The 112,166-nt window shown below is 66.4% G+C and carries 105 protein-coding genes and 1 pseudogene (1 of these 106 running past the window's edge); 60 read left to right on the plus strand and 46 right to left on the minus strand.

Translation table 11 applies throughout. The features are described from left to right. Positions 1-145: 145 nt before the first annotated feature. The 3 genes from OHZ10_RS37690 to OHZ10_RS37700 all read left to right on the plus strand — a co-directional run bounded on the left by OHZ10_RS37690 (position 146) and on the right by OHZ10_RS37700 (position 4,109). Positions 146-1,270: a Rieske 2Fe-2S domain-containing protein gene (locus tag OHZ10_RS37690; RefSeq protein ID WP_342706206.1), complete on the plus strand. Its 1,125-nt coding sequence runs from the start codon at positions 146-148 to the stop codon at positions 1,268-1,270. A gap of 16 nt (positions 1,271-1,286) precedes the next feature. After that, a complete protein-coding gene (locus tag OHZ10_RS37695; protein ID WP_256087682.1) occupies positions 1,287-3,026 on the plus strand; it encodes an FAD-dependent oxidoreductase in 1,740 nt (579 codons plus the stop codon). Positions 3,027-3,230: 204 nt separating this feature from the next. Beyond that, positions 3,231-4,109, plus strand: a complete 879-nt coding sequence (locus OHZ10_RS37700) for a hypothetical protein (RefSeq protein ID WP_342706207.1) — start codon at positions 3,231-3,233, stop codon at positions 4,107-4,109. A 49-nt stretch (positions 4,110-4,158) separates the two neighbouring features. Here OHZ10_RS37700 and OHZ10_RS37705 read toward each other — a convergent pair whose 3' ends face one another. Together OHZ10_RS37705 and OHZ10_RS37710 are read right to left on the minus strand one after the other, a co-directional pair. Further along, entirely contained in the window at positions 4,159-5,004 is an 846-nt protein-coding gene (locus OHZ10_RS37705) for a lysozyme inhibitor LprI family protein (RefSeq protein WP_256087684.1), read from the minus strand. A 72-nt stretch (positions 5,005-5,076) separates the two neighbouring features. Continuing rightward, a complete protein-coding gene (locus tag OHZ10_RS37710) occupies positions 5,077-6,057 on the minus strand; it encodes a helix-turn-helix domain-containing GNAT family N-acetyltransferase (protein ID WP_342706208.1) in 981 nt (326 codons plus the stop codon). Positions 6,058-6,315: 258 nt separating this feature from the next. Between OHZ10_RS37710 and OHZ10_RS37715 the strand changes: the two genes are divergently transcribed. Further along, the gene (locus tag OHZ10_RS37715; protein ID WP_059241222.1) at positions 6,316-6,693 is read left to right on the plus strand and encodes a hypothetical protein; all 378 of its coding nucleotides are present in this window, start codon (positions 6,316-6,318) and stop codon (positions 6,691-6,693) included. 87 nt (positions 6,694-6,780) lie between these two features. On the opposite strand, the gene OHZ10_RS37720 is transcribed toward OHZ10_RS37715, so the two are convergent. Further along, positions 6,781-9,216, minus strand: coding sequence for a PEP-utilizing enzyme (locus OHZ10_RS37720; protein WP_342706209.1), 2,436 nt, complete (start codon positions 9,214-9,216; stop codon positions 6,781-6,783). On the opposite strand from OHZ10_RS37720, the gene OHZ10_RS37725 reads away from it, so the two are divergent. Continuing rightward, positions 9,215-9,349 carry a hypothetical protein gene (locus OHZ10_RS37725; RefSeq protein ID WP_256087687.1) on the plus strand — a complete coding sequence of 45 codons (135 nt, stop codon included), beginning with the start codon at positions 9,215-9,217 and terminating at the stop codon, positions 9,347-9,349. The genes OHZ10_RS37720 and OHZ10_RS37725 overlap by 2 nt on opposite strands. A 215-nt stretch (positions 9,350-9,564) precedes the next feature. Then, on the plus strand, positions 9,565-9,957 hold the full coding sequence (locus tag OHZ10_RS37730) for a surface-adhesin E family protein (protein ID WP_174993565.1): 393 nt from the start codon (positions 9,565-9,567) through the stop codon (positions 9,955-9,957). 163 nt (positions 9,958-10,120) lie between these two features. Here OHZ10_RS37730 and OHZ10_RS37735 read toward each other — a convergent pair whose 3' ends face one another. From OHZ10_RS37735 to OHZ10_RS37750, 4 genes are read right to left on the minus strand one after another with little or no spacing between them, the layout of a single operon-like run. Next, entirely contained in the window at positions 10,121-11,296 is a 1,176-nt protein-coding gene (locus tag OHZ10_RS37735; RefSeq protein WP_059241225.1) for an ATP-binding cassette domain-containing protein, read from the minus strand. Continuing rightward, complete coding sequence (locus OHZ10_RS37740; protein WP_059241226.1) at positions 11,293-11,946, minus strand: ABC transporter permease; 654 nt, start codon at positions 11,944-11,946, stop codon at positions 11,293-11,295. Before OHZ10_RS37740 ends, OHZ10_RS37735 begins: the two co-directional genes overlap by 4 nt. 10 nt (positions 11,947-11,956) lie before the next feature. Next, positions 11,957-12,868, minus strand: coding sequence for a glycine betaine ABC transporter substrate-binding protein (locus OHZ10_RS37745; RefSeq protein ID WP_059241227.1), 912 nt, complete (start codon positions 12,866-12,868; stop codon positions 11,957-11,959). Beyond that, a complete protein-coding gene (locus OHZ10_RS37750) occupies positions 12,865-13,581 on the minus strand; it encodes an ABC transporter permease (RefSeq protein ID WP_256087690.1) in 717 nt (238 codons plus the stop codon). Before OHZ10_RS37750 ends, OHZ10_RS37745 begins: the two co-directional genes overlap by 4 nt. 51 nt (positions 13,582-13,632) lie before the next feature. On the opposite strand from OHZ10_RS37750, the gene OHZ10_RS37755 reads away from it, so the two are divergent. Then, positions 13,633-13,764: a hypothetical protein gene (locus tag OHZ10_RS37755; RefSeq protein WP_256087691.1), complete on the plus strand. Its 132-nt coding sequence runs from the start codon at positions 13,633-13,635 to the stop codon at positions 13,762-13,764. A gap of 436 nt (positions 13,765-14,200) precedes the next feature. Here OHZ10_RS37755 and OHZ10_RS37760 read toward each other — a convergent pair whose 3' ends face one another. Then, complete coding sequence (locus tag OHZ10_RS37760; protein WP_340625839.1) at positions 14,201-15,130, minus strand: agmatinase; 930 nt, start codon at positions 15,128-15,130, stop codon at positions 14,201-14,203. Between the two features lie 52 nt (positions 15,131-15,182). Beyond that, complete coding sequence (locus tag OHZ10_RS37765) at positions 15,183-16,484, minus strand: MFS transporter (protein WP_059241230.1); 1,302 nt, start codon at positions 16,482-16,484, stop codon at positions 15,183-15,185. 163 nt (positions 16,485-16,647) lie between these two features. On the opposite strand from OHZ10_RS37765, the gene OHZ10_RS37770 reads away from it, so the two are divergent. Beyond that, positions 16,648-17,598 carry a LysR family transcriptional regulator gene (locus OHZ10_RS37770; RefSeq protein ID WP_059241231.1) on the plus strand — a complete coding sequence of 317 codons (951 nt, stop codon included), beginning with the start codon at positions 16,648-16,650 and terminating at the stop codon, positions 17,596-17,598. Positions 17,599-17,608: 10 nt separating this feature from the next. Here the strand turns inward: OHZ10_RS37770 and OHZ10_RS37775 are convergent, their stop codons facing one another. Next, positions 17,609-18,703, minus strand: coding sequence for an AraC family transcriptional regulator (locus OHZ10_RS37775; RefSeq protein WP_059241232.1), 1,095 nt, complete (start codon positions 18,701-18,703; stop codon positions 17,609-17,611). Between the two features lie 252 nt (positions 18,704-18,955). Between OHZ10_RS37775 and OHZ10_RS37780 the strand changes: the two genes are divergently transcribed. The 9 genes from OHZ10_RS37780 (at position 18,956) to OHZ10_RS37820 (ending at position 34,975) form a co-directional block, all read left to right on the plus strand. Continuing rightward, positions 18,956-20,347, plus strand: a complete 1,392-nt coding sequence (locus tag OHZ10_RS37780) for an APC family permease (RefSeq protein ID WP_342706210.1) — start codon at positions 18,956-18,958, stop codon at positions 20,345-20,347. Positions 20,348-20,394: 47 nt separating this feature from the next. Beyond that, the gene (locus tag OHZ10_RS37785; RefSeq protein ID WP_059241234.1) at positions 20,395-21,792 is read left to right on the plus strand and encodes an aspartate aminotransferase family protein; all 1,398 of its coding nucleotides are present in this window, start codon (positions 20,395-20,397) and stop codon (positions 21,790-21,792) included. A 30-nt stretch (positions 21,793-21,822) separates the two neighbouring features. After that, a complete protein-coding gene (locus OHZ10_RS37790; protein WP_340625842.1) occupies positions 21,823-23,247 on the plus strand; it encodes an aldehyde dehydrogenase family protein in 1,425 nt (474 codons plus the stop codon). Between the two features lie 127 nt (positions 23,248-23,374). Beyond that, complete coding sequence (locus OHZ10_RS37795; RefSeq protein WP_342706211.1) at positions 23,375-24,877, plus strand: M81 family metallopeptidase; 1,503 nt, start codon at positions 23,375-23,377, stop codon at positions 24,875-24,877. 122 nt (positions 24,878-24,999) lie between these two features. Beyond that, a complete protein-coding gene (locus OHZ10_RS37800) occupies positions 25,000-26,187 on the plus strand; it encodes a YncE family protein (protein ID WP_342706212.1) in 1,188 nt (395 codons plus the stop codon). A gap of 261 nt (positions 26,188-26,448) precedes the next feature. Next, positions 26,449-28,818, plus strand: coding sequence for a GH92 family glycosyl hydrolase (locus OHZ10_RS37805; protein ID WP_342706213.1), 2,370 nt, complete (start codon positions 26,449-26,451; stop codon positions 28,816-28,818). Between the two features lie 393 nt (positions 28,819-29,211). Beyond that, the gene (locus OHZ10_RS37810; protein ID WP_342706214.1) at positions 29,212-31,707 is read left to right on the plus strand and encodes a GH92 family glycosyl hydrolase; all 2,496 of its coding nucleotides are present in this window, start codon (positions 29,212-29,214) and stop codon (positions 31,705-31,707) included. 73 nt (positions 31,708-31,780) lie between these two features. Then, positions 31,781-34,660 (plus strand): glycoside hydrolase family 2 protein, encoded by a 2,880-nt coding sequence (locus OHZ10_RS37815; protein WP_342706215.1) that lies wholly within the window; start codon positions 31,781-31,783, stop codon positions 34,658-34,660. A 114-nt stretch (positions 34,661-34,774) separates the two neighbouring features. After that, on the plus strand, positions 34,775-34,975 hold the full coding sequence (locus OHZ10_RS37820) for a hypothetical protein (protein ID WP_059241241.1): 201 nt from the start codon (positions 34,775-34,777) through the stop codon (positions 34,973-34,975). Between the two features lie 46 nt (positions 34,976-35,021). Here the strand turns inward: OHZ10_RS37820 and OHZ10_RS37825 are convergent, their stop codons facing one another. Beyond that, a complete protein-coding gene (locus OHZ10_RS37825) occupies positions 35,022-35,156 on the minus strand; it encodes a hypothetical protein (protein ID WP_006767081.1) in 135 nt (44 codons plus the stop codon). A gap of 403 nt (positions 35,157-35,559) precedes the next feature. Here OHZ10_RS37825 and OHZ10_RS37830 point away from each other — a divergent pair, with 403 nt between their 5' ends. After that, positions 35,560-36,048 carry a hypothetical protein gene (locus OHZ10_RS37830; protein ID WP_342706216.1) on the plus strand — a complete coding sequence of 163 codons (489 nt, stop codon included), beginning with the start codon at positions 35,560-35,562 and terminating at the stop codon, positions 36,046-36,048. 70 nt (positions 36,049-36,118) lie between these two features. Next, entirely contained in the window at positions 36,119-36,928 is an 810-nt protein-coding gene (locus OHZ10_RS37835; RefSeq protein ID WP_342706217.1) for an alpha/beta hydrolase, read from the plus strand. A gap of 42 nt (positions 36,929-36,970) precedes the next feature. Here the strand turns inward: OHZ10_RS37835 and OHZ10_RS37840 are convergent, their stop codons facing one another. Genes OHZ10_RS37840 through OHZ10_RS37850 form a run of 3 tightly spaced genes read right to left on the minus strand, consistent with a single transcriptional unit; the run spans position 36,971 to position 41,039 of the window. After that, complete coding sequence (locus OHZ10_RS37840; RefSeq protein WP_342706218.1) at positions 36,971-38,959, minus strand: DUF4034 domain-containing protein; 1,989 nt, start codon at positions 38,957-38,959, stop codon at positions 36,971-36,973. Between the two features lie 14 nt (positions 38,960-38,973). After that, positions 38,974-39,756 carry a DUF1266 domain-containing protein gene (locus OHZ10_RS37845; RefSeq protein ID WP_226196077.1) on the minus strand — a complete coding sequence of 261 codons (783 nt, stop codon included), beginning with the start codon at positions 39,754-39,756 and terminating at the stop codon, positions 38,974-38,976. Beyond that, positions 39,750-41,039, minus strand: a complete 1,290-nt coding sequence (locus OHZ10_RS37850) for a hypothetical protein (protein WP_342706219.1) — start codon at positions 41,037-41,039, stop codon at positions 39,750-39,752. The genes OHZ10_RS37845 and OHZ10_RS37850 overlap by 7 nt, the downstream gene beginning before the upstream one ends. Positions 41,040-41,651: 612 nt before the next feature. Between OHZ10_RS37850 and ampC the strand changes: the two genes are divergently transcribed. The 5 genes from ampC (at position 41,652) to OHZ10_RS37875 (ending at position 48,373) form a co-directional block, all read left to right on the plus strand. Then, positions 41,652-42,821, plus strand: a complete 1,170-nt coding sequence (gene ampC, locus OHZ10_RS37855) for a class C beta-lactamase (protein WP_340625850.1) — start codon at positions 41,652-41,654, stop codon at positions 42,819-42,821. Between the two features lie 164 nt (positions 42,822-42,985). Continuing rightward, the gene (locus OHZ10_RS37860; protein WP_342706220.1) at positions 42,986-45,097 is read left to right on the plus strand and encodes a hypothetical protein; all 2,112 of its coding nucleotides are present in this window, start codon (positions 42,986-42,988) and stop codon (positions 45,095-45,097) included. Between the two features lie 12 nt (positions 45,098-45,109). Next, positions 45,110-45,370: a hypothetical protein gene (locus OHZ10_RS37865; RefSeq protein WP_059241249.1), complete on the plus strand. Its 261-nt coding sequence runs from the start codon at positions 45,110-45,112 to the stop codon at positions 45,368-45,370. 37 nt (positions 45,371-45,407) lie between these two features. Further along, positions 45,408-47,546: a phosphocholine-specific phospholipase C gene (locus tag OHZ10_RS37870; RefSeq protein ID WP_342706221.1), complete on the plus strand. Its 2,139-nt coding sequence runs from the start codon at positions 45,408-45,410 to the stop codon at positions 47,544-47,546. A gap of 140 nt (positions 47,547-47,686) precedes the next feature. Continuing rightward, complete coding sequence (locus tag OHZ10_RS37875; protein WP_342706222.1) at positions 47,687-48,373, plus strand: HAD-IB family hydrolase; 687 nt, start codon at positions 47,687-47,689, stop codon at positions 48,371-48,373. Positions 48,374-48,388: 15 nt separating this feature from the next. Here the strand turns inward: OHZ10_RS37875 and OHZ10_RS37880 are convergent, their stop codons facing one another. The 3 genes from OHZ10_RS37880 to OHZ10_RS37890 all read right to left on the minus strand — a co-directional run bounded on the left by OHZ10_RS37880 (position 48,389) and on the right by OHZ10_RS37890 (position 50,965). Continuing rightward, positions 48,389-49,276 (minus strand): LysR substrate-binding domain-containing protein, encoded by an 888-nt coding sequence (locus OHZ10_RS37880; protein ID WP_174992267.1) that lies wholly within the window; start codon positions 49,274-49,276, stop codon positions 48,389-48,391. Positions 49,277-49,397: 121 nt separating this feature from the next. Then, positions 49,398-49,769 carry a cupin domain-containing protein gene (locus tag OHZ10_RS37885; protein ID WP_081052149.1) on the minus strand — a complete coding sequence of 124 codons (372 nt, stop codon included), beginning with the start codon at positions 49,767-49,769 and terminating at the stop codon, positions 49,398-49,400. Between the two features lie 77 nt (positions 49,770-49,846). Next, on the minus strand, positions 49,847-50,965 hold the full coding sequence (locus tag OHZ10_RS37890; protein WP_059241253.1) for a polyamine ABC transporter substrate-binding protein: 1,119 nt from the start codon (positions 50,963-50,965) through the stop codon (positions 49,847-49,849). 271 nt (positions 50,966-51,236) lie between these two features. Between OHZ10_RS37890 and OHZ10_RS37895 the strand changes: the two genes are divergently transcribed. From OHZ10_RS37895 to OHZ10_RS37915, 5 genes are all read left to right on the plus strand, one after another. Then, positions 51,237-52,094, plus strand: a complete 858-nt coding sequence (locus OHZ10_RS37895) for a helix-turn-helix transcriptional regulator (RefSeq protein ID WP_342706223.1) — start codon at positions 51,237-51,239, stop codon at positions 52,092-52,094. A 42-nt stretch (positions 52,095-52,136) separates the two neighbouring features. After that, positions 52,137-52,337, plus strand: a complete 201-nt coding sequence (locus tag OHZ10_RS37900) for a hypothetical protein (protein ID WP_342706224.1) — start codon at positions 52,137-52,139, stop codon at positions 52,335-52,337. Between the two features lie 7 nt (positions 52,338-52,344). Next, on the plus strand, positions 52,345-52,725 hold the full coding sequence (locus tag OHZ10_RS37905) for a hypothetical protein (protein WP_342706225.1): 381 nt from the start codon (positions 52,345-52,347) through the stop codon (positions 52,723-52,725). Between the two features lie 220 nt (positions 52,726-52,945). Then, complete coding sequence (locus OHZ10_RS37910) at positions 52,946-53,857, plus strand: NAD-dependent epimerase/dehydratase family protein (RefSeq protein WP_342706226.1); 912 nt, start codon at positions 52,946-52,948, stop codon at positions 53,855-53,857. Positions 53,858-54,043: 186 nt separating this feature from the next. Next, complete coding sequence (locus tag OHZ10_RS37915; RefSeq protein ID WP_342706227.1) at positions 54,044-54,946, plus strand: LysR substrate-binding domain-containing protein; 903 nt, start codon at positions 54,044-54,046, stop codon at positions 54,944-54,946. 287 nt (positions 54,947-55,233) lie between these two features. Here OHZ10_RS37915 and OHZ10_RS38680 read toward each other — a convergent pair whose 3' ends face one another. Then, positions 55,234-55,494, minus strand: coding sequence for a biotin/lipoyl-binding protein (locus tag OHZ10_RS38680; RefSeq protein WP_425394805.1), 261 nt, complete (start codon positions 55,492-55,494; stop codon positions 55,234-55,236). A gap of 370 nt (positions 55,495-55,864) precedes the next feature. After that, positions 55,865-56,206, minus strand: a complete 342-nt coding sequence (locus OHZ10_RS37925) for a DUF4148 domain-containing protein (RefSeq protein ID WP_342706228.1) — start codon at positions 56,204-56,206, stop codon at positions 55,865-55,867. Between the two features lie 323 nt (positions 56,207-56,529). On the opposite strand from OHZ10_RS37925, the gene OHZ10_RS37930 reads away from it, so the two are divergent. Next, positions 56,530-57,549 (plus strand): aldo/keto reductase, encoded by a 1,020-nt coding sequence (locus OHZ10_RS37930; protein ID WP_342706229.1) that lies wholly within the window; start codon positions 56,530-56,532, stop codon positions 57,547-57,549. 17 nt (positions 57,550-57,566) lie between these two features. Continuing rightward, complete coding sequence (locus tag OHZ10_RS37935) at positions 57,567-57,983, plus strand: SRPBCC family protein (RefSeq protein ID WP_342706230.1); 417 nt, start codon at positions 57,567-57,569, stop codon at positions 57,981-57,983. 153 nt (positions 57,984-58,136) lie between these two features. Here the strand turns inward: OHZ10_RS37935 and OHZ10_RS37940 are convergent, their stop codons facing one another. Continuing rightward, on the minus strand, positions 58,137-59,048 hold the full coding sequence (locus OHZ10_RS37940; RefSeq protein ID WP_342706231.1) for a LysR family transcriptional regulator: 912 nt from the start codon (positions 59,046-59,048) through the stop codon (positions 58,137-58,139). A 101-nt stretch (positions 59,049-59,149) separates the two neighbouring features. Here OHZ10_RS37940 and OHZ10_RS37945 point away from each other — a divergent pair, with 101 nt between their 5' ends. After that, on the plus strand, positions 59,150-60,169 hold the full coding sequence (locus OHZ10_RS37945) for an aldo/keto reductase (RefSeq protein ID WP_059241260.1): 1,020 nt from the start codon (positions 59,150-59,152) through the stop codon (positions 60,167-60,169). Positions 60,170-60,301: 132 nt separating this feature from the next. On the opposite strand, the gene OHZ10_RS37950 is transcribed toward OHZ10_RS37945, so the two are convergent. Genes OHZ10_RS37950 through OHZ10_RS37965 form a run of 4 tightly spaced genes read right to left on the minus strand, consistent with a single transcriptional unit; the run spans position 60,302 to position 63,977 of the window. Continuing rightward, on the minus strand, positions 60,302-61,084 hold the full coding sequence (locus OHZ10_RS37950) for an ABC transporter substrate-binding protein (RefSeq protein ID WP_342706232.1): 783 nt from the start codon (positions 61,082-61,084) through the stop codon (positions 60,302-60,304). Between the two features lie 43 nt (positions 61,085-61,127). Next, a complete protein-coding gene (locus OHZ10_RS37955) occupies positions 61,128-62,564 on the minus strand; it encodes an NAD(P)/FAD-dependent oxidoreductase (protein ID WP_342706233.1) in 1,437 nt (478 codons plus the stop codon). After that, on the minus strand, positions 62,561-62,860 hold the full coding sequence (locus tag OHZ10_RS37960; RefSeq protein WP_059241263.1) for a (2Fe-2S)-binding protein: 300 nt from the start codon (positions 62,858-62,860) through the stop codon (positions 62,561-62,563). Before OHZ10_RS37960 ends, OHZ10_RS37955 begins: the two co-directional genes overlap by 4 nt. Beyond that, a complete protein-coding gene (locus tag OHZ10_RS37965) occupies positions 62,853-63,977 on the minus strand; it encodes an NAD(P)/FAD-dependent oxidoreductase (RefSeq protein WP_256087716.1) in 1,125 nt (374 codons plus the stop codon). Before OHZ10_RS37965 ends, OHZ10_RS37960 begins: the two co-directional genes overlap by 8 nt. A 149-nt stretch (positions 63,978-64,126) precedes the next feature. Between OHZ10_RS37965 and OHZ10_RS37970 the strand changes: the two genes are divergently transcribed. Continuing rightward, positions 64,127-65,041, plus strand: coding sequence for a LysR substrate-binding domain-containing protein (locus OHZ10_RS37970; RefSeq protein ID WP_059241265.1), 915 nt, complete (start codon positions 64,127-64,129; stop codon positions 65,039-65,041). A 69-nt stretch (positions 65,042-65,110) separates the two neighbouring features. Here the strand turns inward: OHZ10_RS37970 and shc are convergent, their stop codons facing one another. Then, positions 65,111-67,150 carry a squalene--hopene cyclase gene (gene shc, locus OHZ10_RS37975; RefSeq protein ID WP_059241266.1) on the minus strand — a complete coding sequence of 680 codons (2,040 nt, stop codon included), beginning with the start codon at positions 67,148-67,150 and terminating at the stop codon, positions 65,111-65,113. A 52-nt stretch (positions 67,151-67,202) separates the two neighbouring features. Between shc and OHZ10_RS37980 the strand changes: the two genes are divergently transcribed. The 3 genes from OHZ10_RS37980 (at position 67,203) to OHZ10_RS37990 (ending at position 69,827) form a co-directional block, all read left to right on the plus strand. Beyond that, entirely contained in the window at positions 67,203-67,886 is a 684-nt protein-coding gene (locus tag OHZ10_RS37980; protein WP_059241267.1) for a TetR/AcrR family transcriptional regulator, read from the plus strand. Positions 67,887-68,008: 122 nt separating this feature from the next. Continuing rightward, the gene (locus OHZ10_RS37985; RefSeq protein WP_342706234.1) at positions 68,009-69,037 is read left to right on the plus strand and encodes a hypothetical protein; all 1,029 of its coding nucleotides are present in this window, start codon (positions 68,009-68,011) and stop codon (positions 69,035-69,037) included. A 250-nt stretch (positions 69,038-69,287) separates the two neighbouring features. Then, positions 69,288-69,827, plus strand: coding sequence for an ATP-binding protein (locus tag OHZ10_RS37990; RefSeq protein WP_340625864.1), 540 nt, complete (start codon positions 69,288-69,290; stop codon positions 69,825-69,827). Positions 69,828-70,094: 267 nt separating this feature from the next. Here OHZ10_RS37990 and OHZ10_RS37995 read toward each other — a convergent pair whose 3' ends face one another. Next, positions 70,095-71,885, minus strand: a complete 1,791-nt coding sequence (locus OHZ10_RS37995; RefSeq protein WP_342706235.1) for an AAA family ATPase — start codon at positions 71,883-71,885, stop codon at positions 70,095-70,097. Between the two features lie 403 nt (positions 71,886-72,288). Between OHZ10_RS37995 and OHZ10_RS38000 the strand changes: the two genes are divergently transcribed. Further along, positions 72,289-73,107, plus strand: coding sequence for an alpha/beta hydrolase (locus tag OHZ10_RS38000; protein WP_342706236.1), 819 nt, complete (start codon positions 72,289-72,291; stop codon positions 73,105-73,107). A 227-nt stretch (positions 73,108-73,334) separates the two neighbouring features. On the opposite strand, the gene OHZ10_RS38005 is transcribed toward OHZ10_RS38000, so the two are convergent. The 4 genes from OHZ10_RS38005 to OHZ10_RS38020 form a co-directional block, all read right to left on the minus strand. Next, positions 73,335-73,736: a hypothetical protein gene (locus OHZ10_RS38005; protein WP_342706237.1), complete on the minus strand. Its 402-nt coding sequence runs from the start codon at positions 73,734-73,736 to the stop codon at positions 73,335-73,337. Positions 73,737-74,204: 468 nt separating this feature from the next. Then, complete coding sequence (locus OHZ10_RS38010) at positions 74,205-74,570, minus strand: hypothetical protein (protein WP_059241273.1); 366 nt, start codon at positions 74,568-74,570, stop codon at positions 74,205-74,207. Next, entirely contained in the window at positions 74,567-75,514 is a 948-nt protein-coding gene (locus OHZ10_RS38015; RefSeq protein ID WP_425394809.1) for an alpha/beta hydrolase, read from the minus strand. Before OHZ10_RS38015 ends, OHZ10_RS38010 begins: the two co-directional genes overlap by 4 nt. 117 nt (positions 75,515-75,631) lie before the next feature. After that, positions 75,632-76,525 (minus strand): LysR substrate-binding domain-containing protein, encoded by an 894-nt coding sequence (locus OHZ10_RS38020; RefSeq protein WP_059242410.1) that lies wholly within the window; start codon positions 76,523-76,525, stop codon positions 75,632-75,634. A 168-nt stretch (positions 76,526-76,693) separates the two neighbouring features. Between OHZ10_RS38020 and OHZ10_RS38025 the strand changes: the two genes are divergently transcribed. The 5 genes from OHZ10_RS38025 (at position 76,694) to OHZ10_RS38045 (ending at position 80,648) form a co-directional block, all read left to right on the plus strand. Continuing rightward, positions 76,694-77,242 (plus strand): sugar ABC transporter, encoded by a 549-nt coding sequence (locus OHZ10_RS38025; protein ID WP_174992286.1) that lies wholly within the window; start codon positions 76,694-76,696, stop codon positions 77,240-77,242. Continuing rightward, complete coding sequence (locus OHZ10_RS38030; protein ID WP_059241275.1) at positions 77,217-77,543, plus strand: hypothetical protein; 327 nt, start codon at positions 77,217-77,219, stop codon at positions 77,541-77,543. Before OHZ10_RS38025 ends, OHZ10_RS38030 begins: the two co-directional genes overlap by 26 nt. A gap of 18 nt (positions 77,544-77,561) precedes the next feature. After that, on the plus strand, positions 77,562-78,407 hold the full coding sequence (locus OHZ10_RS38035) for an MBL fold metallo-hydrolase (protein ID WP_342706239.1): 846 nt from the start codon (positions 77,562-77,564) through the stop codon (positions 78,405-78,407). Further along, positions 78,404-78,892 (plus strand): VOC family protein, encoded by a 489-nt coding sequence (locus OHZ10_RS38040; RefSeq protein WP_226196065.1) that lies wholly within the window; start codon positions 78,404-78,406, stop codon positions 78,890-78,892. Before OHZ10_RS38035 ends, OHZ10_RS38040 begins: the two co-directional genes overlap by 4 nt. A 190-nt stretch (positions 78,893-79,082) precedes the next feature. Next, positions 79,083-80,648, plus strand: coding sequence for a methyl-accepting chemotaxis protein (locus tag OHZ10_RS38045; protein WP_256087721.1), 1,566 nt, complete (start codon positions 79,083-79,085; stop codon positions 80,646-80,648). A gap of 49 nt (positions 80,649-80,697) precedes the next feature. Here OHZ10_RS38045 and OHZ10_RS38050 read toward each other — a convergent pair whose 3' ends face one another. Continuing rightward, positions 80,698-81,105: a DUF3224 domain-containing protein gene (locus tag OHZ10_RS38050; RefSeq protein ID WP_342706240.1), complete on the minus strand. Its 408-nt coding sequence runs from the start codon at positions 81,103-81,105 to the stop codon at positions 80,698-80,700. A 145-nt stretch (positions 81,106-81,250) separates the two neighbouring features. Between OHZ10_RS38050 and OHZ10_RS38055 the strand changes: the two genes are divergently transcribed. After that, positions 81,251-81,895: an HD domain-containing protein gene (locus tag OHZ10_RS38055; RefSeq protein WP_059241280.1), complete on the plus strand. Its 645-nt coding sequence runs from the start codon at positions 81,251-81,253 to the stop codon at positions 81,893-81,895. A gap of 457 nt (positions 81,896-82,352) precedes the next feature. After that, complete coding sequence (locus tag OHZ10_RS38060; protein ID WP_342706241.1) at positions 82,353-84,314, plus strand: Kelch repeat-containing protein; 1,962 nt, start codon at positions 82,353-82,355, stop codon at positions 84,312-84,314. A gap of 239 nt (positions 84,315-84,553) precedes the next feature. On the opposite strand, the gene OHZ10_RS38065 is transcribed toward OHZ10_RS38060, so the two are convergent. Beyond that, on the minus strand, positions 84,554-85,534 hold the full coding sequence (locus OHZ10_RS38065; RefSeq protein WP_059241282.1) for a helix-turn-helix transcriptional regulator: 981 nt from the start codon (positions 85,532-85,534) through the stop codon (positions 84,554-84,556). Positions 85,535-85,634: 100 nt separating this feature from the next. Here OHZ10_RS38065 and OHZ10_RS38070 point away from each other — a divergent pair, with 100 nt between their 5' ends. Further along, the gene (locus OHZ10_RS38070) at positions 85,635-86,297 is read left to right on the plus strand and encodes a glutathione S-transferase family protein (RefSeq protein WP_342706242.1); all 663 of its coding nucleotides are present in this window, start codon (positions 85,635-85,637) and stop codon (positions 86,295-86,297) included. Between the two features lie 74 nt (positions 86,298-86,371). Here OHZ10_RS38070 and OHZ10_RS38075 read toward each other — a convergent pair. Next, positions 86,372-86,694 (minus strand): annotated as a pseudogene (locus OHZ10_RS38075) (alpha/beta fold hydrolase); the annotation flags it as partial. A 216-nt stretch (positions 86,695-86,910) separates the two neighbouring features. Here OHZ10_RS38075 and OHZ10_RS38080 point away from each other — a divergent pair. The 3 genes from OHZ10_RS38080 to OHZ10_RS38090 all read left to right on the plus strand — a co-directional run bounded on the left by OHZ10_RS38080 (position 86,911) and on the right by OHZ10_RS38090 (position 89,720). After that, positions 86,911-87,828: an acetoacetate decarboxylase family protein gene (locus tag OHZ10_RS38080; RefSeq protein ID WP_342706243.1), complete on the plus strand. Its 918-nt coding sequence runs from the start codon at positions 86,911-86,913 to the stop codon at positions 87,826-87,828. Between the two features lie 43 nt (positions 87,829-87,871). Continuing rightward, on the plus strand, positions 87,872-89,116 hold the full coding sequence (locus OHZ10_RS38085; protein WP_342706244.1) for a saccharopine dehydrogenase family protein: 1,245 nt from the start codon (positions 87,872-87,874) through the stop codon (positions 89,114-89,116). Between the two features lie 124 nt (positions 89,117-89,240). Next, positions 89,241-89,720, plus strand: a complete 480-nt coding sequence (locus OHZ10_RS38090) for a MerR family transcriptional regulator (RefSeq protein ID WP_342706245.1) — start codon at positions 89,241-89,243, stop codon at positions 89,718-89,720. On the opposite strand, the gene OHZ10_RS38095 is transcribed toward OHZ10_RS38090, so the two are convergent. Together OHZ10_RS38095 and OHZ10_RS38100 are read right to left on the minus strand one after the other, a co-directional pair. After that, complete coding sequence (locus OHZ10_RS38095) at positions 89,717-90,424, minus strand: type 1 glutamine amidotransferase domain-containing protein (RefSeq protein ID WP_340625876.1); 708 nt, start codon at positions 90,422-90,424, stop codon at positions 89,717-89,719. The genes OHZ10_RS38090 and OHZ10_RS38095 overlap by 4 nt on opposite strands. Before the next feature lie 132 nt (positions 90,425-90,556). Continuing rightward, the gene (locus tag OHZ10_RS38100) at positions 90,557-91,210 is read right to left on the minus strand and encodes a TetR/AcrR family transcriptional regulator (protein ID WP_059241288.1); all 654 of its coding nucleotides are present in this window, start codon (positions 91,208-91,210) and stop codon (positions 90,557-90,559) included. A 99-nt stretch (positions 91,211-91,309) separates the two neighbouring features. Between OHZ10_RS38100 and OHZ10_RS38105 the strand changes: the two genes are divergently transcribed. Continuing rightward, positions 91,310-92,785, plus strand: coding sequence for a coniferyl aldehyde dehydrogenase (locus OHZ10_RS38105; protein ID WP_256087726.1), 1,476 nt, complete (start codon positions 91,310-91,312; stop codon positions 92,783-92,785). A gap of 46 nt (positions 92,786-92,831) precedes the next feature. On the opposite strand, the gene OHZ10_RS38110 is transcribed toward OHZ10_RS38105, so the two are convergent. Then, positions 92,832-93,521, minus strand: coding sequence for a hypothetical protein (locus tag OHZ10_RS38110; RefSeq protein ID WP_342706246.1), 690 nt, complete (start codon positions 93,519-93,521; stop codon positions 92,832-92,834). A 151-nt stretch (positions 93,522-93,672) separates the two neighbouring features. Then, positions 93,673-94,551, minus strand: coding sequence for a LysR substrate-binding domain-containing protein (locus OHZ10_RS38115; RefSeq protein WP_059241291.1), 879 nt, complete (start codon positions 94,549-94,551; stop codon positions 93,673-93,675). A gap of 132 nt (positions 94,552-94,683) precedes the next feature. On the opposite strand from OHZ10_RS38115, the gene OHZ10_RS38120 reads away from it, so the two are divergent. Continuing rightward, positions 94,684-95,316, plus strand: coding sequence for an FMN-dependent NADH-azoreductase (locus tag OHZ10_RS38120; RefSeq protein ID WP_059242414.1), 633 nt, complete (start codon positions 94,684-94,686; stop codon positions 95,314-95,316). 49 nt (positions 95,317-95,365) lie between these two features. Here the strand turns inward: OHZ10_RS38120 and OHZ10_RS38125 are convergent, their stop codons facing one another. Then, positions 95,366-95,983 (minus strand): LysE family translocator, encoded by a 618-nt coding sequence (locus tag OHZ10_RS38125; protein ID WP_174992298.1) that lies wholly within the window; start codon positions 95,981-95,983, stop codon positions 95,366-95,368. Positions 95,984-96,050: 67 nt separating this feature from the next. On the opposite strand from OHZ10_RS38125, the gene OHZ10_RS38130 reads away from it, so the two are divergent. Then, positions 96,051-96,974, plus strand: coding sequence for a LysR family transcriptional regulator (locus OHZ10_RS38130; RefSeq protein WP_342706247.1), 924 nt, complete (start codon positions 96,051-96,053; stop codon positions 96,972-96,974). A gap of 22 nt (positions 96,975-96,996) precedes the next feature. Here the strand turns inward: OHZ10_RS38130 and OHZ10_RS38135 are convergent, their stop codons facing one another. Continuing rightward, positions 96,997-97,227: a hypothetical protein gene (locus OHZ10_RS38135; protein ID WP_342706248.1), complete on the minus strand. Its 231-nt coding sequence runs from the start codon at positions 97,225-97,227 to the stop codon at positions 96,997-96,999. A 155-nt stretch (positions 97,228-97,382) separates the two neighbouring features. Here OHZ10_RS38135 and OHZ10_RS38140 point away from each other — a divergent pair, with 155 nt between their 5' ends. Further along, on the plus strand, positions 97,383-98,597 hold the full coding sequence (locus OHZ10_RS38140; RefSeq protein ID WP_342706249.1) for an MFS transporter: 1,215 nt from the start codon (positions 97,383-97,385) through the stop codon (positions 98,595-98,597). A 38-nt stretch (positions 98,598-98,635) separates the two neighbouring features. On the opposite strand, the gene OHZ10_RS38145 is transcribed toward OHZ10_RS38140, so the two are convergent. Then, positions 98,636-99,445, minus strand: a complete 810-nt coding sequence (locus OHZ10_RS38145; protein WP_174992302.1) for a glutathione S-transferase family protein — start codon at positions 99,443-99,445, stop codon at positions 98,636-98,638. Positions 99,446-99,651: 206 nt separating this feature from the next. Between OHZ10_RS38145 and OHZ10_RS38150 the strand changes: the two genes are divergently transcribed. Both OHZ10_RS38150 and OHZ10_RS38155 read left to right on the plus strand, forming a co-directional pair. Then, on the plus strand, positions 99,652-100,029 hold the full coding sequence (locus OHZ10_RS38150; RefSeq protein ID WP_174992303.1) for a RidA family protein: 378 nt from the start codon (positions 99,652-99,654) through the stop codon (positions 100,027-100,029). 317 nt (positions 100,030-100,346) lie between these two features. Continuing rightward, positions 100,347-100,679 carry a cupin domain-containing protein gene (locus tag OHZ10_RS38155; RefSeq protein WP_342706250.1) on the plus strand — a complete coding sequence of 111 codons (333 nt, stop codon included), beginning with the start codon at positions 100,347-100,349 and terminating at the stop codon, positions 100,677-100,679. A 163-nt stretch (positions 100,680-100,842) separates the two neighbouring features. Here OHZ10_RS38155 and OHZ10_RS38160 read toward each other — a convergent pair whose 3' ends face one another. Then, the gene (locus tag OHZ10_RS38160) at positions 100,843-101,142 is read right to left on the minus strand and encodes an H-NS family nucleoid-associated regulatory protein (protein ID WP_059241298.1); all 300 of its coding nucleotides are present in this window, start codon (positions 101,140-101,142) and stop codon (positions 100,843-100,845) included. 227 nt (positions 101,143-101,369) lie between these two features. Between OHZ10_RS38160 and OHZ10_RS38165 the strand changes: the two genes are divergently transcribed. After that, the gene (locus OHZ10_RS38165) at positions 101,370-101,858 is read left to right on the plus strand and encodes a RidA family protein (protein ID WP_342706506.1); all 489 of its coding nucleotides are present in this window, start codon (positions 101,370-101,372) and stop codon (positions 101,856-101,858) included. A 41-nt stretch (positions 101,859-101,899) separates the two neighbouring features. Here the strand turns inward: OHZ10_RS38165 and OHZ10_RS38170 are convergent, their stop codons facing one another. Further along, on the minus strand, positions 101,900-102,889 hold the full coding sequence (locus tag OHZ10_RS38170; RefSeq protein WP_174992305.1) for an AraC family transcriptional regulator: 990 nt from the start codon (positions 102,887-102,889) through the stop codon (positions 101,900-101,902). Next, entirely contained in the window at positions 102,886-103,944 is a 1,059-nt protein-coding gene (locus tag OHZ10_RS38175) for an NAD-dependent epimerase/dehydratase family protein (RefSeq protein ID WP_196486679.1), read from the minus strand. Before OHZ10_RS38175 ends, OHZ10_RS38170 begins: the two co-directional genes overlap by 4 nt. 443 nt (positions 103,945-104,387) lie before the next feature. Between OHZ10_RS38175 and OHZ10_RS38180 the strand changes: the two genes are divergently transcribed. Next, the gene (locus tag OHZ10_RS38180) at positions 104,388-104,639 is read left to right on the plus strand and encodes a hypothetical protein (protein WP_059241301.1); all 252 of its coding nucleotides are present in this window, start codon (positions 104,388-104,390) and stop codon (positions 104,637-104,639) included. 69 nt (positions 104,640-104,708) lie between these two features. Here OHZ10_RS38180 and OHZ10_RS38185 read toward each other — a convergent pair whose 3' ends face one another. Further along, positions 104,709-105,821, minus strand: coding sequence for a histidinol-phosphate transaminase (locus OHZ10_RS38185; RefSeq protein ID WP_059241302.1), 1,113 nt, complete (start codon positions 105,819-105,821; stop codon positions 104,709-104,711). A 17-nt stretch (positions 105,822-105,838) separates the two neighbouring features. Continuing rightward, positions 105,839-106,243 (minus strand): hypothetical protein, encoded by a 405-nt coding sequence (locus OHZ10_RS38190; RefSeq protein WP_342706251.1) that lies wholly within the window; start codon positions 106,241-106,243, stop codon positions 105,839-105,841. Between OHZ10_RS38190 and OHZ10_RS38195 the strand changes: the two genes are divergently transcribed. Next, on the plus strand, positions 106,244-107,329 hold the full coding sequence (locus OHZ10_RS38195) for a helix-turn-helix transcriptional regulator (RefSeq protein ID WP_340625885.1): 1,086 nt from the start codon (positions 106,244-106,246) through the stop codon (positions 107,327-107,329). It begins immediately after the preceding gene. Between the two features lie 70 nt (positions 107,330-107,399). On the opposite strand, the gene OHZ10_RS38200 is transcribed toward OHZ10_RS38195, so the two are convergent. Continuing rightward, positions 107,400-109,550 carry a glycoside hydrolase family 28 protein gene (locus tag OHZ10_RS38200; RefSeq protein WP_342706252.1) on the minus strand — a complete coding sequence of 717 codons (2,151 nt, stop codon included), beginning with the start codon at positions 109,548-109,550 and terminating at the stop codon, positions 107,400-107,402. Positions 109,551-110,127: 577 nt separating this feature from the next. On the opposite strand from OHZ10_RS38200, the gene OHZ10_RS38205 reads away from it, so the two are divergent. The 3 genes in view from OHZ10_RS38205 to OHZ10_RS38215 are tightly spaced (at most 4 nt apart) and all read left to right on the plus strand, a layout consistent with a single transcriptional unit that may run on beyond the window. Beyond that, positions 110,128-111,114 (plus strand): TRAP transporter substrate-binding protein, encoded by a 987-nt coding sequence (locus tag OHZ10_RS38205; protein WP_059241304.1) that lies wholly within the window; start codon positions 110,128-110,130, stop codon positions 111,112-111,114. After that, on the plus strand, positions 111,111-111,683 hold the full coding sequence (locus OHZ10_RS38210) for a TRAP transporter small permease (protein WP_059241305.1): 573 nt from the start codon (positions 111,111-111,113) through the stop codon (positions 111,681-111,683). The genes OHZ10_RS38205 and OHZ10_RS38210 overlap by 4 nt, the downstream gene beginning before the upstream one ends. 4 nt (positions 111,684-111,687) lie before the next feature. Continuing rightward, positions 111,688-112,166, plus strand: partial view of a TRAP transporter large permease gene (locus tag OHZ10_RS38215; RefSeq protein ID WP_059241306.1) — the beginning only. 874 nt of this gene lie beyond the right edge of the window; only the first 479 of its 1,353 coding nucleotides appear in the window; it begins with the start codon at positions 111,688-111,690; its stop codon lies off the right edge, out of view.

Raw genomic sequence — 112,166 nt, forward strand, 5'->3', positions numbered from 1 at the left:
AAATGAATTTTGTGCCATTATGCGGCACAAATAATAGTGTTTGTGACATAGCGTTCCGGCCGGAATCCCGGCCGGCGCGTTCGCGGGCAAGGGCCGGTCATGCAGATGCCGGGCGGCGCCCATCTTTGACTGGAGGAGACGATCCATGGCCGATACCACCGTGCTGGCGACCCAGCGCCCCATTCACCGGATTCACGCCGCCCCCATCGACGCACGCTACGCACGCGGCTGGCATTGCCTGGGGCTGGCCGACGACTACCGCGACGGCCGCGCGCACGGCCTGTCGATCTTCGGCACGCGCGTCGCGGTGTTCCAGGGCGAGGGCGGGCAGCTGCACATCCTCGACGGCTATTGCCCGCACATGGGCGCCGACCTCGGGCGCGGGCAGGTCGACGGCGACACGCTCGTGTGCCCGTTTCACGGCTGGTCGTGGGCCGGCGACGGCACCTGCGCGGCGATTCCGTATTCGGCACGCATTCCGCCGAAGGCGCGCATCAAGTCGTGGCCGGCGATGGAGCAGAACCGTCTGCTGTTCGTGTGGAACGATCCGGAAGGCAATGCACCCGATCCGTCGGTTGCGATTCCGCGAATCGACGCGTGTTTTTCCGATGCATGGAGCGACTGGGCCATCGTCAAGTGGGTGATCGACACGAACTGCCGCGAACTGATCGACAACCAGTCGGACATGGTGCACTTCGGCCCCGTGCATGGCGCGCCGATCGACTACTTCTGCAATACGTTCGCGGGCCCGGTGGCCTATCAGAAGCTGCGCGGCACCAGCTCGCGGCTGGCCGGAAGCGGACGGCTGACGGCCGATTCCGCGTACTTCGGCCCCGCGTACCACGTGACGCTGATGACGGGCGAGGCGCAGGGCACGCCGGTCAGCTCGATCCTGCTCAACAGCAACGTGCCGATCGACACGAACCGCTTCGAGCTGCGCTTCGGCGTGATGGTCCGGAAGGATCCCGCGCTGTCGGACGAACAGAGCCGCGCGATGGTCGACGGTTACGTGCAGGCCGCGCAATCGGCATTCCGCGAGGATGTCGCGATCTGGGAGCACAAGACGCGCGTCGACAATCCGCTGCTGTGCGAAGGCGACGGGCCCATCTACCGGTTGCGCGAGTGGTACCGGCAGTTTTACACCGACGTCGACGCGTTGTCCGCGCAGCACGCGCGTGTCGAGGTGCACGAGTACCGTGGCGAGGATGCGTGCTGGCGCCAGCTCGCCGACGTGCCGGCCGAGGCGGCGAGCCGCCTGTCCACGATCTGACCGGAGGGCGGCCATCATGCAAGGCGATCGACACGATTGCGCCGGCGACGCCACGTACGACGTGGTGGTGGTCGGCTCGGGCGCGGGCGCGATGACGGCGGCGCTGCGCGCCCACGATCAGGGCCTGTCGGTCCTGGTCGTCGAGAAAAGCCCCGTGTACGGCGGGACGACGGCCGTTTCGGGCGGCGGCATCTGGATTCCCTGCAACGACCAGATCGCGGCGCTCGGCGGAAACGATTCGTATGACGAAGCGATTGCGTATCTGCGCGAGGTCGTGGGCGAGGACTTCGACCGGCCGCGTATCGATGCGTATCTCGAGCATGGCCCGAAGATGGTCGCGTATCTCGCGCAGCACGCGCAGACGCGCTTTCACGCGGTGCCGCGCTATCCCGACTACTATCCCGATCGCGTCGGCGGCAAGCCCGGCTACCGGACGATGGAGCCGGCGGCGTTCGATGCCGCGCGCCTCGGTACGCATTTCGACACGCTGCGCGCACCGTCGCCGGCCACGCTGATCGCCGGCCGCATCGCGATGACGCAGATCGAAGCGCACACGATCGTCACGAAGGAGCGCGGCTGGTTGCGGCTCACCGCGCGCCTGATGCTGCGCTATGCGACCGATTTCCGCTGGCGCCGCCGCACGGCGCGCGACCGGCGCCTCACGCTCGGCAATGCACTGGTGGCAAGCCTGCGCGCGGCGCTCGCGCAGCGCGGCATCGCGCTGTGGCTCGACACGCCGATGCGCGCGTTGCGGTCCGACGGCGCACGCGTGAACGGCGTGGTCGTCGAACGGAACGGGCGCACGGTCGGCATCCACGCGACGCACGGCGTGGTGCTCGCATGCGGCGGGTTCGAGGCGAACCAGGCGATGCGCGAGCAGTACCTGCCGAAGCCGACGCGCGCCGAGTGGAGCGCGGCGCCGCCGATCAATACCGGCGACGGCATTCGCGCGGGGCTCGCGCTGGGCGCCGGCGTTGCGCTGATGGATTTCGTCTGGGGGGTGCCGACGGTGCGCGTGCCGGGCGAGGAGAAGCAGCGCGGGCTGTTCGTCGAGCGCTCGGCGCCGCGCTGCGTGATGGTCAACGGGCTCGGGCGGCGCTTCGTCAACGAATCCGCGCCGTACCCGGACGTGATCCACGCGATGATCGCGGATCATGCGCAAACGCAGGCCTGCGTGCCCGCGTGGCTGGTCTTCGATGCCGAATACCGCCAGCGCTATCCGTGCGGCGTGCTGCTGCCTGGCAGCGTGCAACCGGACAGCCGGATCCCGGCCGGCTGGCTCGACTCGGTCATCTATCGTGCGGACACGCTGGCCGAACTGGCCGCGAAGATCGGCGTGGACGCCGGCGGTCTCGCGCAGACCGTCGAACGGATGAACGGTTATGCGGCAACCGGCATCGATGCGGAATTCGGCAAGGGCGGCAACCGGTTCGACCGCTACTACGGCGATCCGTCGTCGAAGCCGAACCCGTGCCTCGGGCCGATCGAGCGCGCGCCGTTCTACGCGCTGCGGATCGACCCGGGCGAGATCGGCACGAAGGGCGGGCTGCGTACCGATGCGCATGCACGCGTGCTGCGGCCCGACGGCACGGCGATCGACGGCCTGTACGCGCTCGGCAACACGTCGGCGGCCGTGATGGGCAAGACCTATCCGGGCCCCGGCTCGACGATCGGCCCGGCGATGACGTTCGGCTACGTGGCGGCCAACCACATTGCAGCGGTGCGGCAGCCCGCGGGCGAGGCCTTCAGCGGCTAGCGTCTGCCCGGGCGAACGCGCGCCGGGTGGTCCGACGTTGATCGCCCGGCCCGACTTCGCCTCCCGAACGCTGCCCGGAATGGCACCCGAAAGATCCGGATGACAGCGTTTGTAAAGTCGGACAGAATGCCCCGGCCTGTCGTGCATTGGTGAAAGTTGCATCGAACAACAACCATCCGATCATTCCGACTGGGGGCCCGCGATATGTCCCATCCCGTGTTTCTGGAGAGTCCGCCGTGGCCGCGCATGCCCGAAGGCCGCAAGGGGGAATTGAAGTCCTACTTCGCGGCGGGCGGCCCGTCGCTCGAATCGAACGCGTTCATCCCGCTGTTCTGGCGCGTGCTGTTCGGGCCCGACGATATCCGCTTCGCATACTGCATCGACGATTTCGATCCGGATGACGAGGCGGCCGAGCTCGACGAGTATCTGGAGAGCGCAACGCCGGAGGAGCGCGATGCGCGCTATCCGTATCTGGTGACGACGAAGGCGAGTGCGCTGGCGCGCGCGGCGGCCCGCCGCGAGCCGCTCGTTGCGCTGCTCGGCGATCGCTACCGCACGATCTACGACGCGTTCGTCGACTACGTGGCCGCCGCGTTCGGGGAATTCGTGCTGGTGCGCACGAGCGGCTTGCCGGACGTGAGCGACAGCAACGACGCGTTCGCGACCGAGCTTGCGCAGGTCGCGCGTCTGGAGCAACAGCGGGCGCCCGAGGCGGGCCTCGCCCAGGAGATTCGGGCGTTGCGTCGCGCGGCGGATGCCGACGCCGTATGGCGCACGACGGGGGTAGGCGACGCGCATGCGGACGTCGATCCGTGGCCGAGCCGGGCGCTTGCCGATGCGTTTCCCGCCTGCGCGCCGCGCGCGCGACAGGAGGTAGAAGCCGCCCGCGACACCCCGGGCAAGCCGCGCTACCGGGAGGGCCGGCTCGACAAGGCGCTCGAATGGGTTGCGGTCGGCGTGTTCGCCGCGGCGTTTCTCGGGACGTGGATCAAGACGAATTCGATCTGGCTTTCGATCCTGGTGACCCTCGTCGTCACCGGCCTGTTCATCTGGGGGATCGTGCGGATGCAGCGCATCAAATGAGCGGCGGCTGCGCGCCGCGATCCGCACGCGCGGGCGTTGCGCAACGGCGTCAATCGGCGCCGATCCTGTCCTCGGCAGACACGAGTTGCCGCAGGCGGGCGGCAGCCTCGTCGCGCGTCTCGATCGCGACGGACGGCGGCACGCCGGAAGCGCTGGCCTTCGGGTAAAGCGCGTCGATCAACGGCGGTTGCGCGGCGACGAACGCACGCCATTTCTGCGACGACGTCCGCATGGTGTCGCGCGATCCGCGCGGCAGGCGGCGTTCGATCGCGTTCGTCACGTCGTCGATATCCTGCATGTACAGCGGCGTGGCCTGCGCTGCGCAACGGCCTTTCGCGTCGAGCCCGGTGAGCGCCGCGCAGTGCTCGCGTTCGAAGCGCGCGCCGCGTTGCGGAACGGCGGTGGCGCGCCCGGTCGATTCGGCGGTCGAAGGCGGCAGGCGCCCGGCCAGGCTGAAGCCGCGCGCCGCGCGATCCGCTTCGAAGCGCTGCAGCGTCAGCGCGCGTTGCTGCGTCAACGCCATCACGTCGTTCGCATTCATCGGCGCGTAGACCGTCCCGTGCGTCGTCGCATAGACGGCGCCGATCAGCTTCAGGTCGGCGTCGCGGCGGGCGAGCCACGCGCGCTGCGCGTGCAGCAACGCCGGCCGGTCCGCCGCCGGCAGCCCTGCCTGCAGCGCGCGATAGCTGGCGTTGAGTTGCGCGTCCCACGCACGGCCCGCATCGTCGACGCATTCGGTCTGGCCGCCTGTCGACGCGTGTTCGGGATCGTTCAGGCACTGCGTGAGCTTCCGGTCTATCCGGTGGGTGCCGGTTGCGGCATCGGGTTGCGCGGCAACGGCGGCCGGCGCGGCGGCCGCCGCGCAGAGCATGAGGGCCGCGACACGTTCGAGCATGGGTGAGTCCTTTTTTGTTCGAGGCGAGCACGATGGCGACATTCGACACGACGCGAAGGCTGTCCGCCGACATCAGCCGCCGGATGGCCCGGGCCGGCTGAAACGCTGCTCGACCACCTCGGTTCCCCAATGCGTGCCCGCAGATTCGCTGGTCAGCGTAAAGCCGAACGATTCGTACAGGTGCCGCGCCGCATCGAGCCCCTTGAACGTCCACAGATAGGTTTCGCGAAACCGCCGTTCATCGACGAAACGCATCGCCAGCGCCATCATCTGGCGGCCGACGCCGGACCCGCGCAACGCATCGTTCACGATGAACCAGCGCAGGTGCGCGACGCCGGTCGCGGGATCGCCGTCGATCGCGAGCGACGCGAGCGTCCGGCCGTCTTCCTGGCAGAGCCACAGTGCCTTGCCGTCGGCCGGCAAGGTGCCCGCAAATTCGGCCAGCTCGGTTGCCACCCGCTTCTCGAAAAAGGCGCCGAAGCCCCAGTGCTCCGCGTAGAAGCGGGCGTGCAGGCTCGCGACATCGCCGATACAGCCCGGCTGGTAGCCTTCGCGAATCGCCGGCGCGTCGACGGTTGCCGCGGGCGCCCTGGCTGCGTTGTCCTGTGCGAGGGCATCGGCATACAGCGCGAGCGAGCGCAGCAGCGCCTGCTGGTCGGCCGGAATCATGCGGCGCAGCGCATTCGACACCTGATCGGTCGCGAACGTGTCGATTCTTTTCTGGAGCTTTTTCCCTTCGGCGGTCAGGTACAGCTCGATCGCACGCGCATCCTCGCTCGACACGCGCCGCTCCACGACACCGGCCGCCTCGAGCCGCGCGAGCTGGCGGCTCGTGTTCGATTTGTCGAGCCGCAGGATGGCGCCCAGATCCTTCGCGTTGATGCCGGGCGCCATCCCGATCTCGAGGATGGCGTGAACGGCCGACGGCGCCCAGTCGCTGTCGGCCAGCGTCGCCCGCATGAAGCCGAGCTCGCGCACCAGCTTGCGCGAGAAGTCGCGCAGCTCGAGGATGGTTGCGTCGCGCGGCTTGGCGGGCGCGTCGATGAGGTCCATGGTCAGCCCCAGAAGGTTGCGTATCGCAATCAATAATAGTTGCGAGTCGCAACTTGATCAAGGGGGTTTTCAGGTGAGCCGGTTGACCCGGCTCCCGCGCGGATCGACGCACCCGGAACTGCCGCAACGGGCCGAGACGGGTACTGAAGCGGATGGCCGCGCGCGGCGAATTGGACGCATACTGGGCATCGCTGGCCGACCGGCGGGCAGGGGCGTCGACCGGGCGCCGACCGGCAACCGCGGACCACGGAGATCACCATGAACAAGCTGTTGCCGATGACGATTGCGTTGCTTGCCGGAGGCGGCATCGGTGCGGAGTCGCTCCACGCCGCCGGCAGCATGGATGCGCTGCCCTGCAGTGCGGCGCATGCGGCGGATCAGGGCGGCGGGAACGCCGCGATGCCGGGCACGTCGGTCCGCAGTTTCTCGACCGCCGGCTGTTCGGGCGCGGTGCTGCAGGGCGAGCGGGCCACCGCGACGGTCAACGGCGACCGGGTCGAATTGCGCGACGGCATCGTCTACGTGAACGGCCGCTCCTATGGCGCGGTCACGCCCGCGCAGACGGTCGAATACGAGGCCGCGCACGACCGGCGCACGTTGAAGGTCGATGGAAAAATCCGCACGCCGCTGCGTTGACGCGTACCGGCTCCCGCGCGGGACAACCGCCGCGCGTCATGCGCGTCCGGATCGCCGCGCCGGCCCCTTCGATCCCCAGGCGGGCATCTATTCGACCAGCGTCAGCTGGCCGTCGCTGAGCCGCACCTCGCGCCCGACCCACGCGGCATCGACACGCGGCAGCACGGCCGACGGCTTGCGCAGTTCGCGCAGCAGCGTCGCGCCATGCGACAGCCGGCCGCCCATGCGCGCGATCACCGCGCGCGCGGCCTGGTATTGCGCGTGCCGGCCCGGGTCGAGCGAGTCTTCCAGCAGGATGTCGTGGCCGAGCACACCTTGCATGTGGCCCGGATAGATCATGAAGCCGGCGGCTTCGTCGGTGCCCTCGCCGCCGTCCTGCCAGAAGCTGCCGTTGCGCTCGCGGCGCTGGGGATGGGGCGCGAACCAAGTGTCGCGATCGGCGGCCGGCATCGCGTGATGCAGGCGGAAGAACACACGCATCAGGTTGTCGCGATACCACTCGCGCACCTGCAGATACCAGCCGCGCATGCCGGGCGCGCCGAGCGCGTGCAGCACGCGGATGGGCAGCGGCCAGTCGGGAAACGCCTGCAGCGGCAGGTCGGTGGCCGCGGCGCGCGCGGTGCCCGGATCGGTTTCCCACGGCAAGCGGTGCGGGCTGTCGTCGAGCTGGTCGTATGCGGTCGGCGGACGCCCCCACAGTGCGCCGCCGCTGCTGGCCAGCGATGACGCGATGCACAGGTTGCCCTGCACGACGAACACGTAGAAGCGCGTGAACCAGTCGGCCAGTTGCTGGCCGTCGGTGCGCTGTTCGACGAGTGCCGCGAGCTCCTGGTCGAAGCGCTGCAGGCCGTGCGCGAGTGTCGGCAGATGCCCGCGCGCGACGCGCAGCATGCGCCAGAACACCGGCAGCGAACGCAGCAGGCGCAGCGGCCGCCAGCGCAGCGGCGGCGTCGCGCCGCCGATTTCGCCGCTGTAGTTCGCGGCCGATACCCCCCAGTCCGCGAGACGGGCGAGGAACAGGTCGTTGTTGATGTATGACGCGTCACCATAGAGTGCGGTGAACGGCTCGTTGTCGCGCAGCACGCGCGCATCCCAGCGCGCCATGATGGCCGGGATGCTGCCGGCCGCGCGACGTTGCGCGTACTCGACCAGCCGGCTCGGCTGCGGCGGCAGGATCTCGGCGATGTTCGCGGCGGTCAGGTGCCGGTGCCAGCCGTAGCTGCTGATCGGGCGGTACTGCAGCAGCCACAGCCGGGTGCCGTCCCACGCCCATTCGACATCGCCCGGCACGTAGTGGAACGCGCGCAGCACGCGTTGCAGGAACGCCCACAGCTGCTGTGCGGTCAGGCCGTGCGTGTCCGGAAACGTGCCGCGCTGCCAGGGTTCGCCGAGCCGCGACAGGATGGCGCGCTGCGGGCTCGCCTGCCCGTCGGCGAGCGTTTCGAGGTGGCCTTCCACCCATTCGACTTCGGCGGCGAGATGGCGCACGAACGCGATCCCGGACAGCACGGGCGTGACGAAGCGCTGCACGACGGCTTCCTCGAGGCCGCCGTCGAGCAGCTCGGCCACGCGCGCCGCTGCCTGCGACGCCGGTACGCGCAGGAACGTCGTGTGCAGGCCCGCGTTGGCCGCATCGGCCTGGTCTTCGCCATGACTCGACGAGCGGACCGCCCATTCGGCGTCGGGCTGGTTCGCGAGAAAGCCGGGCAGGCGCGGATCGTCGGCGCGGGTCAGCGACAGCGCGGGCGGCACGGGCAGCCCGGCCATCGCGGCCAGCGCGAGGCGCCCGCCTTTCGTATGCGCGACGAAGCCCGTGTCGCCGGCTTCGAGCCACTGCGCGAATGCCGCCGGCGCATCGATCCACGGATAGTGGCCCCAGCCGGGCTGCAGCGTGACGGTGAGATCGGCACGCGCGAGGATCGCGGACCACGCGGCAGCCTGGCGCACGCCGAGCACGGCGTCCTGATCGCCCCACACGAGTTCGATGCGATCGTTGATCCACTCGAGCAGCGGCAATGCGGTATCGGCGCGCACGAGATCCCAGTGCGGCAGGAACGCGCGGCAGCGCGCATAGCCGGCGCCCATGCGGCGATATTGCGCGGGTGTCCAGGTCTGGTTCGAGAACTTGCGGGCGAACAGCGCCGGGTGGTGCGCGAGCAGCCAGTGGATGGTCTTGCGTAGCGGCTTCGGCGCCATCAGCTTCGGCAGGCGCCGTTCCCACAGGAATGCGCCGACCGGTGCGAGCAGCACGCTGCGGCCGAAGTGGCCGGGGCGCCGCTGCAACGCGTGCAGCACCAGCAGCGCGTTCACGCCGACCGCCATGATCGCGTGGCCCGGTTCGGTCGCGTCGAGCAGGGCTTGCGCGTAGGCGGCGAGGTCCTCGCACGGCGGCGCGGGATGATCGCCGAAGCCCGGCAGTTCCAGCGGCACGGGCCGGTAGTGACGGAAATGCGGCAGCGCATCGTCCCACCAGTCGGCCGCGCTGCCGTTGCCGGCGAGGAGATACAGGATCGGTTTGCTCATGAAGGCTTCGCCGGTCGACGATCGTCGCGGTCGTGCGCGCCTGATCGAGGCGGCGGCGACGGCGGAGGTCACGGCGCTCGTTGGTGTTGTTGTGCCGATGCGAGTGGAATGGAAGGGCGGCCCGCTCGGATGAATGGTTGCGGGCATTCTACGCGAGTCGATTTCATGCGATTCGCGATGCATTCCGGATGTTGAATGTCTTCGATGCGCGATCGAGATGTGCGACTGGTTTTCGGTCAGTCGAAAGGCTTCAGGCGCCGGTGAAAAAAACGACACGCGAATGTCGCATCGGCGCAGAACGTAGAATCAGGCTGCTGGAATTCACCGAATGGGATTCAAGGGAAGACAATGAAAAGAAGCTGGATCGCAGGGGGATGGATTGCGCTCGTCGCCCACGGCGCATGGGCCGGGAACTGGGTCACGCTAGGCCCCGGGCCGGCCGTCGAGCTTTATGCCGATCCCGCTTCCGTCGAACGTGGCCCGCTCAATACTTGGGTGACGGTCAGGCTCGTCTATGCCGAACCGCGCCGGTACTCGGCGCCGTTTCCGGTGAAAAGCATCGTTTCCGACTGGTCGTTCGACTGCGCGAACAAGACATGGGCGTTGGGCAAAACGAGCATGACCGGAACACAGCCGGGCCAGGTTCATGTTTCCCGCGAAGATCCGGATGATTACCGCTATGTCGAGCGCGACTCCATCCAGACGCTGGTCATGGATTACGTGTGCAAGCAATCCGGATGACGGAAATGGCGTCCGCGTGCCGGTTTTCGTATGGCAGGTTTTGATGGAAGGTTGTTCAAGCGGCGAGTGATCGCCAGACTTGGCCGCACGTATGCGTGCATCGCGCATGCCATCGATTCGCTTCCCGGAGCCGGTGCGGCGGCGCACCGGCTTCGGAGACGAATCAGTGCGTGGCGGCCGCGGCGACCGCATCGGCGGGACTGCCCGGCGGCTGGCCCGTCTGCCGGCGCGAGCGGCCCGAGCTGAGGTACGCGGCGATCGAGTCCTGCGTGATCTCGCCGAGCCACACGCCGTCGGGGTCGAGCACCGGCATCCACGATGCGCTGTACTGGTACATCTTCGACAGCACGATCCGGAGGTTGTCGTCCGCCGAGACGCCGGCGGGGAACGGCGTCACGTGTTCGCCGCATACGCCGCCGCCGGTGCGTGCCGCGCGGCGCGTCACGTAGCCGAGCGTGCGGCCGGCGTCGTCGAGCACGGTCAGGTAGCGGCAGTCGGTTTCGTCCATCACCGCCAGCGCATGCGCGAGCGGCGTATCGACGCGCGCCGTCGGGGGCTGTGTCGCGGCGTCGCCGGCCTTCACGAGCAGCAGGCGCTTGAGCGTGCTGTCCTGGCCCACGAACTGCGCGACGAATTCGTCGCGCGGGCGCGCGAGCAGCGTGTCGGGGTGGTCGTACTGAACGAGCTGGCCGCGCCGGAACACGGCGATGCGATCACCGAGCTTGATCGCTTCGTCAATGTCGTGGCTGACCATGATCACGGTCTTGTTCAGTTGCCGCTGCATCTGGAAGAACTCGTTCTGGATCGATTCGCGATTGATCGGATCGACCGCGCCGAACGGCTCGTCCATCAGCAGGACGGGCGGATCGGCGGCCAGCGCGCGAATCACGCCGATGCGCTGCTGCTGCCCGCCCGACAGCTCGCGCGGATAGCGTTTCAGGTACAGCTTCGGATCGAGTGCGACCATCGACATCAGGTCGCGCGCGCGGTCGGCGCAGCGCTTCCTGTCCCAGCCGAGCAGGCGCGGCACGACGGTGATGTTCTCCTCGATCGTCATGTTCGGGAACAGCCCGATCTGCTGGATCACGTAGCCGATGTGGCGCCGCAGGTCGACTTCGTCGAGCTGCGCCGTATCCTCGCCGTTGATGAGCACGCGGCCCGACGTGGCGGCGATGAGCCGGTTGATCATCTTGAGCGTGGTGGTCTTGCCGCAGCCCGACGGACCGAGGAACACGCAGATTTCCCCTGCGGGCACCGACAGGCTCACGGCGTCGACCGCGCGCACGGCCTGGCCGTCCTTGCGCGTGAAGGTCTTGGTCAGTTGGTCGAGTTCGATCATGTCTTCTGCACTCCCTTCGGTGTCAATGCCCGCTGCAGCATCTGCAGCAGCCGGTCGGCGACGATCGCGAGCAGGCTCACGAGCACCGCGCCCACCAGCAGTTTCATCATGCTGCTCTGCCCGATGGCGCGCAGGATCAGCGTGCCGAGGCCACCTGCGCCCACCACGGCGGCGATCGTCATCACGCCGATGTTCATCACGACCGCGGTGCGCACGCCCGCAAGAATCACGGGCACCGCCAGCGGCAGGTCGACGAGCCGCAGGCGCTGCCACGCGGTCATGCCGATGCCGGTGCCGGCTTCCTTGATCCCCGCATCGACGTTGTGCAAGGCCAGGTAGGTGTTGCGCATGATCGGCAGCAGCGAGTAGAGGAACACGGCCGTGATCGCGGGTGCGGCGCCGATGCCCTGGCCGAAGCGCGAGAAGAACGGGATCATCAGGCCGAACAGTGCGATGGACGGCAGCGTGAGCACGATCGTGGCGATGCCGAGCAGCGGCCCGGCGAGCCAGTCGTGGCGATTGATGAGGATGCCGAGCGGCACGCCCGCGACGATCGCGCAGCCCACGGCGATCGCGACGAGCCACACGTGCTGCAGCGTCAACTGCAGCAGCTCGGGCCAGCTCGAGGCGAGATAGTCGAGTACGCTCATCGGGTCTCCTTCACGGTAGCGGATGGGTGCGCAGGAACGCGTCGGCGACGTCGCGCGGCGATTTGCCGTCGAGGTCGACCGCCTTGGCCATCGCCTGCATCACGTCGTTGTCGAGTGCGGCCGACAGCGCGTTGAGCTGCGCTGCGAGCTTCGGGTTGCGCTCGAGCGTGTCCTTGCGCACCACGGGCGTCGCGTTGTACGGCGGGAAGAAGTGCTTGTCGTCCTCGAGCGGCACGATGCCGAAACCCTTCACGCGTCCGTCGGTCGTGTACACGAGGCCGATCTTCAGCTGGTTGTTGTGCAGCGCCGTGTAGACGAGCCCCGGGTCCATCTGCTTCAACTGCGCGCGGCTGAACTGCATGCCGTAGGCGGCAAGCAGCGGCTTCAGGCCGTCGGGACGGTTCGCGAATTCCGCGTCCATGCCGAACACGTAGTGTTTCGCGGCCGGATCGGTCTTCAGGTGCTCGGCGAGCTGCGATACGGTCCGGATGCCGGTCGCCTGCGCGAGCCGGCTCGGCAGGCCGATCGCATAGGTGTCGTTGAGCGGCGACGCGTCGAGCCACACGAGCCCGCGCGGCACGTCGAGCGCCTTGACGCGCCGGTACATTTCTTCGGGCGAGAGCTTGTCCTGGATCTTGTTGTAGACCAGCGCGGCCGTGCCCGTGTAATCCCACATCAGGTCGAACTGGCCGTTTTCCAGCGCGCTGCGCGCAAGCGTGCTGCCGAGGCCCGAGCGGACTTCCACGTCGTAGCCGCGCGAGCGCAGATATTGCGACGTGACTTCCGCCAGCACGTATTGCTCGGTGAAGTTCTTCGCGCCCAGCACGAGCTTTGCGGCGAAGGCCGGCGCGCCGGCCGCGAAGCACAACGCGCCGGCGGCGCACAGGCGTGCAAGCGATCGAAGGGTGCGGTGAAGCGTCATGCCGTACCTCCGTGGCGTGCGAGCCAGTGGCGGCTGCCGGCCGCGACGATACCGTCCAGCACGAGCGCGAGGATCGCGGTGAGCGACGCGCCGAGCAGCAGCAGCGGCTGGTTGTCGAGGTAGATGCCGGGGAAGATCAGCGAGCCGAGGCTGTCCGCGCCGATCAGGTATGCGAGCGGCGCCGTCCCGACGTTGATCGCGAGCGCGGTGCGTACGCCGCCGACGATGATCGGCAGCGCATCGGGCAATTCCACGCGAACCAGCGACTGCCAGCCCGTCATGCCGATGCCTTTGGCGGCCTCGCGCAGCGCGGCCGGTACGTTCTTCATGCCTTCGTAGGCGTTGCGCGTAATGGGCAACAGCGACGCGAGGAACAGCGCGACGATCGCGGGCACGCTGCCGATGCCGAAGATGCCGAGTGCGATGGCCAGCACGGCGAGCGACGGGATCGTGTTGCCGATGTTGAAGACCTGCATGAAGCGCTCGGCCTGATGCTGAAAGCGCGGGCGGCTCAGCAGCACGCCGGCCGGCACGCCCACGACGACGGCGAGTGTCATCGAATAGACGACCAGCAGCATGTGCTGGCCCGCGTAGTAGGCGAGATCGTCCGCGCGCTGGTGGAAGGTGTCGGCGCCGATGCCGCGCGCCAATGCCCATCCGACTGCGATGATTGCCACCAGGCTGCCCACCAGCTGGACAGTGCGTCGAGTCATGAAGATACGCCTCCTCAATCCGGTGCGGCACGCGCGCAGGCACGCGCCACGATGACGCCGAATGGCGTCGCGATGGAAGTTCGTGATCCCGGCATGGCCGCGATTGAACTGACGGAAACAGTGCTGCCGGCTGCACCGATGTGCGGCTGGCGGTCGGGTGAACGCGATGCTGCGTTCGTCTGATTGTCAGGTTCGGCCCGGCGGCGCCGTAACGACGAGGCGCGTTCGAGCAGGGCACCGTCCTGCGAAGACGGCATGGATGCGGGCGGCTTGAAACCGACCGCTGGGGCCGGTGGCCCCTTTGACGTGGCGAAACGGATGCATACGCAACGAAGTGCGAAATGACATCACGTTGCGCACGAGATCATGCGTTTTGTGATGAAGTTGGGGCGAGTATAGAGCAATCGATGAATCGCGTCTACCGTGGGGAACGATCGCGGCGATGGGTGGCCGGTCATGCGGCGGCGGCGAAGAGGGTCGCACCGGAGTGCTGAGGGAAATAATTCGAATTCCGAATTATGTGGCGAGATCGTTGCCTGGATGAAGCTGCGCCAGGCCGTCTCCCGGCATGTTTCGCCGAAGCGTCCGCGCTCGTCGGACGCCTCGACGCCTGCAGCCGTTACCGCGCCATGCGACGCGCGCTCGTGCCGATCACGTTGGTCAGCAGCCGCACGATCGTCAGTGCGGTCATCTCGCGCACGTCGAGCGCCGGGTGATATTCGACGACGTCGATCCCCGCGAGGCGCGTCTGCGCGCACAGATGGCGGAGGATGCCGCGCGCCTGGTGGAACGTCAGGCCGCCCGGCATCGGTGCGACCACGCCCGGCGCGATGCCCGGGTCGAGGCCGTCGATGTCGACGGTCACGAACCACGGCGCGTCGTCCACCAGGTGCCGCGTGACGGCTTCGATCCCTTCATCGTGCACGACGTCGGCCGGCACGAGCACGTTGCCCGAGCACAATGCGTCTTCCACGTCGCTCGTGCGTGCGCTGCCGCTGCCGCGCAGGCCGACCTGGACGATCCGCTTGACGAACGGCATCTCGCGAATGCGCCGGATCGGGCTCGAATAGCCGTGCCGCTCGCCGTCGACTTCGTCGCGAAAGTCGAGGTGCGCGTCGAACTGCAGCACGTTCAGCGGCCCGTACGCGTCGAACGCGCGCACGCAGAGCGCCGGAATCGAGTCGTCGCCGCCGAGCACCACCGGAATCGCGCCGCGCGCCAGCAGCGACGCGACGGCGGACGTGACGGCCGCCGCGTTGCGCGCGACGTCCAGCGTGCCGGGCAGGTTGCCGCAATCGACGCACGTCGCGCCCGTGTCGCCGAACAGCGTGCCTTGCAGGTCGAAGTCATAGTGTCCGACCTGCCGCCCGTAGCGGAAGCTGCGCTCGCGCACCTTGTCGGGCGCGTTGGACGCGTCGCAGTGCAGCAGCGCCGGGCCGTACGGCACGCCGTAGGGCGCGCCGAGCACGGCGAACGTGGCGGAAACCTTCTCCGTGTCCTGCTCGGAACCCTGGGCAAGAAACGGCACCTTCGGTGAATCGCAAAGCATGTTTTCCTCGTTGAATAAGCGGGCGGATTGCGCGTGAACGGCTGCGTGCCCGTCAGTCGGCGACGACGTGCTCGAGCACGTCCGAACGGATCGGCCCGAGCATGAAGATGTAGATCAGGCAGCCGATGATCGCCATGACCGACGCCGAGATCAGGCCCGGCGTGAACGAGCCGGTCGCATCCTTCAGCAGGCCGATCACGGCCGGGCTCGCGATGCCCGCGAGATTGGAAATGCAGTTCTGGAAGCCGGCCACCGTGCCGGCCACCGAGCGTTCGCCGCGCGCGGACACGTCGGCTGGCAGCGCGAGAATGCTCGACGTGGCGACCGATACGCCGAAGAACGCGATCGACAGCAGCAGCAGCGCGAGCCAGGCCTGCGACGCGAGCCCCGCGAGGCCGATCGTTGCGCTCAGCGCCATCCCGACGACGATGCAGAACTTGCGCGCGAAGTTCAGGCCGTAATGGCTCGCGGCGATCCGGTCCGAGATCCAGCCGCCGACCCACGAGCCGACCAGCCCCGCGAGGCCCGGCAGAATGCCGTAGAAGCCGAGCTGCAGCAGGCTGAAGCCGCGCTCCTTCACGAGGTAGGTCGGGTACCACGTGATGAAGAAGTAGACGACGTAGCCCTGGCACGCGAAGCCCAGCGACATCGCCCACACCACGCGCGACGTGAACAGCTCGCGCCACTTGATGCGGACCGGCGCACGCTTTTCGGTGGGCGCATCCTGGCCGACGTGTTTCGCTTCGGCTTCGTTGACGAAGCGGCTCTGCGACGGAAACTCGCTCGCGACCAGCAGCCAGACGACGACCCACAGGAGACCGATCACGCCGGTGAAGATGAACGACGCGCGCCAGCCAAACGCGGTGATGATGGCCGTGCAGATCGGCAGGGCGATCAGCGTGCCGCCGCGCGCGCCGCAATCGTAGATGCCGGACGCGAGGCCGCGTTCGGTCGGCGGAAACCACCGCTCGACGAACTTCGTCGCCGACGGGAACGCGCCGGCTTCGCCGACGCCGAGCAGGAAGCGCAGGCCGAGCAGCGATGCGCCGCCGCGCGCGAGGCTCGTCGCCATCGTGAACGCCGACCACCACACGACGGCGCCCGCGAACACGAGCTTCGCGCCGAACCGGTCGACGAGCATGCCGGCCGGGATCTGGCACGCCGCATAGGTCCAGAAGAACGCGCCGAGGATCAGACCCGATTCGGCGGACGACAGATGCAGCTCCGTATTCATGTACGGCAGCGCGACCGCCAGGTTGGCGCGGTCCATGTAGTTGGTGACGATCGCGAGAAACGCGAGGAACACCATGAACCACCGGAATTTCGTGGGCTTCTGCGCCCGTGAGCTCGACATAGTCTGCATCGTTGTGTCTCCCGACCTGCCCGTTGCGGCCGCTTTTGTGTTCAAAGCCGTGATTTCATCGAATTCCGGCCTGTTCCGCCAATACATTGTCGGACCGCGCCCTATAACCGTGGGTTATGCTCTTGCGCGTATCCAGCGTCGAAGAGAGGGGCACATGGCAAGGCGAACGCTCAACTATCACCAGGTCGAACTGCTGTACGAGGTCGTGCGATGCCGGACGCTGACGGCGGCGGCACGCAACCTGCACATCTCGCAGCCGGCGGTGACGAAACAGTTGAAGGTGCTGGAAGAAAGCCTCGGCGTCGAGCTGTTCAAGCGCGAGAAGGGCCGGCTGCTGCCGACGGCCGAAGCGATCCTGCTGTTCGAGCAGACCGAGCGGACCAACGCGAGCCTGCATGCGCTGAACGAACTCGCGGACGGGTTGCGTGCCGGCACGCTCGGCCGCCTCGGCATCTGCGCGTATCCGGCGGTGACGGAGCGGCTGCTGCCCGAAGCGATCACCGTGTTCCAGGAGACGTATCCGAAGGTGTTCGTCGAAGTCGCGATCGAGAACGCGGAGCGGATGCTCGATCTCGTCGAGAGCCAGCAGATGGATCTCGGTATCTGCGCGCCGTTTCGCGCGATGCGCAACGTCACCGAGCAGCACCTGCTCGATTCGACGATCGTCTGCGCGATGCGTGCCGACGATCCGCTGGCGACGCGGCAGGCGGTGACGCTCGCCGATCTCGAAGCCGGCGGGCTGACGAGCGTCGATGCGCTGGAAGGCATTCCCGAACTCGAGGCGCTGCTGTCGGCGTCCGAGAACCGGCACGCGATCCACGCGCGCGTGTCGAGCTCGGCGCTCGCGTGCCGGATGGTGCAGCTCGCCGGGCGCCGCGCGATCGTCGACAGCCTGACGGCGGCATCGATCGATGCGACCGGGCTCGCGTTCGTGCCGATCGAGACGATTCCGCCGCGCCGTATCGCGATGCTGCGCCCGTCGCTGCGGCCGGGCAGTGCCTTCACGGAAGCGTTCTGCCGGATTCTCGAAAGCCAGGCGAAGCGGCTTCAGGCCGACATGACGCGGCGGTGCGCGCGCCCGCGGCGCGTCAGGGCGAAGCGGTAGCGCATCCGGTTCACGCGTCGACGTCCGGGTCTGCGCGCGGTGTCCTGCCGGTCCAGCGCCGGTACGCATGACGGAAGCTGCGCGGCTCGCTGTAGCCGAGCCGTTCGGCGATCGCGGCCACCGTCAGCGTGTGATCGTCGAGCAGCCGTACGGCTTCGTCGCGACGCACGTCGTCGAGCAGCGACTGAAACGTGATGCCGTCCTTGTCGAGCCGCCGGCGCAGCGTGCGTTCCGTCAGGTGCAGTGCGCCGGCGAGCGACGTCATCGACTTGAAGCGCGCGAGGTCGCGCGCCATCAATTCCTTCGCGCGATCGGCGAAGCGCGTGCCGACCGACGCGGCCCACTGCCGTTCGAGCACCTCGCACTGGCCGTGCAGCGCATTGAAGCTGACTGCGTTCGCGAGGCGCGGCGCTTCCGTGCCGTTCACGGACGTGAACACGAGACGGTTGTCGCCCGCGTTGAACGCGACCGGGCAGCCGAAGTGGCGCGCGTAGTCGGTCGCGTTGCGCGGCGTGCGGCGTGCGAGCTGCAGCTGTTCGGGCCACACCGGCTTGCCGACGAGATCGGACACGATCAGGCGCAGGCTGGACAGGCACATGTCGACCTGGAACACCTCGAGATCGGGCTCGCCGTTGTAGCGGCCGATGGTCACGCTCATGCCGCTCGCGTGCGCGTCGATGCGCACGTCGAAATAGAGCCCCATGAACAGCGGAAACTGGCCCATGCACCGGAACGCCTGCATCACCGAGCCGCTGATCAGCATCGCGTAGCCGGCGAGGCCGAGCGTCGACACATGCAGCCGCGCGCCGATCGACAGCCCGATCGACGGCACGCCGCTGCAGCGCAGCAGGTTGCGGAAGCAACGTTGTTCCTGGCCGCGATTCACGTGCAGGTTCGGCGATGCGACTTCGTCCGCGCCGAGCCCCGTGCCTTCGAGCAGCGCGGCGCCGTCGATGTGCCGCACGCGGCACTCGTCCAGCGCGACCGCGATCGCGTGGACGGTGGCCGGAATGTCTTCCTGGCGCCCTGCCGGGCGCGCGAGGCCGAGCGCCGAACGCAGGCTGCGCTCGGCCCGGCTCTGGTTTCGAAGGGAACGGCTGTCCATGGTGCCGATGCGGTGACGGGGTCGCGTAGAACATAGCCGGAATGTCCGAAAAATGCCAGTGCCGCACAGCAGCATGCACGGCTCAATGGCGCGATGCCTGGCATCGTGTCCGAAAATATCCCCCGATTACGTCCGCTTTTCTCATTCGTCCTCGAGTTTTTGGCGAACCACACTTTCTTCCAGTCGTGCTCTGCCGGCCGCGCCGGACGCACGCGTGTTTGAGGTCATGGACGCCACCCACGTGAGGACAGCATGGACAACGACAGGCCCGGTCGAACCGCATCGGTCGCCGCGACGCATGACTTCGGCGCGCAGGCGTATCGGAGCGACCCGGACGAACGCCGCAAACCGCATGTGCTCGGGCTCTCGACGCTGGTGATCTTCGGCCTCGCGTACATGCTGCCGATGACGGTGTTCACGACCTACGGCCTCGTCACGAGCGAGACGAACGGGCACCTGACGGCCGCGTACGCGGTCACGCTGGTCGCGATGCTGTTCACCGCGCGCAGCTACGGCCACATGGCGCGGCTGATGCCGAGCGCCGGGTCGGCCTATACGTTCGCGAGCCGCAACTTCGGCACGTCGGCCGGCTTCATGGTCGGCTGGGCGTTGCTGATGGACTACCTGTTCATTCCGATGATCAGCTACCTCGCGATCGGCATCTACATGAAACAGATTTGCCCCGGCGTGCCGGCCAGCGTGTGGATCGTCGGCAGCATCGCGCTGGTCACCGGGCTGAACATCGTCGGCATCCGGCTCGTCAATGGCGTGAACCTGATCCTGATCGCGAGCCAGCTCGTGTTCATCGCGATCTTCGTCATTGCATCGACGCATGTCGCGACCGGCGAAGGGCTGTCGATGGCCATCGCGCTGCCGTCGTCGGGCGATGCGCGCGCGATCTTCGCCGGCTCCGCGATCCTGTGCCTGTCGTTTCTCGGCTTCGATGCGGTCACCACGCTGTCCGAGGAAACGCGCGAGCCGCGGCGCACGGTGCCGCGCGCGATCCTGCTCTGCACCCTCGCGAGCGGCCTGCTGTTCATGCTGATCGCGTATGCCGGTCAACGGGTGTTTCCCGACTGGCACGCGTTCAAGGATCTCGATTCGGCCAGCCTCGAGCTGATGGGGCGCGTCGGCGGCCGCACGCTGTCGACGTTCTTCGTCGCGGTGTACGTGGCCGGCTGCTTCGCGAGCGCGATGGCCGGGCAGGCAAGCGTGACGCGCGTGCTGTTCGCGATGGGCCGCGACCGCGTGCTGCCGGAACGCGTGTTCGGGCACCTGCATGCACGGCTGCGCACGCCGGTGCGCGCGACGCTCGCAGTGGGCTTCGTCTCGCTGTCCGCGTTGTTCATCACGCTCGATCTCGCGTCGACGATGATCAGTTTCGGCGCGCTCGTTGCGTTCGCGGTCGTGAACCTGTGTGTGATGCGCAGCTATCTGAGCCGGCCCGAGCACCGTCAAGCGGCGGGCTGGATCACGTTCGGCCTGATGCCGGCGGTCGGCTTCGCGATGAACGTGTGGCTTTGGGCGGGGCTGTCGCGCCAGACGTTCTACGTCGGCATCGGCTGGCTCGTGCTCGGGCTCTGCCAGCTCGCGTGGCTGACGCGCGGCTTCACGCGCCCGGCGCCGACGCTGTCGATGAATTGAACGACCGGCCGCGCGTCGGTTCTGAAACCCTGAAGGAGGAGTGACCCATGAACGCTGTTGACGTCAATCTCGATGCGGACCTGCAGGCGCTCGGCAAGCGCCATCTGCTGATGCACTTCACGCATGCCGATGCTTACCGCGAGAACGCGCTGACCGTGTTCGACCGCGGCGAAGGCTGCTGGCTCGTCGACCGCAACGGCAAGCGCTATTTCGACGGGCTGGCCGGGCTGTACTGCGTGCAGGTCGGTTACAGCCACGGCGCGGAGATCGGCGATGCGATCCGCGAGCAGATGGTGCGGCTGCCGTTCGCGACCAACTGGGGCTACGGCCACGAGCCGGCGATCCGGCTCGCGCACCAGCTCGCGGCGCTGGCGCCGGAGGGGCTGAACCGCGTGTTCTTCACGTCGAGCGGCTCGGAGTCGAACGAATCGGCGATCAAGCTGGTGCGCCAGTATCACCAGTCGCGCGGCGAACCGCAGCGGCGCAAGTTCATCGCGCGGCGCGTCGCGTATCACGGCACGTCGTTCGGTGCGCTCGCGCTGAACGGGATGACGAACTTCCGCAAGCATTTCGAGCCGCTGATGTCGGGCGTGCGGCATGTGGGCAATACGAAGCGCTACGGGCGCCCGGCGGGCGAGACGGAAGCGCAGTTCACGCGCCATCTGCTCGACGAGATCGAGTCGCTGATCGTGCAGGAAGGGCCGGATACGGTGGCCGCGATCGTCGTCGAGCCGCTGCAGAACGCGGGCGGCAGCCTGACGCCGCCGGCCGGCTACGCGGCCGGGCTGCGCGACATCTGCGACCGGCATGGCGTGCTGCTGGTCGCGGACGAGGTGATCTGCGGGTTCGGCCGGCTCGGCGAGTATTTCGGCTCGGCGCGCTACGGGCTGAAGCCGGACATCATCACGTTCGCGAAGGGCATCGCGTCGGGTTACGTGCCGCTCGGCGGGGTGATCGCGAGCGACGCCGTAGTCGACACGGTGCTCGACGGGCCGCAGCAGATGTTCCTGCACGGCGCGACGTACGGCGGCCATCCGGTCGCCTGCACGGCCGCGCTCGCGAACCTCGCGATCATGGAACGCGAAGGCGTGCTCGCGAACGTCCGCAACAACGAAGCCGTCTTCCGCCAGACGCTCGACGGGCTGCTCGAACTGCCGTGCGTCGGTGACGTGCGCGGCGACGGTTACCACTACTCGCTCGAACTCGTGACCGACAAGGCCGCGCGACGCTGGGCGGCCGGCATCAGCGCGCAGGCGTTCGTGTCGACGATGCTCGCACCCGCGATCTTCGACGCGGGGCTGTTGTGCCGCGCGGGCGTCGATCACGAAGGCACGCCGATCGTGCAGTTCTCGCCGCCGCTCGTGATGTCGCGCGACGAAATCGTCTGGTTCGTCGCGCAGATCCGCGACATCCTCGTCGACACCTATGCGCGGGCGACGCGCTGAGCGCGGCATCTTTCCTGTCAGGAGCATTCGATGCGAACAGCACAACAATCCTATGTCGATGGCCAGTGGCTCGATCCCGCCGATGCGCGGTCGATCGACGTGATCGATCCGGCCAGCGCGCGGCCGTATGCGCAGCTCAGGATCGGCGGCGCGGCCGACGTCGACCGTGCGGTCGGCGCGGCGAAGCGGGCTTTCGACACGTACTCGCACGGGTCCGTGGACGAGCGCGTCGCGCTGCTGCAGCGCATCCTCGAGATCTACCGGCGCCGCTACGAAGAAGTCGCGCAGACGATCAGCCAGGAGATGGGCGCGCCGATCGCATTCGCGCGCGCGATGCAGGCCGCGGTCGGTACCGCGCACCTCGAACAGACGATCCGGGCGCTGCAGTCGTTCCGCTTCAGCACGCAGACCGATTCGCTGCTGGTGTCGCACGAACCGATCGGCGTGTGCGCGCTGATCACGCCGTGGAACTGGCCGATCAACCAGATCGTATGCAAGGTCGCGCCGGCGCTGGCGGCCGGCTGCACGATGGTGCTCAAGCCGAGCGAGATCGCGCCGTTCAGCGCGATCCTGTTCGCCGAGATCCTGCACGAGGCCGGCGTGCCGCCCGGCGTGTTCAACCTCGTGCACGGCTACGGGCACGAGGTGGGCGACGCGCTGTCGCGGCATCCGGATGTCGCCATGGTGTCGTTCACGGGTTCGACGCGTGCGGGCGTCGAGGTCGCGAAGGCGGCCGCCGATACCGTGAAGCGCGTGCATCAGGAACTCGGCAGCAAGAGCCCGAACCTGATTCTGCCCGATGCCGATATCGAGGACGCGGTCGCGCGTGGCGCGCGCAGCTGCTTCAGCAACAGCGGCCAGTCGTGCAATGCGCCGACGCGGATGCTCGTGCATGCCGATCATCTGGCGCGGGCCGAGCAGGCGGCGCGGCGCGAGGCGGAGCGCACCGTCGTCGGCGATCCGCGTTCGGCCGAAACCGGTATCGGGCCGGTTGTCAGCCGCACGCAGTTCGACCGGATCCAGCATTTCATCCGGCTCGGGATCGAAGAGGGCGCGACGCTCGTCGCGGGTGGCCCCGGTCGGCCGGAAGGGCTCGGCGACGGCTTCTACGTGCGGCCGACGGTATTCTCGAACGTCACGCCGGCGATGACGATTGCGGCCGAGGAAATCTTCGGGCCGGTGCTGTCGATCATGACCTACCGGACCGAGGAAGAAGCCGTCGCGCTCGCGAACGATTCGGTGTACGGGCTCGCGGCCTACGTGCAGTCGAAGGATCTCGAGCGCGCACGCCGGGTCGCGGCGCGGTTGCGCGCCGGCAACGTCCACATCAACTACCCGGCGTGGAACCCGGCCGCGCCGTTCGGCGGCTACAAGCGCTCGGGCAACGGACGCGAGTACGCGGAGTTCGGCCTCGTCGAGTATCTGGAAACGAAGGGGACGACGGGGTACGCTTGAGCGACGTGCGGCGGCGTCCTGCGGGGCGCCGCGCGCCGATATCGATTGCGGGGAGCTGGACGATGCGGGTTATGCAGATGAACGAACGCATGCGCGGTGTGGCCGCGCTCGCGGAGGGGGGCGCGCGATGAAGATCCTGATCGCCCGGATGAATCACGAGACCAACACGTTCTCGCCGGTGCCGACGCCGCTCGCCGCGTTCGGCCGCAACGGCCCCGACTGGGGCGACGATGCGTATCGCGCGAATCGCGGGATGCGCACCGCGATGGCCGCGTTCATCGACGCGGCCGAGCGCGAAGGTGCCGACATCGTGACGCCCGTGTCGGCAGCCGCGAACCCGAGCGGGCCCGTCGCGGCCGACGCGTATGCGGCGATCTGCGATGCGATCGTCGCGGCCGCGCCCGGTTGCGACGCGGTGATGCTCGATCTGCATGGCGCGATGGTCGCCGAGCAGAGCGCGGACGGCGAGGGCGACCTGCTCTCGCGCGTGCGCGCGGCGCTCCCCGATGCGCCGATCGCGGTTGCGCTCGACCTGCACGCGAACGTCACGCAGAAGATGATCGATCACGCGGACGTGATCGTGAGTTTCAAGACCTATCCGCACGTCGACATGTTCGAGACCGGCGAGCATGCGGCGCGCGTGCTGCTCGACCGGCTGCAAGGCCGCGCACGGCCGGTGCTCGCGTGGCGGCAGCCGCCGCTGATGACGTCGACGCTGCGCAGCGCGAGCGCGGAAGGCGCGATGCGGCGCGCGGTGGAGGCCGCGCGCGCGGCGGAAGCCGACGGGATGCTGGCGGTATCGGTGCTGCCCGGCTTCTCGCTCGCGGATATTCCCGCGCCATGCATCAGCGTGATCGTGGTGGCCGACGGCGACCGCGCCGCGGCCGACGCGGTGGCCGAGCGCATCGCACGGCAGATCTGGGACGCGCGCGACGACTTCGTCTATCGCAGCGCGCCGCTGGCCGAATCGGTTGCGCAGGCTGCGGCGCTCGCGCACGGCGCGGATCGCCCGGTGCTGATGCTCGATCACGGCGACAACTGCATGTCGGGCGGCCCGTGCGACACGATGGACCTGCTCGAGGCGGCACTCGCGCACGGGCTCGACGGCATCGTCAGCGGGCCGTTGTGCGACCCCGAAGCCGTCGCCGCGCTGATCGACGCGGGCGTCGGCGCAACCGTCACGGTGCCGGTCGGCAACCGGCTGCCGTCGCACGGTGGCGTGCGGCGCGAGCCGTTCCGTGCGACGGGCGTCGTGCGTGCGATCACCGACGGCGAATACGTGATCACGGGGCCGACTTACACGGGGCAACGCGCGTACATGGGCCGCGCGGCCGTGCTCGATATCGGCACGGCCACGCTCGTCGTCACCGAGCGGACGCAGGAGCCGTGGGACCTCGGCGTGTTCGAGAGCGTCGGCGTCGATCCGCGCCGCGCGCGCTTCCTGCTGTTGAAGTCGCGGATGTACTGCCGGCCGGTGTTCGTGCCGATCGCGGCCGCGCTGGTCGAATGCGACAGCCGCGGCGTGACGGGCTCGGACTACGGACTGTTCCGCTACGCGCGGCTCGAGCGGCCCGTGTATCCGCTCGACGAAGCCGCCCAGTGGTCGCCGGGCGCGCGGCCGGCGGCCTGACGGAGCGGGGCGCGAGACTCCGGAGTCGCGCGCTTTCGGGCATCATGCGGTGGCACCGGCCCGTCGAGCAGCAGGGCCGGGCAATCCATTGCGTCCGCAACCGATCCGGAGAACCGACCGCCATGCAATCGAATCCTTTCCGCCTGCGCAGCGCGCGCCTGCTCGCCGCGCTGACCCTCGCCACGACGGCCGTCGCCGTGCACGCCGCCGACTGGATCGTGTCCGGCAACGACGGCAAGTACCAGCGCGTCGAGGGCCGCGACACCTATCTGCCGTCCCCGCCCGCCGACACGCTGACGCTGCTCGACGCCAGCACGTTCCCGCCGAAGGTCGCGCTGCAGGTCGACGTCGAGAACGGCATCCAGGGGCCGCCGCAGGCCGTCGCGATCACGCCCGACGCGAAGCTCGCGCTCGTCGGTGCGCCGACGCGCTACGACACGGCTGCGAAGCAGCTCGTGTTCGACACGTTCCTGCAGGTGGTGAACCTCGATACCACGCCGCCCGCGATCACGCGCATCGAGCTCGGCACGCATCCGCAAGGGATCGCGATCGACCGCTCGGGCCGGCTCGCGCTCGTCGCCAATGTCGACGGCAGCGTGTCGATCCTGCGCATCGACGGCTCGCACGTGACGCTCGACGGCAACCTGAAGATCGGCAAGAAGCGGCTGGCCGGGATCAGCTTCACGCACGACGGCAAGCATGCGCTCGTGTCGTTGCGCGACGAGCAGGGCGTCGCGGTGCTGAACGTCGACGACGGCAAGGTGACCGACAGCGGCACGCGCCTGAGCACGGGCGTCGCGCCTTACACGATCGACGTGTCGAGCGACAACCGCTGGGCCGTCGTCAGCAACGTCGGGCTCGCCGGGCTGCCGGGCTATACGGGCACGCTTGCGGGCGACGCCGATTCGGTCGCGCTGATCGACGTGTCGCGCGTGCCGTTCCGCACGGTCCAGTACCTGACGGTGCCGTCGCTGCCGGAAGGCGTTGCGATCTCGCCGGACGGGAAGTGGATCGCCGTGCAGGCGATGGACGGCTCGAACCTGACGGCCGATAACCCGGGCCGCCACAAGCTCGGCAAGGTGCTGCTGTTCGCGATCCGCGACGGACAGGCCGTGAAGGTGAGCGAGTTGCCCGGTGGCGAAGCCGCGCAGGGCATCGTGTTTACCGCCGACAGCCGGCACGTGATCGTGCAGTTCAACGTCGAACGACAGCTTGCGCTGTATGCGGTCGAAGGCGGCAAGCTGCGCGATACGGGCAAGCGGATCGTGCTGACGGGCGGGCCGTCGTCGTTGAGGACGTTGCCGCGCTGACGCCGGCCTCGTCGATTCGTTCGCATCCCTGAGTGCCGATGGCGCCCGGATTCGCCGGGCGCCGGTCGATGCACGTCCGTCGCCCGTCCCGCTGCAACGCAACAAGCGCCGGCAATGTGTACCCAAAGCCACTTAACTCCCGATTGTTTAGTTAAACAAACTGAAAATTCGGGAAACTTCTTGTGGTGAATAAACAGTTGTTACGGCACTGTAAGCCCCTGGGAACGCAGCACAAAACAGTCCCGGCACAGGAGGCCTACGTTGACGAACAGTGCACGCTGGATAGTGGCGGCCATCGCGGTCGCGATAGGAGGCGCCGGATGCGGCGGCGATTCGGTGGACAGCACGCCGGCGCCGATGGCCGCAGGCGTGGTGCCCGCGAACACGACTGTCGCGCCATCGGGCGCGCCTGCCGCGTCTCCCGGTACGCCCGCCGCGCCTGCGGTGCCTGCCGTGGCGCAGGATCTGAAGCTGACGCAGTACGTCGATCCGATGATCGGCACCGATCAGGTTCCGCCGCTCGTTCCCGACATCGCGAATACGGCTCCGGAAGACCTGCTCGGGGGTTTCACGACGCCTGCCGCGACGATGCCCTCCGGGATGGTTCAGTGGGGGCCGGACACGCCGTCCGTGCCGAACACGTGGAGCCCGCCCGGTTATCACTACAGCCAGACGAGCATCACCGGCTTCAGCCTCACGCACCTGAGCGGCGTGGGCTGCAGCGCGGGCGGCGCGCTGCCGGTGTTCCCGACCGTCGCGGGGCAATCCGGCCCGGCTGCGTTCAAGCATGCGAACGAAACGGCGCGGCCCGGCTACTACGGCGTGACGTTCGACAACGGCATTCGCACCGAGCTGAGCGCCACGCTGCGCTCGGGCATCGCGCGCTTCGTATGGCCGGCCGGCCAGCGCGGGCAGCTCAATCTCGCGGCGAAGACCAACGCGGCGTCGTGGGGCGGCTCGATCGCGCAGGACCCGAACGATCCGCAGGCGCTGTCGGGGTCGATGACGGGCGGCAGCTTCTGCAGCAGCGGGCAGACCTACAAGATCTACTTCTATGCGCGTGTCGACCAGCCGTTTACCGCGAAGCTCGGCAGCGGTAGCGCGCAACTGACGTTCGCGTCGTCGTCCGGTGCGCCGTCGACGGTGAACCTGAAGGTCGGGATCTCGTACGTCAGCGTGAAGAACGCGAAGGACAACCTCGACGGCGAGAGCGGCACGCAGACCTTCGACCAGATCGCCGCGCAGGCCGATGCGACCTGGAACCAGGCGCTCAATGCGATCCAGGTCACGGGCGGCAGCGCCGGCAACCTGAAGAAGTTCTATACCGCGCTGTATCACGTGCTGCTTGCGCCGAGCGTGTTCAGCGACGCGAACGGCGACTACCTGACGATGGGCGGCAAGACCGCTAATGCAGGCAAGGACCGCATCCACTACACGACGTTCTCGAGCTGGGACACGTACCGTTCGCTGATGCCGCTGGTGGCATGGCTGAAGCCGGCGGCCGCGGGCGACATGATGCAGTCGCTCGTCGACGATGCCGGGACGTGCGGCGGCGCGTTCCCGAAGTGGGTCGAAGGCAATACGAGCAGCGACGTGATGCCGGGCGACAACGTGCCGATCCTCATTGCGCAGAGCTACCTGTACGGTGCGACGGGCTTCGATGCAAAGAAGGCGCTGTCGATCATGCTCGACACGGCGTCGGGCGCCGTCACCGCATGCAAGGGTGTCACGGCGCTGCCGGGGCTCGCGCAGTACCGGAAGTACGGCTACCTGCCTGCCGATGCGTCGATCCAGGTCGACAGCAGCCACAGCGGCGGCACGGCGTCGACGACGCTCGAATATGCGACGACCGACTACGCGATCTCGCGCTTCGCGCAAGCGCTCGGCGACACGGGCAACGCCGCGAAGCTGCTCGCACGGTCGGCGAACTGGAAGAACGTGATCAATCCGGCCGCGCCCGGCAGCCAGGGCGCGACACTGCCGCGCCTGTCCGATCGCAACAGCGACGGCAGCTGGGTCGCGAATTCGTTCGATGAAATCGAAGGGAACGTCGAGCAGTACACGTGGATGGTGCCGTTCGACATCCCGGGGCTGATGGGCGTGCTGGGCGGCGACGCGGCGGTCGTGCCGCGACTCGACACGTTCAACACGTACCTGAATGCAGGTTCGAAGAGCCCGCATCTGTGGATCGGCAACGAGCCGGCCTTCGCGACGCCGTGGCTCTACAACTGGACGAGCCGCCCCGACAAGACGCAGGCGCTCGTGCGCCGGATTCTCGACGAGCAGTTCACGACCGCGGCGTCCGGCTTGCCGGGCAACGACGACGAAGGTGCGACGTCGGGCTGGTTCGTCTGGGCCGCGCTCGGCCTCTACCCGGAAATTCCGGCCGTGCCGGGCTTCACGCTGACGAGCCCGCTGTTCCCGCACGCGACGATCCGGCTCGGCAACGGCAAGACGCTGACGATCGATACCGACCATCCCGGTTCGATCTACGTGAAGAACGCCGCGCTGAACGGTGCGCCGTTGACGGGCACGTGGATCGATTTCGCGCAGGTAAGCAACGGCGGCGCGCTCACGTTCGGGCTGGACGACACGCCGTCGGCATGGGGCAAATCGCCGGCCGCGCGATAGCGCGCCGGATGACGGAGGAGGCCGGCGACGGTCGCCGCGGCAGCGGCCGGCGCCGGGCATTCGCAAGCGGAAGTCTGCGCGACGCCGATTGGGTGGGGCAGACGGCGTCGCGCCGCGCAAGGCCGCAAGCCTGGCGGCGCGGCGGAACAGCATCGCCGCCGGATGATTCGTTTAATCAAAGGTACTAAACGAAAAATGAAAAATTCAAGACTCTTGATCGTCTCTGCGCTGACCTGTGCAGCGCTTGCCGCGTGTGGCGGCGACGACGTGAACGGTACCGTGACCGCCAGCAATGGCGGCGCAGACGTGCCGTCGACTTCGGGACCATCGCAACCGGGGCAGCCGGGCCAGCCGTCGCAACCAGGGCAACCGTCCACGCCCACGCGTGCCAACATGCAGCTGACGCAGTTCGTCAACCCGCTCATCGGCACGCAGGTCAACGCGGACTCGGGCTACGCGGGCAACGTGAGCCCGGGTGCGATGGTGCCGTTCGGCATGGTGAACTTCGGGCCGAACACGCCGCGCTACAACTTCAACGGCTCGGGCGGTTACCTGTCGTCGGGCGGCTCGGGCGGCACGATCGACTTCTTCAGCGTCACGCACCTGAGCGGCGTCGGCTGCCCGGGGCAGGGCACGGTCGCGATGCTGCCGACCGATGCGGCGACGGCGATTGCATCGGGCGGGCGGCCGGTCGGCATCGGGTACAGCTATGGGGACGAAACGGCCCAGCCGGGGTACTACAAGGTGCGCCTCGCGAACGGCATCGTGACGGAGCTGAGCGCGACCGCGCGCTCCGGGCTCGCACGCTTCACGTATCCGAACAAGGACAAGGGTTTCTTCTCGATCGATGCGAAGCTGAACGGCAACAGCGATTCGGGCAGCACGAAGGTCACCGCGAACAACGTCGCGCTGGCGCTCGCGAGCGACGGCAAGTCGATGAGCGGGCAGGCCGTGGCGCCGGCATTCTGCACGCCGTACGGCACGGTGTGGAATGCGCCCGTGTATTTCTACGCGACCTTCGACAAGCCGCTGCGCAAGCAGGCCGGCACGTCGTCGGTGAACACCGCCAGCAACGGCGCGGCGACATTGCAGTTCGACCTGACCGATGCGGACCGGACCGTTACCGTGAAGGTCGGGATCTCGTCGGTGAGCATCCGGAACGCGCAGGCCAACCTGAAAGCCGAGGGCGAAAAACTCGCGTTCGACGATGCCCGCACGAACGCATCCGGCCTGTGGAACGACCGGCTCAACACGATCCAGATCGACCAGGCCGCGAATCCCGCCGTGCTGGACGCGACGCAAAAGTCGAACCTCACGAAGTTCTACACCGCGCTCTATCGCGTGTTCGGCACGCCGACGCTCTATAGCGACTCGAACGGCGAATTCCGCAGCATGCGCCAGCCGAGGAACGCGGACGGCAGCTATCCGAAGTCGGTCGACCAGACCGGCACCATTCCGGCGCGCGCGACGGCGAAGGTCGGCGACTATGCGTTCCGGCGCGCCGATGGTTCGCAGGGCGGCGCAGGCAATCACTACACGGGCTTCTCGCTGTGGGACACGTACCGGTCGCAGGCGCAGTTGCTGGCGATGCTCGCGCCGAAGGAATCGAGCGACATGATGCAGTCGCTGGTCGTGGACGCGTTGCAGTGCGGCGCGTTCCCGCACTGGGTCGACGGCAGCGACGACTCGACGCCGATGGCGGGCGACAATGCATTGAACGTGATTGCCGGCGCGTACAAGTTCGGCGCAACCGATTTCGATCTGGTGTCGGCCGCGCGGCTGACGAAGCAGTCCGTATTCGATCCGTCGAGCGCGTGCAACGACCGCACGAGTGCGGCGGGACTCGCCAATTTCCTGACGGCTCACTACCTGTCGCAAAGCGATGACGGCCACTCGTCGTCCGCGACCATCGAGCGCGTGCTGAGCGACCGCTCGGCCGCCGCGTTCCTGCAGGCGCTGCCGGCCAGCGTGCTGAACGCGCCGTCGGTCGGCGTGACGCCGGACAACATCGGCACGCTGTACACGCGGGCAGGATGGTGGCGCAACATCTTCGACTACACGAACAAGGTGATCGCCGCGCGCAACGCACCGCCGTCCGGTTCGGCGCCCGGCACACTGGGTACGCTCGTGCAGGGTTCGTTCCATGAATCGACGGAACCGAACTACTTCTGGACCTTCGCGCAGGACTGGACCGCGCTGATCGACGCGATCGGCGGCAAGCAGGCGGCCGTCACGCGGCTGAACAACCTGTTTGCGGTCACGACGCCGTTCTCGACCGTGCCGGGCTCCGCCGACCTGAACGGCGGCGAATCGTCCACGAACCTCTATATCGGCAACGAACCGTCGTTCCAGTCGCCGTGGGGATACAACTGGGCCGGGCAACCGAGCGGTGCGCAGTACATCCTGCCGATCATCATGTCGAAGGCGTTCACGACCGGCCGCGACGGGCTGCCGGGCAACGACGACATGGGCGCGACGTCGAGCTGGTACGTGTGGGCGGCGCTCGGCATGTTCCCGGTCATTCCGTCGGAAGCAGGGCTCGCGTTGTCCACGCCGCAGTTCGGCGGGATCACCGTCTGGCTCGGCAACGGCAAGACGCTGCGGCTCGACAGCGACAAGCAGGTTGCGATGGATGCGTCGGGCCGTCCGTCGTTCGCGTACATCCAGTCGCTGAAGGTGAACGGCGCCGATTACGCGGGTTCCTGGCTGCCGCTCGGCACGATCGCCAATGGCGGAACGATGCGCTATGCGTTGTCCGCGACGCCGACGCAATGGGCGGCCGCCGACAACCTGACACCGCCGTCCGGGCCGAACGCGGACTACACGCGCATGACGGCCGGCGGCCCGTCGGCCGCGATGCGCATGCAGCAGCAGGCGAGCACGCGATAAACCAACCGGGGCGCGCTCGGGATAGCGTCCCGGGTGCGTCGGTCGAGACGACGCAATCAGGGAGGATAACCAAGTGAAATCGAAAGAACGCCGGAAATTCCTGTCCTACAGCGCCGCGCTGGTCGGCACGAGCTGGCTCGCAGGCTGTAACGGCGATATCGATTCCCCGGCGGGCACGCCGGGCACCGATGGCCCGGCGACGATCACGCCCACGGTGCCCGCCGTGCCGGCCGACCCGGAACACAGCCTGCTGGCCACGCAGGAGCTCGCGCAGAACTGGACGTTCGCGTCCGCGAGCAGCCTGCCGGGTGCGACCGGTGCGCAACTGTCGGGCGCGGGCGGCGTGACGGGCATGGCGCCCGCGACGGTGCCCGGCACCGTGCTGAACAGCATGATCGTCAACGGCAAGTATCCCGATCCGTTCTACGGCCGCATCGTCACGAACACCCTTCCCGATATGCTGAAGGACACCGACTACTGGTACCGGACGACGTTCGCGGCGCCGGCCCGGCAGCCGGGGCAGCGATTGTGGCTGACCTTCGGTGGCGTCAATTACTGCGCCGAGATCTGGCTGAACGGCGCGCTCGTCGGGCGGCTCGAAGGCGCGTTCAAGCACGGCACGTTCGACATCTCGCGGCTGGTGCCGCAGGCGGGGGGCGCAGCCCATCTCGCGGTGCGCGTCGTCAAGCTGGATTTCTCCGAAGGGCCGCTGCTGCCGAACTACAAGAGCGGCGTGACGCGCGGCGGCCGCAACGGCGGCCCGACCGGCGTCACGCTGAAGAACGGCCCGACGTTTTTCTGTTCGGCCGGCTGGGACTGGCTGCCGACGATCCCCGACCGCAATCTCGGCATCTGGCAGCCGGTCTCGTGGTTCACGACCGGCCCGGTGCGCATCGCGGCACTGAATGTCGCGCATACACTGTCTGCCGATCTTTCACGTGCGGAGCTGAGGCTCGACCTCGAACTGGACAACGGCTCGGGTCAGGATCTCGTCGCGACGCTCGTCGGCAGCATCGGCACCGGCGTGACGTTCAGCCACGACATTGCGATTCCCGCATCGACTACCACGACGAAGGTGTCGCTCACGTCGTCGGATATCGCGGCGCTGTCGATCGGGCAGCCGCGCCTGTGGTGGCCGAACGGGTATGGCGAGCCGAACCTCTACGCGGTGACGGTGGGCATCAAGGCGGGACGCGTGCTGTCGGATGCGCGCACGCTGAACGTCGGCCTGCGCCGCATCGAGTATTCGCGCGACATCGGCATGGGCACGCAGCTGAGCATCACCGTCAACGGCCTGCCGATTCTCGTGATGGGCGGCAACTGGGGGCTCGACGAAGCATTGAAGCGCATTCCGCGCGAACGGCTGTTCAACCAGGTGCGACTGCATCGCGATGCGAATCTCAACCTGATCCGCAACTGGAACGGACAGAGTACGAGCGACGATTTCTTCGATGCGTGCGACCGCTACGGGATCCTCGTCTGGCAGGACTTCTTCTTCTCGACCGAAGGAGACGGCTCGGGCGCCGCCAACGTGCCGCGCGATCTCGACAACATCCGCGACGTGATCGCGCGCCACCGTCATCGTCCGTCGATCCTGCTCTGGTGCGGCGGCAACGAAGGCGCGCCGCCGCCGGCGCTCGTCAAGGGGCTCGACGCGCTCGTCACCGAGCTGGATCCGCAACGCCTGTGCCTCACCAGTTCGGCGGGCGATACGGGCGCCGGTGCGGTGAACGGCTACTCGTCCGGCGGGCCGTACAACTGGGCGTCGCCGCAGGCCGCGTTCAGCCGCGGCTACGGCACGACGTCGGTCGCGTTTCACAACGAAGTCGGCTCGCACTCGATCCCGACACTCGAATGCGTCGAGTCGATGCTGCCGCCCGGTTCGTACGAGTGTCCGGACGACTTCTGGGCCGATCGCGACATGAACGGCAACGGTGCGTACTACTATCAGGTCGGCAAGCAGGGCGGCGCCGGCTACATCGCGATGACGGCGCTGCGCTACGGCGCGATCCGCAATCTCGCCGACTTCGTGCGCAAGGCGCAGATGATGAACTACGAGTGCATCCGCTCGATCTACGAGGCGAATGCGGCCGTGATGATCGGCCCGGTGGCCGGGAAGATCACGTCGCCGGCCACCGGCGTGATCATGTGGATGACGAACCCGTCGCAACCGAGCTTCGTGTGGCAGATGTACAGCCACGATCTCGAGGAACATGCGTCGTTTTTCGCGGTGCAGCACGGGTGCCGTCGCGTCAACGCGATCCTCGACGCGAATACCGCCGACGTGACGATCGCGAACCATACGGGCGCGGCCGTGGCCGGCAGCGTCGAGATGCGCGTGTACAACCTGGACGGTACGCTGAGCAGCCGCGCCACGGCCGATGCCGGCGGCGTCGCGAAGGCGTCGTATCGCGTGGTGGCGAACCTGAAGGCGGCAATGGCCGCCGCGAAATCCGACGTGTGCATGGTGTCGCTCGCGTTGACCGATCCGGGCGGCAATCCGCTCGCGGAGAACGTCTACTGGCGGCAGCGCGACGGCGGAGACACGTCGTATACGTCGCTCGACTCGATGCCGGGCGCGGCCGTTTCCGTCAGTGCGACGTCGGCCGAGGCCGATGACGTGACGACGCGCATCACGGTCAACGTCGCGAACGTCGGTGCGGGCGTCGCGTTGATGACTCACCTGCAGGCGTTCGACCCGTCGATCGGCGCGCGCATCCTGCCCGCGTTCTACAGTGACAACTACCTGAACCTGGTGCCGGGCGCGAAGCGGCAGATCACGATCGACCTGCCGCATGCGGGCGGCACACCGGTGTCGCGCGTCGCGCTGCGGATCGACGGGTGGCGGCTCGATCGTCCGAACTGCAGGCTGGGGCTCGGCGGCGTGCCGGTCGTCTTCAACGAGCGTGCGCTGGCGATCGACCCGGCGGTGCCGACGTTCGCGGCATGCTGAGCCGGGCGTGCGCACGATGCGGCGGGACGGTGAACGCCGGGGCGGGTCGCCCGTCGTTCATCCGCTGCGCGTTTCCGGATACCGGGCCCAATCGGGGAATAAAGCGTGGAGACATTGCAGGAGCTGCGCATCCGCGCGCTGAAGCAGGCGCTGGATGACGAAGTGCACGGCTTGTGGATCAGCCATGAGATGGCGACGAACATCATCGCGCGGCTCGACGACGCGATGTCGATCGCGCATGCGTGCGTCGCGGATCGCAACGGCGCCGGTGCGGGCGGCGCGATACCGGCTGACCGGCCCCCCTTCCGGGGTTGAGCGATCGGGCGAGCCTGCCAGGTGTCATGGGGCCGCGTGACCGCGCCTACGGACGCAGTAAATCGAACCCGCCGAATACGACGACGCCGCTGAGCACGATCATCGCGACGGAGTGCTGACCGAAGTAGAGAATTGCCGCGGCAAGCCACGTCGTGATGCAGAAGGCGCCGATGCGGGCCATCGTGTGTTCCTCGAATGCGTGATGCAGTGGGTGCGTGCCGCACGGCGTTCGCCGCTCGAACGGGCGAGCGGGGGCGCAGACGGACGGAAAAAGGCGACCCGCGCAGCCGAGACGGCGGCGTCGGCACGCGCGGCATGCCGCGCCCGAAAGGGCGGGAGTCGAAGCCGGCGGCGTTGCGCGTTCGGGCCCGGAGGCGGCCGATGTGCGCATCCAGCCAGCGAAGCCGCAATTTTACCAGCGCCGCCGTGTCGCGAATCTGGCCCTTTCGCGATGAAAATGCGGCAATCGCGCCGATATCCGTTCGACCCCGATACTCAAGTTTCGTGTGACGAATGCCGTAAACGAGTTGGAAGGCGATTCCCGCCTTCTGTCACGATTCGCTAACGACACACGGACCGACACGATGCAGATCGATTTCTCCACCACCACGCGATCCCCGCTGGCGGACAGCGGCATGAGCGCAAACGCGAACGCAAACGCGCCCGCCGCGACGTCATTCACCGGCGCCGCAACGGATGCCACGAGCGCGACGGGGCCCACCGGCACGACCGGCGCCAACGGGGCGACCGGTACCACCGACGCGAAGGATTCGACCGGCGCCACCGGCGAAACGCTAGGCGCGGCGGGCGCATCGTCGGAAGACCCGGCGGTCGCGCAGTTGAAGGCGCTGATCGAGCGGCTGCAGAAACAGCTTGCGACGCTGGAACGCCAGATGGCCGCCGCCGCCCAGCGCGCGAAGGACGATCCGTCCGCGGCCGTCGAACAACAGTCGCTGAGCGCGGAAGCGAGCGCGATCTCGGCGGCACTCGCGACGGCGATTTCGCAACTCGCGTCGGCGCTCGAGAAATCGGGCGGCTCGTCGTCGGGCGGGCTGGTGTCGACGCACGCCTGAGCGACCACGGCCGCGTCGGCCGCACGCATTACAATCGCAAGCTCGTCTCCCTCGAAAGGACGGCTGAACGATGAATGCGGAACCCGACGACGAACTCGTCCGCTTCGACGCACAAGGCGGCACGCCGCTGCCGGCGGCGGATGCGCAAGGATGGCTCGAACACGACGGCGCGCGCATCTGGCACGCGTCGTTCGGCCACGGGCCGCCGGTCGTGCTGCTGCACGGCGGCCTCGGTCACGGCGGCAACTGGGGCAACCAGGTGCCGGCGCTGCTCGCGGCCGGCTACCGCGCGATCGTGATCGACAGCCGCGGCCACGGCCGCAGCACGCGCGACGACCAACCCTATTCGTACGAACGCATGGCGTCGGACGTGCTCGCGGTCCTCGACGCGCTGCACGTCGACCGCGCACGCTTCGTCGGCTGGAGCGACGGCGCGTGCATCGCGCTCGTGCTGGCCGCCCGTGCGCCGCAACGCGCGGCCGGCGTGTTCTTCTTCGCGTGCAACATGGATCCGGGCGGCACGAAGGAGATGGTGCCGAGCCCGCTGATCGACCGCTGCTTCGCGCGGCACCGCAAGGATTATGCGCAACTGTCGGCGACGCCGGACCGGTTCGACGCGTTCGTCGCGGCCGTCAGCGAAATGATGCGCACGCAACCGGATTACACCGCGCAGGATCTCGCGGCGATTGCCGTGCCGGTTGCGATCGTGCAGGGCGAACACGACGAATTCATCCGGCCCGAGCATGCGGCGTACCTCGCGCATGCGATTCCGGGCGCGACGTTGACGATCCTGCCCGGCGTGAGCCATTTCGCGCCGCTGCAGTGGCCGGCGCGATTCAACGCGGCGATGCTGGCGTTTCTCGGCCGGCTGCCGGCGTGACGCACGCGCCCGCCGGCGAGCGGGCGCATGCGCCGGTCGTGGTCAGACCATCGCGTTGTCGGCGCCGGGGATCTCGTGCGCCTTGATCTGCTTGCGCTGCAGCTTGTAGCGCAGCTTGCCGAGCATGCCGTCCTCGTGGGCGATGCGCGTGATGTTGAGCACGTATTCGTCGTCCGGCGCGACGGCCTGCGCACCCATGATCCAGCGCACGCTGTTGCGATAGTCGTACAGCGCCTTGTCGTTGATGTCGGCGAGGAAGAACGACAGCGCGGCCATCGCGGCCGGGTGGCCGCCTTCGGCATGCCTGCGCAGTTCATCGACATAGCGGTGACGCGACGCATGATCCTCGATGTCGCCGATGAACATCAGCATGCACTCGAGGCCGTCCGTGTGCCCCATTTCGTGCGCCTTGCGCGCGGCCTCGACGGCTTCGACCTGCATGCGCGCGCGTTCGGCCAGGTCCGTGCTGTTGAGTCCGATGTGGTGATACGTGTACCCGAGCCGGTACGCGGCCATGTTGCCGCCGGCGTCCATCGACTCGCGGAAGTAGTGGGCGGCGCGATATGGGTCGGCCGCGACGTGCATGCCTTCCTTGTAGAAGCAGCCGAGCAGGTAGTCGCACGAATCGCCGCCTGCCTCGTAGCCGAGCTGGCAGAGTGCGACGGCATCGGCGGGGCGCCGGTTTTCGTATTCCATGGCGGTGGCGAGCTGGTTCCAGGCGAGCGAACCGGGCTCGTTCAAGCGTGCGGCTTCGAGCCACGCGTCGCCGCGCACGTCGTCCTGGGCGAAGCCGAACATGCCGGTGCGATGGGCATAACCGCGCAGGATCATCGCCGACGTGCACGCGCGCGCGTCGGAGGCCCGTTCGATCGCACCGGTCAGCCAGCTGCCTTGCGGGTCGAGGCCGAGCGTCAGCCGCAAGCCTATCGCCATCGCACGGTTGTCGTCGATCGGCTCGTTGCGTTCGGCTTCCTGCAGCCGCGCGTAGGCCTGTTCGTACTCGTTGCGCTTGAAATGGCTGTAGGCGAGCCAGTGCAGCGTCTCCCAGCGGTGATACGGATGCAGCGCGGCCTGCGCGCGTGCGAGCGTCGCGGCCATCGCGCGGCGCACGTCGTCTTCGTCGTCATCCGAATCGAGCGTATTGCCGGCGTAATCGTCGCGCCAGATCTCGTGGCGCAGCCGGTCCTTCTCGACCGCATCGAGGTGTGCGCATGCATCGGAATCGACGAACGCGCGGACGTGGTCGTGCGAGCCGCCCCAGCGCGGCTGCATGTACCAGATGAACGTGCGCATCGGAAAGAACAGCTTCGGGTGGACGTGCAGCGTCGCTTCCATCCAGTACCACTTCTCCTTGCGCAGTTTCTTGCCCTGGACCGGGCCGGGCAGCGCTTCGGGAAATTCCGCCGGGCATGCGACCGGCACGTCGGGATTCAATCCCGAACGCGCGAGCATGCGCTGCAGTTCGGCGCGCGTGGCTTCGTCTTCGGCGCCGACGTTCAGGTGCAGTTCGGTGACGGGCCAGCGGCGCTCGCGCACGAGCTGCGTGAGCCATTCGGGCTCGCCGAACGACGACACGCTCGTGAAGATCACCTTCGGCGCGGCCCACATCGTCGGCGCGAGCACCAGCGCGCGCAGCGCGGCGACGGTCGTCATCGCGGCGCACGCATGCGCGCAGATCCAGCCGGCTTCGGTCACCGTCTCGGCCCAGCCGGAACCGCGGTATTCGTAGGCCCAGTGGTGCCAGTAATGCGCTTCGCACAGCCACGCGTGCGCGGAGCGCGGGCTCGCGGCCTGCCATGCGCGCAGGCGCGCGAGGCCCTCGGCGCCGGCGTCGATGCACGGCTGCACGTCGGCAGGCAGCGCGTCGACATACAGCGCTTCGGCCGTGCGGTCGGCGAAGCTGGCGGCGAGTGCGGCGTCGAGCTGTGCGTCGAGCGCGGCAAACTCGCCCGCGCGCAACAGCGCGTCGACGTCGCAGATGAACCAGCGGGACTTCGCGGGCGGAATCAGGGCGGCGGGAGCGGAGGACATGTCGGTGTCGGTGGTCATGACGAAACGGGTTGGGGATCGAAGATGCGGTAGCGCTTCCACGGCAGCGAAAGCCAGTTTCCGGACGGATTGCGCAGGTGCTCGCGCACTTCCTGCGTGGCGCGCGACGACGCGGGGCCGTCCTGGCCGCTGCCGCGCAGCCAGTGCTGGCGGGCCCGCGCATACGCGAGCCCGAAGTCTTCCCAACTGTCGAAGCTGTCCTGCGCGCGCTGCGCATTGAGCAGCAACACGACCCACGCGTGCTGTTCGGACGTCCAGCCGAGCAGTGCGATGCAGCGCACGAGAAACGCGGTGCGTGCGCAGTCGAAAGCGAGTGCGTCGCGCACGCGCCCGTCGGCAGCGAGCTGTTCGTAGAAGCCTTCGTGCGAGCGGCCGACGCCACGGATCCAGCCCGCGAGGATCGGCGGCACGCGCTGTACGATCTGCCACTCGGGCAGGTCGGCCGGCAGGTCGAGTTCGCGCCGTAACTGGCGCGCGAGCTGTTCGCGTTGCGGGTCGGGCAGCGCGTAGACGAGGTCGTCGCAATCGCAGCGCAGCCCGTTGCGGATCAGCAGGATGTCGGCAAGCGCGAGCGACCAGCGGCGGCGGTTCGGCGGCGCCTGCTCGGCCAGCGTGTGGGCGAGCTTGACCGCCGTGGTCTGCCGGACCGCTACCGCGGCGTCGGCCCCCGCGGCCTGGTCGGCGTCGACTTCGCGCACCATCCGGGCGGCGGCCCGGAACGATCGCCACACGTACCACACGAGCCACAGCACGGCGACGCCGATCAGCAGTTTCAGCATGACGGGCCCCCGTCTGCCGGCGCACGCAGCGCGAACGCGGCGCACAGCGCGGGATCGATCGCGATGCCTTCGATCTCGAAAGCGGTCGTGGCCGGCGGTGTATCGGGTTCGCGCGTGGCCGGCAGCGCATCGGCCGGCAGCGCATGGCGCGCGGCCGCCGCGACGGCCGGATCGATCTGTCGCAGCTGGCCGAGCGCATAGGGCGCGTTGCGCAGCAGCAGCCACTGCAGCGCGGCCGGCGGCTGTGCGAAGTGCTCGATCAGGTGGAAGTTCTCGCTCATCACGCTCAGCAGATGGTCGGGCGAGCGCACGTCGGTGACGAAGGTCCATGCGCCGGCGGCCGCGCCCGGCGCGTCCGGTTCGAACACGAGGCCCATGCCCTCGCAATCGGGATGACGCTCGCCGCGCGGCCCGAGCGCGCGCAGGAACTGGCGGACGTCGTCCGCATAGCGGCGCACCGGGTGGCGGTTCTGCTTGCCCTTGATCTGGTCGATGCGCAGGCCGTTGCCGGCCACCTGCAGGCTGATCGTCACGTGCGGCTGGTTGCCCGCGCCGCGCAGCGTGAACAGGCGCAGCCGGCCCTCCTGCGCGGCCTGCGCGTACTGCTCGCCGTAGCCGCCGCGCAGCCGGCGGCGATCCGCGAACTGGCCAAGGCAGTGCTGCATGTAGTACGACTCGTAAGCGAGTTCCTCGCGCAGCGCCGCATGATCGCCGGCGAATTCGAAGACGATCCCGTTCGGCGTGCGCAGCACCTCGCGCAGCGCGAGGCCGCTGCTCGGCACCCAGCCCTTGTCGCGGCGCGCCTGCATCCGCTGGTGCTCGCGCTCCCACATCTCGAGCGCCATCGTGCACGTGATGCGCTGCAGTTTCTGTGCGAGCCGCGTGCCGGCGCGCGAGCGCAGGAATTCGACCAGCGTGCGCTCGCGGTCGATCAGCAGCAGGTGTTCGGGATCGATGAAGTAGAGCGGTGCCGGTTCGGTGGCCGGCGGCGGTGCTGCATCGACCGTCGCGCCGGATGCCGGTTGCGCGCGGAACCGGCGCACGAGCCAGTCGGGCGCCGGCCGGTCGGCGCCGGCGTGCAAGCGGTAATCGGCGAGCGAATCGAGCGGCTGCGCCTGCTCGAACGCACCGACGACCCAGCGGAAAAAATGGTTGCCGAGCCACGCGAGGATGTCGGCCGGATCGCCGCGCTCGGCGCTGCGGCGGGCGATGGCCGCCTTGATGTCGGGCGCATTGACGACATCGCGCGGCCGGTAGGCGGACGCGCCCACGGTTTCGGTCACGGGGTCACTCTCCGGTCAGGCAGGGCGTGCGCGGGCAACGCGCACGGGACCCTGGCGGTTCTTTCGGCTCAAGGGCGAAACGGCGAACGGGCGCGCAAGACAAGCGCGGCGGCGTTGCGGGTTCCGGTTCGGGGCGGTCGATGCGTGAAAATCACGCGGCCGCGCGGTAGCCAATGACGCGGGAGCGGGCGATCAGCGAATGGCGATTCATTGTTTCTCTCAGGATGGATTCTATTTTTTTGCTTCCGCGAGTCTACTTCGATCCATGCGGGTGAATCAATCGCGCGGTGCGCCGACATGGGCGGATCTGACCAGGCTTGTCTCTTTTTCTTCGATTTTCGATGGAGCGCCATTCGGCGGCCGGATTCGATGCGGTTAAAAGCGCCCGATTTTCCCGGCAAACGGGCGGACGGCCTTGCGCGTGCAGCGATGCAATCCCGCGCCCGGCATATCTCATAAGTTTTTCTTTAGGCTCGCGCAACTTATCGTCGATTGTTGGCGGCCGGCCGGTAGCGGATAGTCCTGCTTCGACAGGCCGGCCGCCGCATCTTCCGCGCGGCGCGGCCGGATCTGTTGTCCATGCAACCATCAGAAATCAAAGGAACCGCAACCATGCGATTCAACGCGACACGCTTCGCCGCGACCCTGTTCGTCGCCGCATGCGCCACCGCGACGGCCGGCCGCGCGGCCGCCGTCACGCAGGACGACCTCCACGATACCGTGACCCGCCATATCGCGCCGTTGATGAAACAGTACGCCGTTCCCGGCATGGCGGTCGGCATCGTCGCCGACGGCAAGCCCTACGTGTTCGATTACGGCGTGATGTCGAAGCAGACCGGCAAGCCCGTCACCGGCGACACGCTGTTCGAGATCGGCTCGGTCAGCAAGACGATGACGGCGACGCTGGCGGCCGACGCGCAGGAGGGCGGCGAACTGTCGCTCGCGGACCCGGCGGGCAAATACCTGCCCGCGTTGCAGGGCAAGCCGTTCGGCGTCGTCACGCTGCTCAATCTCGGCACGCATACGCCTGGCGGTATGCCGCTGCAGGTGCCGGACAGCATCCGCAACGACGCGGACCTGATGCGTTATCTCGACGCGTGGCGGCCCGCGTATGCGCCGGGCACGCGCCGCACCTATTCGAACGTCGCGATCGGGATGCTCGGCTATCTCACCGCGAAGGCGATGCACAAGGATTTCGCGGTGCTGATGGAGCAACGGCTCTTCCCCGCGCTCGGGATGATGCATACGTACATCAACGTGCCGGCCGCACGTCAGGCCGACTATGCACAGGGCTATGCGAAGGATGGCAAACCGACCCGGATGACACCCGGCATGCTGTGGCAGCCGGCGTATGGCGTGCGGACCACGGCGGCCGACCTGCTGCGTTTCGTGCAGGCGAACATGGGCCTGATCCAGACGTCGCCGCGGCTGCAGCGCGCGATCGAGCGCACGCATACCGGCTATTTCAGCGCGGGGCCGCTGACGCAGGACCTGATCTGGGAACAGTATCCGTATCCGGTTGCGTTGCCGACGCTGATCGAAGGCAATGCGCCGCCGATGCTGTTCAACGCGACGCCGGCCAGCGCGATCAAGCCGCCGCTTGCGCCGAATCCGAACACATGGATCAACAAGACGGGCTCGACCAACGGCTTCAGCACGTATGTCGCGTTCGTCCCCGCGAAGCGGATCGCGATCGTGATGCTCGCGAACGGCAACGTGCCGATCGAGGATCGCGTGAAGGCCGCGTACCGGATTCTCGGCTCGCTCGGCGACGGGCGGTAACGTTTCCACGGCCGGGCCGGATACGCCGCCCGGCCCGGTACGCCCCAAAAAAACTGATACCTGTATCGGCGTGCTTCTGCAAAACGAAATACGCGCATCGCATCCCCTGAGCAGAATCCGGGCAGATCTCCGGGCGTGTCCGGACATTCCAGTCAGGGGGAAACATGCAGAAGACCACTCTCGCTCGGCTGCTGTGCGGGCTGACCTTGGTCGGCGCGCTCGGCGCGTGCGGCGGCAACATGGATGGCACGGGCGGCGCGGCCGGCACATCGACGAACGCGGCCGGCGGCACCGACAACGGCAAGGGCAACGGCGGTACGCCGCCGGGCCAGCAAGTCGCGAACCGCGCGCTCGTGATCGAGCTCGACGGCGTCACATACGCGGCGCTCGCGGCCGGCATCGCCGGCGGCACGCTGCCGAACCTCGCGAAGCTGCATATTGCGCCAGCCTACAGCGGCGGCGTGAACGGCCTGCTGTCGCAGCAGCCGAACCTCGATACGCCGGGCTGGGCCACGCTGCTCACGGGTGCCTGGGGCAATCGTCATCAGGTGCTGTCCGACGCACCGAACCAGGCGCTGCAGGCGCCGACCGCATTCGACACGCTGAAGACCGCGAACGCGGGCCTGCTCGGCGCGGCCGTCGGGTCGCCGGCGCTCGCCGCACTGCTCACGGCCGGCCGCAACGCGGGCAATCTCGACACGCTCGCGAATTGTGCGGCGGTCGACAGCTGCGTGACGCAGCAAAGCACCACGATGATCCAGCAGGGGTACTCGCTCGTCGTCGCGCAATACCACTCGGCGCAGGATGCGGCGCTGAACTACGGTCTCGGCGCGGCCGCGTACGCGAACACGCTGAAGCAGCTCGACGCGTCCGTCGGCGCGCTCGTCGCCGAAACGGCGAAGCGCAACAAGGAGAACTGGCTGGTCGTGGTCACCGGCGGCCATGGCCTGAACGCGGCCGGCGGCAGCGACGGGCTGCCGTTGCTGTCCGAATCGACGACCTTCATCGCGATGAACCAGGCCGACAACGGCCGCCTCGGCAGCGCCGCGCAGCCGGCGTCGCTGGCCGACCTGCACGCGCGCGCCAGCATCGCGGACATTGCGCCGACCGTGCTCGCGCAGTTCGGCACGCTGCCCGCGTCGTCCGCGTATGAAATGGATGGCGGCGAACTGATCGGCGCGCAACCGGTGTCGCAGCTCGCCGGTACGGCCAGCACCGACGGCCACAGCGTCGTGCTGACGTGGGCCGCGCCCGCGAGCGGCGCGATCGCGGTGTACCGCGCGGGCCAGCAGATCGCGACGCTGCCGGCCGGCACGACGACCTATACCGACAGCAATCTCGGCCTGACCGCGGCCGGCACCTACAGCTTCGACTACGTGGTGACGGCAGGCGGCGCGCCGCTCGGCAGCATCGTGCGGATCGCGTACGTGCCGCCGCCCCCGCCGCCGCCGCCGCTCGCGGCGACGCTGAAGAACGGCCTCGCGTCGTATTACCCGTTCGGCGCGCTGCCGGCCGTCGATGCGCTGAACGCGAGCACGATGGGCCCGTTCCCGGCCGCCGCGAACGGCGGCTCGCTGGTCGCCGATCCGTTCGGCGGCCAGGCGCTGCAGGTAACGACGCAGACCGTCGACACCAACGGCTACGACGGCTACAAACTCGTGCAGAACGCCGACATCGCGACGCAGGCGCAGTTCACGATCGGCATGTGGCTGAAGACGCCGTGCACCGACGTGGTCGGCTTCGGCACGCCGGTGTTCGCGAACAAGAACTGGCAGAGCGGCAAGAACGCGGGGATCGCGATCGGGCTGTTCCCGCAGGCGTCGGGCGCGCCGTCGGGCACCTGCAACCTCCAGTACAACGCAGGCGACGGCACCAACCGCAACGACCTGAAGACGATGAGCGTGACCGCGAACCAGTGGGTGTACGCGGCGTTCGTGATCGACACGGTTGGCAAGACGATGACGGCCTACACGTTCGACCCGGTGCTCGGCGAGCAGAAGCAGAGCACGCCGCTCACGGTGTCGGTGGCCGCGCTGCCGGGCCTCGGCACGAAGACCTTCGGCGTGAACGAGGACGGCACCGGCCAGTACCACATGCTCGCGTGCGGCTACCCGGCCAGCCATTACAGCGGCGGCTACACGGTCAACGCGTGCACGACGGTCAAGCCGAACGTCGAGAGCTTCTCCGACGTCGCGATGTGGAACCGCGTCGTGACCGAAGCCGAACTGCAGTCGGTCGCGGGCTCGGGCAAGCCGCTGTCGACGATCCTTCACTGACGGAGTGCCGACATGACCATCGCAAATCTGCGCCGCGTGCGCGTCGCGCTCGCGGCCTGCATGCTGAGCGCGCTGGTCGCCGGGTGCGGCGGCGACGATTCGGGCAGCACGGCCGCCGGCGCCGCGAAGGCGAATGCGGCGCCGGCCGGTGCGGGCGGCGCGAGCGCGCCGGTGCCGATCGTCGCGCTGCCGGGCGCCGGCCCGTGCGCGGCGTCGGGCACGGCCGCGCTGCCGTCGCCGTTGCTGAACTCGCAGCTGCGCTGCGCGCCGTGACGCGCGCGCCTTTCCGGGACGACATTCCTTCTCGATCATGACCTCCATCGACCGCCGTTCGTTTCTCCGTGCCGCTGCTGCCGGCACGGCCTTCTCGATGTTCCCGCCGGCGATCCGGCGCGCGCTCGCGATTCCCGCCAACAACCAGACGGGGACGATCAACGACGTCCAGCACGTCGTGATCTTCATGCAGGAAAACCGCTCGTTCGATCATTATTTCGGCACGATGCCCGGCGTGCGCGGCTTCGGCGACCGCCTGACGATCCCGCAACCGGGCGCCGCCTCGGTCTGGCAGCAGAACGACGGCAAGCGCCCGGTGCTGCCGTTCTATCTCGACAGCACGAAGGGCAATGCGCTGCTCGTCGGCGGCGCGCACTCGTGGACCGATTCGCATTCGGCGTGGGACAACGGCCGGATGACCGCATGGCCCGCGTCGAAGGGCGATGCGTCGATGGGCTACCTGCGCCAGTCCGACCTGCCGTTCCACTTTGCACTCGCCAATGCGTTCACCGTGTGCGACGCGTACCACTGCTCGCTGCACGGCGGCACGAACTCGAACCGGATCTTCCTGTGGACCGGCACCAACGGCCCGACGGGCTCGAACACGGCCGTCGTGAACAATGACGGATGGGACGGCCTCGGTTCGTCGAAGACCGGCCTCACGTGGACGACCTACCCGGAGCGCCTGCAGGCGTCGGGCGTGAGCTGGAAGGTCTACCAGAACATGCCGGACAACTACACCGACAACCCGCTCGCGGGCTTCGCGACGTTCCGCAAGGTCAACGAGACCGTGCCCGGTTCGCCGAACGCGCCGTACACGCCTGCGATGGAGGCGCTGTCGCCGCTGTACAAGGGAATCGGCAACACGATGCCCGACGGCGGTTTCCTGCAGTCGCTCGCCGACGACATCGCGGCGAACCGGATGCCTCAGGTGAGCTGGATCGTGTCGCCGACCGCGTACTGCGAGCACCCGGGCGCCTCGACGCCGGGGCAGGGTGCGTACTACCTGCAGCGCCTGCTCGACACGCTGACCGCGAATCCGGATGTGTGGAGCAAGACCGTGCTGTTCGTGAACTACGACGAGAACGACGGCTTCTTCGATCACATGCCGCCGCCGAATCCGCCGTCGCGCAACCCGGACGGCACGTATGCGGGCAAGTCGACCGTGACCACGCAGTACGAGTACTTCACGTTGCCGAACCCGCCCGGCGATTCGTCGCCGCTCGCGCCGGACGGCCGTCCGTACGGGCCCGGCCCGCGCGTGCCGATGTTCGTCGTGTCGCCGTGGAGCACGGGCGGCTGGGTCAACTCGGAAGTGTTCGACCATACGTCGGTACTGCGCTTTCTCGAGCAGCGCTTCGGCGTGCAGGAGCCGAACATCAGCCCGTGGCGCCGCGCGGTGTGCGGCGACATGACGTCGGCGTTCAACTTCAAGAATCCCAACGGCAACCCGACGACGTCGCTGCCGGCGCCGACCAAGGCCGCGGCCGACGCGCAGCACGTGCAGCAGGCGCTGATGGGCGCGGTGCCCGTGCCGTCGGTCGCGTTGCAGCAGATGCCGGTGCAGCCGCAGGGCACGCGGCCGTCGCGTGCGTTGCCGTACGAGCTGCATACGAGCGCGAGCGCCGACGTGTCGGGCGGCCTGCTGTGGCTCACGTTCAGCAACACGGGCGCGGTCGGCGCGGTGTTCCATGTGTACGACAAGCTGCATCTCGATCGTGCGCCGCGCCGCTTTACGGTCGAAGCGGGCAAGCAGTTGTCGGATGCGTGGCGCGTCGTGGCCGACGACGCGGGCAACTACGACCTGTGGGTGCTCGGGCCGAACGGCTTCCTGCGCGAATTCCAGGGCAACGTCGCGAAGGCCGCGAGCGGGCCCGTGCCGGAGATCCGCGTGTGCTACGACCCGGCGAACGACGCGGTGTACCTGACGATCATGAACGTCGGCAACGCGGCGAGCCAGGTCACGGTCACATCGAACGCATACCGCACCGACGGCCCGTGGCGCTATGCAGTGCCGGCCGGGATGCAGGTCGAGCCGTACTGGACGCTCGCCGCGTCGAGCGGCTGGTACGACTTCACGCTGGCGGCCGAGAACGGCCTCGTGCGCCGCTTCGCGGGCCGCGTCGAGACCGGCCGGGACAGCATCAGCGATCCGGCGATGGGCGTGTCCAGCTGACGGGCGCCGGCCGCACGGCCGGTGCCGCATCACCGGGTGCCGCCGGCGCGCCGACCCGCGCCGGCGGCTTTTGTGCGCGGCCCCGCGTTGGCGAGGCTGCGCGTTTTTCATTCCTCCCTGCTCACACGACGCTTCATTCGATGACGCAACTCGCGCTTTTCGATCTCGACCTTACCCTCATTCCGTTCGACAGCGACCAGGCCTGGGGCCGTTTCATGGTCGAGCACGGCCTCGTCGACGCGGCCGAATTCGACCGCATCGACGCTGCATTCGCGGCCGGCTATGCGGCCGGCACGCTCGACATCCACGCGCACCTGTGCAACATGCTCGCGCCGCTCGCCCGCTATTCGCGCGAACGGCTCGCGCACTGGCACGCGTGCTTCATGGCCGACGTCGTGCGGCCCGCGATCTCGCCGGCGGCGCTCGATCTCGTACGCCATCATCGCGCGCGCGGGGACCTGTGCTGCGTCGTCACCGCGACGAACGCGTTCATCACGCGGCCGATCGTGCAGGCGTTCGGCATCGACGCGCTGATCGCGTGCGAGCTGGAGACCGTCGACGGGCAGCCCGGTTCGCGCTATACGGGGCGGCCGGCCGGCGTGCCGAGCTATCGGGAAGGGAAGATCGTGCGCACCGATGCGTGGCTCGCGTCTCTTGGCCTCGCGTGGCCGGATTTCGAACGCAGCTGGTTCTACAGCGATTCGCACAACGACGTGCCGCTGCTCGAGAAAGTTACCGACGCGGTTGCCACCAATCCGGACGAACGGCTGCGTGCGCTCGCGACGGCGCGCGGCTGGCGGATCGTCGAGCTGTTCGAAACCGTGTGAGCGTGCGCCACGTCGCTATGCGCGTGCGAGCGGACGTTCGTCGCGGCGTTCGACGTTCGCCATGAACGCGGTGATCAGCCGCGTATCGGCGCGCGCGCCGAGGTAGTACAGATACTCGTGCATCGGCGGCAAGTCGTCGGCGATCGCGATCGCGCGCAGCTCCGGATGCGCGCCGACCTCGCCGCGCGGCATCAGCGTGCAGCCCATGTCGTGCCGCACGGCTTCGCGGATTGCTTCCCGGCTGCCGAGTTCGATCGCGTTCGCGGGCACGCCGATGCCCGCGTGCTTCAGCACGTGCTCCATCAGCGCACGCGTGCGCGAGCCCGCCTCGCGCAGCAGCAACGTCTGCCCGGCCAGCGCCGCGAGCGCGACCGACTCGCGCACGGCGAGCGAATGCGAACGGTGCACGACCAGCACGAGCGGATCGTTCGCGATCGTGTGCCGCACGAAGCGCGGATCGTCGTCGCGCTGCGACGACACCGCGACGTCGACACGAAAATCGACGAGCGCATCGAGCACCTGCTGCGAGTTGCCGATCTCGATGCTGATCTTCACGGCCGGATACTGGCGGCGGAACGCGGCGATCGCGGGCAGGATGTAGAACGGGCCGGTCGTGCCGACGCGCAGGTTGCCCGTGTGCAGTTCGCGCTCGTTGCGCAGCGCGAAATCGATGTCGTTCTCCATCTGCAGCATCTGGCCGATCATCGGCATCAGCGACGCACCGGCATCGCTGAGATCGAGGCGGTTGCCGCGGCGATGGAACAGCTCGACTCCGTAGTGGCGTTCGAGCTGCTGGATCCGCGACGTGATCGTCGGCTGGCTTACGTCGAGGCGCTTCGCGGCCGCGGTCACGCTTCCCTGGCGGGCGGTTTCGTAGAAGGCGGCGAGAAGCAGGGCAAGCATGGCGGCACACGGGACGGGACGACCGGAACTTACCGGCCGCGTGTGTCAATTCCGTGTCATTGCCGTGCAGGTGCGTGGCAAATTGGGGTGCAATGTTGCGTGTGCCGGGCGCTGCCGCTGCTTATTCCGCCGGCTGCTCGTCGTACGCGACGAAGATCTTGCGCGTGCGTTCGACCACTTCCCACGTGCCGCGAAAGCCTGGCGGAATCACGAAGCGGTGGCCGGTGCGAACGGTCTTCCGGTTGCCCTCGGCGTCGGTGATCACGGAGGTGCCTTCCAGGATCTCGCAGTACTCCGCTTCCGTATAGGCGACACGCCAGCATCCGGGCGTGCTTTCCCAGATGCCGGTCGAGAAACGCCCGCACGGACTCGCGAAACCCGGGGTGAGCGTCTGAAGCGGATCTCCCGAGATCAGCTTCTCGGGCGACACGCGGTACTGCGTCGGCGCGCCGCTCGGGCGGAGCGCATCGGTAATCAATGAAACGTCGATCATGATGGTCAGGTTGCGTCGAATTGAAATGAACGCGCCGACGGCGCGTTCGCATGATTGCATGGTTGAGGGCGGCGCGGTCAGTTGCCGGTTTTCAGTTGCTGCCACAGGCGGTTCTCGAGTCGCGCGATGTCCGCCGAACGCGGCTTCGAGAGCGTCATCCGGTCGAGCACGTCGGCGGTCAGATACACGTTCGGATCATGCGCGACGGCCGGCGTCACGTACTGATGGGCTGCCTTGTTGGCGCTCGGATAGTAGATCTCGTTGGTGATGTCCGCGTTGACCTTCGGATCCTGGATGTAGTTGATCCACTGCAGCGCGGCTTCCGGATGCGGCGCATCCTTCGGAATCGCCATCACGTCGAACCACAGGATGCCGCCTTCCTTCGGGTTCGCGTAGCGGATCTCGTAGCCGCGCTTCGCTGCCACCGCTTCGCGTCGCGCGACGCTGACGTCGCCCGACCAGCCGAGCACGACACACACGTCGTTGTTCGCGAGATCGTTGTTGTAGCCCGACGAGTTGAACTGCGTAATGTACGGGCGCACCTTCTTCAGCATGTCGAATGCCGCGTGATAGTCGGCCGGGTTCTTGCTGTTCGGGTCCTTGCCGATGTACTGGAGCGCGGCTGCAAACACGTCGTCCGGCGCATCGAGAAACGATACGCCGCAGCTTTTCAGCTTCGACACGTTGGCCGGATCGAACACCAGCGCCCAGCTGTCGAGCGGTGCGCCGTCGCCGAGTGCTTTCTTGACCGCCTGCACGTTGTAGCCGACACCGTCCGTGCCGTAGGCCCACGGCACGCCGTACTGGTTGCCCGGATCCGATTCGGCGATCTTCTTCATCAACGCGGGATCGAGGTTCGCGAGATTCGGCAGCTTCGTCTTGTCGAGCTTCTGGTACACGCCGGCCTGGATCTGCCTGGCCATGTAGTTCGACGTCGGCACGACGATGTCGTAGCCGGAACTGCCGGCCAGCAGTTTGGACTGCAGCGTGTCGTCGCTGTCGTAGACGTCGTAGCGTACGTGCACGCCGGTTTGCTTCTGGAAGTCCGGAATCGTCGTTTTCGCAATGTACTCGGACCAGTTGTAGACGTTCAGTTCGGCGTCAGCCGCGCGGGCCGGCGACACCGACAGCGGCGCGAAGGCCGCAACGGTCGCGATGGCAACGGGGAAGGCGAGACGAAATACGCGGACGATCATGGTCACTCCCTTTCGGAACGAAGGCGGCGCACTGCGTGGCGCAGGCGCGCCGCGGGTCGGTCGACGAGGCGCGCGGCGGCGCGCTTCGACCTGCGGACGCGCCGACGGGCCTCGCCGGATATCGGGAATGACTCTATTCGGCGGCCATCGGGATGTCTGTCCATGAAATCCGTACAGCGAGGCCGCGTGACGCACCGGAACGCGGCGCGAGGGAATTGGCAACGTACTTTTGGCGTGGTAACGGTAGGCGTCCCAATCCCCCGTGCATCGTATGACCGACCATGACGCCGCCGCGACGATCGATATCCAGCTGGGCCAGCTCGTGTTCATGTCCGACGCGCTGTCGGCCGTGGCCGGCGCGATCGGATCGCCGGATTTCGTCGCGGCCGTGTTCGAGAACCTGACGCGCATCGTCGATTGCGATTCCATTCATCTGGATTACGAAGACGAGTCGCTGCTCGACCGCCGGGTCGGCTGGATCGGCAGCTACGGCACCTATCCCGACCAGATCGAGCGCACGATGACGCGCTATTACCGCGATTTCGCACAGGTCGACACGACGTTCGACTGCATCCGCGGCGAACGCGATACGCAGTTGCTGCAGTTGTCGACGCTGCGGTTGAACCCCGAGATCCGGCGTGCGTTTTACGACACCGAGGACATTCACGACGAATGCGTGGTCACGTATCGCGTGGACGAGCTGACCTATGCGTTGTCGGTGTGCCGCGCGCGCCGGCTGCCGCCGTTTTCGCTGAAGGAGCTGAGTGTCGTCCGGCACGTCGCGCTGATCGTGTTGCCGCTCGCGGTCGCGCATCGGCGCATTGCCGGCGACCGTCCGGCCGGTGCGGATGTGCACGCGCCGCGCCCACCGGGAAGCGGGACCGCGCAGCGATTGAACGACGTGTTCGAAAAGCTGACGTCCCGCGAATCGGAGGTGTGCGCACGGCTCATTCGCGGCCGGAAAACGCAGGATATCGCGCACGAACTCGGCATCCGGCCGTCGTCGATCGATACCTACGCGCGGCGTGCGTTCGCGAAGCTCGGTATCGAGTCGCGCCGACAGCTGCTGAATCTGCTCGTCGATCATGACGCGCTCGACGCGTCATCGGCACGGAGAGGCGATGCGTGATCGCCATGTGCGCACACGCCACGCAATCGGCGGGAGAGCCGCTTGAGCGTCGCCTGGGACGGCATCACGGGCGCCGGCGTGCTCGGCGGCGCGCAGGTCGCGAGCCGGCACGCGTTGGCCGACGCGGCACGCGACGGCGACTGGTCGACGATGCTCGACCGCGTGACGCAACAGCCTGGCCTCATCAACGCGACGCGACGCGACGCGACGCGACACGACACGGCCGGGCGGGACGTCGCTTGATGCGCCGTTGCATCGGGCTGCTTGCGGCGGGGCGCCGGAAGGGGGCGTTACCGAACTGCTGCGGCTCGGCGCGTGGCGCGTGCTGCGCGACGCACGACGCGAGCGCGCGGTCGATATCGCGGCGCAGCGCGGGCATCGGCATCTGGCCGGGTTGCTGACGCCGCAGCCGCGGCGCTTCATGCCCGGCGATACGCTGCGCGCCACCCAGCGCCATTTCCACGACACGATCGTCGGCCGCATTTCGCGCCGGCATGTCGATGCACTGCGTCTGCCCGAACTCGATGCGCAGGCCAGACAAACAGGATTCGCGGTGCCCGGCATGTACGGCGGCTTCGGCTATGCGCTGCGCACGGACGGCGAGGCGTCCGTGCTCGTGTCGGAGCGCTGAGGCCGCGTGGTCGGTGGCTCGGGCCAGCGGCACGAGATCGCCGCGAACGGCTGCGCGCGGGTCGGCGCGGGGTTCGTCCGATGCCGCCGATCATCCCGTTGCGCTCAAAACTGTTTTGGCGATTCGCGCCTTCCACGGGCGGCACCGGCCGCCGATACTGCGACGCAAGACATTTCGCGAGACCTGTCCCGCATTGACCGTCTCGCCTTCGGAGCAGTGGATGAAAGGCATGAAAATATTCGTGACGGGCGCAAGCGGCTATATCGGCGGTTCGGTGGCTGCGCGGCTCGTCTCGGCCGGACACGTCGTCACCGGCTTGACGCGCGACGGCGACAACGCCGCGAAACTCGCGGCGGCCGGCATCATGCCGGTCGTCGGCACGCTCGACGACACGGCGCTGCTGCATGCGTTCGCGCGCGACGCGGATTGCGTCGTCAACGCGGCGAGCAGCGATCACCGCGAGGCCGTCGAGGCGATCGTCGCGGCGCTGAGCGGCTCGGGCAAGACGTTCCTGCATACGAGCGGCACCAGCGTGATTGCGGACGATGCGCGGGGCGCGCATGCCAATGCCGCCGTGTTCGACGAAACGACGCCGATCGTCACCCCGGCGAAGGCCGAACGCAACGCGATCGACCGGCTCGTGATGTCGGCCGCGAGCCTGGGCATCCGCTCGGCGGTAATCTGCAACAGCATGATCTACGGCGACGGCCTCGGCATCCGCCGCGACAGCGCGCAGCTGCCGCTGCTCGCGGCCGTCGCGCGCGATGCCGGCGCGGTGCGCGTGATCGGCAAGGGGTTGAACCGCTGGTCGAACGTGCACGTCGACGATGTCGCCGACCTGTATCTGCGCGCGATCCATGCTGCATCGCCCGGTGCGTTCTACTTCGCGGAAAACGGCGAAGCATCGTTCGCGGAAATCGGCCATGCGCTGGCCGAGCGGCTCGGCTTGCCGTCCGTCGTCGAATGGGATGTGGCCGATGCGGCGCAGGCGCTCGGTCATTCGCGTGCGCATTTCTCGCTCGCGTCGAACAGCCGCGTGAAGGCGCTGCGTGCGCGGCAGGAACTCGGGTGGGCACCGCAGCACGGCGCGATGCTCGACTGGATCCGCGACGAGATGCCCGTCGCGGCCTGACGCCGCCGCCTCGCCTGGTCTGATGAAAACACGCGTTCGCCCTCCGGCTTCATTCCGGATTGTTCGGACAATATTCGCCGCGCATTATTGAATCGAAATCAACTGTGATTCGCGCCCGCGCCCGCTTATCAAACCGGCGCGGCGGCACTATCGTGACGGTTCCTGAAACTGCCGATACTGCCGACCATGAAGACGACCCTCGACGAGATGCTCGCGTTCGTGACCATCGCCGACGCCGGTTCGTTGACGGGTGCGGCGGACAAACTGCACCAGCCGACCTCGGTGATGAGCCGGATCCTGCGACGCCTCGAGGAAAAGCTCGACACGACGCTGATCCGCCGCACGACCCGCCGTCTCGAAGTGACCGAGGAGGGCAAGCTCTTCCTCGAATATGCGCGCGACATCATCGCGTCGGTCGAATTTGCCGAGGAGCAGATCGTCAGCCAGCGAGAGACGCCAGCCGGGCGCCTGCGGATCAACGCCGCGATGCCGTTCATGCAGCACGTGATCGCACCGATGATGCCCGGCTTCCGCGAAGCGTATCCGGCGATCGCGGCCGAGCTCCACACGAGCGACGAGATCATCGACCTGCTCGAACAGCGCACCGACGTGGCGATCCGGATCGGCGAGCTGCGCGATTCGACGCTGCATGCGCGCCGGCTCGGCAGCAGCCGGCTGCGCATCCTCGCGAGCCCCGCTTACCTGGAGAAAGCCGGCGTGCCGACGAGCGTCGCCGACCTCGCGAACCATTCGCTGCTCGGCTTCGTGCAGCCGGAGACGCTGAACCACTGGCCGCTGCGCACCGCAGACGGCAGCGTGTTCCGCATTCATCCGGCGCTGCAGGCATCGAGCGGCGAGACGCTGCTGACGCTCGCGCTCAATGGCGCCGGCATCGTGTGTCTCGCCGACTACATGACGGGCACGCATCGCCGCGACGGCAGCCTCGTCGAACTGCTCGTCGACGACACCACCGAATTCCGCCAGCCGATTCACGCGGTGTTCTATCGCAATGCAACGTTGTCGTCGCGCATCGTCAGCTTTCTCGACTATGTGAGCGCGCAGTTGAAGGAGGGCGGCGACATCGATTGAGTCAACGCCGCACGCGCCGGATCGCGCAACACAAAAAAGGGCGGCGGGTTCGAATGACATCGCACCCGTCGCCCTTTGCGTATCGGTCGAACCTGAACCGCGCGTTCGCTGCCCCGGCGCACTCATCAGCCTGACCTGACTCAGCATGTCCCCGGTGCGCGCCTGCGCGAGCGAGTCCTCGGCCTGCGCGCTTTGCACGGCTTGCCTGCGCTGGTCGTGGAGGCTCTGCGCGATCGTGTCGGTCTTGATCGGGAGGCACGCGCGCTCGAAGTCCTGCCGGCTCCGTTTCAGTTGCGACTGCGCGCGTTCGAGCGCGCCTTGCGCGCCCGGTACGGGCGCGGGTCGATGACGAACAGCAGGTCGCCCTTGCGGACGGTCGCGCCGTCATGGAACGCGACCTTGTCGAGACAGCCGCTCACGCGCGGGCGCACGTCGACCGTGTCGACGGCTTCGAAGCGGCCCGTGTAGACGTCGACGTCGTTGACATTGCTGACGATCACGCTCGGCGTCGCGACCGGCGCCTTGTCGTCCGACTGGCAGCCGGACAATGCCGAGCAGCGCGGCGAGCGGAACGGCGCCCAGCACGGCCGGTCGCGCGACGCGCTTCGATCCTGGATATCGGTTCATGCGCGTGCGAAATGTCGAGTGAGGCGCCTGGCGCCGGATGGTGCGCAGTATCGTGCGCGGCGCGCGGCGGATAAACGGACGAAGCGGCATAAGAACTTGTACTGCGCAGTCACGAATCGCCATGTGCAGCGACGGCGCGCGAGCCGGTTTCGCGGGGCAGGTCGAGGGGAGAAATGCAGCGGCGACGCGCGGCCCGAATGCCTGTTCAGGCGATCCGGGCCGGCAATGCGGAGCGGCGGGACGAGCGATCGCGCGTGTCGAGAGGCGTGCTCTCTTGCGCGTCGACGCGAATCAATGACCGCGATAGATCGAGTCGCGGCCGTTGGTCATCGTCGCGCGGCCGGATTCGCTGGTGGTGCGGGCTTCGCTGCCGAAGCCGGTTTTGTCGGCGGCCGGCGCGGCGTTCGGTGCTGCCTGCGCGACGGCATTGTCACGCACGCGCTTTTCGGCGGCGAGGATCGCAGCCGGATACTGGTTGTGATCCATCGCCGGGGTGTAGCCGACGGCCGCGAGGCGGGCCATTTCGGCCTTCACTTCGGCGCGGGTCAGTGGATGGTCGGCCGGTTGCGCGAACGACAGCGCCGGTGCGGAAAGGATCAGTGCGGCGAGCGTGGAAGAAATCAGCGTTTTCATCAGGGGTGCCTATCAGGTTGAGTGAACCGCAACCACGGTGATGTCGTTGCGAGTGCAGCCAATATAGGCATCGCGGGACCGGGGAAATACGGTCGCCGGCCCAAATGATTTTTGATCTGGAATCACGAATCGAGTATCGATTCGGTCGGCACCTTGCCGGGCGGGCGTCCTGCCGGAAGAGCGGGCCGGCGCCGGTCATCGAAACAGGCATCGAACCAGCCGATTAGACCTTGTGGGACTCAAGTGTGTCGAATTCCGTCTTGGACAGACTTAACCCATCTCCCTAGACTGAACTCGCTTTCCCTCACTCCCTGGAGAAAATCATGAGTCTCAAAGACAAGCTGCCCGGTAACAAGATCCTTGGTTTCGGTACTGCCCCGCTTGGCAACATGTTCCGCAACATCCCTGACGCGGAAGCCGCGGCCACCGTCGAAGCGGCATGGCAACACGGCATCCGTTATTTCGATTCGGCCCCGTTCTATGGCGCCGGCCTCGCGGAAATCCGCCTCGGCGACGCGCTGGCGAACCATCCGCGTGACGAATACGTACTGAGCACGAAGGTCGGCCGCGTGATCCTCGACGAAGTCGAAGACGTGTCGGCGCGCGATCTCGGTGAAAAGGGCGGCCTGTTCGAACACGGCCGGCCGAACCGCATCGTCAACGACTACACGGCCGACGCGACGCTGCGTTCGATCGAGGACAGCCTGAAGCGGCTGCGCACCGACCGCCTCGACATCGTCTGGGTGCACGACATCGCGCAGGACTTCTACGGCGACGAATGGCTCGCGCAATTCGAAGTGGCGCGCAAGGGCGCATTCCGCGTGCTGAGCAAGCTGCGCGAAGAAGGCGTGATCAAGGCATGGGGCCTCGGCGTGAACCGCGTCGAACCGGTCGAACTGGTGCTCGACCTTGCCGAACCGCAACCGGACGGCATGCTGCTGGCCGGCCGCTACACGCTGCTCGATCACGAGCGCGCGCTGCAGCGCGTGATGCCGGCGGCTGCCGCGCAGAACGTCGGCATCGTCGTCGGCGGCCCGTACAGCTCGGGCGTGCTCGCAGGCGGGTCGCACTTCGAATACCAGAAGGCTTCGCCGGAAATCCTCGCGAAGGTCGAGCGGATCAAGGCGATCGCCACGCGCTACAACGTGCCGATCAAGGCCGCCGCGCTGCAGTTCTCGATGTCGCATCCGGCCACCGTCGCGGTGATCCCGGGCGCGAGCCGTCCGGAGCGGATCGCGGAAGACCAGGCTGCGCTGAACGTGGCGATTCCGGCCGACTTCTGGCGCGACATGCGTGAACAAGGTCTGATTGCGGCCAATGCGCCGCTGCCGACCGATCGTTGATCCTGAAAGGTGATGGCATGGCACAGGCAAATGCAAGCATCGAACTCCCGGCTTCGGCCGAGACCGTCTGGCAACTGATTGGCGGCTTCGGGTCGCTGCCCGACTGGCTGTCGTACATTCCGGCCAGCGAGCTGAGCGAAGGCGGGCGCGTGCGGCGTCTCGCGAACCCGGCCGGCGAGGCGATCGTCGAGCGGCTGGTCGCGTTCGACGAAACGGAGCGCAGCTACACGTACGCGATCCTCGAAGCGCCGTTCCCGGTCGTGAACTATCGCTCCACGCTGCGCGTGCGCGAGAACGGCCCGAACGCGTCGGCCGTCGAGTGGTCGGGCACGTTCACGCCGCACGGCGCGACCGACGGCGACACCGTCGAGCTGTTCCGCGGAATCTACGAAGACGGCCTCGCGGAACTGGCGAAGCGGTTTGCGGTGGCCTGACGGCAGCGCATCGCATCGTGCGAGCAGGAGCCTGGCGACATCGGGCTCCGTCAGCGCCTTCGTCGCGGGTTCAGGCTCGCAGCGAAGGCGTTGGCACGTTTGCATCGCATGCGTGCCGGCACCGATGTGCCGGCGCCCCGACCATCCAGGGTGTCATTGTCCGACCGCCGCGACGACTTCCTCGCCGGTCAGGATCTCGCGGAAGGTGCCGACCAGCGGCCGCAGGTTGACCTTGTGCCACGCGGCCCAAAGCGGCGTACGGTAGCTGAACCACGGCAGCTCGCGCAGTACGACGCCCTCCGGCACCTGATGACGCAGGCTCTGCTGGATCATCGTCACGCCGAGCCCGGCGGCGACGAGCCCGAGCGCCGCGAGCGGCTCGGTCGCTTCCACCGAAATCTCCGGCGAGAAACCCGCCTTCGCACAGGCCGCGACGAACGCGCCGTGACGCGGCGCGCTTTCCTGCTGCGTCACGCCGATCCACGCTTGCGTGGCGAGATCGTCGGCGACCAGCGTCTTCTTCTTCGCGAGCGGGTGCCCGTCGGGCATCGCGAGCAGCATCGGGTCGTTCAGTACCATCGTCGCATCGAGTTCGGGATCGTCGGGCGCGGGTGGCTCGGTGACGAGCGCGATGTCGAGACTGCGCTCGCGCAGGCCTTCGAGCTGCGCGGCGGACGTGTAGTTGTACAGCGCGATATGGACGGCGGGGCGCTCGGCGCGCAGCGTCTTCAACGCGCGCGGCAGCACGCCCGAGTGCGTGGCCGTTTCCAGGTAGCCGATGCACAGGCCGCCTTCGTCGCCGCGGCCGAGCCGTCGCGCCAGCGACTCGAGCCGGTTCGCGTGGCGCAGGAACGCGTGCGCTTCGCTGAGGAACGTGCGCCCGTCGCGCGTCAGACGAATGCGTTGCTGGCTGCGTTCGAACAGCGTCAGGCCGAGCTTTTCCTCGAGCTGCGCAATCTGGCGGCTGAGCGGCGATTGCGAAATGTGCAGGCGTTCGGCCGCACGACCGACGTGTTCTTCTTCCGCGACCGCGATGAAATATTGAAGCTGGCGGATGTCGAGCATATAAGACCTTATGGGACTCAAGTTTGATGAATTATGTCTTGGACGGACTTGTTTGTGCAACCTAGACTGGGTGCACTTTCCTGTCAAACCTGGAGCAACACATGAGTCTCAAAGACACGCTGCCGGCCGGCAACCGGCTCGGTTTCGGTGCAGCGCCGCTCGGCAACATGTTCCGCGACATTCCCGACGAAGAAGCGATCGCAACCGTCGAAGCCGCGTGGGCGCGCGGCATACGCTACTTCGACACCGCGCCGTCGTATGGCGCGGGCCTCGCGGAATCGCGCCTCGGCGACGCGCTCGTTGGCCATCGCCGCGACGACTACTTCATCAGCACGAAGGTCGGCCGTATCGTGCTCGACGAAATGGAAGACGCGAAGACGCGCGACTACGGCGACAAGAGCGGGATCTTCGCGCACGGCCGCGCGAACCGGCTGGTGAGCGATTACTCGGCCGACGCGACGCTGCGCTCGATCGAGGGCAGCCTCAAGCGCCTGCGTACCGATCGCCTCGATATCGTATGGGTGCACGACATCGCTCAGGACATCTATGGAGACGAATGGCTCGCGCAATTCGAAGCGGCGCGCAAGGGTGCATTCCGTGCACTGGGCAAGCTGCGCGAAGAAGGCGTGATCGGCGCGTGGGGCCTCGGCGTGAACCGTGTCGAACCGATCGAACTGGTGCTTGACCTCGCCGAGCCGCACCCGGACGCGATGCTGCTCGCCGGTCGCTACACGCTGCTCGACCACGAGCGCGCGCTGCAACGCGTGATGCCGGCGGCCGCGGCCCGTAACGTCGGAATCGTCGTTGGCGGCCCGTACAGCTCGGGCGTGCTCGTCGGCGGCGCGCACTACGAATACCGGAAGGCGCCGCCGGAAATCGTCGCGAAGGTCGAACGGATCAACGCGATCGCCGCGCGCTACGACGTGCCGGTCAAGGCGGCCGCACTGCAGTTCGTGCTCGCGCATCCGGCGACGGTTTCGGTGATTCCGGGTGCGAGCCGTGCGGAGCGTATCGCGGAAGACGTCGCGGCACTGACGTTCGATATCCCCGCCGATTTCTGGCGCGAGATGCGCGAGCAGCAGCTCGTCGCTCCCGACGCGCCGTTGCCGCTCGCTCGCTGAGCGGCAAGCGATGCGGCCGCACAGGCCGGCGCGGATCCCGTCGCTTCGGTGAACGTCAATCGTCGCAATACCGGCTGCACGCGTACGGCCGGCAGTCGGTGCTGCGGCCCTTCGATCGCCCCGCGTTCGCCGTCAATGCCCGTACATGTCGAAGTCGAAATACTTCGACTGGATCGTGTTGTAGGTACCGTCGCTGCGGATCTGCGCGATGGCGCGATTGAGCGCGTCGCGCAGATCGCCGTCGGCCTTGCGCACGCCGGCCGCATCGCCGTTGCCCATGATCTTCGGGTCGTACACCACACCGCCCGCGAACGAGAAGCCCTTGCCGCGCGGCGTCGACAGGAACCCGAGCTGGCCTTGCACGGCATCCATCAGTACGCCGTCGACGCGTCCGGTGACGAGATCCGCATACGCCTGGTCGTAGCTCGGATACGGGACAACCTCGACCTTCGCCGCGGCCCACTTTTCACGCGCATAGGTTTCCTGGATCGTGCCTTGCTCGACCGCGACGCGCTTGCCGGCGAGCTTCGCCGCGTCCGGGAGCAGTCCCGAGCCGGTGCGCGCGATCAGCCGCGTCTGGTTGCGATAGAGGCGGTCGGTGAAGTCGATCTGCTGGCGCCGTTGTTCGGTCGCGGCCATCGACGACAGGATCACGTCGAACTTGCGCGCCTGCAGACCCGGAATCAGCCCGTCGAAACTGCTCGACACCCACACGCATTTCGCATTCAGCTTCGCGCACAGCGCGTTGCCGAGATCGACGTCGAAGCCCTTCACGCTGCCGTCGGTCGCGGTCGATTCGAACGGCGGGTAGGTCGGGTCGACCCCGATGCGGATGGTCGTCCACTCCTTTGCCGACGCTTGCGACGCAACGGCCATCGCGGCGGCGGAAAGGAGAATCGTGAGGCGCGTCTTCATGGTCTGGCTCCGTTCGTGTGTGGGGGAAGCGTGCGTGTGCGCGTCAACTCGGGAATTCGCCGCGCTGGAAATCGTTCGACAGTTCGAGGGCGTCGGCCATCTCGCCGACGGTGACGGGCTTGATCGGTGCGCGGATCCGGTAATGACCGACGTCGCCGACGCTGCGCTGCTGCACGTCGGCGATCAGCTCGCCGACCGTCGTGCCGCACCAGCGCCCCTGGCACGGACCCATCCCGCAGCGCATGAATGCCTTCATCTGGTTCGGCCCCTGGCAGCCGAGTGCGGCGAGCTGGCGGATCTCGCCAGCCGTGACTTCTTCGCAGCGGCACACGATCGTGTCGTCGTCGGGGCGGCGCAGCGCGGCCGGTGGCGTGTACAGCGCGTCGAGCAGCGGACGCACCGCGAGGTGACGGCGCAAGGCGCGCAGCACCGGGCGTTCGCGTATGGCCTGCCGGTCTGCGTCGAGCGCGCCGAGTTGCGCGGCGATGTCGAGCGCCGACACTTCGCCGGCGAGCGCTGCTGCCTGGGCGCCGCCGATTCCCGCACCGTCGCCTGCGATCCAGACACGCGACACGCTGCTGCGGCCGCGCGCGTCGCATTGCGGGCGCCAGCACGCCGACGGTGCGTCCCAGTCGTGCGCGCAGCCGAGCGCGCGCGCGAGCTGCGTCGACGGAATCACGCCCTGATGGAGCAGCACGAGCGACGTGTCGAGCGTCTGCACGACACCTTCGTCGTCGCGAAAGCGGATACGTTCGGCGCGCGTGTCGCCGTCGATGCGGATGTCGGTCGCGCCGCGATACACGGGAATGCCGGCATTGCGCACCGCGCGCAGCATGCGCCAGCCCTTGAGCAGATAGTCGGCGCCGCGCAGCGCCGGCAGCGCATGCGGGAGCGCACGGCGCCACGCATCGCGCGGTGTCGTGTCGACGAGTGCGCGCACGCGCCGGCCCGCATTCAGCAATTGCGCAGCGAACAGCCACAGCAGCGGGCCGCTGCCCGCGAGCACGGTATCGGCCGACGGCGCGAGGCCCGACGATTTCAGCAGCGTCTGCGCGGCGCCGACGCCCATCACGCCGGGCAGCGTCCAGCCGGGTACCGGCCACGGCCGCTCCTGCGCGCCGGTCGCAATCAGCACCGCGCGCGCGCCGACTTCGAGCGTGCCGCCGGACGGGCCGCTTTGCGTGAGCATCGCGACGGGTTCCGGCTCGAACGCGACCTGCCACACGACGCTGCGCGGCAGGTAGTGCGCGCCGCTCGCGAGCAAACCGTCGACGAGCGGCCGGCCGGCCGTGTAGTCGGCGCCGAGCCATTGCGCGAGCGCGGCCGGTGCATCGGTCACGTTGCGGTAGATCTGGCCGCCGGGCGCACGGCTTTCATCCGCGACGACGACCGACAGCCCGGCCGCGCGCGCGGCGGCGGCTGCCGCCATCCCGGCCGGCCCTGCGCCGACGATCAGCAGATCGCACTGGCGGCGTGTCATGCGAGCCTCGCCTTGCCGTGCATCCGGCGCACCTGCATGCCGTCCGAGACGGGCGTCATGCAGCCCTGCACGTTGGGCAAGCCGTCGACTTCGACGAGGCAGTCGAAGCACACGCCCATCATGCAGAACGGGCCGCGCGGCGCACCGCTCACGGCGCTCGCACGGCACGCGGCCGACCCGGCGGCGAGCATCGCGGCCGCGACGCTGTAGTGCGCGGGCACGTCGTGCGGCGTGCCGTCGATATGGATGCGCACGCGTTCGACTATCGCGGCGGCGGGAATGAGGGAGTCAAACATGCCGGGCTTCCGTGGGCGCGACGAAGCGCGCGGTGGTAAAGGCGGACAGGTCGGCGGGCGCAGCACCGCCCGCGATCCACGGCGCGACGAGATCGGCATGGGTCGCCGCGAGCGTCACGCCGCTGTGGCAGATCGCGATGAACGCGCCGGGATGCGTGGCCGACGCTTCGTAGACGGGCAGGCCGTCGGGCGTCATGATGCGCAGCGCGCCCCACGCGCGCACGATCCGTGCGTGCGCGAGCGCCGGGAACGCGGTGCGGGCGCGGCGTGCGATGTCGACCATCGCGGGGCGCGTCTGGCCGTCGTCGAGGCCGACGTCTTCGGCCGAATCGCCGAGCAGCACCGAGCCCTCCGGCGTTTGCCTGACGACCAGCGTCGGATAGTCGAGAAACCGCGCGAGGCGCTCGGTGACCATGATCTGGCCGCGCAACGGCGAGATCGGCGCGCGCAGGTCGACCATCGGCGCGAGCCGTGCGTTGTCGAGGCCAGCCGCGAGCACGACACGCCCGGCTTCGAGCCGCGTGTCGCGCGTGTCGATCTCGAAGCGCCCGGCGCACGGGCGGATCTCGGTGACTTCGCTGCGCGGCAGATAGACGCCGCCGCACTGCTGGAACGCCTGCAGCATCGCGCGCAGCGTGTAGAGCGGATTCGCGTGGCCGTCGTTCGGCGACCACAACGCGCCGGCCAGCGACGGCGATGCCGACGGGATGCGCTCGCGCAGCGCCGCCGGATCGAGCACTTCATACGACAGCGCCGCGTCCTGCCGGTGCAGCGATTCGAGCAGGTCCGCTGCGCTGTCGAGTTCCGCGCGATGCTCGAACAGTTCGATGCCGCCCGGACGTTCGAATGCGCAGTCCACCCCCGTTTCGCGCTGCAACTGTGCGGCGAATGCAGGCCAGCGCTCGGACGATTCGCGCGACCAGCGCGCATACGGCAGGCAGCGGCCGCCTTTGCCCTGCACCCACACGAGCCCGAAATTGCCGCGCGCCGCGCGAAACGCGATGTCGTCGCCGTCGCAGACCGCGACGCTTTTGCCGAGCCGCGCGATGCCCCACGCGATGGCCATGCCGACGAGACCGCCGCCGGCCACGACGACGTCGAAGCGGCGCACGGTCATGCGCGACTCCGTCGTCGCGGGTGAAGCGATTGCGTGTTATATCCCATGGCGGCGCGGTTCCTTGCTTCAGTTACGTTGCGGAACCGATGTTCGGACAGGCAAAATGTGCTGTCCAATACAGCTTGATCAACGACCCATAATCCAGTGTTATGACCACGCCCTCGCTCAGGATTCGTCAGATCGAAGCGTTTCGCGCGGTGATGCAGCGCCACACCGTCACACGCGCCGCGCGCGATCTCCATATCTCGCAGCCGGCCGTGAGCCGGCTGATCGCCGATCTCGAGGACCGGATCGGCTTCGTGCTGTTCGAGCGGCAACAGGGGCGCTTCACGCCGACCGCGCAGGCGCGCGTGTTGTACGAGGAGGTCGAACGTGCGTTCGTCGGGCTCGATCGCGTAGCGCAGGCGGCCGAGCAGATCCGCGCGATGCGGCGCGGCACGCTGCGCGTGGCCGGCTCGCCGGCCGTCGCGCTCGATCTGCTGCCGGAACTCGTCACGCGTTTCTCGCACGCGCATCCGGGCGTCGACATCACGCTGCTCGCGCACAGTGCGTCCACTGTCGTCGACAAGGTCGCGTCAGGGCAGTGCGACGTCGGGCTGATCGCCGAACCTGTCCCGCATCCGGCCGTGCGCGGCGAGCGGCTCGCGGAAGCGGCGATGTGCTGCATCGTGCCGCGCGGGCATCGGCTCGCGCGCAAGCGCGTCGTGCAGCCGGCCGACCTGCGCGACGAATCGTTCATTTCGTTTCCGCCGAGCTTCGAGGCGCGCAGCGCGATCGACCGCGTGTTCGTCGAGGCCGGCGTGTCGCGGGTGCTGTCGATCGAGGCGCAGCTGTCGCAGACGATCGTCGCGTTCGTCGCGAACGGTGCGGGCGTCGCGCTGATCGATCCGGTGACGGCTGCATATGCGGGCCAGCGCGTGGCCGTCAAGCCGTTCGAGCCGGCCGTGCCCGATCACTTCTATCTGGTGACGTCCGCGTCGCAGCCGCTGTCGATGATCGGCGACGCGTTCTGCGCGGATCTGCGCGATGCGTTCGCGAGGATGCGGGGGAAGGGGGCCGGCTGATCCGGCGGGGAGGGGGATCCGTCACGACCGCGCCGGGCGCCCTTCCCGGGCACCGCGGCGCGGGGTCGTTCAAGCGACTGCCGTGTCGGTGGCTTCCACTGCTGCGGGCGCCGTAGCAGCCGCGCCCGCCAGCCGCCGGTAACGCGCGAGCGCCCACAGCGGGAAGTACGCGGTATAGCCGTGATACTTCAGGTAGAAGATGCGCGGGAAACCCGGCGCATTGTGCGAGCGGTGCCACCAGAAGCCGTCTTCCTGCTGCACCGACTGCAGATACGCGATGCCGCGCTTCACCGAATCGGATTCGCAATCGCCGAACGCCATCTGCGCGAGCAGTGCCCACGCGGTGAAGTTCGACGTGCTTTCGCCGCCGTTCGTGCCGCCCAGCTTCGGGTCGATATAGCTGTCGTTCGTTTCGCCCCAGCCGCCGTCCGCGTGCTGCCGCGCGCGCAGCCATTCGATCGCGCGCGCAATGTACGGCTGCGACTTGTCCTCGCCGGCGAGCGCGAGGCCGGCCAGCACGCTCCACGTGCCGTAGATGTAGTTCGTCCCCCAGCGGCCCCACCAGCTGCCGTCGGGCTGCTGCGTGCGCTTCACGTACTCGATGCAGCGCGCGAGCGATGCGCGGTCTTCCGCGCGTTTCGTCACGCCGAAGCACAGCAGCACGCGGCCCGATACGTCTTCAGTCGGCGGATCGAGCAGCGCGCCGTGATCGGCGAACGGGATCGCGTTCAAGTACAGGCGGTCGCAATCGGCATCGAATGCCGCGAAGCCGCCGTTGCGCGATTGCAGCCCGCGCATCCAGTCGAGCGCGCGCGCGACACGCCGCGCATGCGGGTTCGTACCGTCCGTGTTGCGATGCGTGCGGCCGCGGCGATCGAGCATCGCGGTGACGACCGCCGTGTCGTCGATGTCGGGGTAGTACGGGTTCGCATACTGGAACGCCCAGCCGCCCGGCTCGACGTCGGCCGGTGCGTTCTCGATCCAGTCGCCGCGCAGGTCGTTGACCTGGCGCACGGCCAGCCAGTCGTACGCGCGTGCGATGCGTTCATCGAGTTCGCGCAGCGCGCCCGACGCTGTGTCGTCGCCTTCCGGCGCCGCGACGCCGCGTGCCTGTTCGAGCGCCATCGTGCTCCACGCCGTGTCCCACACCGGCGACAGGCACGGCTGGCAATACATGCTGCCGTCCGGCCGCGTGACCAGCAGCTTCTCCAGCGCGTTTTCGCAATCGCGCCGCAGCGGATGGTCGTCCGGGTAGCCGAGCACCTGCATCATCTGGTAGCTGTAGACGATCGGCGGGAAGATGCCGCCGAGCCCGTCCTCGCCGTTCATGCGTTCCGCGCACCACGCTTCCGCATGCCGGATCGCGCGCTGTCGCAGGCCTTTCGGCATCAACGGCTCGATATGGCGCACCGTGCGGTCGAGCGCGAGGAATACCTTGCGCATGCCGCTCGCGGGGGGGAAGTACTGGCGTTCCTCGTCCGGCGGCGTGACGAACAGCTCGCGGATCGAGATGTTGCGCGGATTGCGCGCACGCGCCTTCAGTGAGCACAGCACCAGCAGCGGCACCATCGTCGTGCGTGCCCAGTACGCGACCTTGTACATCGAGATCGGCACCCACTTCGGGAACAGCACGAATTCGATCGGCATGAACGGCGCCGCGCGCCACGGCACCTGGCCGAACGTCGCGAGCAGGATGCGCGTGAACACGTTCGCGCGCGCCGCGCCGCCGAGCTTCAGGATGGCATCGCGCGCGCGAACCATGTGCGGCGCGTGTTCGCTGTCGCCGGCCGCCTTCAGCGCGAAGTACGCCTTCACGCTGCACGACACGTCCGGCGCACCGTCGACGTACAGATCCCAGGCGCCATGCGTGCCGAGCCGCTGGGTCGCGCGCAGGTAACGCGCCATCTTCTCCTGGCGCACGTCGTCGATCTTGTCCATGAAATGCATCATCAGGATGTATTCCGCGGTGATCGTCGCGTCGGATTCGAGTTCGAAACACCAACTGCCGTCGGGCTGCTGAAGACGCACGAGCGCGTCGCGTCCACGGGCGATTGCGGTGTCGAGCGCGGACCAGGGAGAGGGGGCGGGTTTAGTCATGCGGCGGATCATACCATCCAGCCGGAATGTTTATACCGAGACGCCGGGTGCTACCATCCGCACCATGAAAAAACGCCTCGAACCCGCGCCGCACGACGTGTCCGCGCCTGTCGAACCGGCTGGAACGGCCGGTGCACGGGCGTCCGAAGGATCACCGGCGCCGGCCGCCGCCGTCGCCGGTGTGCGTCGGAAAAAAGCGCCGGATCAGGTGCGGGCGCAGTTGCTGGCGGCTGCGTCGGAAATCGCGACACATCACGGCGTGGCCGCGCTGACGCTCGATGCGGTGGCCGAGCGCGCCGGCGTGACGAAAGGCGCGCTGCAGTATCACTTCGCGAACAAGCAGGGGTTGCTGGATGCGCTGTTCGGGCAGGCGACCGAGCGCTTCGGCGCGCAGATGGCCGCGCGAATGTCGGCGGATTCAGGCGGCGACGGCGCGGCGGCGCGTGCTTATCTGCATGCGGTGCTCGATGCGGCCAATCCGGCCGCGAGTACCGACGTGCTGCGCGTGCTGGTCGCATCGATGATTACCGAGCAGGACACGCGCGAGCGATGGTCGGTGCCGATGCGCGAATGGACGCGGCCCGATCCCGTGCCACTCGCGCAGGCCGCGACGCTGATGATCTGCCGGCTCGCCGCCGACGGGCTGTGGATTTCGGAATTGCTCGACAGCATCGAGGTATCGGCCGAATTGCGCGCGGAGATCGTTCGGCAGCTCGACTCGATGAGCAAGGGTGTGTTTCCGAAGTAACGCACGGCAGGGGTTTTGTATCATCGGAAGCCGGAATTCAAGTAAGGCAGGCGTCGGACCGTGCGCGGATGCGGGCCGCGACCGCCTGACGACAAGACCGTGAACCCATTGCCGGAGAGAGCATGGTGCAGGTATTCGATGGCCGGATGACCAATCCGGAAACCATTTCGCCGACGGAGATCGCGCATGCCTGCGAGCAGCACGGGCGGGTGGTTGTCCAGTTCAGCAAGCCCGACGCCTACGGCCCGGACATCCTGCAATCGCTGAACGAGGCTTGCCGGCTGGCCGGGGATCGGCTCCAGGTCCGTTTCTACGGTCACTACCAGACGTCGTTCGATGCGGCCGTGCTGCGCCAATTGCCTGAAACACGCGACCTGTCGGTCGATTGCCTGACCGAGATCGTCCATGAAGAGGAAATCGGCAGGCTGCCGGGGTTGAAACGGCTGGGCTTCGGTGTGTTCAATCTGAACCGGCCGGATTTCCTCGACACGATCGAACTGGGCCGGCTCGAGCGGCTGATGCTGTCGGAAAACGAAAAGCGAAACATCGACCTGTCGCCGCTGGCGAAATGCGGATCGTTGACCGAATTCTTCGTCCAGGGCCATGCCAAGGGCATCGACGCGATTGCGAGCCTGCCCGGGTTGCGCAAGCTGACGCTCAGTTGCTATGCGAAAAAGTATCCTCTCGGCTTCATCCAGGCGAGCCCGGGCCTGAAGGAAATGACGTTGCTCCTGGGCGGTCGCGACAATCTCGACGATCTGTCGAGCCCCACCATCGAACTGCTGCAGATCCTTCGTGTGCGCGGGCTGTCCACGATGGGTGACCTGTCGCGCTTGCCGTCGCTTTCCGCGCTGCGCATCGAGGATCAGCTGCAGCTGTCGGCGCTGGATCTGTCCGGCGCAAGGCTGGAACGGCTGTCGCTGTTCAATTGCAAGAGGCTGGCCACACTGGTCGGACTGGATGAGCAGGACAGGCTGCGGGAGTTTCGCGCGCTGGAGGTGGCGCTCGACCTCAATGCGTTGCGCGATCGCGATTGGTCGCCGGTTGCGCGTTCTGTCAGGCTGTTTTCGGGTAGCAGGAAGTGGAACGAAGATGCCACGGTTCGGCTGGCTGCGCGCGGGTTGGGGGAGGAGGGTAGCCTTTGGCCGTGATCGGTGCGGGGCGATGGTTGTGTGAGTGCCGGCTTTGCGTGCGCAGCGCGTTGAAGCCTGCTGTGTCGAACTAGCTTGCGCCGGATTGGGCAGTTGATTATTCTGAGGCACATGAACCGACCGTCTACCCATTCGATTATTTGCGCCGCACTTTTGCCGGCGGGGTAGCCATCGACTGAACGTTTGTCATCACAACCCGCCCGGAAGGCGGGTTTTTGCTTTCTGGGCCATCCACGGGGAGCGCCTGGATATGCAGACCGAGAGTTCACTTCACGCCGTGCCATCGAGCGACGCGGCGTTGCTCCACATGGTATGCGGCAAGATCGCGTCGGGGAAGTCGACGCTCACCGCGAGGCTCGCGAGCGAACAGCGGACCGTACTGCTCAGTGAGGACGTGTGGCTCGCCCGGCTCTATCCGGGGGAGATTCTGTCGGTCGAGGATTATGTTCGATGTGCTAAGCGCGTCAAGGATGTGATCGGGGATCACGTCTGCGCCTTACTGCGGGCGGGGGTTTCGGTGGTGCTCGATTTTCCGTTCAATACCGTGGCGGCGCGTGCTTGGGGGCTTGGGGTTTCGAAGGCCGCCGGCCGTGATCATCGGCTTCATTTCCTCGATGTTGGCGATGCGGTTTGCAAAGCACGGCTGCACACGCGCAATGCGCGAGGGGAGCATCCGTTTCAGGCGTCGGAGGCGGAGTTCGAGTTGATTACCCGGTACTTCGTTGCGCCGCGTGGGGCGGAGGGGTTGAATGTCGTGGTTCATGACGAAGCGGGGATCGTCGATGCGTAGGGCTCGAGCGGACCTTCCGGGGGAGCGTCGAGTATGCTGTCGCTCGTTGCTTCGGCCGGTTTCGGACCGCCTGTCGTCTGTTGCTGGCGCAAGTGAGTGATTGCTGCCGACCCGAAAGAGACATTCGAATACCGAGCGCGACTGACGGCTTTTCCACACATCCGACCGACATCCGCCTCAGTCGAATGTGCCTTTCGCGCGTACGCGCGCTCGGGCAGTTCACGAAAGCTCCGGTGTTGCAGTAGGCGGCTCACAAGAAGCGATTGATCATTTCGCGAGTTCCGTGAGCGCGGCAAAAAATGTGACAAGGTCGTGCGCGATTTCGTCTACTTCCAAATTCTTGGCGACGTCTTCTCGTACGAGATTGTAGGTCGACTTGATGCAGTCGCCCTTTGTAAATATCTCCTTGCCGTGAGCGTCCCGGACCGCAATCAACACGTCCGTAGCGCTCGTATCGGCCGGCAATGCCAATCCGTGCTTATCGGCGAAGAACGCTCGAATGTCATCCACTGGCTTATCAGCGGCACGTGCAATCGCCGATCCACACAGCAAATAATTCTCGATGTGCCGCCTACGCCACTTCATTGCCGTGAATCCGTCGTTTTTGGGTGGGTTCGATTTGTCGATCAGGTCCGCACCTACGGTATCGTCCGGCTCGTCGTCACGATCCCTGATGCTGACGGCCTGGAGGCCTGGGATCTCCTTTTGTAACTGTAAAAAGAGTCGTCGACGTTCCGATGCGTGACCATTCCAATACCACGGCACGACATTCTTGGGCCAGGCGATCTGCGCCCTGTCCGCCAAGATTCTAAGAAATCGCGCGTCGCTCTCGGCCTCCAAGATCAACATTCGCTTACTCTCCATAAGCGCATGCAATGTCGGCGTGTGAATCGTACCGATGCCACCAAGCACTTTTACCTTGCCCCCAGGCTCGTCAAGGTATTGAGCTTTTCTGTTCGCGACCGCCAAGACCTTGTCGTAGTCGTAGAAACGGATGAGTTCTGGAGAGTGGGTCGCCATGAGAACTTGCTTACCAGTCGCCTCTGTTGTTTTGCGCAATGCCACGACGAGCTCCTTTTGTAACGTGGCATTAAGATGCGCGTCGGGTTCATCAAGGAGAATTACGTCAACGTCCGGCGATAGGGACAGCGCGTAGACGCTGAGCCATTGCAAGAATCCGCTACCCTCGACCATAAGGTCCCGAGAGTTGTATTTGGGAAATTTTTTGAATGCCCCTTCTTTGAACTCTCCTTTCACGCACTCAACCCGCAGGTAGCTATGGTACCGCTCATTGAAAGGAACCACTTTAATTTCTGTCGCGAACGTCGACTGGATTGTTTTCAGAAGAATTTCCCAAGCGTCGCTTTCCCGTAGGGATTTGAGATCCGAGTTGCTGATCTTTGTCTTCCCTTCCCGCATTTTCGCCCGTTTCCGCTTGTTCTCCTCGTGAAGTTCGAAGAGCACATTTCGGATCACCCCACCTGATAGTCCTTGCCCAATTAGTCGCTCACGCATCGCTGGCGTGAGCCTTGCTTCCCGGTCCGTAATTCCCGCAAAAGGTGGCAAGTACCCAATCCTCGGGACGTTGCCATCAATCGGACCACCGTCTTTGGTCATGACCTCGCCTTCCGAAAGGTTCGTAGAAGTGGTCTTCACAAACAACCGGTCATTTGCCAACGACAGTCCTATCTCGAGGTGACGTTCTTCTCCCGAATCAAGATCCCAATAGACCCCAATCTTTAACGTGTAGCCATCAGTCTCCGTGTCCTTGTTCGATTTTAGATTTGTCCAAAGATGGCTCAGCGACGGGATCTGCAAAGGTGTAAAGTCCACGATCCCCATCCCGACACCTGCTTTTGTTTTTGTTTGTAGCCAGCCGGCTCGCCCCTTCTCAATTTCGAGCAGCGTTTTACAGAACTGCCAAGTCGCAAGTGCTTGCAGGAGGGAAGACTTACCACTATTGTTACCCCCCACCACGAGGGAAAGCCCCGACTGCAACCGGATGGTTGTATCCTTGAACTGCTTGAATCGGTGGAGAGTTATTTTTTTGACGTACATGGCCTATCGGGGATTGTGCTGTTGCGATTCAGCTTAAGCCTATTCAATGCCCACTCCACGTGCCGCTTTGACTGCTTCGCGGATGTAGCTACCCCGGGACAACCATAAAAGGGCTGCCGCGGGTAATCTCGAAACTCGGGCATGCGCAGACGACTTCGAAGACTACCATAGAGCCACCCTCACGGCCCGTAAGCGGTCGCGCGATTCGCGCTCCGACTGCCCCTTCTTGGCCGGCTGCCGCCCGATGTAGCCGGCCGTGGTTGACCGGCGGCCGACGTCTGCGAGCGGCGACCTCTGATCCCGTTCAGTTTCCCGGTTTCCCGTAAAGCGACCATTCGGCAGCGCGGGCTTCAAGTCCGCGCAGCGTGTACCATGCACGTTCTCACACATACGGCGGTTCGCGATGAAAAGCATCCTGGTCGCTTCAGGTCGTGCCAAGCTCGCAACGGAAGTGTTCGGAAGCGGGGAACCGATTGTATTTTTGCACGCCCGGGTCGCCGATCGCAGGATGTGGAGCCAGCAGATGCACGCAATCGGCGAAAGCAACCAAGCTATCGCCTATGACCGACGCGGATTTGGCGAAACGGTTGCCGCGGCAGAGGACCACTCTGCCGTTGAAGATTTGATCGCCGTTCTCCAATTGGTGGCAGGTGGATCTCCTGCGATAGTCGTTGCCTGCTCTCAGGGTGGAGGCATCGCTCTCGACGCAGCTCTTCGGTATCCGTCGTATGTTCGCGGACTCGTTCTTGTCGCGCCGAGTGTGACAGGTGCGCCAAAAATGACTCATGCAGCGCGGGTTGAAGATCTGATCACCCGTTTGGCGGCGGCAGAAGCGAGGAGAGATATTGATGAGGCCGTCACAATTCGAACCAGGCTCTGGCTTGATGGTCCGTTTCAACCTGAGGGGCGTGTGACGGGTGAAGCTCGCAAACTGTTTGACGAGATGAACGTTGCCGCTCTCGGTTTGCCGCCGACGGGCACGAACACTGATGCACCGATCGCTTACGCACGGTTGAGGGAGCTATTTGTACCGACGCTGGTAATGTGTGGGGATCTGGACCTCCCCGGAATTCAGGAGCGAAGTCGTTACGTCGCGGCAAACGTATCCCGCGGGACGTTCCATCAGGTATCAGGAACCGCACATTTGCCGTCCCTCGAACGGCCTCAGGAGCTTACGGGCGTGATCGCGGGGTTCATCAATCAATGTAAAGCTCTGCAGTAGCGGGGGACGCGAAGCGGTCGTGAGGATTTTCCGGTGGCGCATGAAGTGATCGTCGACGATCCAAACGGTGTCATCGAGTGTCCCCTCCTGGCCGCGCCCTGACGCAGGGGCATGCAAACTGTCGCGAGCTCTTGTTGTCCATGCACTGCCTCCCGGTCATGCAGCATGGCCACATTGGGGAGCCTCTTTCCGTTTGAGCCGGCGGATTCGGAAAGTCCGCGGGCAAGCTATCCGAAAACCCGAGCCCATACGGCCCGAAGGCGTCGCGCGCGATCTTCGAGGAGATAGGAGGCCACCAGCGTCAGGAGACCTGAAATTGCACCGGTCACGATGTGCTCGACGTAGGGGAGACGATAGTGACTCGCGTGCGAGTAGGCGTCGCCCAACGTTGTCAGGGCGCCCACGACCAGCGCATTGCCGTATCGATGCGCGTAGAGTTTCGCCGCAGGCGTGAAAGTCAAAAGCACAGCCAGGAGTCCAGTAAGCAGACCTGTATGAAGTGCAATAGTCCAGTGGGCAAGGCTCATGATATTGCCCCAGCTTCCCGGCATGCAGGTCATGCACGCACTGGTCGGCTGCCAGAAACGCTGGATGAACAGTCTGACGCGGTGTTTCCACTCGGTTGACATGATGCATTCCCATCGATGCCGTCGTCACGGCCGACGCCGCCACACCTATCGTCGAAGCAGTTCGCCAACCCTTTGACGAGCTTGCCGCCCCGGTCAAAGGGTTGGCTGTGCGCCGTACAGTCCGAGCAATAGCCTGGATATGGGGGAATACTACTCCACGATCAGACGGCCGCTGTTTCGGACGAGACCTGAATTCAATGCTTGCGCTTGTCGATGCAGTTTCGTCCGTGACGGGCATCGAACGATACGCTTCGGCGCGAAGGCGACGTCCGGCATCGACGGGTTGAATCCGCAACCCAACGCTGCCGTCCATACCCTAGGCGAACTTGATCAACCCGAGTGTCGACTGACCGCTCATCGACGCTTGCCGCCGGATCCAGGCAGCTCAGTCGACCCGAAGCACGCGTCGCAGACTACCGAGAGCCGTCACGCCCCGTTGTGATTCAATCTTCTTCGAATCCTTCGGCGTCACGCGAACTTCCCGAAGTCGACTTCCTCCTTCACGAACTTCCCCGTCAACAGAAGCGCCCGCTCGATGTCCGCGACGATGGGCGAGTTGTTGACGGAAGCCGTGACGAATAATCCCCAGATATCGTCGTCGATTTCATAGTCGCCGCGAGCATACGTCCAATAGCTGAAATAGCGGTCCTGAGACCACGCGACCCGCGGGTTATCGAGGCCGTCAGGATGAGGGACCTGAACGGAATGCAGCGCGCTTTTCAGGATCGCAGCGACGTTGGGAAAACCGGCGGCACGATGGTCTTCGAGTATCTCGACCAGCAGCTCGCTCCCGTGATACACCGGCCGAACCTGGAATCGAATCAGGTCGGTCATCGCTCGTTTTCCCGTTCCGAAGGCGCGTGGCAAGCATCCCGACCCGCAGCCGATTCCCGAACGAACACCGAAATAGCCTCCACCACACCGTCTGCCAGAGGAAGGCTCGGGTCCGAATACGCGGCAAGGTTTTCGTCCCGAGCCTCCGTATGCACGGTCTTGAGCACATGATTGGCATGAGCGATAACCGCCAGCCGCGCGCGTGGATTTGCGTCCTTTAAAAGTTGCGCATCCTGCAGCCCGACCTGAATATCCCGCGCGCCCTGAACGATCAGCACCGGCTTCGTACAACCCGCCAGGAGCGCCACCGGATCGACGGCCAATTCGCTCATCAGAAACCGCTGAACCTGCGGCCTGAACAACGGCATCAGCGCCGGGTCGATCCGGGCCGCATCCACCGTCTTTCCGGCTTCGAGCGATTCGAGTATCGACATGGCGTTGCCGAGAACAGGGGCATTCGCGGGGTTCGACTGCAGTTGCTGCGTCAATACTTGCCCGAGCGGCCGTCCTGCCGAAGACACCAGGATCAAACCGCAGATGTCGACGGCTTGCCGTGCCGCCGACAACGCGACCCAGCCACCCTCGCTATGCCCCAGCACCCAGACGCAGGACGCACCGGTCTGCGTCCGGATGGCCGTCACCCACGAGCGGACGTCCGCCGCATAGTCGTCGATCGTGACGTCATTCGCATCCGCTATCGCCGACGCGCTACCGTACATGCCGCGCTTGTCGATTCGAACCGACGCGATACCGTTGGCGAGCAATCCTTCGGCAAGCATCCGGTAGGTCGATGCCTGAATGCCGTATGGATTGTTGCCGTTCCGGTCGGTCGGGCCCGATCCCGGCACGATCAGCACCACGGGCACATCGCCCGCGGCCGGAGATAACAGCGTGCCGCTCAGGGGGGCGCCCGGCCCCGGGGCTTCGATGTCTGTCTGCATCATGTGTAAAGGACTTCCCGAATGAAGGGCTGCCGCGGTGGCGACATGGGCGAGAATCGCCATCGCCATCGCCATGCTTCCGGACGCCCGGTTGTCCTGCAACGACCACCCGGCGAGGCATCAAGGCGCCGACCCGCGCGCCTCGCCAAGCACCCATTCCGCAAACGCCTGTGCAGGCCCCGCGCTCAATTCGATCGGCTCGGGGAGCACGAGGCAGAAGTTCTTGGTCACCGCTTTGCCGTCGGGCCAGGGCGCGACCAGACGACCTTGTTCCAGCTCCGTCCCGATGTAAAGGCGCGGCACCAGCGCCACCCCCAGGCCGGCCAGCGCCGCCTCGATCAGCATCGAATGGAGATCGTAACGCGGGCCGACGGCCGAATTGGTGAGCACGATGCCGGTCTCCTGCGCATAGCTCTGCCACGCGTCCGGATTCTGCCGCCGGTGAAGGCGCGGCAATTCATCCAGCGACGGGTTCGCGCCAACGCCCTCGAGGAGCGCCGGGCTGCAGACGGGCACCAGCACTTCCTCCAGCAGGCGGTGGAGATGCATGCCGGTCCATGCCGGATGCTCGAAATGAATGGCCGCGTCGAAACCGCTGCCGGCCAGGAGGAAGGGTTCCATCCGCTCGGCGATATGCACGGTGATGTTCGGATGCCGATCCTGAAAGCGTTTCAGCCGGGGGATCAGCCAGCGGGTGGCGAAGGTCGGAATCGCGGCGATGTCGATACTCGCGCCTTCGACGGGCTGGCCCATGAGATACAGGCTGTCCCGTTCCAGCCGATCCAGAATCTCGCGCACCTGCACCGCGTATCGGGTGCCGTTGGGGGCAAGCCGCACCCGGTTCCCGACGCGCTCGAACAGCGTCACACCCAGAAACGCCTCCAGCCGGCCGATCTGGCGGCTGACGGCGCCTTCGGTGCGTGCCAGCTCGTCGGCGGCACGGGCGAAGCTGCCGTGCCGGGCAGCCGCCTCGAAGGCCAGGAGCGCGGAATTGCTCGGGATCTTGCGTCGCATCGGGGGTCTCGTCGGTTGGAGCGCGTTCGACATCAGCTTGAGCAAATATCACTGAAGGCTGACTTTAAGTCGATATATACGCGGGAAGCAGCAGATTAGCATTACGTCACTGCACTGAACATCCAGGTTCACGGAGCAGGATGCTCATCCGTCACGAAGGACAATCCGATGATCTACACCGTGGAATGCAGCTTCGCCGACCCCGGCAGCGAAGCCGAATGGAACGACTTCTACAGCCTTGAAAAGCTGCCGGCCCTCATCTCGGTGACGGGCTTTCATACGTCGCAACGTTTCAAATCGATCGGCGACGGCTGCCCCGTTTATCTGGCCGTCCACACGGTCGACGGTCCCGACGTGCTGGCCGGGGATGAATATCGCCAGAAAGGCGGCGGCAATTTCGCACGGTGGCAGCAGCACATCACCGACTGGCACCGCAATCTCTACAGCGATATCGGTCTTGCGCCGGCGGTCGCGGCCGACGAACTTCTCGTGCTGAGTGCAAGCGGGCCCGATCCGCTGATCGGGATGGGCCTGAACCCGCTGGCCATGCAGGCCGTTGCGCTGGAGCAGGTTCCGGCGCACCGTTGGCTCGCCGTGCTGCCGCGGCGTGACGCCTGGCTCGTCGAGAACGCGCCGGCAGACCTTTACCTTTATGCACCGATGACGGAGCAACTGACAAAGGAGGGGCGCGATGCCCAACGTGACTTTCCATATTGATGCGGAACGCATGCCGTCCGACGAGCACCTCGCGGGGCTGTCCGGCGACTGCATCGAACTCTGTACGGATGTTCTTCAGGCAGACCTCGGGAACGTCCACATCATTTATGTGAGCGTCCGGCACGGACACGGGCATCCCGTTTTCGCGGAAGTCCAGTATCGTGCGGAGTCGTTTCGCCCGCCTGCGGTCATGAACGCGTTCATGGAAGCGCTGGATCACGCCATCGCCCGCCGCACGGGCCTGACGGCGCGCATCCGTTGCTTCGGCCATGCCGCGCCGAACATTCACGCCCGGAACTAGCCGGCCAGGAGACGCACCGTGTCCACCGTTACCTTTCCCGGTCAGCAAGTCGGGGATTTCACGATCACCTCGATAAGCGACGGCTACCTCACGGCCAGCCTCGACTTCCTGTCGAATATCGACGCATCCGAGGCTTCCAGGATGCAGCGCGACGCAGGGCAGAACGAACCCTCTGCAGTGCATATCAACTGCTACGTGGTGCGCGGCAAGGGCCGCACCATGCTCATCGATGCCGGGGCCGGCGGCATCAAGCAATGGGGCGGCCGCCTGCGGGACAATTTACGGCTTGCCGGCATCGAACCTGCGGCGATCGACACCATCCTGCTGACACACGCCCATCCCGACCATGTCGGCGGGCTGGTGGATGCCGCCGGGCACGTGGCGTTTCCGAATGCGGAGCTGGTTGCGCATCGACGGGAGGTCGAATTCTGGCGGGACGACGGAAATCTGAGCCGTGCCAGCGAGCGGGCACGCGGCAACTTCCTGATCGCGCGTCAGGCATTCGACGGCTACCGCGACGTGCTCCGGACGTTCGATGAAGGGGACGTGCTGCCGGGGATCCGCGCGATGCCGTTACCGGGACACACCGACGGGCACACCGGGTATGTCATCGAATCCGGCGATCAGGGCCTGCTGGTGTGGGGCGATATCGTGCATTTTCCGCACGTCCAGATCAAACGGCCGGACGTATCGATTGCATTCGATCAGGATGCGTCCCGGGCAGCGGCCACGCGATCGCGGTTGCTGGACTGGATCAGCACGGATGGGCTGATGATTGCCGGCATGCATCTGGGAGAGGCCGGTTTCGCGCGAATCCGGCGGACGAAGGGTGAATACGGTCTGTTTTACGAAACCGGGGCGTGAGGCCGCACGCCCCTTTCCAGGCTGTCTTCCACGGAGGAGAATCCATTCGGAAATCTCGTCGGAGGTCGCACACCATGGCCCCATTCCAGCCCGATGGATGGCATACCGTCACGCCCCGCATCGTCGTGCCGGATCCGGAAAACCTGATCGCCTTCATCCGCACGGTGTTTCACGCACAGGGCGAATTCCGGGCCGGCTTGCCTGCCGAGATCCGGATCGGCGATTCCGTCGTGATGATCAGCGGCGGCGCCGGCCTGCGCGATCCGATGCCGGCGTTTTTATACGTGTATGTCGAGGATACCGATTCGACCTATCGGCGCGCGATTGCGGCGCAAGCGCTTTCACTGGAAGCGCCCGCCGACATGCCGTACGGCGACAGGCGGGCGATGGTCAAGGATGCGTGGGGAAACGTTTGGCAGATCGCCACGCACCAGCGCGACCTGTCGGCCGACGAGATTCGCGCCAGGCTCGGCGACGGCGGGTAGCCGCGCTGCTTCTCCCCCCATCTGTCGCAATCGTCAAGATTCGCGTCGCGTGCAGGTAAAACCTGCCCGTTCCCGCTGCCGTTAACCCGTTCGCAGCCCCCGCGCCGCGTGTTGCGACACGGCGCGCATCGTTCGTGATCCGGCATCCAAATCCGCCGCTGGCCGTGCGTGGCCAGCCCAAGGGAACGTCATGCGAAAACAACTCACAATCCGTGGTGGACTCGTTGCGACCATCGCCGGCTATACCGTGCTGCTCGTGCTGGTGGTCGGCGCATGCATCGCCGCCCTCTATCTGGGCAACGGTTCGCTCGAGGCGATGTACCGCGACGACACCGCGTCGCTGCTGCACCTGAAAACCAGCTCCGAGCGGATGCTCGTGCTGCGCGAACGCATGAGCGACGTCGCGCAGGTCATCAGTGCGGGCCAGTCCGCGAAGGACGAAGTCGCGCAGCTCCACACACTCCTCAAGCAGAGCAACGACGAACTGGACGCCTACGCGCGCCTGCATGCGCGCGACGCGGACGAACAGGCGCTGTTCGACACGCTGCAGAGCCGTCGTCGCGCGCTGCTTGACCGCGTGTTCCTGAAGGCGCTGTCGCAACTGGACGGCGACGATGGATTCAACTTCCTCGACACGCAACGCACTGCGCCGCCTGCGTTGTTCGCCGCCTACCAGGCGGCGATCGACGCGCTCGAATCGTTCCAGGTCACGCGTCAGAAGGCCCGCTACGATACGGCCGGCGTGCATTTCCACCGGATCGTATGGGGGATGGGGGCGGTCGCGGCGCTGGCGCTCGTCGTCGGCTTCGTCGCGCAGCGCGTGCTCGCGAAGGCGATCATCGAGCCGATCAATCTCGCGGTCGGCCAGTTCGAAAAAATCTCGAAAGGCGACCTGACCGGAACCGTCGTCATCCCGGGTGAAAACGAAATGGCCTATCTGCTGAATGCGTTGAGGCGGATGCAGGACGGCCTCGTCGATACCGTGAGCCAGGTGCGGGCGAGCACCGAGACGATCGTCGGCGACGTACGCACGATCGCGAGCGGCAACGTCGACCTGTCCGCGCGCACCGAGCAGCAGGCCGTGTCGCTGCAGCAGGCGGCCGCGAGCGTCGAGCAACTGACGGCGGCCGTGCGCCAGAATGCGGACAACGCGCGCGATGCGCGTACGTACGTCGAAGGCGCGGCCGGCATTGCGGCGCGCGGCGGCGACGCGATGCAGCGCGTGGTCGAGACGATGTCCGAGATTTCGACCAGCTCCGCCCGCATCTCCGGCATCGTCGGCGTGATCGAAAGCATTGCGTTCCAGACGAACATCCTCGCGTTGAACGCGGCAGTCGAAGCCGCACGCGCGGGCGAGCAGGGGCGCGGTTTCGCGGTCGTCGCGACGGAGGTTCGCGGCCTCGCGCAGCGCTGTGCCTCGGCGGCGAAGGAAATCCGCGACCTGATCGGCAATTCCGCGCGGCGCGTCGAAGACGGCAGCGGTCTCGTCGCGCTGGCCGGCTCGGCGATGGCCGAGCTCGTCGCCGCGGTCGAGCGTGTCAACGCGATCATGAGCGAAACCAGCCAGGCCTTCGAGGAGCAATCGTCGGGCATCGAGCAGGTGAACGCCGCAGTGATCCAGATGGAGCAGACGATGCAACGCAATGCCGCGCTGGTCGAGGAGGCGGCCGCCGCGGCGCTGTCGCTGGACGAACAGGGCGCGCGACTGAGCGCGGCGGTCGCGCAGTTCCGTCTGCGTGACGAGGCCGTCGTGTGACGCCGGGCCGTGTCACCGTCCCGGGTTGGGCGCCGCCGCCGTGAGCGGCTTACTGCGCCGCGTCAGGCAATTCATAGTCGAAGCTGTACGAATGCCGGCCGTTGTCGATGTGGATGATCATCGAACCGGAAAGCCCCAGCAATTCGCCCGTTCCGGAATCGGGCACGACGGTGATCGACTGCTGCGGCTGCCCGCGCGTCATGGTGGAGCTGTGCTGCAGGACGAAGCTGCCGTTGCGCCCGCCGAGCGTACCCTGGACGGTTTCCATCGCCACGTAGCCGGCAGAGCCCTGGACACTGCTTCGAAACGCGAGCATCTCGCCGTGGCTGACGGCTTCCAGGTCGCCGTGAAATTGCTTGTCGAGCGACATGCGGCCGAGCCCGCTGCTTTCCGCGACGGCGCTCAGGGATTCCGGATTCAGCTTCACTTCGAACGGACCGCTGGCCTGCAGTTTCATGAGCGCTCTCCTCGTTGAATGGGCACTCCGCACTATAAGCCAACGGGGTTCAACTGGCGGTAACGGTTTGTCCGGTGCGCCGGCAGCGAGGTGCCGGATTCGACCTGAGGGATAATCGCCTTCCCGTCTTTGACCTCCCGCACCCGTGACGCCCCCTGCATTCGCCCCCTTTCAGGAACTGGCCACCACCTTGCTGGCTCACTGGCACGACGCCCACGGCGACGGTGCCCACGACACGTCGCATCTGCAGCGCGTGTGGAAGAACGCCGCCGCGATCCAGGCCGCGGAAGGCGGCGATGCCGAAGTACTGTGTGCGGCGACGGTGCTGCACGACTGTGTGGCCGTCGAGAAAAATTCTCCGCTGCGCGCGCAGGCATCGCGGCTGTCGGCGGGCAAGGCGCGCGAAGTGCTGAAGGCGCTCGACTGGCCGGACGCGAAGATCGATGCCGTCGCGCATGCGGTCGAGGCGCACAGTTTTTCGGCCTGCATCGTGCCGAGGACGCTCGAAGCCAGGGTGTTGCAGGATGCCGACCGGCTCGATGCGATCGGCATGGTGGGTGTCGCACGCTGCTTTTATGTCGCGGGACGGATGGGCAGCGCGCTGTACGACCCGGCCGATCCGCACGCATCGGAACGGGCGCTCGACGACGCGCGATTCGCGATCGACCACTTCCGCACGAAGTTGCTGACGCTGGCGACCGGGTTCCAGACCGTCACCGGGACGCGCATGGCGATCATGCGTCGCGACCGGTTGCAGCGCTTTCTCGACGAGTTTTCCGACGAGATCTGAATGGGCGGGGGCGATGGGTGCTGCAGCTTTCATTGGGTGCGCTGGTCACGGACTGGCGGCTGTCCGGAGAAGCAAGCCGTTAAATTGCTTGCGCGGCCGCTTGACGGTGAGATTCGTTGCGGCCACGTATTGCGGTTCCCCGAGTCGCAACGGGAAAGCGCGCCGGACATCGGAGATTCCTTCCGGGCTCATCCAACAGACGATGGCACCTGGTAAGCCGCACATCATGTTATTTAACATTTAACATCGTAATATTTTTGAAAATTTCTGGTAATCTTCGCCGGCATAGTGCCAGGGCAGCGCTGGCGGCGAGGTTTGAAGCCGACCACTTCGTTTTGCGATCCTTGTCGACACGCTTGCACTTGCATTGATCGGGTTTTGAAGAAAAATGAAATCCTGATTAATCTGTAAAACTAATTAAATGAGAGCGTGTGTCCACTTTCGGGGGAAGGGAATCGTGATTTCGTTCAGACAGGGATTCTGGTTGGGGTGCTGCCTGGTGTTTGCCACGTCCGTGGCCGGTTGTGGCGGTGACGGCGGGCCGGGCAATCAGGATGTGTCGCACATGAGTGGCAGTGCCGTTGTGTCTCCCGCCGGTCTTTCCTACTCCACGCCGTCGGCCGTATATTCGCCGGGCGAAAAGATCACGCCGAACCTCCCGTCCAGCAGTGGCGGTCCGATCTCAACATACAGCGTATCGCCGGCGCTTCCAGACGGACTCGTCCTGGATCAACAGACCGGCGTGGTGAACGGCGCGCCCGTCGCGGCCACGCCGAGCGCAATTTACACGGTGACAGGCAGCAACGCTCAGGGAAGCGTCACTGCGCGGCTGCAGATCGAGGTCAAGGCGATAACGGCCGCTCCTGCGACGCTTGCCTACCAGAATCCATCCATGATCTTCACTGCCGGACAAGCTGTCACGGGCATCGTACCTGCCACGTCTGGCGGCAGGATCGCGCAGTTCACGATATCGCCGGCATTGCCTGGCGGGCTCGTGCTCGATCCCGTGACGGGGGAGATCGGCGGAACGCCGGCAACCGTCTCGGGCCCCGTGTCTTACAGGGTAACCGGCAGCAACAGTGCGGGTAACGTGACGGCGCAAGTCACACTTGAGGTGCGTGCGGCAATTGCACCACCGGTGCATCTGGAGTACTCGAGTCGAACCGTCTCTTATACGGTCGGTCAGGTGATCACGCCGAATTTGCCGCAATCGACCGGCGGCAACATTGCGCGGTACGCGGTATCCCCGGCATTGCCGACAGGGCTCAGTCTGAATGCGCAGACGGGCGCGATCAGCGGGACGCCGGCGAACGCCCAGGTTCCGACGGCCTATGTTGTTTCGGGAAGCAATAGTGCAGGCACGGTGCAGGCGCCGCTCGAAATTTCCGTGATCCCTGTGGCGAGCGGTGAATGGTTGCCGGGCGGTAATCTTTTTGAGGGGCGAGCGTCGCATACTGCAACGTTGCTGTCCAATGGCGAAGTTCTGGTAGCAGGTGGGTCCGGACTGAGCGGCGTACTCAGCTCTGCAGAACGATTCAACCCGGCCAACGGCGTATGGGCGCGTGCGGGGAAAATGCAGACTGCTCGTACGGAGCACACCGCAACCAGGCTGGACAATGGAAGCGTGCTGGTTGCCGGCGGCAGGTATGTGACAGGTGGTGAAACGACTCGCACGGCGGAGCTGTACGATCCGGCAACCGGAGGGTGGACGCCGGTCGGCAACATGAAGCGCGGACGGCACCTGGCGACATCGACGCTGATGCCGGACGGCAGGGTGCTGGTCGTCGGCGGTATCGAGGAAGGCGATTTCGGTACCTTCGTTGCCGAGGCAGAGTTGTTCGACCCGGTCAGCCGGACATGGACGACGGCCGGTAGCCTGAACATCGCACGTGCGCATCACATCGCAACGCTCCTGCCTGGAGGAAAAGTGCTGGTGGCCGGCGGAAGCAGTACGGCGGGTGTCACGGCCACGGCCGAGATTTATGACGCGCCCAGCGGTAAATGGACATTGGTTCGCGACATGCACGTGCAGCGATCCACGCCGACCGCAACGATGCTGTCAACCGGCAAGGTGCTGGTGGTTGGAGGAAACAGTTCGTCGCTCACGGCCGAACAGTACGACCCGGTCACCGGAGTCTGGACGCTGACGGGACCGATGGTCATGCCACGCCGCGATTCCCAGACCACACGTCTTCCGGACGGGCGCGTCGTCGTCACGGGCAACTATGACGCCAGCTACGAAGGGAACGGAACGTCGGCGGAAGTGTTCGATCCGGCAACAGGAAACTGGGCTGCAATTGCCAATATGAGCGATCCGCGATCCATGCATACGGCTACGCTGTTGAACGATGGCTCCGTGCTGGTTGCCGGCAGTTACCATCACACCAGAACTTACTCGTCGTCTGAACGATTCCGTTGATTCGGGAGGCACGCCGCGCGCTGATCGCGCGGCTGCTTCGGATATTCGCGATGCGTCGGGCGCCGGCAATCTGCTGCGTTGCGATCCGCCGTCGTCAGCCAATCACGTTGCGTACCGGAAGATTGCGACTGCGCTGCGTGCGGCAGGTGCCCGAAACGATCCAGGCCTGACGGACGCCGCGCTCTCAAGAGCGGGCAGCCGTGTCGTCGCTGCGCCGGCAAAGGCCTCGACGCATTACGTCAATCGCCGCCCGATCGATAAAGCGCCTTCATCTGCGACAACTCGTCGATGAATTGATCCTTCAGCGCCTGCGGCCCGAAGATCTTCACGTGCGTGCCGTACCCCAGCAGCTTGCGCGCGCCGTGCTCGATCGATTCGATCGGCATCAGGAACGCTTTCCATCCTGGCGGCACCGCTGCGTTGCCTGCATCCGGCGAAACCGGCGTGGCGTTGACCCGCTCGTTGGCCAGCCAGGTTTCGCCGCGCGGCGATACTGCGATATGGGCGGTCAGCCGGTGGAGGTCGGCTTCGTACCGGCTCATCGCGTCACGCCAGTGCGTGGCCAGATCGAACCGGGCGGGGCGCTTGAAACGGCGGCGCGTTGCGTCGAGTTCGAGAACGTTCGCCAGCCGGAAGGTGAGCGCGCCGGGCTTGCCGGCCACCCGGGCAATCAGGTACCACGCGCCGCCCTTGAGCACGAGGCCGAGCGGCTCGAGTGCACGGCGGGATACGCCGCGCCAGCTCTGGTATGTCACGTCGATTCGATACGCACCCCACACCGCATCGGCGACTTCGCGCAGAAATTCGGGCGTCTCCTGCGCGCGGTACCAGTCGACGGTATCGATATGCAGCCGGCTGGCGACGCGGTCGGCCTGCTCGCGCGAGCCCGGCGGCAGGCTCGCCATCATTTTCAACCGCGCGGAGGCCGCCATGCCGTCGAGGCCGAGTTCGCCCGCCGGACCGGGCAGGCCCGCGAGAATCAGCGCATGCGCTTCGTGCTCGGTGAGCCCCGTGAGATCGGTGCTCCAGCCGTCGCGCAGCTGAAATCCGCCGTTACGGCCGCGATCGCCCCAGATCGGCACGCCGGCCGTGGAGAGCTGGTCGATATCGCGCAGGATCGTGCGCTCGGACACTTCCAGCGCTTCGGCCAGCGCAGGCGCGGTCATCCGGCCGCGCGCTTGCAGCATCATCAGGATCGACAACAGGCGGCTCGCTTTCATTCACAGCACGTTACTCCAAATACATGACATCAGGTGTCATGTTTTCAGGCTTATGCTTTGCCGCATCCCCGATCCGTTCCATCGAAGCGAAGGACAAACCATGAAGATCCTGTCAGGACCGCTGAGCATGTTCGGCGCCAAGGTCGAGATTGCGGCGCACGAGAAGGGCATCGATTTCGAGCGGGTGATGGTGCCGTTCAGTCAGCAGCGCGGCTACGAACCCAGGCATCCGGACGTATTGCGCGTCAACCCGAAGCGCCAGGTGCCGGTGCTGATCGACGGCGAGCTGGAGATTTTCGATTCCACGCAAATCTTCGAGTATTTCGAGGATCTGAAACCGGCGCCTGCATTGTGGCCGGCGCGTCCGGCGGCGCGCGCCGTTGCGCGTCAGCTCGAACACGGCAGCGACGAAGTGTATTTTCCGCACATCGTCCGGCTGATGGGGCTGGAAGACGCGCCGGACGATCCGGCGGCACAGGCCGCGCGTGCCGCAGCGGCGCAATACTACCGGCGCATGGAGCACGTGCTCGCGGATCGCGAATTTCTCGCCGAAGCCTACTCCTTTGCCGATATCGCGTTCTACATGGCGCAGTTGTTCGGCGCGCGCAAAGGCGCGCTGATGACCGGTGAGACCCCCAACCTGCTCGCGTGGCGTGAGCGGATGACGGCGCGTCCCGCCGTGCGCAAGGTGGCCGGTGCGATGGCGGCGTACCTGGCGTCGATCGGGGAAGCGGTTCCCGATTTTCTTCGTGAAATCAGCTAGCCGTGTTCGCCGGCCATGCAGGGCGGCCTTCAACCTGCGTCCCGGGCTGAAGGCCGCGCCGGCATGCGCAGCGTTCAGCTGCGGATGAACGCGGGCAAATCGGCGTTGATCGTGTCGGCGCGGGACGTGGGCATGCCGTGCGGGAAGCCCGCATGGACCTTCGGCGTGCTGTTCCTCGCCAGCTTCGCCGGCAAGAGACCGGATCGGCATACGGAAAGATCGGGCCGTCGTCGCCATGCATCGCGAGAACGCGAATCGTGGTGCTTTTCAGGTCGTCGGTGAAGGCGGTCTGCGAGAACGTGACGATGCCGTCACGGTGCGTCCTGGCGATGCCCATCATGCCTTGCCGCCACCCGTACCGGATGACACCTTGCGACGATGTCGCGCCTTCGCGATTGGGCATGGTGTCGATCCGTGGCAAGGGGCGCCGCACGGCGGCCACATGATCCGGCGCCGGCCGCCGGAACGCCGCGCAGGCGAAGTCCGACATGTTCCTCTATTCGTCGCCTTGACCTTAAAGTTGACTTAAAGCTTAGAGTGCTGCTGACGACAGTGAATCAGCAGGCTTCGGGTGTTGCCTGCCACGATCGATCATCGACGGGAGGCAACGAACATGGACAGGCGCTTTACACAGGTCGAATTCGGGCCGCATACGGTCGACGTGCTCGAGGGCGGGTACTACGACCGGTTCCGGATGAATCCGGACCTGAACGAGGTGGCGCGCGACCCCGCAGCCGGGAACATCGATTTTTTCCGCCGGATTCCGAAGCGTCAGGTGGCTTCGCGGGTGGGGCCGACCTGGGCGCCGAACTTCTATTACCGTTCCAGCAGCATCCAGCTGTTGTTCCTCGCGCCGCTCGAACGCCTGCGGACCACGCTGCCCGCGCCGCTCGAACCGCTGCGGGCGCTCCCCGGGTACGGGCTCGTCGCACTGACGTTCTTTTCGTATTCGGTCTGCGACAACGATCCGTATGACGAAGTATCCGTCGCGGTGGTGATCCGCCGGCCGGGTGCGAAAGGGTCGCATGCGCTCGAGCTGATCGACTCGATGCGGCGCCGCAGTTTCGTCGCACACGTGCTGGCGCTGCCGGTCACGACGGACATCGCGCGGGTGCGCGGCGTACACGGGTATCGGTTGCCGAAATGGCTCGCCGATATCGACGTGACCATCGGTGCCACCGCCCGTGCGCGCATTGCCGGCCCGGACGGCCGGACGGACCTGAGCCTGAGCGTGCCGTCGCCGGCGCTGACCAGCGTGCCGTCGCAATCGCACATGGGCACGACGACGATGGTCAACCGTATCGACGGCGAATGGCACCAGTCGTCGGTGCAGACCAACATGCTGTCGTTCGCGCAGCGCCTGTTGCCGCGCAACGTCGAACTGGTTCGGCACGGCGGGCCGCTGAGCCAGTTGCTCGACGGGCTGGGCGCGTCCACCATCGTGCGTCTGGATGTGGTCAAGGACGCTCAGCTGGTCCTGAACCTGCCGACGCCTTTGAAGACGTTCGATGAACCCGGAAAGCCCCGCTAACGATACGAATGCGCGCGACCCGCGCGCGCCGAAGGAGTCGTCCATGCCCCAACCGACCTACGATCTCGTCGTATTCGGCGCCACCAGTTTTGTCGGTCAGATCCTGACCCGCTACCTGTCCGACTACCTGTCGGATCATGGCGAGACGCTGCGCTGGGCCATTGCGGGCCGGTCCCAGGCGAAGCTCGGGCAGGTGAGGGACGCGCTCGGGGCGGCCGGGCAGTCGGTGCCGATCATCGTCGCCGACGCGGCCGACGAAGCGCAGCTTCGGGCGCTGTGTGCGCAAACGCGGGTGGTCGTGTCGACCGTCGGGCCGTACGCGCTTTACGGCGAGCCGCTGGTCAGGGTCTGCGCGCAAACCGGCACCGATTACTGCGACCTGACCGGCGAGACGCAGTGGATCAAACGGATGATCGACAAGTACGAGCCCGCGGCCCGGCAATCGGGCGCGCGCATCGTGCATTGCTGCGGCTTCGATTCGGTGCCGTCGGACATGGGCGTTTTCTTCCTGCAGCAACAGGCGCGGCAGCAGTGGGACGCGCCGGCCACCCATGTGAAGATGCGGGTCCGCACGCTGAAGGGTGGGGCGTCGGGCGGCACCGTGGCAAGCGTGATCAACGTCGTGCGGGAAGCGGCGGCCGATCCGGCGTTGCGCAGGGAACTGCTCGATCCGTATTCGCTGTGCCCGCAGGGGCATCGCTTCACGGTGCGGCAGCATGCGGTTCGATCCGCAGAATTCGATCGCGACAGCGACACATGGATCGCGCCGTTCGTGATGGCGGCGATCAACGAGCGTGTCGTGCACCGCTCCAATGCGCTGGCGGGCAATGCGTACGGCAGCCGCTTCACCTACGACGAGGCCGTGATGACGGGTACCGGCCTCAAGGGCCGGCTGACCGCGCTGACGATGGTGGCCGGACTCGGCGCGTTCATGGTGGGGGTTCTCGTCAAGCCGGTGCGCAGCCTGATGGAGCGCTTCCTGCTGCCGAAGCCCGGCGAAGGGCCGAGCGCCGAGGCCCAGCAGGCCGGCCGCTACGACATACGTTTCTTCGGCCGCGCCGACGACGGGCGGACCTTGCGCGTGAAAGTCACGGGCGACCGCGATCCGGGCTATGGCTCCACCGGCAAGATGCTCGGGCAGGCTGCGATCAGTCTCGCGCTCGATTGCGGCAGCGACGGCGTCAAGACCGGGCGCGGTGGCGGTTTCTGGACGCCCGCGACGATGTTCGACGAACGCTATATCGCGCGTCTGGTTCGTCATGCGGGGTTGCGTTTCGAGGTGATCTGAGCGAACCCCGTCGGCTTTTTCAAGGGAAAGGATAAAGATCGGATGACGAATCAACGTGAGGAGACAACCTGACGTCAGGGCGAGGCAGATGGTCGGCTGCGGGCCGGCCGGGGAGTATCGGAACATGAAGATCGGGGAACTGGCGGAACGCACCGGCCTGACCCCTTCGCGCATCCGTTTCTACGAGCGCATCGGTCTGTTGACGCTCGTCGAGCGCGAAGCGAACGGCTATCGCACCTATCCGCCGGAAGCGGTGACGGCGCTCGATCTGATCACGACGGCGCAGAAAGCGGATTTCAGCCTGGACGAGATTCGCACGCTGATACCGTCCGACTTCGCCCAGTGGCAATGCGGTGCGTTGCTCGACGCGCTCTGCCGCAAGGTGCAGGACATCGAGGCGCTGGAGGTGCGGCTCGCGCACAGCAAGGCGCACGTCATCGCGCTGATCGCCGGGATCGGCGCGAAACCGGATACCGTCGATTGCGCAACCAATGCGAAAACGCTGCTGTCGCGCCTCCCGTCCGCGCGTGCGGCGGACGCTGGCGATGCTGAAGCCGCCGACGCTCGCGACGACCCGGCTTTGCGCAGGACCACCGGCCGTTAGGCGGCCGCCGGTGCGTCGCGCGACAGCAGCGCGACGACCTGGTCGGCCGTTGCCTTCGCCGATTGCGGGTTCTGGCCGGTCACGAGGCGGCCGTCGACGACGACGTTCGACGTGAACGGCAGCAGTGCCTTCTCGTAGCGCGCACCACGCTGCTGCATCTGCTGCTCGACGTTGTAGGGCACCTTCTTCGCGACGCCTGCCAGGATTTCCTCCAACCACGAATAGCCGGTGATCCGGCGTCCGGCGACCAGCAGCGAGCCGTCCGACAGCATCGTGTTCAGCAGCCCGCAATAGCCATGACAGACCGACGACACGACGCCGCCGCGCTCGTAGATCTCGCGCGTGAGCCGCTGCAGCCCCGCATCGTCCGGATAGTCCCACATGACCGCATGGCCGCCGGTGAAGTAGATCGCATCGAAGCCGGCCGGATCGATCTCGTCCGGGCGGGCCGTGTTCGCGAGCAGCGCCTCGTTGGCCTTGTCGGCGCGCCATGCCTTCGACGCGGCGTCGGCATGCGGCCATTTGAGCGAGCGCGGCTCCAGCGGCGACACGCCGCCTTTCGGGCTCACGAGCTGCTGCGCATAGCCTTTCGCCGCGAAGATCTCATGGGCGTGGGTCAGTTCGGACAGCCACAGGCCGGTCGGCTGCGACGGATCGGCGTAGTGCGCGACATTGCTGACGACGTGAAGGATTCGCTTGGTCATGATGCGGGCTCCGTTTGATCGGCCACGGGCGGACGTCTGCGACGCACCGCCGGATTGTCGGTTGGCAGGACACATACCCCTGGCCTCGATACGCTGCCGAGGCAAACCATAACCTTTAAGCGAAGTTCAAGGTCAAGGCTTTTTCGCCTTGGCCGCCCGGGCGGGCTTCTCGGGCATCACGAGCCCGTCCAGCAACGTGGTCAGCGCATCCTCGATCGCGTGATCGCCGACTTTCTCGCGCACCAGCCGCCCGTCGATCGCGAGCATCGTCAGGCCGTGGAGATGCGCCCAGCACGCGGTCGCCTGGCCGAGCGCCGGGCGCGGGCGGATCGTGCCGGCGCGATGCCCGTGCTCCAGGATGTCGACGACCAGCAGGAACGGCGCCTGCACGCGCGGATCGAGATGGATATCCGACGGCTCCCCGGCATCCGCGGCAAACATCAGCCGATACAGATCCGGGTTGCGTTTCCCGAACGCGAGATGGGCATAGGCGAGCGCCAGCAGCACGTCCGGTGCATTCGCCGCGGGATCGACGGAGGCGGCGAGATCGTCGCGCAGGCGATCGAAGCCGATCAGCGCGAGCTCGTGCAGCAACGCGGCCTTGTCCGGGAAATGCCGGTACGGCGCGGAGTGGCTGACGTTCGCGCGCCGCGCGATTTCGCGCAGCGTGAACTGCCAGCCTTGCTGCTCCTGCAGTGTGTCGAGTGCCGTTTCGATGATCGCGCGACGCAGATCCCCGTGGTGATAAGCCTTTTGCCCGGCGTCCGCATCCCCATCCGACGACATCGTATTGCTCCTATGTTGACAAGGAACACATTGTGGTCCTATGATCGGCCGCATGCAAGTTGACAGTGTCTACATCGACGCAACCTCGCGAGGTGCACCATGGCCGTTTCTGCAGAATCCAGCTCGAGTATCGATCCGGCGGCGTTGCTGGCCCGCCAGCGCAGCGCATTCGTGGCCGAGGGGCCGCCGAGCCTGCAGCAGCGCAAGGCGCGGCTCGCGCGGTTGCGGGCCGTGGTGCTGGCGCATCGCCGCGATGTGGAGGAGGCGGTCAACGCCGATTTCGGACATCGCTCGCGCCACGAGACCGCGATCATGGAACTGGTCGGCGTGATCCAGGCGATCGACTACCTGACACGCAACCTGCGCCGCTTCATGAAGCCGCAGCGCCGGCACGTCGGCCTTTTCTATCGCGCCGGGCAAGCGCATGTGGCATACCAGCCGCTGGGCGTGATCGGTGTGATGGCGCCGTGGAATTACCCGTTCGCGCTGACGTTCATTCCGCTGGCCACCGCGCTGGCCGCCGGCAACCGCGCGATGCTCAAGCCTTCGGAGCTGACGCCGCGAACCAGCGAAGTGATGCGTCGGATGCTCGCCGACACGTTCCCGAGCGAAGAGGTCGCGGTCGTGCTCGGCGGCCCGGAAGCCGGCGCGGCGTTCAGCGGGTTGCCGTTCGATCATCTGCTGTTTACGGGCAGCACGCAGGTGGGCCGCAAGGTGATGAAGGCCGCGAGCGACAATCTCGTGCCGGTGACGCTCGAACTGGGCGGCAAGAGCCCCGCGATCGTCGCGAGAGGGCATGTCGATGGCCGGACGATGTCCAGCATCGTGTTCGGCAAGCTGTCGAACGGCGGACAGACCTGCGTGGCGCCCGACTACGCGCTCGTGCACGAAGACGATCTGGACGCGTTCGTCACGCAATACGATGCGGCCGTCGCGCGTTTCTATCCGAACGGGCCGACCAGCCCGGACTACACGTCGATCGTCAGCGACCGGCACTACGACCGTCTGAAAGGCCTCGTCGACGAAGCGCGCAGCAAAGGCGCGCGCGTGATCGAGGCGGGCATCCATCCGCAAAGCGCGGCGACCCGCAAGCGCACGCTCGCGCCGACGCTGATCGTCGGCGCAGGCGACGACACGGCGGTCATGCAGGAAGAGATCTTCGGGCCGATCCTGCCGGTGCGCACGTATCGCACGATCGACGAGGTCGTCGATTACGTGAACGCGCGCCCGCGGCCGCTGGCGCTGTATTACTTCGGTCGACGGGACGGCGATTGCGAGACGTTGCTGAGGCGGACCACGTCGGGCAACGTCGGCATCAACAACACGGTCCTGCACGTCGCGCAGGAAGACTTGCCGTTCGGCGGCGTCGGGCCGAGCGGGATGGGCGCGTATCACGGCATCGAGGGATTCCGTGCGATGAGCCACGCCAAGGGCGTGTTCGTGCAAGGACGCTGGAGCCTGCCGAGCCTGTTGCGCGCACCGTTCGGCAAGCTTGCGGATGTCTCGCTGGCGGCGCTGCTCGGACGGCGCCGGGAACCGGCCGGTGGGCGTATCGAATGGAGTGCGAAGCGTTGAGCCGGGCCGTGCGCCGTGTGCGCGGCCGTGACGGGCCGCGCAAGTTTTACAGGTGCCTGTACTGATCGTAGTCGAACAGGTGAATGACGAAATTTTTCCCGTTCTTTTCGTACAAGACGAAGACGATCTGGTCGCCTGTATTCAGAATGCCCGCGCCATTGGCTTCGTCCAGGATGTGCTGTATCGCGCTCGTCGCCGGGGATATGCTGGACGACCCGATGTTGGCCAGATAAATTCTGCGAGGAGACGTCGTCAAGAGAAGTTTGCTCAAATCGTGGAATTTGAGATCTTCCTTGCTCTCGCTTTCGGCCGTCAGAATGGGGCAGTGCTTCTTGTCTTCGGGGCTGATGAAAAAGTCGACGAGAAGCTCGGATGGAATGAGTTTTATCTTCGCGCTTTTTGCGTAAGATTCGATATTGCTTTTGAAACTGCTCTTGAGAACGCTTTTCTTGTGCAGCTCGGTCCGAAGTTCGAATCCGGATCCCAGTTTCGTACTGACCTTCATGATGAACCATGCCGTGCAAAGCGAGAAGCCAATCATGTCGTTGTTCGAGCTGGTAGACGCAGGCTTCGGCGGCTTGCCGAGGCTCAGGATACGAATCAGCTTCGGGATGAGGTCATCTGCTTCGAACGTCGACGTGCCTGCCTTCTGATTGACATTCAAAAAAGTCAGCGAGGATAGTGCCTCGCGACACAAATTGAATAATTGCGATTCAAGAATCGTTACATTACTCATGAATTCATGTCCCCGAGTGGTCTGCGGGAATTATAGCTTGCGGCAGATGTTGCGCATCAACGCAACTTTTTCGTCGATATTCGATTCCGCTGGTTAGGATCATTAATCCGGACACGGTGTGTGCGGGTTCGCGCATGCGGGTTATGTTCCGCTACGCCCGGTTGCGTTTGCCCGCCCCCGTGCGGGCGGCCGTCTCGTCCAGCATCGTCGCGGCGAATTCGACGGCTGCCGGCATCCGGGCGTCGTGCATCATCACGAATTCCATGTCCGGCAATTCGGGCAGCCCTTCGGACGGGCCGAGTTCGCGAAGCGTGTCGTCGATCGCGCTGCGCGGCACCGGGGCGATCGCGATGCCGGCCCGCGCGAAGGTCCGGATGCCGGTCACGCTCGGGCTTTCGCACGCGATCCGGTAGGGCATGCCGGCCAGCGCGAGCGCCTTGATGGCGGCGCCGCGGTACGGGCACGGATCGGGGAAGCAGGCGAGCGGCACGTCGCCTTCCGGAAGCGGCTCGTGGCGCGCAAACGCCCAGGCGAGCGGCTCCTGCCACAACGTTGCACCCTGGCCCGAATGCGAGCATCGGCTGCCGATCACGAGATCGAATTCGCCGTTTGCATGCCGCTGAAACAGGTTGTCGCCGATGTCGACAACCAGATCCATCCGCAGGCCGCGCCGCGCGGCGCCATGACGGCGCATCAGGTCAGGCAGCCAGCCATCCGCAAAATCCTCCGACACGCCGATCCGCAGTTTGAGGTCGACGACAGTACCCGCTCCGAGTCTCGCCCGCGCTTCCTCGCTCAGATTGAGCATCGCGCGTGCATAGCCGAGCAGCGTCTCGCCATGCGCGGTGAGCGTGACGCTGCGCGTATTGCGCACGAGCAGCGCCTGGCCGACCTGTTCTTCCAGGCGAACGATTTGCGCGCTGACCGCGGACTGGCTCAGGTTCAGCCGGTGGCCGGCACCGGTGAAGCTTCGTACGTCGGCGACCGCAACGAACGTATGCAGCAGCGCCGTGTCGAGGGGGAGGCTCATTGATCACCAATCCGGGTTAATTCAATCAATTAATATCGTTTCCGGATTATAGGCCGACCCGATAGGCTGCGAATCGCAGTGGGCGAGCGCGCATCCGGCGCGCCGCCGTCACTGCTGACCCGGACCGGCTCCATGACATGCGTGCTCTATATCGAAGGCTCACCCAACAAGGCCTACTCGGCCTCCATCGACGTGTGCAGTGCGTTTCTCGACGCATATCGGCATGCGCATCCCGATCATGAGATCCGGACGCTCGACATCTGGGATCTGGCGATGCCCGAATTCGACGCCGCCGCGCTGGCCGCGAAATATGCCGGACTGAGCGGCACGGCGTTGACGCCGGAGCAGGCGGCGGCATGGCAGCAGATCGAACGGCTCGCGGCGCCGTTCCACGAAGCGGACAAGTTTCTGTTCGGCGTACCGCTGTGGAATTTCAGCATCCCGTACAAGCTCAAGCACCTGATCGATGCGATCTCGCAGAAGGACGTGCTGTTCACGTTCGACGCATCGGGTTTTGCCGGCAAGCTGGCCGGGAAGAAGGCGGCGGTCGTCTATGCGCGCGGGCTCGCCTATCAGGCGCCGGGGTCGTTTACGCCGGCGGCCGAGTTCGACCTGCAGCGTCCGTATATGGAAACGTGGCTCAGGTTCGTGGGCGTGACGGACGTCGCGGGAATCGTCGTCGAGCGCACGCTGTTCGGACCCGACGGCAAGGTCGATCGTAGCCGTGCGATCGACGAAGCCCGGACGCTCGCGCGCACGTTCTGACGCTGCACGCCGCGCATCCGGTGCGCGGGCGGCGCGCACACGGCGGTGGTCAGCGCCCGCCGCGCGCAATGGCGAGCGCGACGCCGAAGCCCACGAGCAGGCATCCGAACGTGCGATCGATCCAGTGGCGCAGCGACAGCAGCCGATCCCGGACCGCCGTGGCCGAGAAGCAGACGGCCACGAGGCTGAACCAGCCGGCATGCGTTGCCGCGATGAAGGCGCCGTAGCCGATCTGCACGATCAGCGGCGTGTCGGGCCGGACTGCCTGCATGAACAGGCTGACGATGAACACGGTGGTCTTGGGATTCAGCGCATTGGTCAGGAAGCCCGTACGCAGTGCGGCGAAGTCGGACAGCGGCGCCACCTTTGCGTCGGGTTGCCCGCCGCCCGCCTTCGTCATGAGCATCTTCCCGCCGAGGTAGACCAGGTAGAGCGCGCCGACCATCTTGACGGCATTGAAGAGCCACAGCGACTGGCGGATCAGCAGGCCCACGCCCAGCAGCGTATAGCTCACGTGGACCGTCACGCCGAGCCCGATGCCCAAAGCGGTGAGCACGCCGGCGCGGCGCGACAGCATCAGGCTGTTGCGCGTAACCATCGCGAAGTCCGGGCCCGGGCTGATGACGGCCAGTAGCGTAATGGTGACTACAACTATCAGTTCAGTCATGGCATTGTCCTTCCGATCGAAGTGTTGATGTCACAATAATAAGAACCACACTTCATCGGGAAAAGCGATGATTTCTGACCGGAATGGTGAGCCTGACTCACAACCGATTCGAACGAACCTGCCGTCGCTGATGGCGTTGCGGTGTTTCGAGGCGGCGGCGCGTCACGAGAATTTCAGCCGCGCCGCCGACGAGCTGTGCCTGACTCATGGTGCGGTCAGTCGTGCGGTGCGTCTGCTCGAAGACGATCTGGGCGTGACGCTGTTCGAACGGCGCAGCCGCCGTGTCTTCCTGACCGAAGCGGGCCGCAAGCTGGCCCAGGCCGTCCACGACGGCCTGGGCCTGATGCGTCACGCCGCGCACGCACTGCGCGCCGAGGCTGCTCGTGCACGGCGTTGGGTGCTGTCGTGCGAGCCGACGCTCCTGATGCGCTGGCTGATCCCGCGCTGGCCGGATTTCCAGGCGCGACACGCAGGCGTCGATATCCACCTGGCCGCTGCGGGCGGGCCGTTCACGTTCGATCGCGGCATCGACATGGCGATTCGTCGCAACGATTTCGCGTGGCCGGCGGGTTGTCACGCCGAGCCGCTGTTTGCGGAGCGGGTCGGACCGGTTTGCCGGCCGGACAAGGTTGGCGCGTGGTTTGCGGCGCGTCGCGGCGGGCGCGTGTTGAAACACGACGCGGCGCTATTGCAGACGCGGACCCGGCCGGACGCGTGGAGCGCGTGGGCGGCGGCGGCGAACCAGCCGGGCGCGAGCGGACGCGTGCAGATGTTCGATCATTTCTACTTCAGCCTGCAGGCGGCCGTCGCGGGGCTGGGGGTAGCGATCGGGCCGTGGCATCTCGTGCGCGACGACATCGAGAGCGGTGTGCTGGTCGCCCCGATGGGGTTCGTCGAGGATGGTTCGCATTACTGCCTGTTGACGCCGGCGCCGATGGCGGAGGGGAGTGCGCAGGCGGCGTTGCTGGGGTGGTTGAAGGCGGTGGCGTGATCTCGTCCGAGCGCGGCGAGATTCATTTTATTTTGCTCCGGATTGTATCGATGCATTTTCCGCCGGCATGCAGTGACATCCATACCTTGAATGCAATCTGCACATCGAGGGCGTCGAATGGCCGAATCAGGCTGTAGCGTACCGAGAAAACGGACACGATGCCCGGCGCGAACAGAAAGACGACGAGCATCTGCCGCATGGGCCAGCGGCTCGCTGCATAACTGTGCAGAAACAAATCGGCTGCACTGTACATTTCATTCTCTATCAGCCTGAAACACAATTTCCGCGAGGATGGGGCCGGCATATGTGAAAAGGGCCGTCGTCCTGCCCGATGCAGGTAAAAATCGATAACGGAAGACCGCTCCGCTTACTGCATTGCGGCGGCGATAAAACCCGGACGCCCATTCCATGAATCCACCCGCTGACCCATTGCCGTCATCGCCTGGTGCTGCCACTTTCATTCCATTTCTCGTCGCGAGCATTGCGCTTGCGGCCGCGTACGGCGCCAGCTTTCTCCTTTCCGAGCATTTGCGTCATTGTGGCTTCGATTCCTCGATGACCGGCGCCGTGATTTCGACCGGCATCCTGACCATGATCGTCAGCGCGCTGCTCGCCGGGTGGATTGCGCAGCGTATCGGATTGATGTCGACCATCGTTGCCGCTGCCGTCGTGATGTCCGTGTCCATGCTCGCATTCAGCCTCGCGGCGATCGATGCGAGGCTCGCGTTTGCCGGTGGCCTGTTGCTGGGGATGGGGTGGTCGACGTTTTACATTCTCGCGCCGCTTCAAATCATTCATCACCTGCGACCCGACGCACGGATCAAATACCTGACGTTGCTGTCGGGCGGTCAAATGGTCGGACTGGGACTCGCGTCGCCGATCGGTCATTTCGTTGCCGGCCGCTTCGGTTCGTATTCGGTCGTGTACGACGGACTGGCGTGCCTCTGCCTGATTGCGGCCGTCGCCTTCTACGCGGCCCGGAAATGGACAATACACACAACGACCCTGCCGATGGCGGCCACCGGCCTGACGCCCGCGCGGATCGCCGAGATCCTGCGCAACGTGACGCGGCTGCCGATCATCATGATCGCGCTCGCCGCCTGCGTCTTTTCCGCGTTGTCGAATTTTCAGGCGGCCTATGCGGAGTCGCGGCACCTGTCGCCGGACCTGTTCTTCGTGACCTTCACGGTGACGACCGTCGCCTGCCGTTTCACGTTGGCGCAAACGATCAGTCGATTGCCCGTTCGAAAGCTCGCCTGCGCGTTGTTCGGTGCGACGCTGCTGGCGCTGGTCCTGTTCGTCGCCAATCCGGGCAGCGGAATCCTGTACGTGACCGGCGCGATCGTCTTCGCCATCGGCTACGGGCTCAGCTACTCCACGTTGAACGGCATGGCGGTCAATCTGGCCGGCGAACGGGGATTGTCCGCGTCGGCGAGCTCGCAAGTCTTCACGATTGCCTACTTCACGGGTTTATTCGGGTTTCCGTACGTCGCGGGCATGCTGGTCGCCCAGGGCGGGGTGAACCTGATGATCGACGTGCTCATCGCCGTTGTCGTCATCAACCTGCTGATGCTCACTCACACGAGTCTGCGCCCGGAAAAGGCGCCGGTCGCGGCGCGCTGACGTACTCGAACGGCGATTGCCGGCGGCGCCGGAAGCCGTTACCCGGGACTGTCGTGCCACGCGTGCAAAGCGTCAGGCACACGGTCGCGTTCTTCCGCATACAAGCGCAGCGCGAATCGCCCGGCGGCGGTATCCCGCAGGCGCAGGGCTTCGTCGCGCATCGCGGCCGGTACGGCGTCGAGCGCCGGGTAGGCCGCGCGATAGCCTGCGGGAAACAGGACTGGCGCGGCGAGTGCCGCAAATGTCAGATCGGCCGCCGTGAACCGTTCGCCGACCAGGAACCGTCGGCCATCGCTCAGTCGGCCGTCGATCTCCGTGAAGACGCCGCGCACGCGTTCGATGGAGCGGGCCGCACTGTCCGGCGTGATCCTGAGCGCCGTTCGAATGAGCCGCACGACGCCCGGCAGGATGACCGGCAGCACCACGGCCTCGAACCGCGGCACCCCGCGCGACATCACGCGCAGCAACAGGCTGCGCTCGGGCAGCAATTGCGCATACGCCCAGCGCCTCGCATGCGGGCCCAGCACTTCATCGAACTGCGTCTCGAGGGCTTCGACTTCCTGCCGCAGCGCGGCATCGCGCGGGTACAGGCAATCGCCGCCGTGGAGCAGGTCGATATGTACGAGGATATCGGTGGAATCGGTGAAGCGTGCACCGCGATGAAGCAGCAAGGGCACGCTGCTACCGCCGTTGGGCAGCGTGGCCAGCCGGTGCAGCAGCGGCGCATGCGGTTGCTCGCGATAAGGCTGCGCGAGCCGGTCGAGCGCCCACCGCGCCTTCTCGCTGTAATGGCTGTGCGGCATCGTGATCAGTACAGCAGGATGAACGCATTCGGTGGTCATCGACATGGGCCTCACGCATCATGCGCCTGGCGTACACGATAAAAGCGCGGGTGTGCCTGATGAATTGTGGCAAGTTCGCGGAAGGGCTTCAAGGCGATTCCGGATGCGGGAAGACGAGCTGCTCCGTACCACGAATTGGCAGCGCTGTTGTTCCGCGATACGCTCGTCAGCGTTGGCCGACGCAGATGCGATGCCGGTCGAAGGAGAAGCACATGACGATCGAGTACTTTGCCGAGTGCAATCCGCTCACTCGCAACCTGCCGCGCTCGCTGGCGGTAAAAGCCGGCGATCTGGTGTTCGTGTCCGGTCAGATTGCGAGAAACGAAGACGGAAGCATCGTTGCCGGCGGGATCGACGTGCAGACACGCCGGACGTTGCAGAACGTCGCTCAGGTACTCGCGCTTGCGGGATGCACGCTCGACGATGTGGTGAAAACCACGGTCTGGCTCGAAGACGCACGCGACTTCGCTGAATTCAATCGCGTCTATGCGGAGTTCTTTCCCGGGAACAAGCCGTCGCGATCGACATTGCAGGCGACGAACATGGTCGGCACGAAGATAGAAATCGAAGCCATTGCGTGCAAACCCTGAGTGTTGCAAGCGGCGCGCCGAACAACCGGGCGGATGCACGGGGCGGATTGCGCCGGCGCGACGCGCCCGAGCGCGGCAGGATGCCGCCCGGGCTTTACCGGAATGACCCGCGATGGCGCGCGCTTCGCTAAAAGAAAGTCACGGCGTGCTTTATCGCAACGATGAATGAGCGCGGGCGCAGTTGCGACTATTCTTCATCTTTATGACAGGCATTCATCGACGCGTGCAAAGAAAGCCGATCGTCGGACTGCAGCGGACATTTTCCTTCGCCTTTAAACCCGCATTCCTGACCGGACGGTCAACGACGAGGTAAAGCGATGCAACTTCAAACCGGTAATTTATTCAGCGTCGAAGGGCAGCGCGGCGGTGACGAGCGAATCGACATACTCGTCACGGGGCAACGCCTGAATGTCGAGCGGATCGTATCGATGGGACACGCGAACCCGGACGGGTTCTGGTATGACGACTCGCGCGCCGAATGGGTCGTGCTGCTGTCGGGGGCGGCCGTACTCGAATTCGAAGCGGATTCGACTCGGCACGAAATGCGCCCCGGAGATTACGTGCTGATCGAACCGCATTGCCGTCATCGTGTCGCATGGACGCATGACGAAGCGCAAACCGTCTGGCTTGCGATCTATTACGAACGCTGAGGAAAGTATTGGCGTGTAGCCCGATCTGTCGATTGGCCAGTACGTCACACGCCGAGCGAGGCAAAGTCTCATCGATCCGGAGCGGTCTTTTAAACCCGCCGGCATCGATGCTCAATGGAAGCCCAAACTACCGGACCGCGCGTTGAATCGCGCGCCGGGAATCTTATTCCTGGATCAGGAATCGATTGCGATTCTTTGCGTCCTTGATCCATGCGGGCGCGCGACCGCGGCCGGACCAGGTTGCACCGGTCTTCGGATCGCGATATTTCGCCTGCACGGGGGCTGCCGCTTGTTTGGCCGGCCGACCGCGGCGTGAACCGAAAATGTCTTTTTCGGTAATGCCGAATTCCGCGACTTTGGTGCGGATGTCGTCGACGATCGCCTGGAATTCCGCGACACGCGCTGCTTCGGCTTTCTCCGCCAAAGCGTCCATCTGGGCTTTCAGTTCCTTGTAAGTTGCCATATATCGCTCTTCAGGTTGTGTGTCTATACATGATAGCGGTTTCAGCCGGAAATGATGAAGAAAATCGCTCCGGCTACGAAATTCATCGTCGATATGGCGAACAGGACTGCTTCGAACACCTGAAGGTGTATCGATTTGATCGTTTCCGTCCGATCTTCTCCTCCGGGACAAGCATCGGAGACTCAATTATTCTTGATCTTTTTTCAGAAGGATCGGGGAATTCACTGATGAACAGAGACGACACGCTGAAACAGGTTGCAGCCGAATTCGGATTCGATCCGGACGAAACGATCCGGATCGGCGGAAAGTACACCGCCGTTCTGGTCGACGGCAGTACGGCGTACATTGCCGGCCAGATTCCGCGAATCGGGGAAGTCGTGCATTTCGTCGGCGTCGTGGGCGAATCCGTTTCGCTGGAAGACGGCCGCCGTGCGGCCGGCATATCGGCGCTGCGCGCGCTGTCGCTGATCCGCAAGCACTGCTGCACGCTCGATGCGGTCGCGACGGTGCCGCGCATGACCGTGTACGTGCGAAGCGCGCCCGGCTTCACGCTGCAAAGCGAAGTGGCCGACGGCGCCTCCGACGTGTTGTATGCGGTGCTCGGTGACGCGGGCGTCCATACGCGCTCGTCGGTCGGCGTGCTGCAATTGCCGAAAGGCGCGTCGGTCGAAGCCGATTTCATTTTCGGGCTGAACCGTCGCGCCGCCGCTGGCTGATTCGGCATCGGCGCGGCGACGCTTCGGGCGGATCGCGTCGATCAGCGTACCGGTCGCGAGCGCGCGGCTTCGGGTGTCATCCCGGTCCATTCGTTGAACGCGCGGAAGAACGAGTTCGGATCCTGATAGCCGAGCAGGAACGCGATCTGGCTGCAGGGCAGGTCCGAGCGATCGAGGTAATGCCATGCGAGCTTCTCGCGGACTTCCGCCAGGAGCGTCTTGAAGTTCGCGCCTTCGTCGCCGAGCCGACGTTGCAGCGTGCGCTTGCTGATGGCCAGCGTGTGCGCCACGCCGTCCACGGTGGCGAGGCCGCCCGGGATCAGTTCGAGCAGCGCCGCGCGCACGCGTTCGACGGTGCCGGCCTCGGCCGACAGCACGTCGAGGCGGCGGCGCAGGTCGGGTTCGAAGATCTGCCACATCGCGTGGTTTGCCGTCACGAACGGGCGCCGTGCATCCTGCAGCGCGAAGCTCACGGAGGGCGCGTCGCCGTATCGCGGCGTCACGCCGAAAAACCGCGCATAGCCGGGATGCGGCGCGAGGCCGCGCGGCAGCGTGACGGCGCGGGCCGGCAGGTCGGTCCGGGTTGCGAGCCGCGCCAGCTTCACGAAGAAGCCGAGTTCGGCCGCGAGCAGCATGCCGGGAGGCGGCACCTCGCGTTCCAGGAAGTCGATCGCGAGCACGAGCAGATCGGCCTCGCGCGTCACGCGCAAGCGGATCGGGCCGATCAGCGGCTTGAACTGGCTGATGCGCCGGATGGCGATTTCCAGGTTCGGGCTGCACAACGCGGCGAACAGCGGCGGATCGAAGGTCTCGACCGAGACCCGATCGAGGATGCGCAGCGCGACGGCCGGCGTGTCGGCCATCTCCTCCATCGCGAGCCACATGCGGAAGAACTCGCGGGTCGTCAGCCCGCCTTCCGGCCGCGTGAACAGATCGGCGGGCAACTGCGCGCGCCGCAGCAGTTCGTCGACGCGCAGGCCGAGGTCGACCATCACGACCTGCCAGCCCGGCGATACCGCGAAGCGGTTCATCGCCGCAGTTGCCCGGTTTCGACGAGTTGCTGGAAGAAGTCGTTCATCGATTCGGCGAGCGGGCGATAGCGGATCCCGAGTTCGTTGCGGCTGCGGCTGTTGTCGCCACGCCAGGGCAGCCCGACGTTGAGCGCGATCATGCGGCGCGTCACGCTCTTGTTCGCGAGCGGGCCGACCAGCCACACCAGCCATTTCGGCAGGATGCGCCGCGGAATCGGATAGTCGGCGCCATACCGTTCGAGCAGCGTGGCCGCCATCGCCGGCAGGCTCGTATCGTGCCCCGACACGATGTAGCGGCCGTTCGCGTCGGGCAGGAACGCGGCGCGCAGGTGAGCGTCGGCCACGTCGCGGACATCGACCGCGCCCATGCCGAGATCGGGCACGCCCGTTTTCATCGTGCCGTTGCCCATCTGCCGCACGATCTCGAAGCTTTCCGACGTCGCGTACGGATTGATGCCGGGCCCGATCACGAGCGACGGATTGACGGTCACGAGATCCCAGCGCTGCTGTCCGCCGGCGAATGTCCACGCCTCGCGCTCGGCAACGGTTTTCGAATACGAATAGGGCTGGTGGGTCAGCGACGAGCTGGTATTCCAGATCGCTTCGGTGAACACACCGTTCGGCGTCGCGGCGAGATCGGCGTTGTCGCCGTAGATCGCCGCGCAGCTGCTGGTCAGCACGACGCGCCGTACCGACGGCGTGCGGTTGACCGTTTCGAGCACGTTGCGCGTGCCGAGCAGCGCGGGATCGACGAGTTCCTTCTGCGGATCGCGGACGGTGACCGTGAACGGCGATGCCGTGTGGAACACGGTCCCGCAACCCGCCATCGCTTCCGCGTACGACCCGGGTTCGAGCAGGTCGGCACGGAAATAGCGGATCGTGCCGGGCTTGCCGGCCGCGATGCGCTGGAGATGTTTCAGCTTGTCCGGGCTGTCGGGATCGCGGACGGCCGCATGGACCGTCACGCCGGCCTCGAGCAGCCGCTGCACGAGCCAGCCCGCAACGTACCCGGTTGCGCCGGTCACCATGACAGGGAGGTCGGTATCGATATTCATGAGCGGGATTCCGTGGCGGAAGGGATGCGCCATGATGACGCCTTTCGCGCGCCACTTCACTCGCAAAGCGTGCCAATCGACATGCAATGGGCGACAGGCATCGCGATGCCCGACACCCATTTGTCAGACGTGAAGGCGCGCACTTCCTGTCATGTCCGGTAACCACGGCGCGCCCGATATCGTCCGACATCCCCACTTTTGGGGATGCCGTCGCCTGACGGCGCGCCTACGATTGACGACAGGGCATCGGGGACCGGATCCCACCAGAACAAGCGGACAGGCCTGTCGTTGCGTATCGATCGCTGCGAACGTCCGCGCAGTCGGCTGACACAACCGTCGCGTACGCTGATGTGCAACGTGTGCGGTGCGTCGCCGGCATCGCGGCACGGTGGCGCGTTGATGACGGAAGGCCTGATGTCGCATTTCGGGGAATTTCAATCAATATGCTGGCACGAGACTATGTGGAACGAGAGCTCTCTCACATTCAGAGAATGGTCGCTCTTCTGGACAGCGAGACGGTCGCTGACGACGTATCGATGTCGGGCGCGGGGCGCGTCAGACATCCGAGCTACTGGCGCGGGCGTATCGAGGAGCTGCTGTCGGCACCCGATATGCCGCGTCACGTGAGAAAGCTCTGCGAAGCGGTGCTCGTGAAGATCGACGCGATGGAGTCGCGATTCGCGACGATGAAGTAAGTGCATCGTCGGATGGCGGGGCGAAATGCGTTACATCGCGTCGTCGCGGGTGTCAGTCCGAGCCGTTGCTTACTCGAGCGCCATCACGTCAAGCAGGGCCGCGCGAAACGCGGCCATTTCCGCGGCGGTGCCGATGGACGCGCGCAGGTATGCCGGCGGGCCCGACTCGCGAATCAGCACACCGTGGCTCAGGAGTCCGCGCCAGATCCGGTGGCGATCCGCAAACTTGCCGAACATCACGAAGTTGGCGTCGGAATCGGCCACCGCGAGGCCCAGCCCGCGAAGCCAGCCGACCGTGGCGTCGCGCTCGGCCTTGATCGCCTCCACTTGCGACAGCATCTCGTCGCGCGCGACCAGCGCCGCGCAAGCCGCGGCCTGCGTAAAGGCCGACAGGTGATAGGGCAGCCGGACCAGCTTCAGCGCGTCCACGATTGCCGGCGCGCACGCGCAATAGCCGACGCGGCCGCCGGCGAACTTGAACGCCTTGCTCAACGTGCGGGAGACGATCAGCCGCGGGTAGTCGGGCAGCAGCGCGACCGCGCTGCGTACGCCGCGACGCCGGAACTCCGCATAGGCTTCGTCGACGACGACCACGCCCGGCGCGACGTCGAGTATCGCGCGAAGGGTGTCGAGCGGCAGCGCGGTCCCGGTCGGATTGTTCGGCGACGTCAGCAGGATCACGCTCGGCCGATGCGTGCGGATGCTGTCGAGCGCCTGATCCAGGTCCAGCGCGAAATCTTCGGTACGCGGCAGCGCATGCAGGTGCGTGAAGGTCGTCCGGCAGTATTCGTCATACATCGGATACGCGGGCGTAAAGGCCAGCGCCGATCGCCCCGGGCCGCCGAATGCCTGCAGGATCTGCTGGATCACCTCATTCGAGCCGTTGGCCGCCCACACGTTCGACGCGTCTACGCCCACGCCGCTGTCGTGCGACAGGTAGTCGGCCAGATGCGAGCGCAGCGCGGCAAAGTCGCGATCGGGGTAGCGGTTCGCGTGGCGCGCCGCGTCGGCGACCGCGATCGCGATGCGTTCGACGAGTGCCGGCGACGGCGGATAGGGGTTCTCGTTGACGTTCAGGCAGACCGGCACATCGAGCTGCGGCGCCCCGTACGCGTGCTGCATCCGGAGATCCTCCCGCAGCGGCAGATCCGACAGGGAGACTTCTTTCCAGGGGTGTTGCATTGAAAACGCTCCATACGTTATCGGTTGATCGGCACAGCAGGTTGTGACGGCGCAAAAAACAAAAAAGGCGCCGGAGGCGCCTTGGTTGTCGTCCTGATCGGGAACGTGCCCGATGCAATGTCTAGATGCGAAACGAACCACGGCGCAATGGAGGGCGGCCGTGATGATGGTGCTGCGAGGTCGTGATGTTCCGGATCGTCATGCGCTGCATCATGGCATACCCCGGCGGCGATGAAAAGCCGGCTCTCGTCCGCACCAACAGCGCCGGTGTATCGAAAGCGGCCATTACGTCTGACAAAAGACGGTAACAAACGTGGTATTTCGTTCAAACCTGCATCGGCCATTTGAACAACGAGACCGATTGAGTAAGATGCCCGAACGACGTTCGACAAAAACGCACGGCGCGGGGTGGCCAGATGCATATGAACGGGTTGATTCCATCGGCATGGATCGATGACATCTACGCTGCGGCACTGGGCGATCAACGATGGGAAACGGTGCTGGACGGGTTGCGTTCGTCGGTCGGCGTGCGCATGGCCACGCTGCTGTCGTTCGACGAGGCGGCGAGGGTGCCGGCGATCGAGCAGGCAGCCGGCGACGATGCGTCGTGGGTCGCCGCGTGTCACCACAGCTACAACACCGAGTTCTACCTGTACGACCCGGTCGTGCCGATTGCTGGCGACTGGCCGGTGGGGCGCTGGTTCGAGGACGTCAAGCACCTGCCCGCGCAGCAGCGCGCGCACAGCGTGTTCTATCGGGAATTCCTGCATCCCTTCGGGCTCGGCAGCATCTCGGGCCTGTACATTCATCGCGGCGAGGGCGCCAGCGCGTTCCTCAGCGTCCAGAGCGGCCCCGAATCGGAAGGGCTTTCCGACGATCAGCGCCGCACCATCGAGATCATGGGCGCGCACATCCGCCGTGCGCTGCAGATCCAGGCGCGCATCGGCGAACTCGAGGCGCGTGTGGCCGCCGCGGAATCGGCGCTCGATGCGATTCCGGTGCCGGTGTTCCTGCTCGGCGCGCAGCGCGAACTGCGCTACACGAACCGGGCGGCCGCTCAGCTGATCGCCGCCGAACCGGCGCTGCGGGTCGTGAACGGGCGTTTTGCGCCGGAAGGCTGCATCGACGACGCGCAATGGCGGCACGCGTTCGCGCGCGGCGGGCTATTGCTGCGGCGGGCGACGGGCGAACCGTTGCCGCTTGCGCTGATCCCCGTTCCCGAACAGTCTCGCCTCGCGCGCGAACGGCCCGGTGTGGCTGCGCTGATGACGGCCGCCGACCTGCGCTCGCCGGCGGCGCGCGCGCAGCGCTTGCGCGTGTTCTACGGGCTGTCGTCGGCGGAAGCCGATCTCGCCGTGCTGCTCTGCTGCGACGGGCGGTCGCCGCAGGAATGCGCGGCGTTGCGCGGCGTGTCGATCGGCACCGTCCGCGCGCAGATCAAGTCGATCTATGCGAAGACGGACGTGGCGCGCGCGGCGCAACTGACGTCGCTGGTCATGCAGACCTGAGCGTGCCGCACGCGCGGGCGCGGCGGGTTCCCCGCGCCGGCGCGGGAAACCCGATCGCGCTGGCCGGGTGTTACAGCGCCGGCGCCCACGTCGACCCGAACGGGTTCGACTGGTCGATGCCCGGGAAGTCGACGAACGCCTTGCTGCAGTCGAGCACGCTGGCCGGGTCGATCGTGTGGGCCGCCGTGCCGTTGACGACGACCCGGTTCGCGGTCGACGCGAACACCGGCAGGTTCACGTTGCGCAGCGTGAGGTTCGCGTCGGACGCGATCGTCGAGATGCCGTCGGGCGTGTCGGCCACCACGTCGCTCAGCGACATCACGAGCGGGAAGGCCGGCTCGCCGTAGCCGCCGGTGTTCGCTTCGAACCCCTGCAACTTCACGCCGGCCGTGCCCTCGATCACGACGTTCGCGAGCGAGATGTCGTGGAAATTCGGGTACAGCGGCCCGCTCGCGGGTACGGCCTTCGTGCTGTAGTACGGCGTGAACAGCAGCGCGTTCTTCGCATCGCGGATGCAGATGTTCGAATAGCGGATGTTGCTTACTTCGCCGCCGCGCGCATAGTCGGACTTGATGCGCAGCCCTTCTTCCGAATCCTTGAACGCATTGTCGTACACCTGAACGTTCGTCACGCCGCCGTTGGTCTCGCTGCCGATCGAGATGCCGTGCCCCCAGTAGATGTGGTTGTGCGCGATCACGACACCCCATTTGCGATCGGCGCGCACGTCGCGATTGCCGTCGATACCGAACAGCCCCGAACCGGCGGGCGCCGGGTTGTTGCTGCCCTTGAGCGCGATGTCGTCGTCGCCGGTGCTCACGTAGTTGTACGCGAACACGAAGTTCTTCAGGTAGCCGTCGAACGAGATCGCGGCGGCGGACGTCGTCGTGCTGCCGGTCGACAGCGCCGCCGACGCCGGCTTCGACGCGGAGCCCGGGTCGAACGCATCGGTGTTCTTCACGTTGTCCGCGTTGAACGTCTGCCCGTTGTACAGCGGGTTGCCGTTGCCGGCCGGGTTCGCGAACGCCGCGAGCGTCGGCGTCTGCACCTTCACGTTCCAGATCGTCAGCCCGTCGACGCCGCTCGGCACCACGTGGAAATTCGGGCTGTTGTTCAGCGTGATGCGATACAGCGTGAGGTTCTTCGCGTAGTTGAACACCATCAGCCGGAAATTCGACTGCGAGCCGAAGCCGGTCGTGCCGTTCTGCACCATGTTGCCGAGATACGCGAGATCCCACCACGTCATGTTGCGCACCGTCGACTTCGAGTCGACGACGGTGCCGCCGTCGTCGCATGCGGTGCCGTCGGGCGCCACAGTGCCGCCCTTGTATGCCGCGTAGGTGTTCGAGCAGGTCAGGTCGACCTTCATCAGCGGGTATTTCGCATCGGACGTGACAAGCTCCGCGTAGCCGCGCCCGTCGATGCGGCCATCGCCGACCACTGCCGCGTTCACGAGATTGGTGCCGGTGATCAGCGCGGCGCAGTTCGACGAACTGCCGGCCTTCGTCGCGCTGACGGCGGTATTGCCGCAGTACGGGCCGGCGGCGTTCGGCGAATACGCCTTCACGTCGCGCGACGCATACAGCGTCACGCCCTTGTCGATCCACAACGTGACGCCGGACGGCAGCGTCAGCGGCCCGCTGATGAAGCCGTTGCCGGGCCCCGCGTGGTTGACGACGAGGCGCACCGCGAACTTGCTGGCGCGGTACTTCGGCTTCGCGAGTTCCTCGCCGGACGCGCCGGCGATGTTTGCGTTCGGGACGGCCGCCGCCTTCTGCGCGGCGGTGGCCGCGACGTCCGCCGCCGCGATCGTCGCGCCGACCTCGGCGTCCACCGCCGCGCCGCATGCGTCGAGCGCAGCCTGGATGCGCGCCTGGTCGGGGTTGGCCGTCGCGGCCGCCACGGCCTTGCCGACGCCGGCCGTCGACGGGTCGGCTTCCGGCGGCAGCGAGCCGTCGGGACGGCTCACGAGCGTATTGGCGGCCTCGAGCGTGCCGCAGACCTGCGTGTCGGCCGGCAGCGCGGGCTCGGCCGGCAGGTTCGCGTCGACGGTCGTCGTGCCGACCTGGAACACGCTGGTGGCGGGCGGCGCGGTGGAGGCGCCGCCGCCGGTGCTTGAATCGTCGCCGCCGCACGCGGTGAGCGCTGCGGCTGTCGCGAGCAACGCCGCGAGCAGGCCGAGCGCGCGCGGGCGCCGGTCTGGCCGGCAAAGGGGGGATGTCATGACGAAGATCTCCTGATGAGGCATCGGCTGTGCGCGATGCCGGGTGGGTATCGGGTCGTTCGGCCCGCGCGCGCCGGCTGGCGCGCACGCGCAGCCTGAACGTGCCGCGGGCAAGACTGGAGCGGGCGGCGCGGGCCTCGGCGCGGGTCGCCGGGGCCGGTGCCACGAGTGCGATCGCGGGCGCGCGATGCGGGGCCGGCGCGTGCTCGTGGCGACGCGCGGGGGTATCCGTGTTGTGGTCAGTCATCCTATAACGACGGCAAGCGAAGCGAAAGATTGCTTTTCGGCGTCGGGAAACAGCGACACGGGCGCCCGATTCAAATGCGGACCCATTTCCGGAAAACGTTTCGCAATAATTCCCCGAAACGGAGAAGGCGATTCCCCGAAATTCGCCGTCAACCCGTTATGGCAGCGGCCGTAGGGGTATGCACCAAGTGAGTTAAACGATTAACCGACGTACATTCGCTCAACACGTCATACGACGTATGACTCTGCGATTCAGGAAAGCGCCTCGCCGACGCACGCGCCAGCCGACGGATCGCCGCACAACAACGATCGACCATCAAGGAGACTCACCATGAAGCACCGATTCACCGGCTCCCGTACCGTCCTGGCCGTCGCGCTGATGGCCGGCTTTGCGATGTCCGCGCAGGCGCGCGTGTTCCGCTCGGCGGACGTGCACGGCGACAATTTCCCGACCAACATGGCCGTGAAGTTCATGGGCGACGAACTGTCGAAGCAGACGGGCGGCAAGGATTCGATCAAGGTGTTCGGCAACAGCGCACTCGGCTCCGAGAAGGACACCGTCGACCAGGTGCGGATTGGCGCGATCGACATGGCGCGCGTGAACGGCGCGTCGTTCAACGAGATCGTGCCGGAATCGCTGATCCCGTCGTTCCCGTTCCTGTTCCGCGACGTCGACCATTTCCGCAAGGCGATGTACGGCCCGGCCGGCCAGAAGATTCTCGATGCGTTCACCGCGAAGGGAATGATCGCGCTGACGTTCTACGAGAGCGGCGCGCGCTCGATCTACGCGAAGCGCCCGGTGCGTTCGCCGGCCGACATGAAGGGGCTGAAGGTGCGCGTGCAACCGTCCGACCTGATGGTCGACGAGATCAAGGCGATGGGCGGCACGCCGACGCCGATGCCGTTCGCCGAGGTGTACACGGGCCTGAAGACGGGCCTCGTCGACGCGGCGGAAAACAACATGCCGTCGTACGAGGAAACCAAGCATTACGAAGTGGCGCCCGACTACTCGGAGACGCAGCACGCGATGACGCCGGAAGTGCTGGTGTTCTCGAAGAAGATCTGGGACACGCTGTCACCGCAGGAGCAGGCGGCCATCAAGAAGGCGGCGGCCGATTCGGTGCCGTACTACCAGAAGCTGTGGACCGCGCGCGAGGCGTCCGCGCAGCAGACGGTGACGAAGGGCGGCGCGAAGGTCCTGCCGGCCGCGCAGATCGACCGCGCAGCGTTCGTGAAGGCGATGCAGCCGCTGTGGACGAAGTATGAAAAGACGCCGCAGATGAAGCAGATCGTCGACGAGATCGAGGCCACCAAGTGACGCGTCGCACTTCCCTGAACGGCGCGGCGGCCGCGGGCTCGCCGTCCGCCGCCCCGGACAGTGCGGTGCCGGCGCGGCCGCACGGCGCGCCGCTCCTGCGCTGCGTGAACGACGTGGTGTTTCGCGTGCTCGCCGTGATCGCGTCGGCGTGTCTCGCGGTGCTCACGGTGCTGGTGTTCTACGCGGTCGTGATGCGCTACGTATTCGAGAACGCGCCGGATTTCGTCGAACCGATCGCGCTGTTGCTCGTGATCGTGATCGCGATGTTCGGCGCGGCGATGAAGGTGCGCGACGGCGGCCACATCGGCCTCGATTCGCTCGTGCGCCGGCTGCCGCCGAACGGTCGCGCCGTGGTCGTCGCGATTCAGCACCTGAGCCTGATCGTGTTCGCGATCATGATCATGGTCGGTTGCGGCAGCATGGCCGCCGAGACGATGGGCGACCGCATCCCGATCATCGGGCTGCCCGAAGGCGTGCGCTACCTGATCGCGATGCCCGCGGCGATCGCCATCATCCTCTTCTCGCTCGAGCACCTGCTCGCGCTTCGTCGTTCTTCGTCGGGACAATAACGCCATGGAACTCGCGATCCTGTCCGTCAGTTTTCTGATTTTTCTGGTACTCGGCGTGCCCGTGTCGTTCGCGCTCGGGATAGCCTGCGTGTTGACCTACATGGTCGAAGGCCTGCCGATCGCGACCGCGATGCAGGCGATGATCTCGGGGATGAACGCGTTCTCGTTCCTCGCGGTGCCGTTCTTCATCTTCTCCGGCGAACTGATGCTGCACGGCGGCATCGCGGACCGGATCCTGCGCTTCGCGCAGGCGACCGTCGGCCACTTCCGCGGCGGCCTCGGGATGGCGAACGTCGTCGCGTGCACGCTGTTCGGCGGCGTATCGGGCTCGCCGACCGCCGATACGTCGGCAATGGGCGGCGTGGTGATTCCGCTGATGAAGCGCGAAGGCTACAGCGCCGCGTACGCGGTCAACGTGACGACGCATGCGTCGCTCGCCGGCGCGCTGATGCCGACGTCGACCAACATGATCATCTACGCGTT

This window comes from Burkholderia arboris (assembly GCF_038723655.1).
Classification (GTDB): Bacteria; Pseudomonadota; Gammaproteobacteria; order Burkholderiales; family Burkholderiaceae; genus Burkholderia; species Burkholderia arboris.

What these genes read in the sequence shown, in the direction of transcription:
- OHZ10_RS37690 (WP_342706206.1), top strand. Translation starts at nt 146, where the DNA reads ATGGCCGATACCACCGTGCTGGCGACCCAGCGCCCCATTCACCGGATT.
- OHZ10_RS37695 (WP_256087682.1), top strand. Translation starts at nt 1,287, where the DNA reads ATGCAAGGCGATCGACACGATTGCGCCGGCGACGCCACGTACGACGTG.
- OHZ10_RS37700 (WP_342706207.1), top strand. Translation starts at nt 3,231, where the DNA reads ATGTCCCATCCCGTGTTTCTGGAGAGTCCGCCGTGGCCGCGCATGCCC.
- OHZ10_RS37705 (WP_256087684.1), bottom strand. Translation starts at nt 5,004, where the DNA reads ATGCTCGAACGTGTCGCGGCCCTCATGCTCTGCGCGGCGGCCGCCGCG.
- OHZ10_RS37710 (WP_342706208.1), bottom strand. Translation starts at nt 6,057, where the DNA reads ATGGACCTCATCGACGCGCCCGCCAAGCCGCGCGACGCAACCATCCTC.
- OHZ10_RS37715 (WP_059241222.1), top strand. Translation starts at nt 6,316, where the DNA reads ATGAACAAGCTGTTGCCGATGACGATTGCGTTGCTTGCCGGAGGCGGC.
- OHZ10_RS37725 (WP_256087687.1), top strand. Translation starts at nt 9,215, where the DNA reads ATGAAGGCTTCGCCGGTCGACGATCGTCGCGGTCGTGCGCGCCTGATC.
- OHZ10_RS37720 (WP_342706209.1), bottom strand. Translation starts at nt 9,216, where the DNA reads ATGAGCAAACCGATCCTGTATCTCCTCGCCGGCAACGGCAGCGCGGCC.
- OHZ10_RS37730 (WP_174993565.1), top strand. Translation starts at nt 9,565, where the DNA reads ATGAAAAGAAGCTGGATCGCAGGGGGATGGATTGCGCTCGTCGCCCAC.
- OHZ10_RS37735 (WP_059241225.1), bottom strand. Translation starts at nt 11,296, where the DNA reads ATGATCGAACTCGACCAACTGACCAAGACCTTCACGCGCAAGGACGGC.
- OHZ10_RS37740 (WP_059241226.1), bottom strand. Translation starts at nt 11,946, where the DNA reads ATGAGCGTACTCGACTATCTCGCCTCGAGCTGGCCCGAGCTGCTGCAG.
- OHZ10_RS37745 (WP_059241227.1), bottom strand. Translation starts at nt 12,868, where the DNA reads ATGACGCTTCACCGCACCCTTCGATCGCTTGCACGCCTGTGCGCCGCC.
- OHZ10_RS37750 (WP_256087690.1), bottom strand. Translation starts at nt 13,581, where the DNA reads ATGACTCGACGCACTGTCCAGCTGGTGGGCAGCCTGGTGGCAATCATC.
- OHZ10_RS37755 (WP_256087691.1), top strand. Translation starts at nt 13,633, where the DNA reads ATGACGCCGAATGGCGTCGCGATGGAAGTTCGTGATCCCGGCATGGCC.
- OHZ10_RS37760 (WP_340625839.1), bottom strand. Translation starts at nt 15,130, where the DNA reads ATGCTTTGCGATTCACCGAAGGTGCCGTTTCTTGCCCAGGGTTCCGAG.
- OHZ10_RS37765 (WP_059241230.1), bottom strand. Translation starts at nt 16,484, where the DNA reads ATGTCGAGCTCACGGGCGCAGAAGCCCACGAAATTCCGGTGGTTCATG.
- OHZ10_RS37770 (WP_059241231.1), top strand. Translation starts at nt 16,648, where the DNA reads ATGGCAAGGCGAACGCTCAACTATCACCAGGTCGAACTGCTGTACGAG.
- OHZ10_RS37775 (WP_059241232.1), bottom strand. Translation starts at nt 18,703, where the DNA reads ATGGACAGCCGTTCCCTTCGAAACCAGAGCCGGGCCGAGCGCAGCCTG.
- OHZ10_RS37780 (WP_342706210.1), top strand. Translation starts at nt 18,956, where the DNA reads ATGGACAACGACAGGCCCGGTCGAACCGCATCGGTCGCCGCGACGCAT.
- OHZ10_RS37785 (WP_059241234.1), top strand. Translation starts at nt 20,395, where the DNA reads ATGAACGCTGTTGACGTCAATCTCGATGCGGACCTGCAGGCGCTCGGC.
- OHZ10_RS37790 (WP_340625842.1), top strand. Translation starts at nt 21,823, where the DNA reads ATGCGAACAGCACAACAATCCTATGTCGATGGCCAGTGGCTCGATCCC.
- OHZ10_RS37795 (WP_342706211.1), top strand. Translation starts at nt 23,375, where the DNA reads ATGAAGATCCTGATCGCCCGGATGAATCACGAGACCAACACGTTCTCG.
- OHZ10_RS37800 (WP_342706212.1), top strand. Translation starts at nt 25,000, where the DNA reads ATGCAATCGAATCCTTTCCGCCTGCGCAGCGCGCGCCTGCTCGCCGCG.
- OHZ10_RS37810 (WP_342706214.1), top strand. Translation starts at nt 29,212, where the DNA reads ATGCAGCTGACGCAGTTCGTCAACCCGCTCATCGGCACGCAGGTCAAC.
- OHZ10_RS37825 (WP_006767081.1), bottom strand. Translation starts at nt 35,156, where the DNA reads ATGGCCCGCATCGGCGCCTTCTGCATCACGACGTGGCTTGCCGCGGCA.
- OHZ10_RS37830 (WP_342706216.1), top strand. Translation starts at nt 35,560, where the DNA reads ATGCAGATCGATTTCTCCACCACCACGCGATCCCCGCTGGCGGACAGC.
- OHZ10_RS37835 (WP_342706217.1), top strand. Translation starts at nt 36,119, where the DNA reads ATGAATGCGGAACCCGACGACGAACTCGTCCGCTTCGACGCACAAGGC.
- OHZ10_RS37840 (WP_342706218.1), bottom strand. Translation starts at nt 38,959, where the DNA reads ATGTCCTCCGCTCCCGCCGCCCTGATTCCGCCCGCGAAGTCCCGCTGG.
- OHZ10_RS37845 (WP_226196077.1), bottom strand. Translation starts at nt 39,756, where the DNA reads ATGCTGAAACTGCTGATCGGCGTCGCCGTGCTGTGGCTCGTGTGGTAC.
- ampC (WP_340625850.1), top strand. Translation starts at nt 41,652, where the DNA reads ATGCGATTCAACGCGACACGCTTCGCCGCGACCCTGTTCGTCGCCGCA.
- OHZ10_RS37860 (WP_342706220.1), top strand. Translation starts at nt 42,986, where the DNA reads ATGCAGAAGACCACTCTCGCTCGGCTGCTGTGCGGGCTGACCTTGGTC.
- OHZ10_RS37865 (WP_059241249.1), top strand. Translation starts at nt 45,110, where the DNA reads ATGACCATCGCAAATCTGCGCCGCGTGCGCGTCGCGCTCGCGGCCTGC.
- OHZ10_RS37870 (WP_342706221.1), top strand. Translation starts at nt 45,408, where the DNA reads ATGACCTCCATCGACCGCCGTTCGTTTCTCCGTGCCGCTGCTGCCGGC.
- OHZ10_RS37875 (WP_342706222.1), top strand. Translation starts at nt 47,687, where the DNA reads ATGACGCAACTCGCGCTTTTCGATCTCGACCTTACCCTCATTCCGTTC.
- OHZ10_RS37880 (WP_174992267.1), bottom strand. Translation starts at nt 49,276, where the DNA reads ATGCTTGCCCTGCTTCTCGCCGCCTTCTACGAAACCGCCCGCCAGGGA.
- OHZ10_RS37885 (WP_081052149.1), bottom strand. Translation starts at nt 49,769, where the DNA reads ATGATCGACGTTTCATTGATTACCGATGCGCTCCGCCCGAGCGGCGCG.
- OHZ10_RS37890 (WP_059241253.1), bottom strand. Translation starts at nt 50,965, where the DNA reads ATGATCGTCCGCGTATTTCGTCTCGCCTTCCCCGTTGCCATCGCGACC.
- OHZ10_RS37895 (WP_342706223.1), top strand. Translation starts at nt 51,237, where the DNA reads ATGACCGACCATGACGCCGCCGCGACGATCGATATCCAGCTGGGCCAG.
- OHZ10_RS37910 (WP_342706226.1), top strand. Translation starts at nt 52,946, where the DNA reads ATGAAAGGCATGAAAATATTCGTGACGGGCGCAAGCGGCTATATCGGC.
- OHZ10_RS37915 (WP_342706227.1), top strand. Translation starts at nt 54,044, where the DNA reads ATGAAGACGACCCTCGACGAGATGCTCGCGTTCGTGACCATCGCCGAC.
- OHZ10_RS37925 (WP_342706228.1), bottom strand. Translation starts at nt 56,206, where the DNA reads ATGAAAACGCTGATTTCTTCCACGCTCGCCGCACTGATCCTTTCCGCA.
- OHZ10_RS37930 (WP_342706229.1), top strand. Translation starts at nt 56,530, where the DNA reads ATGAGTCTCAAAGACAAGCTGCCCGGTAACAAGATCCTTGGTTTCGGT.
- OHZ10_RS37935 (WP_342706230.1), top strand. Translation starts at nt 57,567, where the DNA reads ATGGCACAGGCAAATGCAAGCATCGAACTCCCGGCTTCGGCCGAGACC.
- OHZ10_RS37940 (WP_342706231.1), bottom strand. Translation starts at nt 59,048, where the DNA reads ATGCTCGACATCCGCCAGCTTCAATATTTCATCGCGGTCGCGGAAGAA.
- OHZ10_RS37945 (WP_059241260.1), top strand. Translation starts at nt 59,150, where the DNA reads ATGAGTCTCAAAGACACGCTGCCGGCCGGCAACCGGCTCGGTTTCGGT.
- OHZ10_RS37950 (WP_342706232.1), bottom strand. Translation starts at nt 61,084, where the DNA reads ATGAAGACGCGCCTCACGATTCTCCTTTCCGCCGCCGCGATGGCCGTT.
- OHZ10_RS37955 (WP_342706233.1), bottom strand. Translation starts at nt 62,564, where the DNA reads ATGACACGCCGCCAGTGCGATCTGCTGATCGTCGGCGCAGGGCCGGCC.
- OHZ10_RS37960 (WP_059241263.1), bottom strand. Translation starts at nt 62,860, where the DNA reads ATGTTTGACTCCCTCATTCCCGCCGCCGCGATAGTCGAACGCGTGCGC.
- OHZ10_RS37965 (WP_256087716.1), bottom strand. Translation starts at nt 63,977, where the DNA reads ATGACCGTGCGCCGCTTCGACGTCGTCGTGGCCGGCGGCGGTCTCGTC.
- OHZ10_RS37970 (WP_059241265.1), top strand. Translation starts at nt 64,127, where the DNA reads ATGACCACGCCCTCGCTCAGGATTCGTCAGATCGAAGCGTTTCGCGCG.
- shc (WP_059241266.1), bottom strand. Translation starts at nt 67,150, where the DNA reads ATGATCCGCCGCATGACTAAACCCGCCCCCTCTCCCTGGTCCGCGCTC.
- OHZ10_RS37980 (WP_059241267.1), top strand. Translation starts at nt 67,203, where the DNA reads ATGAAAAAACGCCTCGAACCCGCGCCGCACGACGTGTCCGCGCCTGTC.
- OHZ10_RS37985 (WP_342706234.1), top strand. Translation starts at nt 68,009, where the DNA reads ATGGTGCAGGTATTCGATGGCCGGATGACCAATCCGGAAACCATTTCG.
- OHZ10_RS37990 (WP_340625864.1), top strand. Translation starts at nt 69,288, where the DNA reads ATGCAGACCGAGAGTTCACTTCACGCCGTGCCATCGAGCGACGCGGCG.
- OHZ10_RS37995 (WP_342706235.1), bottom strand. Translation starts at nt 71,885, where the DNA reads ATGTACGTCAAAAAAATAACTCTCCACCGATTCAAGCAGTTCAAGGAT.
- OHZ10_RS38000 (WP_342706236.1), top strand. Translation starts at nt 72,289, where the DNA reads ATGAAAAGCATCCTGGTCGCTTCAGGTCGTGCCAAGCTCGCAACGGAA.
- OHZ10_RS38005 (WP_342706237.1), bottom strand. Translation starts at nt 73,736, where the DNA reads ATGTCAACCGAGTGGAAACACCGCGTCAGACTGTTCATCCAGCGTTTC.
- OHZ10_RS38010 (WP_059241273.1), bottom strand. Translation starts at nt 74,570, where the DNA reads ATGACCGACCTGATTCGATTCCAGGTTCGGCCGGTGTATCACGGGAGC.
- OHZ10_RS38015 (WP_425394809.1), bottom strand. Translation starts at nt 75,514, where the DNA reads ATGATGCAGACAGACATCGAAGCCCCGGGGCCGGGCGCCCCCCTGAGC.
- OHZ10_RS38020 (WP_059242410.1), bottom strand. Translation starts at nt 76,525, where the DNA reads ATGCGACGCAAGATCCCGAGCAATTCCGCGCTCCTGGCCTTCGAGGCG.
- OHZ10_RS38025 (WP_174992286.1), top strand. Translation starts at nt 76,694, where the DNA reads ATGATCTACACCGTGGAATGCAGCTTCGCCGACCCCGGCAGCGAAGCC.
- OHZ10_RS38030 (WP_059241275.1), top strand. Translation starts at nt 77,217, where the DNA reads ATGCCCAACGTGACTTTCCATATTGATGCGGAACGCATGCCGTCCGAC.
- OHZ10_RS38045 (WP_256087721.1), top strand. Translation starts at nt 79,083, where the DNA reads ATGCGAAAACAACTCACAATCCGTGGTGGACTCGTTGCGACCATCGCC.
- OHZ10_RS38050 (WP_342706240.1), bottom strand. Translation starts at nt 81,105, where the DNA reads ATGAAACTGCAGGCCAGCGGTCCGTTCGAAGTGAAGCTGAATCCGGAA.
- OHZ10_RS38065 (WP_059241282.1), bottom strand. Translation starts at nt 85,534, where the DNA reads ATGAAAGCGAGCCGCCTGTTGTCGATCCTGATGATGCTGCAAGCGCGC.
- OHZ10_RS38070 (WP_342706242.1), top strand. Translation starts at nt 85,635, where the DNA reads ATGAAGATCCTGTCAGGACCGCTGAGCATGTTCGGCGCCAAGGTCGAG.
- OHZ10_RS38080 (WP_342706243.1), top strand. Translation starts at nt 86,911, where the DNA reads ATGGACAGGCGCTTTACACAGGTCGAATTCGGGCCGCATACGGTCGAC.
- OHZ10_RS38085 (WP_342706244.1), top strand. Translation starts at nt 87,872, where the DNA reads ATGCCCCAACCGACCTACGATCTCGTCGTATTCGGCGCCACCAGTTTT.
- OHZ10_RS38090 (WP_342706245.1), top strand. Translation starts at nt 89,241, where the DNA reads ATGAAGATCGGGGAACTGGCGGAACGCACCGGCCTGACCCCTTCGCGC.
- OHZ10_RS38095 (WP_340625876.1), bottom strand. Translation starts at nt 90,424, where the DNA reads ATGACCAAGCGAATCCTTCACGTCGTCAGCAATGTCGCGCACTACGCC.
- OHZ10_RS38100 (WP_059241288.1), bottom strand. Translation starts at nt 91,210, where the DNA reads ATGTCGTCGGATGGGGATGCGGACGCCGGGCAAAAGGCTTATCACCAC.
- OHZ10_RS38105 (WP_256087726.1), top strand. Translation starts at nt 91,310, where the DNA reads ATGGCCGTTTCTGCAGAATCCAGCTCGAGTATCGATCCGGCGGCGTTG.
- OHZ10_RS38110 (WP_342706246.1), bottom strand. Translation starts at nt 93,521, where the DNA reads ATGAGTAATGTAACGATTCTTGAATCGCAATTATTCAATTTGTGTCGC.
- OHZ10_RS38115 (WP_059241291.1), bottom strand. Translation starts at nt 94,551, where the DNA reads ATGAGCCTCCCCCTCGACACGGCGCTGCTGCATACGTTCGTTGCGGTC.
- OHZ10_RS38120 (WP_059242414.1), top strand. Translation starts at nt 94,684, where the DNA reads ATGACATGCGTGCTCTATATCGAAGGCTCACCCAACAAGGCCTACTCG.
- OHZ10_RS38125 (WP_174992298.1), bottom strand. Translation starts at nt 95,983, where the DNA reads ATGACTGAACTGATAGTTGTAGTCACCATTACGCTACTGGCCGTCATC.
- OHZ10_RS38130 (WP_342706247.1), top strand. Translation starts at nt 96,051, where the DNA reads ATGATTTCTGACCGGAATGGTGAGCCTGACTCACAACCGATTCGAACG.
- OHZ10_RS38135 (WP_342706248.1), bottom strand. Translation starts at nt 97,227, where the DNA reads ATGTACAGTGCAGCCGATTTGTTTCTGCACAGTTATGCAGCGAGCCGC.
- OHZ10_RS38140 (WP_342706249.1), top strand. Translation starts at nt 97,383, where the DNA reads ATGAATCCACCCGCTGACCCATTGCCGTCATCGCCTGGTGCTGCCACT.
- OHZ10_RS38145 (WP_174992302.1), bottom strand. Translation starts at nt 99,445, where the DNA reads ATGTCGATGACCACCGAATGCGTTCATCCTGCTGTACTGATCACGATG.
- OHZ10_RS38150 (WP_174992303.1), top strand. Translation starts at nt 99,652, where the DNA reads ATGACGATCGAGTACTTTGCCGAGTGCAATCCGCTCACTCGCAACCTG.
- OHZ10_RS38155 (WP_342706250.1), top strand. Translation starts at nt 100,347, where the DNA reads ATGCAACTTCAAACCGGTAATTTATTCAGCGTCGAAGGGCAGCGCGGC.
- OHZ10_RS38160 (WP_059241298.1), bottom strand. Translation starts at nt 101,142, where the DNA reads ATGGCAACTTACAAGGAACTGAAAGCCCAGATGGACGCTTTGGCGGAG.
- OHZ10_RS38165 (WP_342706506.1), top strand. Translation starts at nt 101,370, where the DNA reads ATGAACAGAGACGACACGCTGAAACAGGTTGCAGCCGAATTCGGATTC.
- OHZ10_RS38170 (WP_174992305.1), bottom strand. Translation starts at nt 102,889, where the DNA reads ATGAACCGCTTCGCGGTATCGCCGGGCTGGCAGGTCGTGATGGTCGAC.
- OHZ10_RS38175 (WP_196486679.1), bottom strand. Translation starts at nt 103,944, where the DNA reads ATGAATATCGATACCGACCTCCCTGTCATGGTGACCGGCGCAACCGGG.
- OHZ10_RS38180 (WP_059241301.1), top strand. Translation starts at nt 104,388, where the DNA reads ATGCTGGCACGAGACTATGTGGAACGAGAGCTCTCTCACATTCAGAGA.
- OHZ10_RS38185 (WP_059241302.1), bottom strand. Translation starts at nt 105,821, where the DNA reads ATGCAACACCCCTGGAAAGAAGTCTCCCTGTCGGATCTGCCGCTGCGG.
- OHZ10_RS38190 (WP_342706251.1), bottom strand. Translation starts at nt 106,243, where the DNA reads ATGCATCTGGCCACCCCGCGCCGTGCGTTTTTGTCGAACGTCGTTCGG.
- OHZ10_RS38195 (WP_340625885.1), top strand. Translation starts at nt 106,244, where the DNA reads ATGAACGGGTTGATTCCATCGGCATGGATCGATGACATCTACGCTGCG.
- OHZ10_RS38200 (WP_342706252.1), bottom strand. Translation starts at nt 109,550, where the DNA reads ATGACATCCCCCCTTTGCCGGCCAGACCGGCGCCCGCGCGCGCTCGGC.
- OHZ10_RS38205 (WP_059241304.1), top strand. Translation starts at nt 110,128, where the DNA reads ATGAAGCACCGATTCACCGGCTCCCGTACCGTCCTGGCCGTCGCGCTG.